Origin of the sequence: Belnapia sp. F-4-1, assembly GCF_000802185.1 — a bacterium.
Lineage (GTDB): Bacteria > Pseudomonadota > Alphaproteobacteria > Acetobacterales > Acetobacteraceae > Belnapia.
This window is the reverse complement of sequence record NZ_KN676113.1, coordinates 4,844,028-4,957,564: the sequence shown is the minus strand read 5'-3', so window position 1 is coordinate 4,957,564 and position 113,537 is coordinate 4,844,028. Positions and strand designations below refer to the sequence as shown.

The 113,537-nt window shown below is 66.5% G+C and carries 98 protein-coding genes, 4 tRNA genes, 3 rRNA genes and 3 pseudogenes (1 of these 108 only partly in view); 59 read left to right on the top strand and 49 right to left on the bottom strand.

The window, feature by feature from the left end; genetic code table 11:
* Positions 1-1,475: the 5' portion of a gamma-glutamyltransferase gene (gene ggt / locus LH62_RS23360; protein WP_043364533.1), read on the bottom strand. The gene continues 196 nt to the left of window position 1, outside the view; 1,475 of the gene's 1,671 nt are visible here — the first part of the coding sequence; its start codon is at positions 1,473-1,475; its stop codon lies off the left edge, out of view.
* Positions 1,476-1,505: 30 nt separating this feature from the next.
* Positions 1,506-2,939, bottom strand: a pseudogene (locus LH62_RS23355) (YifB family Mg chelatase-like AAA ATPase); the annotation flags it as partial.
* Positions 2,940-3,073: 134 nt separating this feature from the next.
* On the opposite strand from LH62_RS23355, the gene LH62_RS28685 reads away from it, so the two are divergent.
* From LH62_RS28685 to LH62_RS23340, 3 genes are all read left to right on the top strand, one after another.
* Entirely contained in the window at positions 3,074-4,879 is a 1,806-nt protein-coding gene (locus tag LH62_RS28685) for a recombinase family protein (protein ID WP_082012742.1), read from the top strand.
* An 857-nt stretch (positions 4,880-5,736) separates the two neighbouring features.
* Positions 5,737-6,579 (top strand): IS5 family transposase, encoded by an 843-nt coding sequence (locus tag LH62_RS23345; protein WP_052214849.1) that lies wholly within the window; start codon positions 5,737-5,739, stop codon positions 6,577-6,579.
* Positions 6,580-7,254: 675 nt separating this feature from the next.
* Positions 7,255-12,819 (top strand): DUF3320 domain-containing protein, encoded by a 5,565-nt coding sequence (locus LH62_RS23340; protein WP_043364531.1) that lies wholly within the window; start codon positions 7,255-7,257, stop codon positions 12,817-12,819.
* A 415-nt stretch (positions 12,820-13,234) separates the two neighbouring features.
* Here the strand turns inward: LH62_RS23340 and LH62_RS29550 are convergent, their stop codons facing one another.
* Positions 13,235-14,260, bottom strand: coding sequence for a putative molybdenum carrier protein (locus LH62_RS29550; RefSeq protein ID WP_082012741.1), 1,026 nt, complete (start codon positions 14,258-14,260; stop codon positions 13,235-13,237).
* Between the two features lie 527 nt (positions 14,261-14,787).
* Between LH62_RS29550 and LH62_RS23335 the strand changes: the two genes are divergently transcribed.
* The 8 genes from LH62_RS23335 (at position 14,788) to arsJ (ending at position 22,554) form a co-directional block, all read left to right on the top strand.
* On the top strand, positions 14,788-15,822 hold the full coding sequence (locus LH62_RS23335; RefSeq protein WP_160299877.1) for a substrate-binding domain-containing protein: 1,035 nt from the start codon (positions 14,788-14,790) through the stop codon (positions 15,820-15,822).
* A 28-nt stretch (positions 15,823-15,850) separates the two neighbouring features.
* Positions 15,851-16,828 carry a phosphate/phosphite/phosphonate ABC transporter substrate-binding protein gene (phnD, locus tag LH62_RS23330; protein WP_043364528.1) on the top strand — a complete coding sequence of 326 codons (978 nt, stop codon included), beginning with the start codon at positions 15,851-15,853 and terminating at the stop codon, positions 16,826-16,828.
* A gap of 9 nt (positions 16,829-16,837) precedes the next feature.
* Positions 16,838-17,707: a phosphonate ABC transporter ATP-binding protein gene (phnC, locus tag LH62_RS23325; protein ID WP_043364527.1), complete on the top strand. Its 870-nt coding sequence runs from the start codon at positions 16,838-16,840 to the stop codon at positions 17,705-17,707.
* Entirely contained in the window at positions 17,704-18,531 is an 828-nt protein-coding gene (phnE, locus tag LH62_RS23320; protein ID WP_043364526.1) for a phosphonate ABC transporter, permease protein PhnE, read from the top strand. Before phnC (LH62_RS23325) ends, phnE (LH62_RS23320) begins: the two co-directional genes overlap by 4 nt.
* On the top strand, positions 18,531-19,352 hold the full coding sequence (phnE, locus tag LH62_RS23315) for a phosphonate ABC transporter, permease protein PhnE (protein WP_043364525.1): 822 nt from the start codon (positions 18,531-18,533) through the stop codon (positions 19,350-19,352). The genes phnE (LH62_RS23320) and phnE (LH62_RS23315) overlap by 1 nt, the downstream gene beginning before the upstream one ends.
* 73 nt (positions 19,353-19,425) lie before the next feature.
* Positions 19,426-20,286, top strand: a complete 861-nt coding sequence (locus LH62_RS23310; protein WP_043364523.1) for a metalloregulator ArsR/SmtB family transcription factor — start codon at positions 19,426-19,428, stop codon at positions 20,284-20,286.
* 1 nt (position 20,287) lies between these two features.
* Complete coding sequence (locus LH62_RS23305) at positions 20,288-21,331, top strand: ArsJ-associated glyceraldehyde-3-phosphate dehydrogenase (protein WP_043364522.1); 1,044 nt, start codon at positions 20,288-20,290, stop codon at positions 21,329-21,331.
* Positions 21,328-22,554 carry an organoarsenical effux MFS transporter ArsJ gene (gene arsJ, locus LH62_RS23300; protein ID WP_043364521.1) on the top strand — a complete coding sequence of 409 codons (1,227 nt, stop codon included), beginning with the start codon at positions 21,328-21,330 and terminating at the stop codon, positions 22,552-22,554. Before LH62_RS23305 ends, arsJ begins: the two co-directional genes overlap by 4 nt.
* A gap of 26 nt (positions 22,555-22,580) precedes the next feature.
* On the opposite strand, the gene LH62_RS23295 is transcribed toward arsJ, so the two are convergent.
* A complete protein-coding gene (locus tag LH62_RS23295; RefSeq protein ID WP_043366470.1) occupies positions 22,581-23,057 on the bottom strand; it encodes a CYTH domain-containing protein in 477 nt (158 codons plus the stop codon).
* Between the two features lie 163 nt (positions 23,058-23,220).
* Here LH62_RS23295 and LH62_RS23290 point away from each other — a divergent pair, with 163 nt between their 5' ends.
* From LH62_RS23290 to arsH, 5 genes are all read left to right on the top strand, one after another.
* The gene (locus tag LH62_RS23290) at positions 23,221-23,577 is read left to right on the top strand and encodes a helix-turn-helix transcriptional regulator (protein WP_043364520.1); all 357 of its coding nucleotides are present in this window, start codon (positions 23,221-23,223) and stop codon (positions 23,575-23,577) included.
* Positions 23,577-24,005 (top strand): arsenate reductase (glutaredoxin), encoded by a 429-nt coding sequence (gene arsC / locus LH62_RS23285; protein ID WP_043364519.1) that lies wholly within the window; start codon positions 23,577-23,579, stop codon positions 24,003-24,005. The genes LH62_RS23290 and arsC overlap by 1 nt, the downstream gene beginning before the upstream one ends.
* 106 nt (positions 24,006-24,111) lie before the next feature.
* Entirely contained in the window at positions 24,112-25,425 is a 1,314-nt protein-coding gene (locus LH62_RS23280; RefSeq protein ID WP_043364518.1) for an arsenic transporter, read from the top strand.
* Positions 25,422-26,492, top strand: a complete 1,071-nt coding sequence (locus LH62_RS23275) for an ArsO family NAD(P)H-dependent flavin-containing monooxygenase (RefSeq protein WP_043364516.1) — start codon at positions 25,422-25,424, stop codon at positions 26,490-26,492. The genes LH62_RS23280 and LH62_RS23275 overlap by 4 nt, the downstream gene beginning before the upstream one ends.
* Positions 26,492-27,229, top strand: coding sequence for an arsenical resistance protein ArsH (gene arsH / locus LH62_RS23270; protein WP_043364515.1), 738 nt, complete (start codon positions 26,492-26,494; stop codon positions 27,227-27,229). Before LH62_RS23275 ends, arsH begins: the two co-directional genes overlap by 1 nt.
* A 171-nt stretch (positions 27,230-27,400) precedes the next feature.
* Here arsH and LH62_RS23265 read toward each other — a convergent pair whose 3' ends face one another.
* On the bottom strand, positions 27,401-27,910 hold the full coding sequence (locus LH62_RS23265) for a hypothetical protein (RefSeq protein ID WP_043364514.1): 510 nt from the start codon (positions 27,908-27,910) through the stop codon (positions 27,401-27,403).
* Positions 27,911-28,159: 249 nt separating this feature from the next.
* Here LH62_RS23265 and LH62_RS23260 point away from each other — a divergent pair, with 249 nt between their 5' ends.
* On the top strand, positions 28,160-29,260 hold the full coding sequence (locus LH62_RS23260; protein ID WP_201445574.1) for an alpha/beta fold hydrolase: 1,101 nt from the start codon (positions 28,160-28,162) through the stop codon (positions 29,258-29,260).
* A gap of 9 nt (positions 29,261-29,269) precedes the next feature.
* Positions 29,270-30,307, top strand: a complete 1,038-nt coding sequence (locus LH62_RS23255; RefSeq protein ID WP_052214847.1) for an alpha/beta fold hydrolase — start codon at positions 29,270-29,272, stop codon at positions 30,305-30,307.
* A gap of 646 nt (positions 30,308-30,953) precedes the next feature.
* Here LH62_RS23255 and LH62_RS23250 read toward each other — a convergent pair.
* Complete coding sequence (locus tag LH62_RS23250; RefSeq protein WP_052214846.1) at positions 30,954-32,354, bottom strand: carbohydrate porin; 1,401 nt, start codon at positions 32,352-32,354, stop codon at positions 30,954-30,956.
* Between the two features lie 326 nt (positions 32,355-32,680).
* Here LH62_RS23250 and LH62_RS23245 point away from each other — a divergent pair, with 326 nt between their 5' ends.
* Positions 32,681-33,475 (top strand): DUF1194 domain-containing protein, encoded by a 795-nt coding sequence (locus LH62_RS23245; protein WP_236552612.1) that lies wholly within the window; start codon positions 32,681-32,683, stop codon positions 33,473-33,475.
* Positions 33,476-33,486: 11 nt separating this feature from the next.
* Here LH62_RS23245 and LH62_RS23240 read toward each other — a convergent pair whose 3' ends face one another.
* Together LH62_RS23240 and LH62_RS23235 are read right to left on the bottom strand one after the other, a co-directional pair.
* Entirely contained in the window at positions 33,487-34,515 is a 1,029-nt protein-coding gene (locus tag LH62_RS23240; RefSeq protein ID WP_043364513.1) for a magnesium transporter CorA family protein, read from the bottom strand.
* 325 nt (positions 34,516-34,840) lie between these two features.
* Positions 34,841-35,731, bottom strand: coding sequence for a LysR family transcriptional regulator (locus tag LH62_RS23235; protein WP_043364512.1), 891 nt, complete (start codon positions 35,729-35,731; stop codon positions 34,841-34,843).
* A gap of 77 nt (positions 35,732-35,808) precedes the next feature.
* Here LH62_RS23235 and LH62_RS23230 point away from each other — a divergent pair, with 77 nt between their 5' ends.
* The 6 genes from LH62_RS23230 (at position 35,809) to LH62_RS23205 (ending at position 40,905) form a co-directional block, all read left to right on the top strand.
* Entirely contained in the window at positions 35,809-36,384 is a 576-nt protein-coding gene (locus LH62_RS23230) for a GNAT family N-acetyltransferase (RefSeq protein ID WP_052214845.1), read from the top strand.
* Positions 36,385-36,536: 152 nt separating this feature from the next.
* Positions 36,537-37,766, top strand: a complete 1,230-nt coding sequence (locus LH62_RS23225; protein ID WP_052214844.1) for an MFS transporter — start codon at positions 36,537-36,539, stop codon at positions 37,764-37,766.
* Positions 37,767-37,853: 87 nt separating this feature from the next.
* Positions 37,854-38,237 carry a LysR family transcriptional regulator gene (locus tag LH62_RS23220; RefSeq protein WP_255360007.1) on the top strand — a complete coding sequence of 128 codons (384 nt, stop codon included), beginning with the start codon at positions 37,854-37,856 and terminating at the stop codon, positions 38,235-38,237.
* Between the two features lie 79 nt (positions 38,238-38,316).
* Positions 38,317-39,105 (top strand): molybdate ABC transporter substrate-binding protein, encoded by a 789-nt coding sequence (modA, locus tag LH62_RS23215; RefSeq protein WP_043364510.1) that lies wholly within the window; start codon positions 38,317-38,319, stop codon positions 39,103-39,105.
* Between the two features lie 5 nt (positions 39,106-39,110).
* On the top strand, positions 39,111-39,785 hold the full coding sequence (modB, locus tag LH62_RS23210; protein WP_043364509.1) for a molybdate ABC transporter permease subunit: 675 nt from the start codon (positions 39,111-39,113) through the stop codon (positions 39,783-39,785).
* Positions 39,778-40,905, top strand: a complete 1,128-nt coding sequence (locus tag LH62_RS23205) for an ABC transporter ATP-binding protein (protein WP_043364508.1) — start codon at positions 39,778-39,780, stop codon at positions 40,903-40,905. Before modB ends, LH62_RS23205 begins: the two co-directional genes overlap by 8 nt.
* A 10-nt stretch (positions 40,906-40,915) precedes the next feature.
* Here the strand turns inward: LH62_RS23205 and LH62_RS23200 are convergent, their stop codons facing one another.
* The 12 genes from LH62_RS23200 to LH62_RS23155 form a co-directional block, all read right to left on the bottom strand.
* The gene (locus LH62_RS23200; protein ID WP_052214843.1) at positions 40,916-41,647 is read right to left on the bottom strand and encodes a sulfite exporter TauE/SafE family protein; all 732 of its coding nucleotides are present in this window, start codon (positions 41,645-41,647) and stop codon (positions 40,916-40,918) included.
* Between the two features lie 644 nt (positions 41,648-42,291).
* On the bottom strand, positions 42,292-43,044 hold the full coding sequence (gene phnE, locus LH62_RS23195) for a phosphonate ABC transporter, permease protein PhnE (protein ID WP_144404610.1): 753 nt from the start codon (positions 43,042-43,044) through the stop codon (positions 42,292-42,294).
* Positions 43,045-43,085: 41 nt separating this feature from the next.
* Positions 43,086-44,102 (bottom strand): phosphonate ABC transporter substrate-binding protein, encoded by a 1,017-nt coding sequence (gene phnD, locus LH62_RS29545; RefSeq protein ID WP_082012738.1) that lies wholly within the window; start codon positions 44,100-44,102, stop codon positions 43,086-43,088.
* A 17-nt stretch (positions 44,103-44,119) separates the two neighbouring features.
* Positions 44,120-44,944, bottom strand: a complete 825-nt coding sequence (gene phnC / locus LH62_RS29540; RefSeq protein WP_082012737.1) for a phosphonate ABC transporter ATP-binding protein — start codon at positions 44,942-44,944, stop codon at positions 44,120-44,122.
* A gap of 217 nt (positions 44,945-45,161) precedes the next feature.
* Entirely contained in the window at positions 45,162-47,786 is a 2,625-nt protein-coding gene (locus tag LH62_RS23190; RefSeq protein WP_043364506.1) for an arsenate reductase (azurin) large subunit, read from the bottom strand.
* A 12-nt stretch (positions 47,787-47,798) separates the two neighbouring features.
* A complete protein-coding gene (locus tag LH62_RS23185; RefSeq protein WP_236552611.1) occupies positions 47,799-48,461 on the bottom strand; it encodes an arsenate reductase (azurin) small subunit in 663 nt (220 codons plus the stop codon).
* Between the two features lie 33 nt (positions 48,462-48,494).
* A complete protein-coding gene (locus LH62_RS23180) occupies positions 48,495-49,850 on the bottom strand; it encodes a sigma-54 dependent transcriptional regulator (protein WP_043364504.1) in 1,356 nt (451 codons plus the stop codon).
* Complete coding sequence (locus tag LH62_RS23175) at positions 49,840-51,303, bottom strand: HAMP domain-containing sensor histidine kinase (RefSeq protein ID WP_043364503.1); 1,464 nt, start codon at positions 51,301-51,303, stop codon at positions 49,840-49,842. The genes LH62_RS23180 and LH62_RS23175 overlap by 11 nt, the downstream gene beginning before the upstream one ends.
* Positions 51,300-52,100, bottom strand: coding sequence for a PhnD/SsuA/transferrin family substrate-binding protein (locus tag LH62_RS23170; protein ID WP_236552686.1), 801 nt, complete (start codon positions 52,098-52,100; stop codon positions 51,300-51,302). The genes LH62_RS23175 and LH62_RS23170 overlap by 4 nt, the downstream gene beginning before the upstream one ends.
* Positions 52,101-52,268: 168 nt before the next feature.
* Entirely contained in the window at positions 52,269-53,492 is a 1,224-nt protein-coding gene (locus LH62_RS23165; RefSeq protein WP_082012736.1) for an MFS transporter, read from the bottom strand.
* Entirely contained in the window at positions 53,489-54,898 is a 1,410-nt protein-coding gene (locus LH62_RS23160; RefSeq protein WP_236552610.1) for an FAD-dependent oxidoreductase, read from the bottom strand. Before LH62_RS23160 ends, LH62_RS23165 begins: the two co-directional genes overlap by 4 nt.
* 102 nt (positions 54,899-55,000) lie before the next feature.
* Positions 55,001-55,423 carry a PadR family transcriptional regulator gene (locus LH62_RS23155; protein WP_043364500.1) on the bottom strand — a complete coding sequence of 141 codons (423 nt, stop codon included), beginning with the start codon at positions 55,421-55,423 and terminating at the stop codon, positions 55,001-55,003.
* A gap of 301 nt (positions 55,424-55,724) precedes the next feature.
* Here LH62_RS23155 and LH62_RS23150 point away from each other — a divergent pair, with 301 nt between their 5' ends.
* Positions 55,725-55,931: a hypothetical protein gene (locus LH62_RS23150; RefSeq protein ID WP_043364499.1), complete on the top strand. Its 207-nt coding sequence runs from the start codon at positions 55,725-55,727 to the stop codon at positions 55,929-55,931.
* A 276-nt stretch (positions 55,932-56,207) separates the two neighbouring features.
* On the opposite strand, the gene LH62_RS32155 is transcribed toward LH62_RS23150, so the two are convergent.
* The 8 genes from LH62_RS32155 to LH62_RS23105 all read right to left on the bottom strand — a co-directional run bounded on the left by LH62_RS32155 (position 56,208) and on the right by LH62_RS23105 (position 58,467).
* Positions 56,208-56,414 (bottom strand): carbohydrate porin, encoded by a 207-nt coding sequence (locus LH62_RS32155; protein ID WP_043364498.1) that lies wholly within the window; start codon positions 56,412-56,414, stop codon positions 56,208-56,210.
* 23 nt (positions 56,415-56,437) lie between these two features.
* Positions 56,438-56,890: a hypothetical protein gene (locus LH62_RS32150; protein ID WP_043364497.1), complete on the bottom strand. Its 453-nt coding sequence runs from the start codon at positions 56,888-56,890 to the stop codon at positions 56,438-56,440.
* Positions 56,890-57,132, bottom strand: a complete 243-nt coding sequence (locus tag LH62_RS23135) for a hypothetical protein (protein WP_043364496.1) — start codon at positions 57,130-57,132, stop codon at positions 56,890-56,892. The genes LH62_RS32150 and LH62_RS23135 overlap by 1 nt, the downstream gene beginning before the upstream one ends.
* A gap of 202 nt (positions 57,133-57,334) precedes the next feature.
* Positions 57,335-57,541: a hypothetical protein gene (locus LH62_RS23125; RefSeq protein WP_043364494.1), complete on the bottom strand. Its 207-nt coding sequence runs from the start codon at positions 57,539-57,541 to the stop codon at positions 57,335-57,337.
* Entirely contained in the window at positions 57,538-57,741 is a 204-nt protein-coding gene (locus tag LH62_RS23120; protein ID WP_043364493.1) for a hypothetical protein, read from the bottom strand. The genes LH62_RS23125 and LH62_RS23120 overlap by 4 nt, the downstream gene beginning before the upstream one ends.
* A complete protein-coding gene (locus tag LH62_RS23115; protein WP_043364492.1) occupies positions 57,738-57,959 on the bottom strand; it encodes a hypothetical protein in 222 nt (73 codons plus the stop codon). The genes LH62_RS23120 and LH62_RS23115 overlap by 4 nt, the downstream gene beginning before the upstream one ends.
* Positions 57,956-58,210, bottom strand: coding sequence for a hypothetical protein (locus tag LH62_RS23110; RefSeq protein WP_043364491.1), 255 nt, complete (start codon positions 58,208-58,210; stop codon positions 57,956-57,958). Before LH62_RS23110 ends, LH62_RS23115 begins: the two co-directional genes overlap by 4 nt.
* Positions 58,207-58,467 carry a hypothetical protein gene (locus tag LH62_RS23105; RefSeq protein ID WP_043364490.1) on the bottom strand — a complete coding sequence of 87 codons (261 nt, stop codon included), beginning with the start codon at positions 58,465-58,467 and terminating at the stop codon, positions 58,207-58,209. Before LH62_RS23105 ends, LH62_RS23110 begins: the two co-directional genes overlap by 4 nt.
* A 785-nt stretch (positions 58,468-59,252) precedes the next feature.
* Here LH62_RS23105 and LH62_RS23100 point away from each other — a divergent pair.
* The 4 genes from LH62_RS23100 (at position 59,253) to LH62_RS23085 (ending at position 64,216) form a co-directional block, all read left to right on the top strand.
* A complete protein-coding gene (locus LH62_RS23100; protein WP_043364489.1) occupies positions 59,253-60,341 on the top strand; it encodes an IS5 family transposase in 1,089 nt (362 codons plus the stop codon).
* Positions 60,338-60,661, top strand: coding sequence for a hypothetical protein (locus LH62_RS23095; RefSeq protein ID WP_043364488.1), 324 nt, complete (start codon positions 60,338-60,340; stop codon positions 60,659-60,661). Before LH62_RS23100 ends, LH62_RS23095 begins: the two co-directional genes overlap by 4 nt.
* 279 nt (positions 60,662-60,940) lie before the next feature.
* Positions 60,941-61,252: a hypothetical protein gene (locus LH62_RS23090; protein ID WP_043364487.1), complete on the top strand. Its 312-nt coding sequence runs from the start codon at positions 60,941-60,943 to the stop codon at positions 61,250-61,252.
* 345 nt (positions 61,253-61,597) lie between these two features.
* Entirely contained in the window at positions 61,598-64,216 is a 2,619-nt protein-coding gene (locus LH62_RS23085; protein WP_043364486.1) for a hypothetical protein, read from the top strand.
* Between the two features lie 1,369 nt (positions 64,217-65,585).
* Here the strand turns inward: LH62_RS23085 and LH62_RS31270 are convergent.
* Positions 65,586-65,750 carry a hypothetical protein gene (locus LH62_RS31270; RefSeq protein WP_160299875.1) on the bottom strand — a complete coding sequence of 55 codons (165 nt, stop codon included), beginning with the start codon at positions 65,748-65,750 and terminating at the stop codon, positions 65,586-65,588.
* 820 nt (positions 65,751-66,570) lie between these two features.
* Here LH62_RS31270 and LH62_RS23080 point away from each other — a divergent pair.
* Positions 66,571-66,795, top strand: a complete 225-nt coding sequence (locus LH62_RS23080; protein WP_043364485.1) for a hypothetical protein — start codon at positions 66,571-66,573, stop codon at positions 66,793-66,795.
* A gap of 4 nt (positions 66,796-66,799) precedes the next feature.
* Here LH62_RS23080 and LH62_RS23075 read toward each other — a convergent pair whose 3' ends face one another.
* From LH62_RS23075 to LH62_RS23065, 3 genes are all read right to left on the bottom strand, one after another.
* On the bottom strand, positions 66,800-67,012 hold the full coding sequence (locus tag LH62_RS23075) for a dodecin (RefSeq protein WP_043366452.1): 213 nt from the start codon (positions 67,010-67,012) through the stop codon (positions 66,800-66,802).
* An 874-nt stretch (positions 67,013-67,886) separates the two neighbouring features.
* Complete coding sequence (locus LH62_RS23070; protein ID WP_201445573.1) at positions 67,887-68,324, bottom strand: hypothetical protein; 438 nt, start codon at positions 68,322-68,324, stop codon at positions 67,887-67,889.
* 60 nt (positions 68,325-68,384) lie between these two features.
* Positions 68,385-68,804, bottom strand: coding sequence for a hypothetical protein (locus LH62_RS23065; protein WP_043364483.1), 420 nt, complete (start codon positions 68,802-68,804; stop codon positions 68,385-68,387).
* Positions 68,805-68,895: 91 nt separating this feature from the next.
* On the opposite strand from LH62_RS23065, the pseudogene LH62_RS29530 reads away from it, so the two are divergent.
* Positions 68,896-69,953: pseudogene (locus tag LH62_RS29530) on the top strand (IS630 family transposase).
* 16 nt (positions 69,954-69,969) lie between these two features.
* Here LH62_RS29530 and LH62_RS23055 read toward each other — a convergent pair.
* The 5 genes and pseudogenes from LH62_RS23055 to LH62_RS23040 all read right to left on the bottom strand — a co-directional run bounded on the left by LH62_RS23055 (position 69,970) and on the right by LH62_RS23040 (position 73,497).
* Entirely contained in the window at positions 69,970-70,164 is a 195-nt protein-coding gene (locus LH62_RS23055) for a hypothetical protein (protein WP_043364482.1), read from the bottom strand.
* Entirely contained in the window at positions 70,164-71,102 is a 939-nt protein-coding gene (locus tag LH62_RS23050; protein ID WP_043364481.1) for a hypothetical protein, read from the bottom strand. Before LH62_RS23050 ends, LH62_RS23055 begins: the two co-directional genes overlap by 1 nt.
* 248 nt (positions 71,103-71,350) lie before the next feature.
* Positions 71,351-71,458 (bottom strand): annotated as a pseudogene (locus LH62_RS32445) (ATP-binding protein); the annotation flags it as partial.
* 33 nt (positions 71,459-71,491) lie between these two features.
* On the bottom strand, positions 71,492-72,472 hold the full coding sequence (locus LH62_RS23045; protein WP_043364480.1) for a dipeptidase: 981 nt from the start codon (positions 72,470-72,472) through the stop codon (positions 71,492-71,494).
* Positions 72,472-73,497, bottom strand: coding sequence for a histone deacetylase family protein (locus LH62_RS23040; protein ID WP_043364479.1), 1,026 nt, complete (start codon positions 73,495-73,497; stop codon positions 72,472-72,474). Before LH62_RS23040 ends, LH62_RS23045 begins: the two co-directional genes overlap by 1 nt.
* 83 nt (positions 73,498-73,580) lie before the next feature.
* On the opposite strand from LH62_RS23040, the gene LH62_RS23035 reads away from it, so the two are divergent.
* The 7 genes from LH62_RS23035 to LH62_RS23005 are packed head-to-tail and all read left to right on the top strand — an operon-like array spanning position 73,581 to position 82,654.
* Entirely contained in the window at positions 73,581-75,170 is a 1,590-nt protein-coding gene (locus LH62_RS23035) for an ABC transporter substrate-binding protein (protein WP_043364478.1), read from the top strand.
* On the top strand, positions 75,170-76,156 hold the full coding sequence (locus LH62_RS23030) for an ABC transporter permease (protein ID WP_043364477.1): 987 nt from the start codon (positions 75,170-75,172) through the stop codon (positions 76,154-76,156). Before LH62_RS23035 ends, LH62_RS23030 begins: the two co-directional genes overlap by 1 nt.
* Complete coding sequence (locus LH62_RS23025; protein ID WP_043364476.1) at positions 76,153-76,998, top strand: ABC transporter permease; 846 nt, start codon at positions 76,153-76,155, stop codon at positions 76,996-76,998. Before LH62_RS23030 ends, LH62_RS23025 begins: the two co-directional genes overlap by 4 nt.
* Positions 76,995-78,593 carry an ABC transporter ATP-binding protein gene (locus tag LH62_RS23020; protein WP_043364475.1) on the top strand — a complete coding sequence of 533 codons (1,599 nt, stop codon included), beginning with the start codon at positions 76,995-76,997 and terminating at the stop codon, positions 78,591-78,593. Before LH62_RS23025 ends, LH62_RS23020 begins: the two co-directional genes overlap by 4 nt.
* A gap of 9 nt (positions 78,594-78,602) precedes the next feature.
* Positions 78,603-79,895: an ArgE/DapE family deacylase gene (locus LH62_RS23015; protein ID WP_043364474.1), complete on the top strand. Its 1,293-nt coding sequence runs from the start codon at positions 78,603-78,605 to the stop codon at positions 79,893-79,895.
* Between the two features lie 4 nt (positions 79,896-79,899).
* Positions 79,900-81,156: a Zn-dependent hydrolase gene (locus tag LH62_RS23010; RefSeq protein ID WP_043364473.1), complete on the top strand. Its 1,257-nt coding sequence runs from the start codon at positions 79,900-79,902 to the stop codon at positions 81,154-81,156.
* A gap of 4 nt (positions 81,157-81,160) precedes the next feature.
* Positions 81,161-82,654, top strand: coding sequence for a M81 family metallopeptidase (locus tag LH62_RS23005; RefSeq protein WP_052214842.1), 1,494 nt, complete (start codon positions 81,161-81,163; stop codon positions 82,652-82,654).
* Here LH62_RS23005 and LH62_RS23000 read toward each other — a convergent pair whose 3' ends face one another.
* The 5 genes from LH62_RS23000 to LH62_RS22980 all read right to left on the bottom strand — a co-directional run bounded on the left by LH62_RS23000 (position 82,655) and on the right by LH62_RS22980 (position 85,614).
* Complete coding sequence (locus tag LH62_RS23000) at positions 82,655-83,098, bottom strand: hypothetical protein (RefSeq protein WP_043364471.1); 444 nt, start codon at positions 83,096-83,098, stop codon at positions 82,655-82,657.
* Positions 83,095-84,024, bottom strand: a complete 930-nt coding sequence (locus LH62_RS22995; RefSeq protein ID WP_043364470.1) for a sugar kinase — start codon at positions 84,022-84,024, stop codon at positions 83,095-83,097. Before LH62_RS22995 ends, LH62_RS23000 begins: the two co-directional genes overlap by 4 nt.
* A complete protein-coding gene (locus tag LH62_RS22990) occupies positions 84,024-84,653 on the bottom strand; it encodes a bifunctional 4-hydroxy-2-oxoglutarate aldolase/2-dehydro-3-deoxy-phosphogluconate aldolase (protein ID WP_043364469.1) in 630 nt (209 codons plus the stop codon). Before LH62_RS22990 ends, LH62_RS22995 begins: the two co-directional genes overlap by 1 nt.
* Positions 84,654-84,824: 171 nt before the next feature.
* Positions 84,825-85,109, bottom strand: a complete 285-nt coding sequence (locus tag LH62_RS22985; RefSeq protein WP_043364468.1) for a hypothetical protein — start codon at positions 85,107-85,109, stop codon at positions 84,825-84,827.
* Between the two features lie 61 nt (positions 85,110-85,170).
* Complete coding sequence (locus tag LH62_RS22980) at positions 85,171-85,614, bottom strand: DUF3429 domain-containing protein (protein ID WP_160299874.1); 444 nt, start codon at positions 85,612-85,614, stop codon at positions 85,171-85,173.
* Between the two features lie 87 nt (positions 85,615-85,701).
* Here LH62_RS22980 and LH62_RS22975 point away from each other — a divergent pair, with 87 nt between their 5' ends.
* On the top strand, positions 85,702-87,048 hold the full coding sequence (locus tag LH62_RS22975) for a hemolysin family protein (RefSeq protein WP_052214841.1): 1,347 nt from the start codon (positions 85,702-85,704) through the stop codon (positions 87,046-87,048).
* Here LH62_RS22975 and gpt read toward each other — a convergent pair.
* The gene (gpt, locus tag LH62_RS22970; protein WP_043364466.1) at positions 87,014-87,490 is read right to left on the bottom strand and encodes a xanthine phosphoribosyltransferase; all 477 of its coding nucleotides are present in this window, start codon (positions 87,488-87,490) and stop codon (positions 87,014-87,016) included. The genes LH62_RS22975 and gpt overlap by 35 nt on opposite strands.
* Entirely contained in the window at positions 87,490-87,831 is a 342-nt protein-coding gene (locus LH62_RS22965) for a tRNA-binding protein (RefSeq protein WP_043364464.1), read from the bottom strand. The genes gpt and LH62_RS22965 overlap by 1 nt, the downstream gene beginning before the upstream one ends.
* A gap of 119 nt (positions 87,832-87,950) precedes the next feature.
* On the opposite strand from LH62_RS22965, the gene ggt (LH62_RS22960) reads away from it, so the two are divergent.
* The 3 genes from ggt (LH62_RS22960) to LH62_RS22950 are packed head-to-tail and all read left to right on the top strand — an operon-like array spanning position 87,951 to position 91,557.
* Positions 87,951-89,564, top strand: a complete 1,614-nt coding sequence (ggt, locus tag LH62_RS22960; RefSeq protein WP_043364463.1) for a gamma-glutamyltransferase — start codon at positions 87,951-87,953, stop codon at positions 89,562-89,564.
* A gap of 5 nt (positions 89,565-89,569) precedes the next feature.
* Positions 89,570-90,064: an O-acetyl-ADP-ribose deacetylase gene (locus LH62_RS22955; RefSeq protein WP_043364462.1), complete on the top strand. Its 495-nt coding sequence runs from the start codon at positions 89,570-89,572 to the stop codon at positions 90,062-90,064.
* Positions 90,061-91,557 carry an amidase gene (locus tag LH62_RS22950; RefSeq protein ID WP_043364461.1) on the top strand — a complete coding sequence of 499 codons (1,497 nt, stop codon included), beginning with the start codon at positions 90,061-90,063 and terminating at the stop codon, positions 91,555-91,557. The genes LH62_RS22955 and LH62_RS22950 overlap by 4 nt, the downstream gene beginning before the upstream one ends.
* 4 nt (positions 91,558-91,561) lie before the next feature.
* Here LH62_RS22950 and LH62_RS22945 read toward each other — a convergent pair whose 3' ends face one another.
* Complete coding sequence (locus LH62_RS22945) at positions 91,562-91,816, bottom strand: hypothetical protein (protein WP_043364460.1); 255 nt, start codon at positions 91,814-91,816, stop codon at positions 91,562-91,564.
* Positions 91,817-91,874: 58 nt separating this feature from the next.
* Positions 91,875-92,129 (bottom strand): Lrp/AsnC family transcriptional regulator, encoded by a 255-nt coding sequence (locus tag LH62_RS22940; RefSeq protein ID WP_043364459.1) that lies wholly within the window; start codon positions 92,127-92,129, stop codon positions 91,875-91,877.
* Positions 92,130-92,406: 277 nt separating this feature from the next.
* Here LH62_RS22940 and LH62_RS22935 point away from each other — a divergent pair, with 277 nt between their 5' ends.
* From LH62_RS22935 to LH62_RS22925, 3 genes are all read left to right on the top strand, one after another.
* A complete protein-coding gene (locus LH62_RS22935; protein ID WP_043366448.1) occupies positions 92,407-93,711 on the top strand; it encodes a UDP-glucose/GDP-mannose dehydrogenase family protein in 1,305 nt (434 codons plus the stop codon).
* Between the two features lie 96 nt (positions 93,712-93,807).
* Positions 93,808-94,869: an ABC transporter ATP-binding protein gene (locus LH62_RS22930; protein ID WP_043364457.1), complete on the top strand. Its 1,062-nt coding sequence runs from the start codon at positions 93,808-93,810 to the stop codon at positions 94,867-94,869.
* 22 nt (positions 94,870-94,891) lie between these two features.
* Positions 94,892-95,899 carry an ABC transporter ATP-binding protein gene (locus tag LH62_RS22925; protein WP_236552609.1) on the top strand — a complete coding sequence of 336 codons (1,008 nt, stop codon included), beginning with the start codon at positions 94,892-94,894 and terminating at the stop codon, positions 95,897-95,899.
* Positions 95,900-95,902: 3 nt separating this feature from the next.
* On the opposite strand, the gene LH62_RS22920 is transcribed toward LH62_RS22925, so the two are convergent.
* Positions 95,903-96,115, bottom strand: coding sequence for a DUF1127 domain-containing protein (locus tag LH62_RS22920; protein ID WP_043364456.1), 213 nt, complete (start codon positions 96,113-96,115; stop codon positions 95,903-95,905).
* Between the two features lie 97 nt (positions 96,116-96,212).
* Between LH62_RS22920 and LH62_RS22915 the strand changes: the two genes are divergently transcribed.
* The 8 genes from LH62_RS22915 to LH62_RS22880 all read left to right on the top strand — a co-directional run bounded on the left by LH62_RS22915 (position 96,213) and on the right by LH62_RS22880 (position 103,802).
* On the top strand, positions 96,213-97,100 hold the full coding sequence (locus tag LH62_RS22915; protein ID WP_052214840.1) for a LysR substrate-binding domain-containing protein: 888 nt from the start codon (positions 96,213-96,215) through the stop codon (positions 97,098-97,100).
* Positions 97,101-97,157: 57 nt separating this feature from the next.
* Entirely contained in the window at positions 97,158-98,126 is a 969-nt protein-coding gene (locus tag LH62_RS22910; protein ID WP_043364455.1) for a tripartite tricarboxylate transporter substrate binding protein, read from the top strand.
* Between the two features lie 412 nt (positions 98,127-98,538).
* Positions 98,539-100,027 (top strand): 16S ribosomal RNA (locus LH62_RS22905).
* A gap of 263 nt (positions 100,028-100,290) precedes the next feature.
* Positions 100,291-100,364: transfer RNA gene (locus tag LH62_RS22900), tRNA-Ile, on the top strand.
* 20 nt (positions 100,365-100,384) lie between these two features.
* Positions 100,385-100,457, top strand: a tRNA-Ala gene (locus tag LH62_RS22895).
* A gap of 250 nt (positions 100,458-100,707) precedes the next feature.
* Positions 100,708-103,443 (top strand): 23S ribosomal RNA (locus LH62_RS22890).
* Positions 103,444-103,579: 136 nt separating this feature from the next.
* A 5S ribosomal RNA gene (gene rrf / locus LH62_RS22885) occupies positions 103,580-103,694 on the top strand.
* The 16S, 23S and 5S rRNA genes sit together here with 3 tRNA genes alongside, the layout of an rRNA operon.
* A gap of 34 nt (positions 103,695-103,728) precedes the next feature.
* A tRNA-Met gene (locus LH62_RS22880) sits at positions 103,729-103,802 on the top strand.
* Between the two features lie 57 nt (positions 103,803-103,859).
* On the opposite strand, the gene LH62_RS22875 is transcribed toward LH62_RS22880, so the two are convergent.
* On the bottom strand, positions 103,860-104,627 hold the full coding sequence (locus tag LH62_RS22875; protein ID WP_043364454.1) for an arginyltransferase: 768 nt from the start codon (positions 104,625-104,627) through the stop codon (positions 103,860-103,862).
* A gap of 71 nt (positions 104,628-104,698) precedes the next feature.
* Positions 104,699-107,062 carry a penicillin acylase family protein gene (locus LH62_RS22870; protein WP_043364453.1) on the bottom strand — a complete coding sequence of 788 codons (2,364 nt, stop codon included), beginning with the start codon at positions 107,060-107,062 and terminating at the stop codon, positions 104,699-104,701.
* A 131-nt stretch (positions 107,063-107,193) separates the two neighbouring features.
* On the opposite strand from LH62_RS22870, the gene LH62_RS22865 reads away from it, so the two are divergent.
* From LH62_RS22865 to lon, 5 genes are all read left to right on the top strand, one after another.
* Positions 107,194-107,278, top strand: a tRNA-Leu gene (locus LH62_RS22865).
* 40 nt (positions 107,279-107,318) lie between these two features.
* Positions 107,319-108,647, top strand: coding sequence for a trigger factor (gene tig / locus LH62_RS22860; protein ID WP_043364452.1), 1,329 nt, complete (start codon positions 107,319-107,321; stop codon positions 108,645-108,647).
* A 148-nt stretch (positions 108,648-108,795) separates the two neighbouring features.
* Positions 108,796-109,446, top strand: a complete 651-nt coding sequence (gene clpP / locus LH62_RS22855) for an ATP-dependent Clp endopeptidase proteolytic subunit ClpP (protein ID WP_043364451.1) — start codon at positions 108,796-108,798, stop codon at positions 109,444-109,446.
* A gap of 217 nt (positions 109,447-109,663) precedes the next feature.
* Positions 109,664-110,920, top strand: coding sequence for an ATP-dependent Clp protease ATP-binding subunit ClpX (clpX, locus tag LH62_RS22850; protein WP_043364450.1), 1,257 nt, complete (start codon positions 109,664-109,666; stop codon positions 110,918-110,920).
* Positions 110,921-111,094: 174 nt separating this feature from the next.
* Positions 111,095-113,509, top strand: coding sequence for an endopeptidase La (lon, locus tag LH62_RS22845; RefSeq protein WP_043364448.1), 2,415 nt, complete (start codon positions 111,095-111,097; stop codon positions 113,507-113,509).
* Positions 113,510-113,537: the final 28 nt, after the last annotated feature.

The following is a 113,537-nucleotide window of genomic DNA, read 5'->3' as shown; positions in this document are numbered from 1 at the left end:
AGCGCGCCGATGCGGGGGAGGGAGACGGCGGCCTGGGGCTCCATCCCCCAATCCAGCATCGCCACCAGCGTCTGCGCGACATGGCCGATGATGCGGGAGCCGCCGGCCGAGCCGAGCAAGGCGACGGGCTGGCCGTCGGCGCCGAAGACGATGCTCGGCGACATGGAGGAGCGAGGGCGCTTCGCCGGTCCGACGCGGTTGGCGATGGGGCGGCCGTCGATCTCGGGCAGGAAGGAGAAGTCGGTCAGTTCGTTGTTGAGCAGGAAGCCGCGGACCATCACCCGGGCGCCGAAAACATCCTCGATGGTGGTGGTGAGCGCGACGGCGTTGCCGGCGGCATCGACGACGGAGATGTGGCTGGTGCCGTGCTCCGGCTGCGGCGGCTGCGAGGCGAGCGGCGCACCGCCCTGCCAGGGCGGGTTGCCGGGGCGGGGCGTCGCCAGCGCATGGTCGCGGTCGATGAGCTGGGCGCGAATCGCTAGGTAGGTGGGGTCGAGCAGGCCGCGGACGGGGACCGCGACGTGGTCGGTATCGGCGAGGTAGCGGTTGCGGTCGGCGAAGGCGATGCGGCCGGCCTCGCCAAGGAGATGCGCGGCGTCGAGGCTGCGTGGGTCGAGCTGCATGTCCTGGTGGCTGAGCATGGCGAGGATCTGCAGGACGGCGACGCCGCCGGAGCTCGGCGGCGGCATCGAGCAGACGGTGAAGCCGCGATAGGGGCCGCAGACGGGCTGGCGCTCGACCGGGGCGTAGCCGGCGAGGTCGTCGGTGGTCAGCAGGCCGGGATTGGCATGGCCGCGCACGGCGGCGGCGATCTCGGCGGCGATGGGCCCGCGGTGCAGGGCATCGGCGCCCTGCTCGGCGATGGCGCGGAGGGTGGCGGCGAGCGCCGGGTTGCGCAGGCGGGCGCCTTCGGCGAGGGGCTTGTTTTCGGGGAGGAAATAGGCGCGGGCCTGCGGGTCGCGGCGGAGGCGCTCGGCATCGGCGGCGATCTGGGCGGCGAGGCGGGGAGTGACGGCGAAGCCGGCCTCGGCCGCAGCTATGGCAGGGGCGAAGAGCTGGGCCCAGGGCAGCCGGCCCTGGCGCTTGTGGACGGCTTCCAACATTCGGAGGACGCCGGGGACGCCGACGGCGCGGCCGCCCACCGCGGCCTCGTGGAAGCCCATGGGCTGGCCGTCGCGGAGGAAGAGGCTCGGGGATGCGGCGGCGGGCGCGGTTTCGCGGCCATCCCAGGTGGCGAGGCGACGGGCGGCGGCGTCCCAATGCAGCATCAAGGCGCCGCCGCCGATGCCGGAGGCTTGCGGCTCGACCAGGGTGAGCATGGCCTGGGTGGCGATGGCGGCATCCACCGCGTTGCCGCCGGCACGGAGCATGGCGAGTCCCGCCGCGGACGCCATGGGATGGGCGGCGACGACCATCTGCCGCTGGGCCTGGGCAGGGAAGGCGAGGCAGAGGAGCAGGAGGACGAGGCGGGCCATGGTGCTCCTGGGTGGGGCTGTCTCCGGCTTCTACCCGCCAATGGCAGTGGCGGGAACCGGAGCGCGGTGGCGGAAGGCCAGCGCCTCCGCAACATGGGCCCTGAGGACGATTTCGCACCCCGCGAGATCGGCGACGGTGCGGGCAACCCGGAGCATGCGGGTGTAGCCGCGGGCGGAGAGGCGGAGCCGGTCGGCGGCCTGCTCGGCGAGCAGGCGGGCAGCGGGTTCGGCCAGGAGGCTGCGCTCCAGCACGGTGCCCTCGGCGGCGGCGTTGCAGCGGGGGCCGGCCTCGCCGTAGCGGTCGCGTTGCCGCTGGCGGGCGGCGGCGATGCGGGCGGCGACGGCGGCGCTGGTTTCGCCGGGCGGAGCATGGGCGAGTTCGCTGGCGGGGACGGGCAGCACCTCGATGGCAAGATCCATGCGGTCGAGCAGCGGGCCGGAGAGGCGCATGCGGTAGTCGTCGCCGCAGCGGGGAGCGCGGCCGCATTCGCGGGGCGCATCGCCGAGATAGCCGCAGCGGCAGGGGTTCATCGCCGCGACGCATTGGAAGCGGGCGGGGTAGGTGACGTGGGCGTTGGCGCGGCTGATGGTGGTGCGGCCGGTCTCCATCGGTTGGCGCAGGGCCTCCAGCGCGGCACGGGGGAATTCGGGCCATTCGTCGAGAAAGAGTACGCCATGATGCGCGAGGCTGATCTCGCCCGGCTTCGCGCGGCCGCCGCCGCCGATGAGCGCGGCCGGACTGGCGGAGTGGTGCGGTTCGCGGAAGGGTGGGCGGATGACGAGCCGGCCACCCCGTAGCAGGCCGGCGATGGAGTGGACGAGGCTGACCTCCAGCGCCTCGGCAGGCGACAGGTCGGGCAGCAGTCCGGGGAGGCGGGCGGCGAGCATCGACTTGCCGGCGCCGGGAGGGCCGACCATCAAGAGGTTGTGGCCGCCGGCGGCGGCGATCTCGAGGGCGCGCTTGGCGCTCTCCTGGCCCTTCACCTCGGACAGGCAGGGGCCGCGCTCCGCGACGGGCTGGACCGGTGGCTGCTGCGGTGGCGCCAGACGCTGGGTGCCGCGGAAGTGGTTCATCAGCGATAGCAGGTCGGGCGCGGCGAGCACTTCGATGCGGCCGGCCCAGGCGGCCTCGCCGCCCTGGCTCGCCGGGCAGATCAGGCCAAGCTCGAGGGCGGAGGCGCCGAGGGCGGCTGGCAGCACGCCGGCGACGGGGCGGATCATGCCATCCAGCGAAAGCTCGCCGAGGGCTGCGTAACGCGCCATCCGGTCGCGCGGCAGCACGTCCATCGCCGCCAGCACGCCGAGCGCGATGGGCAGGTCGAAATGCGAGCCTTCCTTGACGATGTCGGCCGGGGCGAGGTTCACCAGCACGCGCTTCGGTGGCAAGGCGAGGCCGAGGGCAATCAGCGTGGCGCGGACCCGCTCGCGGCTTTCGGCAACCGCCTTGTCGGGCAGGCCGACGACTAGGATTGTCGAACCGGTTTTCTGGGTTTATACCCATCCTGCAACAGTCTCCTGCCGCGGGGTGGGCGTGACGATTGCAACCACCGATCCCGTCCTGCGTCCAGCGATTCCGCCGCACGAAACCGCGAGGTCTGATGAGAACCGCCTACAGCTACGTCAGATTTTCGACCCGCGATCAGGCGGACGGGAACAGCCTGCAACGACAGCGTGAAGCCGCAATAAATTACGCTGCCAAAAATAACTTGCACTTAGACACAAGCTATATCGATCCCGGTTTGAGCGCGCACAAGGGAAAGACGGTTAAAAAAGGGGCATTCGGCCGATTCGTCAAAGCCGTCGAAGCCGGCGAAATCCCGCCCGGCAGCATTTTGTTGATTGAGGCATTCGACCGATTTAGCCGCCAGGATGTGTTGTCGGCGATGAGCCTGCTCACCACACTACTGCAACGCGGCATTACCGTGGTCACGCTGGAGGATAACCAGAGCTACACAGCGGAGAGTGCCAGAGACGGCCTCAGCCAAATTATCGTCGCGGTTGTGAAAATGCAGGCCGCCTATGAATACTCGCAGCGCCTCGGCAAACGGCTCAAATCGGCATGGCAGGGTAAGCGGGACACTGCCGAAAAGCCGCTGACCAAATGGTGCCCGGCGTGGTGCGAGTTGAACGAGAACACCGGCAATTTCATCGAAATCAAAAAGCGTGCCAATCTAGTGCGCGAGATATTTCAAATGTGCGCGGATGGGATGGGCAAGGAACGCATTGCCCGCGAACTGAACGAACGCGGTGTCCCAACCTGGGAGCAGCCCGGCAAGCGACCTCAGGCCCGGCAATGGTACACAGGCTACATTGCCCGGATACTGAGCAATCGAGCGGTCCTCGGCGAGTTCCAGGCGCATCTCTCGATGGATGCCATGGACAAGGATGGCCGCGATGTGCGCCGAGCCGAGGCCGCCGGGAGTGTGCGGCACGGATACTACCCGGCGGTCGTCGATCGCGCACTCTGGGACCGAGTTCACGCCGTGCGGCAGGCGCGCAAGGCAACCGGCGGACCCAAGGTTAATGTCCATAACTTGTTCACAGGTCTGATCAGATGCTCCGCCTGCGGATCATCCATGATGATGCGCAACAAAGGTGATCACCGCAAAATACCCACCAAAATGCTGGCGGGCTACCAAGGGTGGCGGACCGGGAACAAGCTGGTGTGCTCTGCCGCCTTTGCCCGCCGCCGCGATCCACTACTCGGCGAACTGGTTTGCGATATGACCGAGCACGTCAATTACCATGAGATCGAGGGACCGATCCTGGACCACCTCGGCGAACTCGCCCTCCCCAGGGGGGGCCAGCCAGCGTCGCCGAAAGTGCGGCAGATCGAGGCGGAGGTCGGAACCCTGCGGGATGAAATCACTCGCAACCGGACAGCGCTCGACAGTCTCCTCGTAGACCTCGGCGATCGACCGGAAATCCTGGCATCGATCACCAGGGTGGAGGCATCCATCACCGAGAAGCAACGGCAGGCCGCCGCGCTGGAGCGTGACCTCTCGACCCTCCGAGGCCGGCAACCCAGCAGCAGCGCGTTGGAGGCCATCCGGGAACTGCGCGAGGCCGCGGAGAGCAATGATCCAGTCGTTCGGCGAGCCGCGCGTCTGAAGCTAGCCGAGGCACTGAAGGGCATCGTTGACCAAATCGAGGTAGTGGCGGATATCAGCCGCGCTTTCCTCGTTTACGGCGTAATCAACCAAGCCATCATAGAGCATGGCACCCACCGCCTGCTCCCTGACCGCGCGCCTTACCTAGGGGAGCGGACTGAAGAGGAATTGCTGGAGCGAATGCGCGAATTCTGGCTTCGTGCCACGAAGACCCCCCATATCGACGAGAACGGCGAAGAAGGCATTTCCTTGTCCTGGGGTATGACAAAGCGAGCCGGCAGTAAGGAAGACTAGCCGAGTTCGGTACAAATCCTACCCGGAAGATCAAGATGTTCCCGGCGCCGGAGCCGGCGGAGAAACGATAGAGCGTCGTCGCTGCCACCCGCTCGGCCGGGGTCATCCGCCAAGGATAGTAGGTCACGTCGCGGATGATCCCGTTCAGCGGGACGCCGCTGGCTGGCGCCCAAACCTCGGAGCCGATCGCCAGCTTGTTGAACAGATGGGTTTGCGCCGGGCCGACATTCGAAAAGCTGTTGCCATCATAGGTCACGTAGCACCCGGCCGCGTCATAGGCCAATGCCGCCCGGAAGGGTGCGGTCGGGCTGAGCTTGTTAGCTCCGTTGGTGTTGATCTGCCCGGGCACCTTGGCTACCGCCACGATGTTGGACCCGCCGCTGTTCACCCTCAGGCAGACAGAGCTTTGATCGTCCCCGGTGCGGCCATCGTTGAGCGACAGGATTTGCGCCATCGAGGATAGGCCCTGCGGCCAGTGCATCTCGATGACAAATGTGCCGGCGGTCAGGTTGAACCATGGCGCTGTCGGCATGGTGAAAACATCGGGGCCGCGGGGCCATCGGGCCCGGGAATAATGGTAACCGCCGCCCTCCCGACATCGCGGTTCCAGGCACCCTTCGTAACGCCAAGCGGTAGCGCGAGCTGACAGAATGCAGCATGATACCATAACACATGCTCGTCGGGAGGTATGGCTGCGACATTGGCCGCCAGCGAGCGCGGCTTGGTAATTTGCGTCATGCTTTTTGTAACTCGTACTGCGCTGACAGGCTGTTTTGAAAGCCGCGCCTGGCGAACTTGGGCCTGAAAAGGTGGCGTAGGAGAAGCGTTCTGGGCGGCTTTCCTAGAAAGAAGCCGCCATGTGGACGCCCGATACCCGCGCGCTGGTTGGGGACTACGGGTCCGGTCAGGCCCTGAGCGACGAGCAGTACCGCTTGCTCGAACCGCTCATCCCAGCCGCCAAGCCCGGAGGCCATCCGCGGACGACCGACATGCGGCGCCTGCTGGATGGGTTGTTCTACCTCGTGCGGACCGGTTGCCAATGGCGGCATCTGCCGCCCCCTCCGGCATTCCCGCCGTGGCCGACAATCTACGGCTATATGCGCGCCTTCCTCCGCGACGGGGTGTGGGAGAGCATACGCCACCACATCGTCGTCATGCTGCGCGAGGGCGCGGGGCGCGAGCCAAGCCCGACGGCGGCCATCCTCGACACCCAGAGTGTGAAGACAACGGAGAGCGGCGGGCCTCGCGGCTACGACGCAGCCAAAAAGGTCAAAGGGCGCAAGCGGCATGTCGCGGTCGACGCGCAGGGGCTGTTGCTCGGCGTACTCGTGCATGCCGCGTCCATCCAGGACGCGGACAGCGCGGGCGACCTGCTCCGGCGTATTAAGCCCCTCTACAACTGGCTCCGGACCATGTTCGCCGACAGCATCTATGACCGTCTCGCCGTCCTGCTCGCTTGCTTTCTGCTCGGCCTGACGTTGGTCGTCGTCCGCCGCGTCGCAGGCACCAAGGGCTTCGTCCTACTGCCACGCAGGTGGGTGGTCGAACGAACCATCGGTTGGCTCGGCCGATGGCGCCGCCTGTCGAAGGATTATGAGCAACGGCCCGAGGTCGCCGAGGCCATGGTCACCCTCGCCATGATCCGCCTCATGCTCCACCGCCTCGCTCACCCAAACCGCAAGCGACTTCCTGCCCCGTAGCTTTCAAAACAGCCTTTGAGATGATTAGATGCGTTCCCGCTACACACCAAGACAGAAGGTAGGGGAGCGCAGTCACCATCCCACCAAGTGGCGGCTCATCTGTGCTTCTGCAAGCATGTTAGTGGCCGGTAGGGAGGCATCGGTCTCATTTGTCCTCACGCCCTGGGCGAAACCCGACGGCACCTAGGGCGGGCCGCTGTCGCAGCTCAGGGACGGTACCGATGGCATGGTTACCGTGCGCACTCGAGCAGCGGCCTGATCTGGTCCATGCGATGCGCGATGATGGTGGCCCGCTGTCGAACATGTTCTGACGGCGATGCTGCTGACCATTGCAGGGGAAGCGGAAGCACGGCTCAACATTAGCCACGACCGCACCGCCAACCTCTTTGATGAACTCAACTAGACTGCGATGTTCGCCATTCTCACACGCCGTCTCGTCTCACAAATCAAGATGTAGAGCGGGATTTAAACGCGTACAGCTTCTTAGCCGTTACTTCCCAACATTTGTAACAATCCTCAGCCACAGAACTTGCCTGCGGGTCGAAGTGGAGGAGGCATAGTCGCCCCTAGCGCTCACGCTGATGCGCGACTCGCCCGGCAGAAGGTTCTCATAAAACCCTTGCGCGCTTTTATCCGTCTTGTAACAAACTCCAAGTACAGGCAGCGAAGGCAAGCATGGTGGACGCACCCGTTTCGGTATTCCAGAGTGATCTTTCGGTTGCAGCCAAGCTTGAGCGGGCTCGAGCCGAGTTACTGGACCTGTCAGCCCGTAATCGCCTTTTGAACGTTCCTCGGTTTTCGGCATCGGCACGCACCATCGATGTCGTCGATGAGCGGTCCTCCGAGGTGTTCCGGCTTCTGGTCCGTGAAGCCAAGGCATGCACCTTCCTGCCCGGGCGGGAGACGGCCGCGGACAAGGCTGAAGCCGATGGCGACGCCCTCCTCGCAGAGCTGCCGCAGCCAATCGAGAGTGAGGCTGCCGACGAGAGGGGGATCGCTAGCCGCCATTCCGACACCAGGCTGCAGACCCGGATGACCTCCAAGGGGTTACAGAAGCGCCTTTTCGATCTGTTTGGGGACGCCCTCACATTGGAGGAGGAGCAGGGCGTCAACGTCCTCTACTTGGCTCTTGGGATGCTGAAATGGATTGACCCCCTCAACAAGGAAAACGTCCGGCATGCGCCGCTCGTGCTCGTGCCGGTCAGGCTGGAACGCGGCACGGCTGGGGAGCGCTTCCGCCTCTGCGCCAGACCGGAGGATTTGTCAGCCAATCTCTCTCTCGAAGCCTACCTGGACCGAATCCATGCCCTGAGGCTTCCCGATTTGGAGCCCGACGATGAGTTCGACCCGACCGCCTACTTCAAGGCGGTCGCTGAGGCTGTCGAGACCAAGGCAAACTGGGAGGTTAAGCCGGACGACATCGTCCTCGGCTTCTTCTCCTTCGCCAAGTTCCTGATGTACCGCGACCTCGATCCGGCGAACTGGCCCAAGGGCGAGACAATCGCTGACCGCCCGCTGATCCGATCCCTCCTGGCCGACGGGTTTGACGGGCGGGATGAGCTTCTTCACGAGGACACTCCAATCGACCGGCACATCGCCCCGGTCGACATGCTGCACATTGTCGACAGCGACAGCTCACAGACTCTGGCAGTCCACGATGCGCGGCAGGGCCGGAACCTCGTCATCCAAGGCCCACCCGGCACGGGCAAGTCGCAGACTATCTCTAACATCATCGCGTCCGCCGTAGCCGACGGGAGAACGGTGCTCTTCGTTGCCGAGAAGATGGCGGCTCTGGAGGTGGTCAAGCGGCGCCTCGACATGGCGGGCGTGGGTGACGCCTGCTTGGAGCTCCACAGCAACAAGGCGAATAAGCGCTCGGTCCTAGACGAACTTCGGCGCACCTGGGACCTGGGAACGCCCAGGGGAGAAGGTCCAGAGGCGGTGACCCGGCGCCTGACCGAGGCGCGCGACGTGGTAAACGCCCACGCTGAGCGAATTCACCGTACTCACCCCATTGCCGGTCTGACGCCGTTTCAGGTCTTCGGCCAACTCGCCCGCCTGAAGCAGGACGGGCGGCGCCCCGTCGATTTTGACCTTCCCGACGCGCCGACTTGGTCTCGGGAGGACGTTGCGAAGCGCCAGGCGCTCGTCGGCGAGATGGCCGAGCGGGTTCTGGACATTGGCCTGCCGGACCAGCATCCCTGGCGCGGTGTCGGGCTGGACGTCGTCCTGCCGACCACGGTCGAGCGGCTGATGACCCGGCTGACCGAGCTGCTCGCTCGTTTCGAGGGTTGGGCGTCGCTCCAGGCCGCACTTGCCCGGCTCCTCGAGACGGATGCCTCCCCCAACTTCGCCGACACCACGCTCCTGACGGCTCTCGGGCGTCGCATCGCTTCCGCCCCGAGCCTCGATCCGGCCGCCCTGGCATGGCCGCATTGGACCGATAGGGCCGAGGAGGTTGTGCGCCTGTTGGCCACAGGCCGTGAATTCGAGCGGCTCACGGCCGGATTGGAGGGACAAGCTACCCCGGCTGGGCTGGAAGTTCCGGTCGCGGACGCCATCACGGCATTGACTAGCCTGCCACCGAGCTTCGGAACCGTAGCCTTCGCTCATATCCGCGAGCTACGCGACCTGCTCCCGAGGTTGCTGACAGGCGCCGACCAGCTCAACGCGGAACTGGGGCAGGCCAGCGGCGAGCGTACTCTGGCCGCCCTGGACCGGCTGATCTCCACCGGTGAGCGAGTGGCCGCAGCCCCAGACGCCAGCCCTGAAGCCTTCGCGGCGACTGTCTGGGACCACGGCGTGGAGCAGGCCGGTGACCTGGCAGAGGCGGTTGCGTCTTTGGAGCGTGCCAAGGCCGCGCTGGGTGACAGCGTCCATGAGGCGGCTTGGTCGACCGATGTGACCCAGGCCCGTCTGGCCTTAGCTACGCACACCGGCATTCTCAAGATGCTGAACTCCGACTGGCGTCAGGCTAATACCCTGATGCGCACGGTCGTCCGGGATCCCAAGGCGCCCCTCCCAGAACTTCTCGACCGGCTCGACACCCTGACCAAGGCCCGGACAGCCGTCCGGACGATTAAAGAGGGCCACGAGTTCGGCAAATCGGCCTTCGGAGCGGACTGGCGGGGTGAGAAGTCAGTTTCGGCGCCGCTAATCGCCCTCGTCGACTGGATGCGCACGCTCCGGGGACTGGGCGCCGAGCCCAGGATGATCGCTGGCCGCACCCCCCAAAGGTCGGCGTTGGTACAGATGACGTCTGGATTGAGAGACCTCTACTCCGAGGTGCGCTTGAAGCTGGAGGCGCTGAGGGCCGATGCGGGCGGCGACATATCGACCTTGTTTGGCGGCAGTCTCTCCAACGACCGGGCGACGCTGCCGGATCTGGCGGCCCAGATCACCGGCTTAGCCATGGCCGACGACGTGGCCTTAGCTGCCGTTCCCGCTGCTCAGAAGGCATCGGACCGGCTGGAGGTGCTATGTCGCATCGCCGCCCGGCAGGAAGCGTCCCGTGCCATTGAGGATGGGCTACCGCTTGGTGCCGCTGCCTTCGGCAAAGCTTGGCAGGAGCAGCGCTCCGATTGGCGCGGGCTGGCGCAGGCGGCGCACTGGATTGCGTCCAACCACGACATCCGCCAGCTAGCCTCCCGCGTCACAAGCCGGGGTGAACTCGCCGAACTGCTGCAGCATGTGGAGAGTGGCCAGGAGCGCCTGCTCAAGGAGATAGACGAGGTCTTTTCCTCCTTGCAAGCTCCTACGCTCGCATTGTTCGGCAGGGGTTCGCTTGACGCCGTTCCCTTTGCGGAGATGACCAGCCGGTTGTCGGAATGGCTGGCCAATGGAGAGCGGCTCTCCAAGTGGGTGTCCTACCGCGAGCGTGCTGACCGCGCCCGGGAGGCAGGTTTGACCCCGCTAGTGCAGCGCCTCCAGGATGGGCGCCTTGCACCTGTGGACGCCATCCCTTCCTTCCAAATGGCGTACTACGAAGCCCTGCTCGCCGACCTCGTGCGGGCGGATCCTGAGCTTGGGCGCTTCGACGGGACGCTTCACGGGGCGCGGACGCGGGACTTTGCGAAGCTGGATCTTCAACGGATCGACGCGGCTAGGTTGGAGGTCGTCCGCGCCCACCATCGGGGCATCCCGGCCCAAGTTGGGATGGGTCCCGTCGGGATCCTGCGGGCTGAGATCGCGCGACGCCGGGGCCACATGCCCATCCGGCAGCTGGTCCAGCGAGCCGGACCGGCCATCCAAAAGTTGAAGCCCGTGGTCATGATGAGCCCGCTCTCGGTCGCCCAGTTTCTGACCCCGGGCCGAATGACGTTCGACCTTCTTGTCATGGACGAGGCCAGCCAGATCCAACCCGTGGACGCCCTCGGCGCCATCGCGCGCTGCCGCCAGGTCGTGGTCGTAGGCGACGAACGGCAGCTGCCACCGACCCGGTTCTTCTCGAAGATGACCGGCGGCGAGGGGGACGACGACGAAGATGGCGCGTCTGTCGCTGACATTGAGAGCATTCTCGGGCTGTTCACGGCCCGCGGTCTGCCCCAGCGCATGCTACGCTGGCACTACCGGAGCCGACACCAGTCCCTGATCGCGGTGTCCAACCGCCAGTTTTACGAGAGCAAGCTTTTCATCGTCCCCAGCCCCTACACCCAAGAGGCTGGGATGGGGTTGTCGTTCCGCCACGTTCCGGATGGCGTCTTCGACTCGGGAGGAACCGGCACGAACGTCGTTGAGGCCAAGACGATTGCCCAGGAGATCATCCGCCATGCAAAGACCAATCCCGGGCATTCGCTGGGTGTGGCGACCTTCTCAAGCCGTCAGCGGCGGGCCATTCAGGATGAAGTTGAGCTCCTGCGACGGCTGAATCCCGACACTGAGGAGTTCTTTCAGGCGCACCCGGGTGAGCCGTTTTTTATCAAGAATCTGGAGAACGTTCAGGGTGACGAGCGGGATGTCATCATGATCTCCGTTGGATACGGCCGAAACGCCAACGGCACCTTCTCCATGCGCTTTGGTCCGCTCGGCGCCGATGGCGGCGAACGGCGCCTGAATGTGCTGATCAGCCGCGCCAAGCGCCGCTGCGAAGTGTTCTCCTCCATTACGGACGAAGACATTGACTTGGAGCGGGTGAAGGGCCGCGGTGTGTTCGTCCTCAAGCTCTTCCTCCACTACGCACGGACCGGCAGGCTCGACATTGCGCACCGTAGCAGCCGGGAGCAGGACAGCGTCCTAGAGGAGCAGATCGGACGGGCCTTGCAGGAGCGCGGCTATCAAGTCCACCCTCAGGTCGGCATCGCGGGCTTCTTCATCGACTTGGCAATTGCCGACGCCGAACGCCCGGGCCGCTATCTCCTCGGCATCGAGTGCGACGGGGCCGCCTATCACAGTTCACGATCCGCCCGGGACCGCGACCGCCTGCGGCAAGCGGTACTCGAGGACCATGGATGGATCATTCACCGCGTTTGGGGGTCTGACTGGTTCCAGCGTCCGCGGGAGCAGCTTGAAAAGTTAGCGGCAGCCATCGATGCCGCTCGTGGCGAGTTGGCTGAGCGCGAGAAGGCCGGGCATCTCGCCGGGCGTGCTGTGCCCATCGACATCGTGACGTTCGAAAGGGTCGGCGTCACGGACCGCGGCACCTTGGACGCCGAGGGTGGTGGTGGTGGACCGATCCCGCTCTACCAAGAAGCGGCGCCTCAGGTGCCCTTGGAGCGGGAGATGCACGAAGTTCCAAGTGGCCAGATGGCGGAACTCGTTGGGCAGGTCGTTGCCGTAGAAGGGCCTGTCCACATCGATGAGGTCGTGGTGAGGCTGCGGACCGCATGGGGCCTTCAGCGCGCCGGTGGTCGCATCCAGGCCGCAGTCGAGCGTGGAGCCAGTGTCGGGGTTCAGCGTGGCAAAATCGTCAGAGATGGAGAGTTCCTGTCCATCCCGGACCAGCCAGTGGCTGTCCGTGATCGCGCCAGCGTCACCTCCGCCTCTCTGCGCAAGATTGAAATGCTTCCGCAGAAGGAAATGGAGGCGGCAGTCTTGCACGTAGTGAGGACCGGACTTGGAGCAAGCACCGATGAGGTTGCAGCCGCGGTGCCACGCCTTCTAGGCTTCAAATCAGTCAGTGCTCAGCTTCGCCAGGTTGTCGTGGCCGCCAGCGCGCGGCTTGAGGATGTTGGGGTGCTCGCCCGTGAAGCAGGCATCCTTGTTGTGGCAAATACGGACAAGGCAAGCTTGGCAGCGAAGTAATGTCTGCCTTCTCAACACATGGCGCGTCGTGCACGTTGGCACGGCCCGGCACCTCAATCCTCAGCGGCGTGGACGGGCCGTCTGGGGAGGGACGAGGGAGTTGGGTTGCTCACAGTGGCGTAGTGGGCGCTTGGACGATGCAACCTACGCCCTGAAATGCATCCGGATTTAAGTAGAGAGTTGTGAGAGTGACCAAAGCCAAAGGGGCCGATACCGAACCGGCCGAGGCTCCTCGCCCTGGGAGGTTTGTGATTCCGTACCGCAGTTTTCCCCGCCGGGTGAGTTCCTTTCCCAGGCCAAGGAGCGAAGGGCACAATCGGCAGCGGCTAGGTCGCTATGCTGTTGAGGGCTGACCGGTTGCGGCTGTCCTCGGTCATCGTCGCGCTCAGGGTATGCGAGCGCAGGTACTGCCGTTTCAAATTAACTGAGTTTGGGGGTCTGGTGGCATTGTCGATGTCACAGATTTAAGCCAGTCAAACCAAACGGTGCCGAAAAAGCCGAGTAGCGCAAAACCAGAGAAAACAAGCAAAAACCAGAAACTGGCCGTGCGGAAAAAGCGCGGAAAGGTAAACTCGAAAGGGAGCCCCTTTACCATTGCGTCAGCTTCAATCTTTTCTTTGTGGGACTGACATACTAGCGATTCTAGAGACTTTAGGCTGTTATTATGGTATGTTATTAGGCGGATAAGCAACCAAATCCACAGAGTAGACAGCGCCGAAATTGCCGCCATGGAACAGCGTACGACAACAGGATGGTCATTCATCGCTGTCAGTAGAGCTGCGTAGGAAGCTCCAAGGAACGCCATCAATACGCCAGAACCATTCCAACGTATCTGGTCCCAATGACGAAAGTTGTTGCAAAACTGCTCGTAGATTTTTAGGGTGAACTCTCGTCTCTCACGCAGTGGTGGAGGGCCGACTTCCGCTTTCGCCAGCACTGCCAGCAAAAGGTTGAAGGTGGCCTCATAAATACCCTTATCCTCTGACGACCGCGGCCCAGCGACGTTCAGGGTACCGCAACGGATCAATCGGAGCCAGTTAACGACCCGATCCACTGCAGCATCCTCATTTAACTCATTGAGGTCGATGCATAAGAGTGGTTTTTGATGCCGTGTCGCTAAAACGTAAGTCAGTTTTGTTCCTTCGGAATTATTCGGTGGACCATGCGTGACGATTAGCGTCGCGTCTGACTCAACGACATTAAATTTTGTGCGCTCTTCAGGGCAGGTGCTCTGCAGTTCTTCCACAGCGTAGCGGTCCGAAATCGGACCGTCTGCAGCCCAACGGCCCCGGGGTACTTTTCCGCCATGTGGCAGACCCGTCGCCAGCGCTACGTCCAAAGCAGCTCGATCGGCGCCGGTTTGTCCCCCGGAGATGATTCTCATCCTCCTGTCCTCTTCCATGGCGTCAAGGGCAGCGGTGCCATCCAAATCACCCTTCATCAGACACGATCCGTTGCCGAACGAAAAGTCCACGTCATCTAATCCGTGGCTGTATCGAGCGCCGTTTGCTGCTGGAGCGTCAACGCGAGGGCGTGGCCAAGGCTGGAGAAAAGGAAGCGTCGCGGCGGCGACAGGCGCGAAGGTGTATGGACGGTAAGCGCTGGTGCTGTTTGGCGGCTACGCCGCGCTAGCGGATGCTGTGGCCGGGCAGTTAACAGGGCTGGATTCGGGCACTGGAGGTTCCGCATGCGGGCATCCTGCATGGCGTCCTCCCCCTGCTACTCCAGCCAGACCCGCCACCAATTTCACCGTTCTGTAACAAACAGCAGCACTTTGAAAATCTATGACCTTTCTGCAAACCTCGAATTGAGGTCACCTGCCTGGGTGTTTGCGTGAAAGGTCTCGGAATTATGCTGGACTTTGCAACGAAACGTTCACCGACATCTGAGGCGGAGCGGCGTCCCGGTGGTGACATCGGACGTGTGAACCATCGGAGCCTGTCCGGCCACGGTATGTCGAAGGGCGTCATGCTGGCTTCCCTCGCGGTGACCATGCTGGCCACCTGCGGTCTTCCAGCAGCTGCACAGCCGCGTGAAACAGTCCAAGTTACCGGCAGCTCAACGGTGTTCCCTTTCACCTCCGCGGTCGCCAGTAGCATGGCGAGAGCGGCAGGAGGGGAGCGCGTGCAGGTTACCAGCACCGGCACCGTGCATGGCTTCGCCCAATTCTGCCGAGGCGCCAGTCTCCAGCATCCCGACGTGCAAAATGCATCACGGCGCATGACGGCTGGTGAGTTCAGCTTGTGCGTCCGGAATGGCGTTAATGAGATAATGGAAATCCCGATTGGGTTCGACGGTATCGTTGTCGCGCACCGCAAAGGGTTGCCCTCGCCCAATTTCACTCTTGCCCAGCTCTGGATGGGAGTCGCCAAAGATGTACCGCAAGGCGGCCGCATCGTGCCGAACCCGTTCACCTCCTGGCGTCAAATCTCGGCCTCCCTGCCAGATTGGCCCATCAGCGTCATCGGACCGCCGCGGACCTCCGGCACCCGCGACAGCTTCACCGAACTAGCGATGCTGGCAGGCTGCCGGACGTTCCCGGAAATCCAGGCCATTACGGACGCCGCTGAGCGGACCCGCCTTTGCAGCACCGTGAGGGAGGACGGAGGCTGGATCGACGGCGGTGAGGACGACCAGGCCATCGTGCGCCGCGTTACAGACGGCCGCGACGGCACACTCGGCGTCTTCGGTTTCAGCTTCCTGCAAGCCAATAGGGAGCGCATCGAAGGCTCCTCCATCGAGGGCATGGACGATTCGGTCGAGACCATTGCCTCTGGGCGTTACCCTCTCTCGCGGCCTCTCTTCCTGTATGTGAAGAGGTCGAATCTCGATCGGGTGCCAGGTCTCAAAGAGTTCCTTGCCGAGTATGTCTCCGACAGCGCCATGGCGCCTGGTGGTTACCTTGTGCGTATCGGCTTGGTGCCCGTCGGCTCCGAACGACTGCTGCAGATCCGGGATGCGGTGCGAGACCGCACTATCATGACGCGGCGTCCGAATGATTGACACGCAGCACGCTCAAGGAAATCACACGATGCTGAAAGCACTCCTCGTGCTTATCGCCGTGACCGGGCTCACATCGGTCCCAGCCGCCGCGCAGCAAGCTCAGGGCTGCACGCCCGGTGCGCTCGAAGCCCGGTACTGCGACCGAGATGGCGACATGGTCGCCGACGCGCCGCAGGACGCGAACCAACTCGTTGACCCCTCAACGCTCGTTTTTGCCTATACCCCGGTTGAGGACCCAGCAGTTTATCGCCGGGTATGGGAAGGTTTCCTTACTCACATCGGTCGTGAAACCGGGAAGCGCATCCAGTTCTTCGCGGTCCAGAACAACGCCGCACAGATTGAGGCGATGCGTGCAGGGCGCCTACATGTGGCTGGTTTCAACACCGGGTCCACGCCACTCGCCGTCAACTGCTCGGGCTTCGTGCCCTTCGCCATGATGGCCTCGAAGGCGGGCGAGTTCGGCTACGAGATGGAGATCATCGTGCCCTCCGAGAGCCCCATTCAGAAGCTCGAAGACCTGCGCGGGCGAACGGTTACCTTTTCCCAGCAAACCTCGAATTCCGGCTACAAAGCGCCAGTGGCCTTGCTGCAGGGGCAGTTCAATCTCCGCGAGGGTACCGACTACCGCTCGAACTTCTCGGGTCGCCACGACAACTCGGTCATCGGCATCGCCAATCGGGACTACGAGGCGGCAGCAGTGGCGAACAGCGTGATGCGCCGGATGGTGGCCCGACACACTGTCGACGCGGCCCGCATCCGATCCATCTACCGAAGCGACAGCTTTCCAACGACCGCCTACGGCTACGCCCACAACCTCAGGCCCGCGCTCGCAGAGAAGATTCGAGCGGCCTTCTTCTCCTACGACTGGCAGGGAACACCGCTCCTAGAGGAGTTCAGCAAGTCCGAGCCGCCGCAGGAAAGGTTCATGCCCATCACTTACCGAGAGCATTGGGGCGTCATCCGTCAGATCGACCAAGCTACCAACGTCTCATACGCCTGCCGGTGAGCCACGCGGATGTCTGATCGGTCCCTGGATCGCCTAGCCGTCCTTGAGGTGGCGCGCCTGAGCAAGCGTTATCCCACCGGTGACCTTGCCCTTCGTGAGGTCGACCTCCGGGTGGATCGTGGCGAGGTGGTCGCGCTTATCGGGCCCTCGGGCGCGGGCAAGTCCACCCTCATCCGCTGCGTCAACCAGCTCGTGCAGCCGACATCGGGCGTGGTCCGCCTCGACGGCACCGAAGTGACCGGCCTCGGCTCCCGAGCCCTCCGTCGAGCGCGCAGGCGCATGGGGATGATTTTTCAGGAGTACGCCCTGATCGAGCGGCTGACGGTCATGGAGAACGCGCTTTCCGGCCGCCTTGGCTATGTCGGCTTTTGGCGTTCCTGGTTCCGACGTTTCCCGATGAGCGACGTGGCGGAAGCCTTTGCTCTCCTCGACCGCGTTGGCCTGGCAGACATGGCGAACAAGCGGGCAGACGCGCTCTCCGGCGGCCAGCGGCAGCGCGTCGGCATCGTCCGCGCCCTGATGCAGCGCCCGGAACTCCTCCTGGTGGACGAGCCAACCGCCAGCCTCGACCCGAAGACCAGCCGACAAATCATGCGTCTTATACTGGAGCTCTGTGCCGAGCGCGGGCTCGCCGCCATCATCAATATCCACGATGTCGCGCTGGCGCGGCAGTTCGCCATGCGGATTGTGGGCTTGCGGTCGGGCGCCATTGTCTTCGATGGAGCCCCTGGCAGCCTGGATGCGGCAGCCCTGACGTCCATCTACGGAGTGGAGGATTGGTCGGCCACGCTGGGCCAGGGTGCCAAGGACGCGAAGGAAGACCGTTCGCCGCAGCGTGGTACCCTGCCCGATGTCGAGCGGCTGGCAGGCCTGGCATGAGCGCCTCGCAACCGACGGCGGAGGCTCACACGGCACTGGCCGCTCAGTGGCGCCCGCCGCCGCTGATCGCAAGCCCAGTGCTGCGCTGGTCCCTCATCCTCGGTGGGCTGGCGTGGCTGGTGGCCGCCTTGGTCTTCATGGAGATCAACTGGGCCCGGGCCGCGGAGGGCTGGGCTCGTGGCGTGCGGTTCATGGCGGCGTTCCTACCACCAGACTTCATCTCCAAGTCCGACGACATCGCCGAGGGCCTCCTCGAAAGTGTGACCATGACGGTCGTGTCGACGGTCCTCGGACTGGCGCTTTCGGTGCCGGTGGCCGTCGGCGCGGCCCGCAACTTAGCGCCCCGGCCGATCTACCTTGCGTGTCGGTCCATCCTGGTGGTCAGCCGAACGTTCCAAGAGGTGCTGGTTGCGATCTTGTTCGTGGCCATGTTCGGCTTCGGCCCCTTGGCCGGAACGCTCACGCTGGCATTCGCCACTGTCGGCTTCGTCGGCAAGCTGCTGGCCGAGGACATTGAGGCGACAGATCCTGCCCAGCTCGAAGCCATGCGGGCGACCGGCGGCTCGTGGCTGCAGGCTCTGACCTGGGGAATTCTGCCCCAGGTGAAGCCGCGCCTCCTTGGTCTCTCGCTTTACCGGGTGGACATCAACTTTCGGGAATCCGCGGTCCTGGGCATCGTCGGTGCAGGCGGCATTGGGGCAACCCTGAACACCTCGCTTGACCGCTATGAGTTCGACACAGCCGCAGCAATCCTCCTACTCATCATCTTAATTGTCATGGCGTGCGAATACGCCAGCGGCGTCATCCGGAAGGCGGCGCTTTGATGCCGTCGCTCCCCAGCTCAGGGGTGGAGGCCTCAATCTGGCGCCGTCGTTCAGTGAAGGGCGACCTGCTGGCCTGGGGCGCCTGGCTGGTGGTCGTTTTGGCAACCATGCTGTCGTTCCGTACGATATCGGACGCGACGATTTGGGACTTCGTTTGGGACGCGCCCACGCAAGGCGCCGACCTACTAGCCCGTGCGGTGCCCCCGCGATGGGAATACGCCGGTGTCCTATGGAAGCCGCTATGGGACACGGTAAACATGGCCTCGCTGGGCACACTGGTTGCCATGGCGCTGGGCGTTCCTGTCGCCGTCCTGGCGGCGCGCAACACGACACCGAGCGTCACCCTCGTGCGCCCCCTCGCGCTCCTCGTCATCGTTGCCAGCCGGTCGATTAACAGCCTCATCTGGGCGTTGCTGCTGGTCGTCATCATCGGGCCGGGACCGCTTGCTGGAACCATCGCCATCGCTCTTCGGTCAGTCGGCTTCGTCGGCAAGCTGCTCTACGAAGCCATTGAGGAAATCGACCGAGCCCAGGTCGAGGCTACCGAAGCTACTGGCGCCTCTCCTGCCCAGGTTCTCGCCTGGAGCATCGCGCCGCAGGTCGCGCCCACCATTGCGGGAATCGGCGTGTTCCGCTGGGACATAAACATCCGGGAAGCCACGGTGCTGGGGCTGGTCGGGGCCGGTGGTATCGGCCTGCAGCTAGAAGCATCCGTGGCGACCCTCGCCTGGCCCCAGGTGAGCGTGATTCTGTTGCTCATCCTGGCCACCGTAATCGTCAGCGAGTGGGTGAGCGCCCAGGTGCGGAGGGCAATCACGTGAACACCGGACGCAGCCTCATGTACTTGGCAGGAGCGGGTCCGGCGCCGCGCCGCGACCGCTAGGCATAAATCCAATGGAATCCTCAGCCGCTGCTGATGTCTTTGCCGCCCTTGGCCAAGAATCTCGCCTCGACCTGCTTCGGACGCTCCTGGAAGCAGGCCCCAGCGGCCTTTCCGCGGGCGCAATCGGCACAGCCCTCGGCATCGTGCCCTCTACCTTGTCTTTCCACCTGCGGGCCCTGGAGCAGGTTGGGTTGATCCGCCCGACCCGGCAGGGCCGCAGCCTGATCTACGCCGTCCAGGTCGACCGCCTCCGTCAAACCATCGCCTTCCTCACAGAGACCTGTTGCGGCGGCCAACCCGAGCTTTGCGGAGCGCTGACCTTGCCAATGCTCGCCTCCTCCCCGGAGAACTCCCCGATGACGCCTGCCTTCAACGTCCTCTTCCTGTGTACGCGCAACTCCGCGCGCTCGCTGATGGCTGAGGCGATTTTGAGGAAGCTGGGAGGGGACCGCTTCCGGGCCTATTCGGCGGGGTCTGACCCGGCGCCGCAGCCTATGCCGGAAGTTGTTGAGAAGCTCGAGACTCTCGGTCACGACGTGTCAGGCATCCGCAGCAAATCCTGGCAGGAGTTCATGCACAGGGAAGCGCCTCGCATGGATTTCGTGATAGCGCTGTGTGACACCCTTCAGGGCCAGAACTGTCCCGACTTCGGCGACCAGGCGATCACGGCATCCTGGCCACTGCCAGGACCCGGCAAGTTCGAGCCTGGATCCAGCGAGCGGGTGCTCCTACTCAATGAGCTCTACGCTAACCTGCATCGGCGTATTGGCATCTTCACCAACCTGAAGTTCGAGGCGTTGGACCGCATGTCGCTGCGGCACCAGCTGGATGACCTCGCGCAGGCCCCCCTCTCTGTCGCAAAGGACCGTTGAGATGCGCATAGGCATCAATGGTATGGGTCGCATTGGTAGGCTGGCGCTCCGCGCGGGCCTGGGCGGCGTCTTCCGGGAGAATGACGATCCACGCGTGGGGAACCGGCTGGACGTCGTCCACGTGAACGAACTCAAGGGCGGCGCCGAGGCCACCGCCCACCTCCTCGAGTTCGACAGCATCCACGGCCGCTGGCGCGAGCGGATCGGGGCGGAGGACGACCGCGCTATCACCATCGGCAACCGGCGCCTCGGCTTCAGCGCGGAAGCCAGCCCCGCCGATGTGCCGTGGGGCGACCTCGGCTGCGAGGTCGTCCTGGAATGCACGGGCAAGTTCCTGAAACAGGAGCAGCTCCAGGGTTACTTCGACCGTGGCGTGAAGCGCGTCATCGTCGCGGCGCCGGTCAAGGATGGCTCCGCCCTGAACGTGGTGGTCGGTGTCAATGAAGACCGCTACGACCCGAGGGAGCACCGGTTGCTGACCGCCGCCTCCTGCACCACCAACTGCCTCGCCCCGGTGGTGAAGGTGGTCCACGAGGCCATCGGCATCCGGCACGGCCAGATCACCACCATTCACGACCCGACGAACACCAACGTGGTTGTGGACGCTCCGCACAAGGACCTGCGCCGGGCCCGCTCGGCCATGCTGTCCCTCCAGCCGACGACGACCGGCAGCGCCACGGCCATCTCGCTCATCTACCCCGAACTTAAGGGCCGCCTGAATGGCCATGCCGTCCGGGCGCCGGTGCTGAACGCCTCGCTGACGGACGCCGTCTTCGAGATGCAGCGCGAGACCACCGAAACCGAGGTCAACGAGCTGTTCCGTTCAGCAGCGGCAGGGCCACTCGCGGGCATCCTTGGCTTTGAGACGCGACCGCTCGTTTCGGCCGATTACGCGAACGACACCCGCAGCGCCATCGTGGACGGGCCGAGCACCATGGTGACCGACGGCACCCTGCTGAAGGTCTACGCGTGGTACGACAATGAGATGGGCTACGCCTGCCGGATGGTGGACTTGGCCAACATCGTCATCGAACGGGGGGCATGATGTCCGGCGTCCGCAACTACCTCGTCGTGACCGGTGCCTACTGGGGCTTCACGCTCACCGATGGCGCGTTGCGGATGCTGGTGCTGCTGCACTTCTACCAGCTTGGCTACACGCCGTTCACGCTGGCCTTCCTGTTCCTGCTCTACGAGGCGGCGGGCATCTTCGCCAACCTGGGCGGCGGCTGGCTGGCGGCGAAGTTCGGCATCCCCCGCATGCTGGCGATTGGCCTGACGCTCCAAATTGGCGGCCTGCTGATGCTGTCGGCGCTTGACCCGACGTGGAGCGCCGCCGCGTCAGTGGCCTGGGTCGTCTGCGCCCAGGGCATCTCCGGCGTAGCCAAGGACCTAACCAAGACGGCCTCGAAGTCGGCCATCAAGGCGTCCTCGCAGCAGGGCGCCGGTCAGTTGTTCCGCTGGGTCGCTTGGTTCACCGGCTCCAAGAACGCCATGAAGGGCTTCGGCTTCTTCCTCGGCGGCTTCCTGCTCCAGGCCGTCGGCTTCCGCCCGGCGCTCTGGCTATTGGTGGTGCTGCTCGCGGTCGCCCTGATGGGCGTGCTGCTGTCCCTGCCGCGCGAGCTTGGCAAGGCCAAGGCGTCCAAGAGCTTCAAGGAGCTCTTCGCCAAGAACCGCGGCGTCAACCTGCTGGCGGGCGCCCGGGTGTTCATGTTCGGCTCCCGCGACGTCTGGTTCGTCGTGGGCCTGCCGGTGTTCCTCTACAGCCAGGGTTGGAACTACGTCGGCGTGTCCACCTTCCTGGCCGCCTGGACGATCGGCTACGGCGGCGTGCAGGCCCTGGCGCCGCAGGTGGTCCGCCGCAGCCCGGACGGGCTGTCCCGCGAGGTGCTGGAGGCGCGCCTCTGGGGTGTGGCGCTGGCCATCATCCCCATTGCCCTCGGCTTGATGCTGGCAACCGGCGCCGTCGGCCGCCCGGACCTGATCGTGGTCGCAGGACTGGCCATCTTCGGCTTCGCGTTTGCGGTGAACTCGTCGCTGCACTCCTACCTCATCCTGGCCTACGCAGGCTCGGAGAAGGCCGCGGAGGACGTCGGCTTCTACTACGCGGCGAACGCCGCAGGGCGCCTCGGCGGCATACTGCTCTCGGGCCTCCTGACCCAGTACGCTGGGCTGGAGGGTTGCCTTTGGGGATCGGCCGCCATGTTGACGGCATGCTCCATTCTGACCTTCGCGCTGCCCGAGAGAAGAGAGGTTGCTACCCTGGGATAGAGAGAGCGGTCAGGAGTGCCGATACCTCAAGAACCCGCCCGTGTCGCCTGTGCGGCCAGGCTCAACAAGGTCGTCTTCCGGTAGCGGGGATCGTCCGTCACCTCTTCCCCTGCCCATGGCGGCAAGGAGATCGGCTGGTTCGGATGCCCAAGCTCAACCTCGGCGAACTCGATGCCGCTCAATGGGCCCAGGTGAACGTCGACCGCCCACTTCAGCCCGGCATAGGGCACGATGTGCCGCGTCTTCTCGACATGTGGCAGGTCGCACAGTGCAAGGATCTCGTCAGCTTCGGTGAGCGGGATCTCGTACTCGTACTCAGGGCGGCTGATGCCACAACGCGGCCCCTTCACGGTGATGAAGGCCCGGTTTCCCGCATGCCGGACACGGACCTTGCCTTCACCGAAACGGGCAATCAGCCCGTCTTTCAATGAAAAGGTCTGGACAACCCCAGCCCGCCATTCATCGCTCTTCAGCAAAAACTTACGCTCAATCTCTACCGCCACTGTGGGCACTCCAGAGGCTCTGCTTCACAGCGGGGCATCTAGCGCAACGAAGCTGGCATGTTATCCCCCTGAACGACCCATCTCTCGAATCCCATCTCCCTGAGCGCTCCAACAGGTATTCTGACGCGCTTGACTTTCGGGATACATCCACCACACTCGATATATGGAATTTAGAGACGCCTTGGCCTGTCTAGGTGCCCTTTCACAGGGCACCCGCCTGGAGACGTTCCGGCTGCTGGTGCGTCACGAGCCAGAAGGGTTGCCAGCGGGTGAGGTCGCGCGTCGGCTCGACGTACCCCAGAACACCATGTCGACGCACCTGGCGGTCCTGACGCGCGCCGGGCTGCTGCAGTCGGAGCGACACAGCCGCTCCATTGTCTACCGGGCTGACCTGAACCGCCTGCGCGAGATGATGCTGTTCCTGGTGAAGGAGTGTTGTGAAGGGCATGCGGACCTCTGCGAGCCGCTCATTGCCGAGCTGCTCCCGTGTTGCCCGCCATCGCCTCAGATGGCCGTCTAATGACCACCGACGTCGTGATCTACCACAACCCTGGCTGCGGCACGTCGCGCAACACGCTGGCGATGATCCGCAATGCGGGCATCGAGCCGCACGTGGTCGAGTACCTCAAGAAGCCGCTGTCACGGGGCCTGCTGCTCCAGTTGATGGAGCGCGCCGGTCTGAGGCCGCGCGACCTGCTGCGTCAGAAGGGCACGCCTTATGCCGAGTTGGGGCTAGACGATATGTCGCTGATGGATGAGCAGTTAGTGGACGCTCTGATGGAGCACCCCATCCTCATCAACCACCCCCTGGTGGTAACCGAACTCGGCGTGAAGCTCTGCTGCCCGTCCGAGGCCGTCCTCGACATTCTGCCGCTGCCGCAGCAGGGCGCGTTCAGCAAGGAGGATGGCGAGGTTGTCGTGAATGCAGAGGGCCGCCGGGTAGCCTGACCGCCGCCTCGGCCGCTTTTCCCTATCCACCTTAAGGCGTCTCGCGCTGCCGTATTGAGACGGCAGACGCCGTGTTGCGTCTTCTTGCCTGTGAGAACACGTCCCCATGCTGGCCCTAGCCATCTTCGTCCTGACCCTCGTCCTGGTCATCTGGCAGCCACGTGGCCTCGGCATTGGCTGGTCCGCCATGGGCGGCGCCGTGCTCGGTCTGCTTACCGGCGTTATCGGCTGGGCCGACGTGCCGGTGGTCTGGGACATCGTCTGGGATGCCACCTTCACCTTTGTGGCGCTCATCATCATCTCGCTGCTGCTGGATGAGGCCGGGTTCTTCCAGTGGGCCGCCCTGCACGTGGCACGTTGGGGCGGCGGGAACGGGCGGCGGCTGTTTCCGCTCGTCGTGGTGCTGGGCGCGATCATCGCCGCCTTCTTCGCCAATGATGGCGCAGCCCTGCTGTTGACGCCCATCGTCATGGCCATCCTGCTGCGCCTGAACTTCTCCGCGGGCGCCACGCTGGCCTTCATCGTCGCCTGCGGCTTCGTGGCCGACACCACCAGCCTGCCGCTGGTGATCTCCAACCTCGTCAACATCGTCTCGGCCAACTACTTCAACATCGGCTTCGACCGCTATGCAGCGGTCATGGTGCCCGTGAACATGGTGGCGCTGGCGGCAACCTTGGGGGTTCTCTGGGCGTACTACGGCCGCCAAGTGCCCGCGCGCTACCCTATGGACCAGCTTGAGCGACCCGGGTCCGCGATCCGCGACCACCTCGTCTTCCGCGCCGCCTTCCCGCTGCTCGCCGTGCTGCTGCTGGCCTACTTCGTCCTGGCGCCCTTGAGCGTGCCGGTCGCCGCCGTGACCGGCGCAGCCGCCCTGGTCCTGCTGGCGCTGGCTGGGCGCTGGCACCGGGGCGGCCGCGGCGGCGTGGTGCCCGTCCGCAAGGTGCTGGCAGGAGCGCCCTGGCAGATCGTCATCTTCTCGCTGGGCATGTACCTCGTGGTTTACGGCCTGCGGAATGCCGGGCTGACGAACTACCTGGCTCAGGCCCTGGTCTGGCTGGCGGGACATGGCCAATGGGTCGCCACCATCGGCACCGGCTTCGGGGCGGCGCTGCTGTCCTCGGTGATGAACAACATGCCGGGCGTGCTGGTGGGCGCGCTGGCTATCGAGCAGGCACAGGGCATCCCGCCCGCCATCCGCGAGGCCATGATCTACGCCAACGTCATCGGCTGCGACCTGGGTCCCAAGTTCACGCCCATCGGCAGCCTGGCGACCCTGCTCTGGCTGCATGTGCTGGCCAGCAAGGGCACGACAATCACTTGGGGGCAATACATGAAGGTCGGTTTGGTCATCACGCCACCCGTCCTGCTGGTGGTGCTAGCGGCCCTGGTCCTCTGGCTGCCCGTGGTGGGGCAGCCGTGAGCAGCGAGGTTCTCCGCGATGTGGTGGTAATCGGGGGCGGACAGTCCGGCCTCGCCGCCGGGTACTTCTTGCAGCGAGGCGGGGTAAACTTCGAGATCCTGGACGCCAACGACCTTCCTGGCGGGGCTTGGCCCAGCGCTTGGGATTCCCTACGGCTGTTCTCGCCCGCCCAGATGAGCTCGTTGCCAGGCTGGCCCATGCCGCCTTCAGCAGGGGGATATCCGTCCCGGGACCATGTGGTTGACTACCTGACGAACTATGAGCAGCGATACAGTCTGCCGGTCCGGCGTCCTATCCATGTCCAGGCTGTCGAAGGGGCGGGTGACCGGCTGGCCTTGGGGACCAATCACAGCATCTGGTTGGCACGCGCGGTCATCAGCGCAACCGGCGGTGCAAGCCACGCCTCCATCTCGGAGTATCCGGGTCAGGCGAACTTTCGCGGCAAGCAGGTTCACTCCTCCGCCTACCGCTCCCCTGACGACTTCGCGGGCCAGCGCGTGCTGGTGGTTGGTGGCGGCAACTCCGGCGCGCAGATCCTGGCCGAGTTATCCATGGTCGCCGAGACGACTTGGGTCACACCGGAACCACCCCGCTTCCTGCCGGACTATATGGACGGCCGGGTGCTGTTCGAGCGCGCCACCGAACGGGTGCGCGCTCAGATGGAAGGCCGGGAGCCGGAGGCGCTGAAGAGCGGGCTGGGCGACATCGTCATGGTGCCACCGGTGCGGGAAGCTCGGGACCGCGACGTGCTCCACGCCGTCCAGCCCTTCACCCGCTTCGAAGCCGAAGGCGTGGTCTGGCAGGACGGCACGCGCAGCCCTGTCGATGCCGTCATCTGGTGCACGGGGTTCAGGCCCAGCCTGGGCCACTTGGCGCCGCTCGATGTGCTGGAGGCGGATGGTCGCGTGACCGTCGAGAACGGCCATTCCACGCGAGAGCCTCGCCTCTGGCTGCTCGGCTACGGCGACTGGACCGGCGCCGCCTCCGCCACATTGGCGGGCATCACCCGATCGGCCCGTGACACCGTTCACGCCGTCCAACAGTTCCTGATGACAGGGAGACCCTGATGCCCTCCGAGCTCGACCTCTCGCTGCCCAATGTCTCCGAGGATCACCTCGAGATGCCAAACTCCGCCAAGCTCGGCACCCCCGGCGCCAGCAGGCATCCGCCGCGCATCCTGTTGCTTTACGGCTCGCTGCGGGAGCGGTCGTACAGCCGGTTTCTCACGTTGGAGGCGGAGCGCATTCTTCGCCGCTTCGGCGCCGAGACCCGCGCCTACGACCCGCGCGAACTTCCGATGGTCGACAGCGTACCAGCCGACCATCCCAAAGTGGTGGAGCTCAGGGAGCTCTCCCTGTGGTCCGAGGGGCAGGTCTGGTGCAGCCCGGAGCGGCATGGCGCCGTCACCGGCGTGCTCAAGAACCAGATCGACTGGCTCCCCCTTGAAAGTCGCGGTGTCCGCCCGACCCAGGGCCGGACGCTGGCTGTAATGCAGGTCTCCGGCGGTTCGCAGAGCTTCAACGCGGTGAACACGCTGCGCCTGCTCGGCCGCTGGATGCGGATGATCACCATCCCCAACCAGTCCTCGGTGCCCAAGGCGTACGAGCAGTTCGATGAGGCGGGCCGGATGCTGCCAGGGCCACTCTACGACCGGGTCGTCGACGTCATGGAGGAGTTGGTGAAGTTCACGCTTCTAACGCGGGACATTTCGGGTCACATGACCGACCGGTACAGCGAGCGGAAGGAACGGGCGGAGAAGAAGGCCAAGGCAGATCTTGCCGTCTTGTCGGGTGCCGCGAGCTGAAGGTAGGCGGTTGGCAGCAGGACGCTGCTGCTCCTGTGTCATCTGTGCGCCCACTTCGGCCATCAGCTTACCATAGCGGCGTTCCCGAAGGCGGAGGTGCCTAGCCAGCTGTCCAACGGCCGAGTTGGATGGGAAGTTAAAGCTTGGAGCGCGCTTGTTCCGCAACGGCGCTCACTTCGCGGCGGCGCCCGTCCTGCCCACGAGCCTGAGCATGATGGCGAGATCCAGCTCCGCCGGTTCCTCGTGGCCGGGCGGCCGCGTGTATTCGGGCCCGTCCCCGGATGCCCGAGGCTGGTCCAGGCGAGCCCACTCGGACTTGGCGCTACCCTCGTCGCGGCTGAGGGTCACCGCCTCGCCCAAGAACGAGAGCTGAAAGGTGCGCCCGTCAGGCGACAGGATCTCGGCCTCACCGCATCCAGGTAGGAAGGCGTCCACCAGGTTCTTGGGCAGCTTCGGCGGCTCCGCGGCCTCGTAGAGGTCGGCCGCAAGCCTGGCGTCCCCAGCGGAGGCGAACTCGCCAATGGGCAGGGGCGCGACCGGAAGGCGGCCCTCCTCGTCAAAGGAGGCGTAGCGGAGTTCGGCGCGGCCGCCCGCCCGAAGCTCGGAGACCACCCATACGCCATGGGCGGCCTCCAGCGTCCACGGAGCGCCCGCTCCCTTCCATGTCCAGCCATCCGACATCGGCACCTCCGGTGGCAGAACTCCCGGGCGCGCACTTGGTCACCAAATGCGGTGCCCGGAACTGCGGTGGATGCGACCGGTTGTCCTGCTTAACCATTGAGGAGCTCATATCCATGGCCCAACCCAGGCCGCGGGAGCCTTGGCCCCGAATACGCCCCAGGTGACGCCCTGATAGCCGCCGATGTCACTCGGGCTAGCACTCCCTGTCGGGTTCCTCCTCGATCCAGGCCGGGACTGGCCAGGATCGGCGTGGTTCTTGCCACGGCCCTGGCCGTCTTGACCCTGCAGGCATGCACCGCCCCGGAGGTGGGCCCCACCGCAGCAGGCGCCGAGGTGCAGCCGCATGGGCAGCGAGGTTCAGCGCCGCCCCCGCAGCACCTCGTGGAGGCGAACGGCGTCAAGCTGCGCTTTGTCGAGCGAGGGTCGGGCGACCCACCCGTTGTGCTGCTGCACGGTGACGGGTCCATGATCGAGGACTTCGCCACCAGCGGCTTGCTCGACCTCAGCGCCGGGGCTCATCGGGTTCTGGCGTTCGACCGGCCCGGCTATGGCCATAGCGAGCGGCCGCGCGCCCGAAAATGGACGCCGGAGGCCCAGGCAGAGGTGCTCGCGGCGGCGCTCGCGCAGCTCGGGGTCGAGCGGCCGATCGTGGTCGGGCACTCCTGGGGTACCCTCGTCGCGCTCGCCCTGGCGCTCGACCACCCCGCCGCGGTGTCGGGCCTCGTGCTGGTGTCCGGCTACTACTACCCGGTTCCCCGCCCGGCCGCCGCCCTCGCGGCGCTTCCCGCGGTCCCGGTGTTGGGGGATGCGATGCGCTACACGGTCGCGCCCGTGCTCAGCGCGCTGCTCTCGCCCGGCCTGATCGCCAAGGCATTCGACCCGGCGCCGGTGCCGCCGCGCTTTGCCGCGGGATTTCCGGTTTGGCTGACGCTCGGCCCCGGGCACATCCGAGCCAGCGCGGAGGACAGCGGCTTACTTATGCCATCGGCCGCGGGGTTCGAGCACCGCTACGGTGAGTTGCGTCTACCAGTGGCGATCGTGGCGGGCGCCGACGACCGCATCGTGGATCCCGGGCTGCACTCCGTCCGCCTGCACCGCGAGCTGCCAGGGAGCACGCTGCGGGTCGTCCGGGGGCAAGGCCACATGGTGCATCACGGCGCCGCTGATACGGTGGCCAATGCCGTGGAGGCTGTTGCCTCAGCCGCCCGGCAGGCGCCGGTCAGTGAAGCGGTGCGCCTCCCGTGCCTGGCCGCCGGAGGGCAACCCTTCGGCGGCAGCGTCCCGCTTCGTTATGCTGCGCGCAGGCCGTGCGTGGCGGTGGAGGCGGCCCATTCGGCCTCCAGCAGGTGAGACAAGGACATGAACCACTCCGGAAGCATGCAGGACCCCTGGACCTGGCAGGGCATCCTGCTCGCTGTTGCCATCATCCTCGCCGTCCTAGCGGCACTGAACTACGCCGCCGCGCGATGGGCGGAGCGGCGCAATCCGCCCAAGGGCGCCTTCCTCGAGGTGGACGGCGTGCGGCTGCACTACAGCGACCGCGGTAGCGGGCGGCCCGTCGTCCTGGTGCATGGCAACGCCGTGACTGGGGACGACTACAACACCAGCGGCGTCGCCGAGCGCCTGCACGGGACCTGCCGCGTCGTCATCTTTGACCGGCCCGGCTACGGCTACAGCGAACGGCCGCGCTGGCGCCCCTGGGTAGCCTTCGAGCAGGCCGAGCTGCTGCACAATGCCCTGAAACAGTTGCGGGTGGAGCGGCCGATCGTCGTCGGCCATTCCTGGGGGACGTTGGTGGCCCTCGCGCTCGCCATCCGGCATCCGACCGATACAGCCGGGCTCGTGCTGCTCTCGGGCTACTACTTCCCGACCTTCCGGCTGGATGCGCTAATGGTGGCGCCGGGGGCGACCCCCGTGTTGGGCGACATCCTACGCTACACCATCTCGCCCGTCTTCGGCTGGCTCACCATGCCGCTCACCAAGCTCGCCATGTTCGCCCCCGCGCCGGTCACCGGGCGCTTCAAGGCCGAGTACTCTAACGCTATGGCGCTGCGGCCGTGGCAGATCCGGGCGACCTGCGTGGACGGCGCGATGATGGTGCCGAGCGCGAGGAGGCTGCAGGCCCACTACGGCGAGCTGGCGATGCCGGTGGTCATCATGGCGGGCGACGGCGACAAGATCGTCAGCTACCACCTCGCCGAGCGGCTGCGCGCGGCAATGCCCGACAGCACCCTTCAGATCGTGGCGGGCGCAGGGCACATGGTCCATCACGTCGCCACTGATCAGGTGGTGGAAGCCATTCTCGGGGTGGCCAGGACAGTCAACGACCCGATCTCCTCGACGGCGCCACTCTCCACATCCCGGACATTTACCGACGGTGCGAACGATGCCGCCTGATATCTCCGGTAACTGGTCAGAGTCGAACCCGGCGGTGCCATTTATGCAAAGAAGATCTGCTTTCGGCCTTCAGGATCCGGAAGGTGCCTGTCCGCTTTCGGCCAAGTTCGGTCACGAGAGGTCGCCCTCATGCCCGCCCGCTGCCGAAAGGCCAGCGGCACCCGGGCCGTGATGCTAGCCGCTGGGGCTACGCCGCCTTCGGGCTCCCTCAGCGTACCGGTGGTTAGACTGGCCGAAAGGCGGCCTTCGTGCCCGTCAACTGTATACCTGGTGTCGATGGCCCGCCCGACATCGCTGGACGGTAGCCAAAATCGGCGGCTATGCGCCCATCTTGCCTATCCGTATGGCATTGTCGCCTTCCCGAAAGCGGACATCACCGCCCAAGCAGCATATGGCCGAGAAAGGTGGGAAGCGGTCCTTTACTGTTACCATAGAGGCGCCGAGAGGATTGCCCAATGGACCCGCGAGACGGTCTTGCCCTTCGTCGCAGGGATGCGCGACGTATCCTGCTCCACCACTTGGCCGCCAAGCTGCTAGTAGAACCACAGCCCAACCTCACTGATCTCAAGAACTCAGGGATGCAGGCCGCATCGTGCGTCTTGCGCCAGAACTCGCATGTCCGATCGCTATGCCGAGCCAACGCTTATCAGTAGAGGATGCGCGTGCGGAGGCCAACGACGAGGGCATTGCGCCCGCCCGGCCTCTCGCTCGGCTGCCAGATATGCGTGACGACCGGCTGCAGGTCGAAGCCGGGGCGTATCTCGGCGAGGTAGGTCAGCTCCAGATTCGCCTCGAAGCTGCGGCGCGACTGCGCGCTGCGTGACAGCCTTGCGAGGTCGCGGTCGTAATCGCGCACCGCCTGCGAATATTCGGCGAAAATGAAGCTCGCGCCGAAGCGGTCGTTGGGCCTTCCCGGTACGAGATTGGCAAAGATGATCCCGCCATCGGCATAAAAGCCGATGGTGCTGCGGTCCTGCGGCGCGACCGAGATGCGTCCGAAGACCGAGATGCCTGACAGCGCATCGCCGCCTGCGGGCCTCCACAGCTGCTGGTCGAGGATTCCATACAGCCCCCAGGTGCCGCGGCGGCGGAGCGGCGTGCCGACACTCCCCGGGTCGGCCAGCAACGAACCGTCCGCTGAGAAGCGCAGATCCTCGAACCGGCCCAGATGGCCCCAGCCGCCGAGCTTGAGGGTGCGGGCGAGGCCGGACGCATCCGCCTCCTGGTTCCAACGCCACCGCGCCTCGGCGAAGAGGAGCGCCGGGTCGCGCACCCGGAAGTTGGTGTTGTAGCGGTTGCGTACCTGGTCATCGACGCCCTCGCGGCCCGGCGGGCCGGTGTCGCCGTTGAAGATCGCGGCGCTCATCTCGAAGCCTGGGTGCGGCCGGAACCCCACCATCGCGCCGGGCGTCGCAAGCGGAAAGGCCGGGCCGCCGCCCGGCAGGTTGAGCGCGCTGATCGTCGGGAAGTCGCTTTGGAGGAACATCACCGACAGGTCGGAGTAGAGGAACTCCACATCGGCCGCGAGCTGGCCCGCGCGCAGCCGCACCGCGCCCCCGAACAGGCTTTGTTCCAGCCAGACCTCCGAGAGCCGGATGCGCGGCATCGCCTCGATGGCGGCGATGGTGTTCACGCCGCCCACATAGTCGCGCCGGATGCGGCCCGAATTGTGGATGAAGAAGCCGTTCGCGTAGCCCCGTAGCCCGGTGAGGCCCGCCAGCCGCTCGAAATCGACCTGGAGAGAAGGCTCGAAAAGGCCCTGGTTCACCCAGCCGCGCCGCTGCCCGCCGCGTACATTGCCGAGTACATCGTTGATGTAGGAAAGACGGAAATCGATCCCTCGGTCGGAAAGCCTCCGGACGATGCCGAGGGGGTCGCCGCCATCCGGCAGCGTGTTGCGCAGGGAGGAATCCACCGGGCCGTCCGAACGCGGGCCGCGCTCCTCGATCTGCGCCCGCGGGCCCTCTCCGAGGGGCAGGAGGGCCAGAAGCGAGGTGGTTAGAAGGATGCGCGACAGGGCGGACAGGGTGCTGCGACTGGCTGGCATGATCCTCTTTCCAAAGCCATATCCGCCGATAGATCCTGGTCGCACGCACCGGCTCAAGTCGCGGATGGTGACACTTGGCGCCGGTAAGAACCTAGTCGGTCGCTACGCATCTCGCACCCCTCTGGCTGGAGGGCACGGTAGCGCCGATGTTTATTCCATATGATCGGAGTTGCTCCAGTCCTGCATTCTGGGATGCAAGATCGACGCCTGTAGGATTTGCGAGCTGGAGTTTCTCCCGCCAGAGTCGAGCTCGCACACTGCCGTGATGTCAGAATGCCTGCCGACCGGCGCATCTTGTCCCTCTGCCGCGCGCGATGGAGGGACCAGTGCTGCGCCGGATACTTTTCGGGACAACACTTGCTGCTGCCTTGGCTTCCGGAACCCGCCCGCGGGCTCAGGCCGAGGCCGTCGACGTGCTCCTGGTGCTCGCGGTGGACGTATCGCGCTCCATCGACGACGACGAGGCACGTCTCCAGCGCCAGGGCTACCGTGCCGCCATCACCGACCCCAGGGTGGTCGAAGCCATCCGAGGTGGCCTCGTGGGCGCGATTGGGCTGGCCTACGTCGAATGGGCGGGGATTGAGTACCAGCGGCTCGTCATCCCTTGGACCCGCATCGGCAGCCAAGCCGACGCCGATGCCTGGGCAGAAGCGCTCGAGCGGGCTCCCCGCGTGTCGCTCTCATGGACCTCCATCTCGGGCGGCATCGAATTCTCGCGGCGTGTCATGGCTGAGGCACGCTGGGAAGCGACCCGGCGGGTCATCGACGTCTCCGGCGACGGGGTGAACAACAGCGGCCCGCCTGCCGAGGAGGCACGCGATCGCGCCGTGGACGCAGGCATCACCATCAACGGCCTGCCGATCATGAACGACCAGCCGACCTTCGGCCGCACACCAGCCGTCCCGCTTGACCGATACTACGAGGAGAGCGTCATCGGCGGCCCCGGCGCCTTCCTCATCGTCGTGGAGGAGTTCGAGAGCTTCGGCGCCGCGGTACGGCGCAAGCTGATCCGCGAGATTTCGGACCAACCCTTGCCACGGCGCAGGGTGGCTCGGGCCGGTCCGCCGTCCGAGGATGCCGCCCGGCATTTCGAGTCCCGTCCGGAGGAGGACGGCCAATAAGTTGCCACCGGTCAGAGCCAGCCACGTTGCTTGAACCAGTAGTAGGGTGCGACAGCGGAGGCAACCATGAGCACCAGCGCGAAGGGATAGCCGAAGAGCCAGTGCAGTTCTGGCATGTGCTCGAAGTTCATGCCGTAAACTGTGCCCACTAGGGTCGGGGGCAGGAACAGCACTGCGGCAATTGAGAACACCTTGATAATGTTGTTCTGTTCAATTCCGATCAGCCCAAAGGTCGCCTCAAGCAGGAAGCCGATCTCGGAGGAGAGTTGGGTGTCGTACTCGGTGAGGGAGGCCACGTCGCGGTCGAGGGTGCGCAACCGCGCCCTGGCGCCATCCTTCAGACGGTCGCCCATACCCTGACGAAAGTAGGCCAACATGCGCCCGATGCTGAGCAGGCTCTCGCGCAGCTTGCCCACCAGCGAGTTGGTCCGGCCGAGGCTTTTGACCACGGCCTGCAAATCGGCGCGGGCCGGGCGGCCGCTCGTGTGGTTGATCGACCCCGTCTTGGACGCACCTGCCTTCTCATCCGCGGCTCCATCACTTTCGAACACCCGCTCCGAGAGTGCGTCCAACTGAGCGTCGGTCCCCTCCAGGATGTCGGCGAGCCGGTTCACGATGTTCTCGACCAAGGAGAGGAAGACCAACTCGCTCCTGTCGTGCGCGCCGGGATCGCGGCGGCACTTTGCGGCAAAGGTGCGGAACGGTAGGGGGTCGGCGTAGCGCACCGTCACCAGGGTTTTGGGAGTGAGGACGAAGGTGACCTCGGCGGTGCTGGGACGGCGGTGTTCGGCGATGCCGGTCACGACCACGGCCGTCATCACCATCGCGCCCCGGTCCTCGTAGAGGCGAGAGCTCTCCTCGATCTCGGCCATCTCCTCCCGGGTGGGGACGCCGACGCCGAGCAGGCGTTCAACAGCAATCTCTTCGTCACGGGTCGGATTGTGCAGATCGACCCAAAGGACATCGTTGGGCAGCGCTTCAGGGCTGAGGCTGGCAAGGGGGCCCAGCACGCCCTCCTGCACCGCGAAGGCAGTGATCAAGAGCGACTCCTTGGTGGGTTTGTCACCGACGGTGCTCGAAGGGTGCCGTCGGCCTTTCGGGTGAGCGGCCGCATCAGAACGCCATGCGGGTGCGGAGCCCGATGATGTTCACAGGCCCGCGGTCAGCGTTGTAGGCGGGTTAACGGTCAATGGGTAGTTGAGCACGACGTTCAGCCCCGGCGCCACCTGCGCATCGTAGTAGAGCTCCGTGACCCACTTCGGGGCATAGTTCAGGCGCCCGTCGCCAGCCCGACGTCCGCTTCTCACGATTGGGGCTTGAAAGCGGCCAGGCGGCTTCCGGTCATTATCCGCTGTTCACTAGACCTTACTGGCCGCCCGCAATCTTCAGGGCGCCAAGCAAACGCGCAAGGCCGCGGTCGACGACCTTCTCCTTGCGAACCACGACTGCGAGTTGCCGTGCGAGGGCCGGACGCAAAGGCCGCACCACGGCGCCCGCGACGTCGCCGCCGAGTGCCAGCGAGGGCAGAACCGAGCAGCCGCGCCCGCCCGCGACCAGAACCTTGATGGCCTCGACGCTGCCCAACTCCATGATGGGACGGGGAACAAGGCCCGCTCGACGGAACCAGGTGTCGATGATGGCTCGGGTATTCGCGCCCGCCTCGTACAGGATGAGGGGCAGCCCTTTGAGATCTGCCGCGGTCAGCGCGGGGCGCCCCTGGGGCGCCATGCCCTCCGGGAGGAGTGCCACCAAGGCGTCGGTGGCGACCCGGGTCGCGGTGAGCGAACGGCCGAGCGCCGCTGGAAGGGTGACCAGCGCCGCATCCAGGTCGCCCCCCTCGACCCGGCGCAGGATGTCCGGGGTGTTGCCGGTCGCGATGATGACCTCGAGGCCGGGCATGCGCTCGTTCAGCTCCGCGAGCACTGGCGGCAAGAAGTGGATGCAGGCCGTGGCGCCGGTGCCGAGACGGACGTGCCCGGCCTCGCCGGACCGGTGCGCCACAGCCACCGCCCTGGCGTCCTCGACCGCGGCCTGCGCCCGCCGGGCTGGTTCAACGAGGGCCCGCCCGGCGGCTGTTGGCACCGCCCGCCCAGCGACCCGCTCGAGCAGCCGGACGCCCATGATGCGCTCCAGCTCGCGGAGCTGCTGGCTGGCTGCGGGCTGGGTCAGGCCGAGGCCCTGGGCGGCGGCGGTGACGCCTCCGGTCTCGACGACAGAGAGAAAGGTCCGCAGCTGGCGGAGGCTCGGGTAGTGCATGCAGAAAACTTATCCTGATGCGGCGGATCACAAAAATATCCTTTCGGCCGCGAGCCGGTGGCGGCAGTCTTGCAGGCATGAACACACCGGACCTCGCCCCCACACCAGGGCAACTTGACAGCATCCGCGTCAGGCCGTCGGCGGAGGACGACATCGGCGCCATCGCCGCGATTTACGGCCATCACGTCCTGCACGGGACCGGGTCATTCGAAACCGACCCGCCCAGTGTCGAGGAGATGCGGCGGCGGCGGGCGGAGGTCGTCGCCCGCGGGTTGCCCTACTTGGTCGCCGAGGGCAGCGACGGCGCAGTCCTCGGCTACGCCTATGCCAGCGCCTACCGGCCGCGCGCCGCCTACAGGAACACCGCGGAGAACTCCGTCTACGTGCGGCAGGACGTCAACGGCCGTGGCATCGGCCGCTTTCTGCTCGCGGAGCTGCTCACACAGTGTGAGGCCCTTGGGGTGCGGCAGATGGTGGCAGTCGTCGGGGACAGTGCAAATCTGGCCTCGGTGCGCCTGCACGAAGCATTCGGGTTCCGCCTTGTGGGCACCCTCCGCTCGGTCGGCCGCAAGCATGGCAGGTGGCTCGACACGGTTCTCCTGCAGCGCGCGCTCGGTGAGGGAGACAGCACGGACCCGAACGAGGGCGGCTGACGCCGGAAAGGGCGACAGCGCACAGCGGGCCATCGCCTTCGCATATTGCGACAACGTCGTTACGGTGCCTCGTCCACGCCAAGGTGCTCGATGCTGCCAGCCACCGCAAGCCAGGCGGCGCATCCCTCCGGGGACGGGAAAGCGGCTGCCCCATGAGGGAGGCTGGGCGAACCGCCCTTACTCCGGGCAGCCGGAGCTTCGTCGCCGCCATCGTGGCCGCGAAGGTGCTAACGCAGATCGGCGCCTTCACGCTCCCAGCCCTGCTGCCCGGCTACATCGAGCACTGGCACCTTTCAAAGGCTGAGGCAGGGTGGCTTGTTGGCATCTTTTTCGCCGCTTACGTGCCCGCCGTCCCGGTGCTCCTGGCTCTGACAGACCGCGTCCCTGCGCGCCGCGTCTACCTCGTCGGCACCGGCCTGACCGCGCTGTCGCACCTCGGCTTCGCCTTCCTGGCCGACGGGTTCTGGTCCGGGATGCTGATGCGGGCGCTGGCGGGCGTTGGCTGGGCGGGCGCCTACATGCCCGGCCTCAAAGCCATCGCCGACCCGCTTGAGGGAGCAGCGCAGTCGCGGGCCGTCTCCTGGCACGCAGCCGGGGTAGGCATCGCAGGCGCCGTCTCCTTCGCCGCCGCCAGCCTGTTCGACGCTCTGGCCGGGCCGAGCGCCGCCTTCCTGTTCGGCGCCTTTTCGGCAGCAAATGCCTTCGCCATCGCTGCCGCAATGATGCCCCGTGACCTGCCGCCTCGGCCAGGTGCCGGGCCGCGCAGGACGCTCCTCGACTTCCGGCCGGTGTTCCGCAACCGGCGGGCGATGGCTTGGATCGTCGGCTACACCGTCCACACCTGGGAGCTGGCCGCTCTGCGCGGCTGGGCGGTGTCCTTCCTGGCTGCGACGGAGGCCCGGCTGGGTGCGCCCGCGTGGATGCCGTCGCCCGCCGTCCTGTTCACCGCGGCGGGCCTCGCAGGCGTCGCGGTCTCCGTTACCGGGAACGAGACCGCGCAGAAGTACGGTCGGGGGAGGGTGGTGCTCTGGGCGATGACGGCCGCGGCCGCGCTGTCGCTGGCTACGGGGTGGACGACCGGCGTCTCCGTCGTGCTGGCGGCCGCTGCCGTGCTGCTCTGGAATGTCGCCATCTACCTCGACAGCTCGGCGCTGACCGCCGGGACCGTGCAGGCGGCCAACAAGCAGCTGCGCGGTGCCACCATGGGGCTGCACAGCATGGCTGGCTACGCTGGCGGCCTCCTCGGTCCGCTTGGGGTCGGCTGGTTACTCGACCTCGCTGGCGGTGACGGGGTGCTCGGCTGGGGGCTCGCTTTCGGGCATCTTGCGGTGGTCACGCTCGCCGGGCTCGCAATCCTGCAGTGGCTCGGCCGAGAGGGCTGACTGGGCGGCATGGACCCACCGTGCTTTGCTATCGGCATGACGAAGTCGCCACCAGAGCGGCCGCTTGGGCTCCAGCTGCGTGTCCTGTTGCCCGACCCACTGGGCGGGCCTCCCGCCATGGGGCCGGGCAAGGCGGAGCTGCTCGAGGGCATCCGTGACACCGGCTCAATCGCCGCAGCGGGGCGGCGAATGGCCATGAGCTACAAGCGCGCCTGGTTCCTCGTCGAGGCCATGAACGGCACTTTCCGTGACCCTCTTGTTGAGGCGGCGAAGGGAGGGACGGGCGGCGGCGGAGCCTCGCTGACCCCGCTGGGCGTCACCGTCCTCGCCGCCTACCGCCGTCTCGAGCGGCTCGCGGCCGAGGCAGGTACCACTGAACTCACGGCGATACGGGAGGCGCTCGCTCCCCAGCTCAGCGAGCGCTCAGCTACGGCACCCCGCTCCGGACGGCCTAAGCCAGCCTCGACCTGATCCGCGCCGGGCGGTCTCCCTCTTCCACGAGCACGAGCAGTCGATATAGTCGCGCGGGAATATCGCTCGGAGCACTGCCATGGATCATCCGGTCGGGCGCCGCGCCCTCCTTACCGCCTCGGCGGCGCTCCTCGCGGTCCCATGCCGTCGCGCCCGTGCCGCCGACCCGCCCGTCGTCGCGGCTGCGGCCGACCTGCAGTTCGCACTGGAGGAGGTTGCCCGCATGTTCCAGGCCGAGACGGGCCAGGCCGTCCGCGTTTCCTTCGGCTCCTCTGGCAACATTACTCGCCAGATCGAGCAGGGCAGCCCGGTGGAGATGTTCCTGTCGGCCGACGAGGGGTTCGTCTTCCGCCTCGCGGAGGCCGGGCTCACCCGCGATCGGGGCGAGCTCTACGCCATCGGGCGCATCGCCCTCTTCAGCCCGCCCGGCTCGCCGCTCCGCACCGAGGTGGGCATGGACGCCATCCGCGAGGCGCTCGACGCGGGCCGCATGACCCGCTTCGCCATCGCCAACCCCGAGCACGCGCCCTATGGCCGGGCCGCCGAGCAGGCCCTCCGCAAGGCGGGCCTCTGGGACCGCATCCAGCCGCGCCTGGTGCTCGGCGAGAATGTCTCCCAGGCCGCGCAGTTCGCGATCGCCGGGGGCAGCCAGGGCGGCATCGTCGCCTACTCCCTTGTCCTCGCCCCTGGGACGCGCGACCGCGGCGCCCACGCCCTCCTGGCGGACAGCCTCCATGAGCCACTCCAGCAGCGCATGGTCCTCACGCGTCGCGCTGGTCCCGGCGCCGAGCGCCTCTACGCCTACATGCAGGAACACGCCGCCCGCGAGGTTATGCGGCGCTACGGCTTTGTCTTGCCGGGCGAGTGACTGGCGTGGACTGGACGGCGCTCCGGCTCTCCGTCTCGCTCGGCCTTTGGACGCTTGCAATCCTTCTGCCGGTCGCCGTCTGGCTCGGGCGAACCCTGGCGTTGCGGCGCTTCCCCGGCCGGTCCGTGGTCGAGGCCGCCGTCGCGCTGCCGCTCGTCCTGCCACCGACTGTCATCGGCTTCTATCTCCTCCTCGCCTTCGGCAACCGCTCGCCGCTGGGGCAGGGCTGGGAGGCGCTGTTCGGCCATGGGCTCGCGTTCTCCTTCGAGGGGCTGCTGCTCGCTTCGGTTCTCGTCAACCTGCCCTTCGCCGTGCAGCCGGTACAGAACGGCTTCGCCACCGTGCCGCCCGGGCTGCGCGAGGCAGGTGCCGTCTCCGGCATGCCGCCCTGGAGGGTGCTGTTGCGCGTTGAGCTGCCGCTCGCCTGGCCTGGCATCGCCACGGCCGCCGTCCTGGCCTTCGCGCACACGCTCGGCGAGTTCGGCGTCGTGCTGATGGTCGGCGGCAGCATCCCCGGCGAGACCAGGACCGTAGCCATCGCCATCTACGACCGTGTGCAGGCCTTCGACGAGGGCGCCGCGGGCGCGATGTCGGCGGTGCTGCTCGCCGTCTCTATCGCAGCGCTCGGCTTGACGGGCGCCCTCTCACGTCGAGTCGGAAGGCGCAAGCGCGATGCCTGACTACGGCGCTGGGACGGGGCTGTCGGCTCGGCTGCGCGCAGCCGAGCCCATCCCGCTCGACCTCGACCTCGCCTGCGCGCCAGGCGAGATCCTGGCGCTCGTCGGCCCGTCGGGGGCAGGGAAGTCCACCGCGCTCCGCTGCGTCGCTGGGTTGCACCGGCCGCAGGCGGGCGAGGTCTGCTGCGACGGGGCGGCGTGGCTGGACACCGCCGCGGGCGTGGACTTGCCGCCGCACCGACGCGCCGTCGGCCTGGTGTTCCAGGACTACGCGCTGTTCCCGCACATGACCGCGCTCGGCAATGTCGTGGCCGCCATGGGTCATCGCCCATGGGGAGCGCGTGAGGGCCGGGCCCGGGAGCTGCTCGCCCTTGTGCGCCTCGCGGGCCTGGAGGGGCGCCGCCCGGCGGAGCTGTCGGGTGGCCAGCAGCAGCGCGTCGCGGTCGCTCGGGCGCTGGCCCGCGACCCCGCCGTCCTGCTGCTCGACGAGCCGTTCTCCGCAGTCGACCGTGCCACGCGGCGGCGCTTGCAGGAGGAGCTGGCGGCGCTACGCCGAGTGCTCTCCATCCCCGTCCTTCTGGTCACGCACGATCTCGAGGAGGCGGCCGCGCTCGGCGACCGGATCTGCGTCGTCCACCACGGGCGCGGGCTGCAGACAGCCCCGGCGGCCGAGCTGCTGGCGCGACCAGCAACTGCCGAGGTCGCCCGCCTGCTCGACTTGCGGAACCTCTTCCGAGGCGCCGTCGAGCGGCACGACCCGGCCGCAGGCGCGACCTTCCTGTGTTGGGGCGATCGAATCCTTGAGGCGACGCACGCCCCAGACTTTGCGCCAGGCGAGCCGGTGGACTGGCTGGTGCCGGGTGCGGCCGTCGTCCTGCACCGTCGCGGCCGCCCGTCTGCTGGCGAGCGTGAGAACCCCGTTCCCGGTCGGGTCGTCGAGTTACTGGCGCTCGGCGAGGAGGCGCGCGTCACGCTCGACGTCGGCGACCCGGGAGGCAGCACCCTGTCCTTCGCCATGTCGCTGCACGCGGCCCGTCGCAACGGCCTCGCGCCTGGCGAGGACTGCGTCGTCTCCATGCTACGTGACGGCATCCACCTGATGCGCCGAAGGTCGCGGCGGTGACGGCACCGCTTCACCTGAGCAGCAGGCGGACCCCGGCGACGAGCAGGATGGCTGCCAGGACAATGCGCGTGGCGCGCTGTGACATCCAGCGCTGGCCGAAGGCGGTACCAAGGACGGCACCCGCAAGCGCCCCAAGCGCGTAGAAGGACGTCCCCTCGGCGGGGCGCTGCCCGGCCAGGAGGACGCCCAAAAGCGCCAGGGCGGAATTGCAGAGGATGAACGGGGGTGCCAGCGCGGCCGCATGCCGAGGCGACGTCGAGCCGAGGACGATAACGAGCGGGGTCAGAAACACCCCGCCGCCGACGCCCGTCAACCCCGAGACGAAACCGACCCCTGCGCCCGCTGTCGCGGCCGGGGCGAGACGAACGTCTCCGTTCCCGACCGTGTCTGCTGTTCGCCGGAGCAGCATCAGCCCGGCGGCCAGGACGAGCAGCAGCCCTGTCAGGGCGAAGTAAGCGCGTCCCTCGACCACCAGCAGCCCGCCGAGGAAGGCGGTCACCAGAGACGGGGGCGTGAACTTCGCCAGGAGGTGCCATTCGAGCGTCGCGCCTTGATGCAGCCTCCAGGTGGCATAGGCCGCGACCAAGATATTCAGCAGGAGGGCCGTCGCGCGCATCTCAGCCGCCGGGAACAGAGCGAACGCCATGATGGCGAGGAACGCCGTCCCGCCCGCCTGCCCGACAGTGGCGTAGAAAAGGGAAACGCCGCCGACCAGGGCGGTGACGAGGAGTGCGTGGTCCACGCCCCGTTATTGTTGAGGTTCACCTGACGAGGCAAATCGCCGCATGCCTCCGCGTCCGGGCTTCAGACTGACGGGCCTAAGTGATGCCGTACTAGTGCAGCAACGCATTCAGAAGATGCAGGCGATATATAGAGTGGCCGTATCGTCCCCTGACTGACCGCAAGACAAGGTGCGCTTTACATCTGTGTCGGTGTATCAGGCACTGTGTGCAAGCTTCTTGAGGCGAGAGCTGGGCATGTCGGCCAGCGGGAGCGTGGCCACTTTGCAGCAAGGCGAAGAATTTTGCGGTGCAAGTGAAGTTACAACCTAGGTGGAGTGGCATCGCCTAGATCCCTGAAGACCTGCTCTTTTTGCGGCGGCCAGAGAGGGGACCGTGCGCAGGCGCGCTGCCCCCCCCCCCCGATTTTCGACCTGTGCGCGGGCTCTGCCCGCCGCGCCTTTTTGATAAAGAGGTGGGCCGCCCTTGGGCTCCTGGCTCGGGGTAAGCCATGGAGCGGCCCCTAACTGCATGGCCTCAGGGGGAGTGCCATGCAGTCAGATAATTTCACCTTGGCAGTACCGCTGCATCATCGTTTTACGTGGGCTCGGTCATTTGGGAGTTCATCAGCCCTGATGTCGCCTGCAAATTTGAATGCGTCGCCGTACTAAATGAAAGCTCTGCGAATTTGTTGAGATATTGCATCAATAAGGCTGACGCTCACAACAATAATAATCATAATGGCGCATGTTTGCTGAAACTCAAATGCCCGGATAATCTCCCATAAGATTTGCCCAATACCGCCTGCGCCAACCAGACCAATGACCGACGCGGACCGCACGTTACTTTCAAAGCGATAGAGGGAAAAGCTAGCCCACAGCGGCATCACTTGCGGAATCACACCGTACACTATCTCTTCAATATGACGGGCACCGGTGGCCCTGATGCCCTCGACCGGGCTTGCATCAATCGCTTCGACGGCTTCTGCAAACAGCTTTGCAAGGATGCCGGTCGTATGAACCCAGAGCGCAAGCACACCGGCAAACGGGCCGAGGCCTACGGCCACGACGAACAACATGGCGAATACCAGTTCGTTGATCGAGCGGCAGATATCCATGATCCGCCTAGTCGGTTGCGTGATCCACCAGGGGGCGATGTTTCCAGCGCACAGAAGGCCCAGTGGAACAGCACACACGACTGCAAGTCCAGTGCCCCAGACGGCTATTTGAACGGTCAGCAGCATGCCTGAGACATACGAGCGCCACTCGCTGAAATCAGGCGGGAAAAAGTCGCGCGCCAGAATGGCGATGTTGCCGGAGTATTTGGCAAGCTCGAGAGGCCTGATTTCCGCTCCGTGCCACGACCAAGCGAATACCGCAGCCACTGCAAGCCAGCTGAGCAGACGGGCAAGACCTGGCATGTACGAGAACGGCCTGCCAGATAAGATAGCAGGAGCCAGCATCAGTTTGACACCGCTTTGGCATCTTCCATCTGCAGATCCAGAGCCTTCAGGCGGTCGTCGATGTCTTGCAGCCGCTTTGCCTTATCGTCACCTGACAGATTCGGATTGTTTTCGACCGCCAAGCGGTCCCGGTATTGCTGAACCTGCCGGATGGGCAAAAGCTGTGCGTTCGATGACGCCTTGAATGTGCCCCACCCTCCTAAATCAAACAACACTTTCCGCTCACGTGCCGTATCTGCACCCGCACGTTCCGTGCCGTATTCCAGGAAGAAGGCACGTACCTTCTGCTTGAGATCAGAAGGCAGATCCTTGCGCCATACCATTGGGTCTCCGGGTATCAGTGGACTCCGCCAGACCTCACGTACCAAAGCGGCACGGGCCGGTTGCGTTCGGCGGAATGCCTCGAGATCCTCATTGTTGTTGGTTGCCACATCCACCTGCCGGTTTGCCACCGCCAGCAAGTTCGTGCCGTGACTCGCGGTCACAATGTTTTTGAACAGTTTGCGGATGTCGACGTTGTTCCGAGCCCAGGCGTAGTACCCAGGAATTAAGAAGCCCGATGCACTGTTCGGGTCACCATTGCCGAGATTGTACGTGCCGGGCGCCGAACGGATAATGTCGTCTAGGGAGTTAATCGGGCTATCGCGATGGGCGATGATTATAGAATAATAGCCAAGCTCTCCATTGGCGTAAGTCTTTTGTACAAATACCTCGCCTTCGGCGCGATCCACGGCAGGAATAGCTGAGGCGTTACCATGCCAGGCAATCTGAACTTTATTAAATCGCATCGCCTCAACCACACCGGCGTAATCGGAAGGGTAAAAGCCATTCACCTTAATACCAACTACTTTCTCCATGTCCTGGAGAAACGGCTCCCACTTCGTCCGGAGGCTTTGACTGCCTTCGACGGCAATGATGCCGAAGTTCAGTTCCGGTACTGCCGCTTGCGCCGCTCGAGTCAGGGGGGCGGCTGCAAGCAACCCAGTAAGGGCTGCGCGGCGGGAAATCGCATGCATGGGTTTTCTCCAGTTACCTACGCTCGGGCGTATGCAGGCAGCAGGGCATCTGTGGTGACTGGCAGCAGTTCGCGAGACGGCAGTTCACCGCCATATACTTCCGCGAGGACCCTCGAGTTGAGTTCACTCGGTGCGCCGTCGAACACCACACGGCCATGACGCAGGGCAACTATCCGTCGGCAGAAGCGCAGCGCAACATCGACTTGGTGCAGTGACACCAGTACCGTGATGCCGTCCTGACGATTTAGATCGGCCAACGTCTGCATGACCCGACGGGCGCTTTCCGGATCGAGAGACGCGATGGGCTCATCGGCAAGGATGACCTGTGCGCCTTGCACCAAGGCCCGAGCGATGGCCGCACGCTGTTGCTGTCCGCCTGACAGAGTGGAGGCACGCTGCTGAGCAAGTTCCTCTATGCCTACCCGTTTCAGTGCTTGATGCGCCCGCACTCGCTCGCATTCGGGAAACCAACCTGGAAGAGTACGCCACAAAGGCAGCCGCGACAGCGCACCGGCCAAGACGTTGGTCAGAACTGGAAGGCGGTCGACCAAATTGAATTGCTGGAAAACAAAGCCAATACCGGCCCGGATCTGCCGGACATCCCGCGCAATCTGGCCTCGTTGCTGAACACAGCGTCCGTTGACGAGGACGCGATTTGTGCCGCCGCGGTCCGCGCGGACGAGCCCTGACAGGTGACGCAGCAGAGTCGATTTGCCAGACCCTGACGCACCAATAATGGCCACCATCTCGCCAGGGGTCACGGTAAGCGATGCGATATCCAGTACCCGCTGTTCCGCTCGGAACGTCTTTTCAAGAGCCTCAATTGCGATGGCAGGATGCATGTTGCGGCCTCATACGCGGCGGGACGCCAGGGCTGGTGTCATCCGACGTTTGAAGGCGGCTGTGTGTGTTAATCTTGTGACAAGCATTGTATGCTTAGCAACTTACTCGCAGCGTGAGGGTGCCTTTAGCGGGCGGCCCTCACGCTTTGCGGTGTCTGGAACCGGTAAAGACGCTGGCGTCTCCTGACGAATGGCTAGGCTGTCAAGAAGAGCTGGCTCAGCCTGCTGGCCGGTACTCCTGAGTTTTCCAGGATAGGTGACGCACGGCGGCCGGTGCATCGCTGATTTTCCGGATGTCGCCCCAAGTTTGCTTGTAGTTCGGGATGATGAGCTCGTTGGTCGCCTTGCTGACCACGTTGCCCTGCACGCCGGTGGGGTAAGCGAACAGCATGAAGGTCTCGTTCCGCCGGACCTGCGCCTCGGGCCAGGCGACGGCCTGGGTGGCGCCGTTCCCGTTGAACACCTCGACCAGGTCGCCCGGGCTGAGCCGCAGCTCCTGCATGTCGGCCGGGTTCATCTCGATGTACGGGTAGGGGAAGCGGTCCCGGACGAAGTCGTTGTGCTGGTCCAGGTAGGCAGACTGCCAGACGTGGTTGGCGCGGCCGTTGTTGATCAGGAAGCGGTGCTTGTCCTTCTCGGCCTGCTTGCCCTCGGCCTGGAGGCCGCGCCACTCGGCGACAGCGAAGGTTGCGCGGCCATCCGGCCGGTTGAACTTGCCGTCCGCATAGAGCCGCTTGGTGCCGATGATGGGTTCGGTGCCGCCTGACGGTGGGGCGGCCGCCGCCGATAGACCCGTGTTCGGTCCCGCCTGCTGCACCGGCTCCTTGCCCCGGGCGCCCTCGATTGCCGGACCCTGAACGACCATTCCCGGCGTCGCGCCGGTTGTCGTCCCGGCGGCGACCGGCCCAGTCCCGGCGAGGCCGACAGCGGGCTCCTGGAAGCCGTTGGTCCCCATGGCGCGCAGCCGGGCGTAGGTGACGAACTCGCCGCCCTTTTCGTGCTTGCGGTAGCCGTCGTTGAACGCGTCCTCCTCGGTCTGCCAGTCGTAGCCGCGGAAGCGGTCGGCGACCTCGGCTTTGCCAGCCGCGCGCCAGGTGCGCTCCAGCGCCTGCGCCAAGCGGGCCGCGATTAGGCAATCGGGCATCGCCCGGCCGGGCGGGTCCATGTAGCGCTCGGTTAGCCGCATGCGGCGCTCGCCGTTCATGGAGGTCAGGTTCATCTCGCCGGACGTCGCGGCGGGCAGGACCACATGCGCGCAGGATCCTATCTGGGTCGGCACGATGTCCACGTTCACCGTGAACAGCCCGCCAGCACGGATAGCCTTCATGATGGCCTCGACCTGAGCCGGGCGGTCACCGGCCGGGACGCTGTCCATCGCCTCCTTCACCATGTTCGTGCGGCGCTGGTAGGTCCGCTTGAACTCGCCAGCGTTGAGCGTGGTCTTGAAGTGGTCGCAGCCCCAGACGTGGTGGATGCCGCCCTTGCCCTGGATGAGTAGCTGGTCGACGTAGGCGGCAGGTCTGCCGACATGGGCGTCAGACGGCCGGGCGTAGCCCTCCTGGTGGCCGCCGAGGCGCACGCAGCCGCCGCCCGGACGGCCGATGTTGCCGGTGGCCAGCGCCACGTTCACCATGGCCTGATTGGTTCGGTAGTTGTCGTTGCCCCAGATGATGCCCTTCTCGTAGGCGAACATCGTCCGGCGCCGGGCGCCGCCCTGCTTGGGCTCCGCGATCCACGACGCCGCCTTACGGATGTCCGCCACCGACAGGCCGGTGATGCGGGCTGCGTCCTCCACCGAGGTCCGGTTGCCCGCCACGGCGGCATCGAAGCCGGTGGTGCTCGCATTGATGAAGGAGCGGTCCACCCAGCCGCGCGACGCGATTTCGGTGAACAAGGCGTTGAACAGCGCGAGGTCGGTGCCGCTGTTAATCTGCAGATGCAGGACGTTGTCCTTGCCTGCCTCCGCCTCGCAGGCGGCAATGGTGACCGTGCGCCGCGGGTCCACGATGATGACGCGGGCCGCCGCGTGCGGCTCGTTCGGCAGCTCCTGCTTCTTCTTGTCGAGGCTGGTCCCGCGCAGGTTCGGCACCCAGTGGTTCAGGAAGTAGTTTGTCTGCGTTTCGAGGCTGTTGGCCCCGGCGACGAAGATGGTGTCCGCGAGCTCCGCGTCCTCGTAGCAGTTGTTCAGCTCGCCGACGCCCATGTCCCGGGTTCCGTGGACCTCCGAGTTGTAGGCGGGCCGGTTGTGGATCCGGATGTTCTTCACCTTCATGCTCTCGAAGTAGAGCTTGCCGGTGGCCCAGGTGTTCTCGTAGCCGCCCCCGGCGCCGCCGTGGTCGTAGGCGGAGACGATGAGCCCGTCCTCGCCCTGCTCCTCGACCACGCGCCGGGTGACTTCGGCGACGAGCGAGAGGCTGTCCTCCCAGGACGTCGGTGACATGGTGCCGTAGCGCCAGATGAGGGGGTCGGTAAGGCGCGCTTGCTGCGTGCCGGTGACGGCGGAGTAAGACACCTCCGCCATGCGGGCGCCGCGGATGGAGCCGAGCCCGGAGTTCACGACGCAGTCGTGGTCGGGCTTGATGACGATCTGGACGTCGCGTCCGTCCTGCTTGACCACGTTGTACATCGAGGGCGCCACCCAACCGGCGCTATCAGCGCCCTGCTGGCCGCGCAGGTCCTCGCCGTAAGCGTTCTCGCCGGGCGCCGGGCCGCCCTGCCGGTTCATCGGCCAAGTGTATGCCTTGTAGCCGCAGCCCACGATGCAGAAGTGGCAGGTCACGTTGTTCACCCGCGCGTCGCGCGGCGGAATCGGCAGGCGGTCGATATTGCGCTTGTAGGCCATGTCCGCTCCCCCTCAGCCGAGCACGTTGGAGTGGCGGCCGTAGATGAGCTCGTCCACGCCCTCGGCCTGGATGTCGCCGTTGCCGTCGACCCGCAGGCGGTACTGGGCGAGGTTCTGGGTCGCGTGCCCCCAGACCTGCAGCCCGCCCTTTTCGCAGTCGAAGCGACTGTAGTGCCCGGGGCAGTTCAGCGTCCGGTCGTCGGTCCGGTAGAACATGGGGTAGCCCTTGTGCGGGCAGAGGGTCGAGTAGGCCACGACGTCGCCGTCCGGTCCGACACCGCCCTCAACGCGGGTGCCCAGCTTGAGCAACACGCCGGGGCTGTCCGCGTCGGGGTAGGCGATGTCCAGCGGCTCGTTGGGTTTGAGGTCGCGGATGTTGGCCAGCTTGGCGCGCGGATAGGTGACCTGGGCCAGCGCCGGGGCGGCCTTGGCCGGTGCCGCCGGTGCGGCGGCTACGGCGGCGGCACCGGCCGCTGCGAGCGCTCCCCGGCCCAGGAAGAAGCGGCGTCCCGCCTCCGCGACCTTGTTGCAACCCGACATGACTGGCCCTCCCTCGATCGGGATGGGAAGTGCAGCGTTCGTGCCAGACCGGCAGGACAGGCAGTTGCGGGCCGCAGCATGGCCAAAGGGCAGGCGAAAGGCCGAAACAGGGCCGAAGTTCAGTGCGTGCAACATGTGGCGCAGTCCCGCCGTCCGGACCGCGAGGGCTCAGCCAGTCCCGGAAGCTGGACTCGCGCTGGTCTCGACCGGCCGCACGAGCCCAAGGCGGCGGACCTTCTCGAACAGGGTGGAGCGACCGACGCCAAGGCGCGCCGCGGCCGCGCCAACGTCCCAGCCGGTTGCATCGAGGGCGCTGGCGACGGCGCGGCGTTCGGCGGCCACGAGGACCTCGGCGAGCGTCGTCGCGGCGTCCTCGGAAGCCGTCGTCTCCCTGCGGTCCGGAAAAAGGTCGGCGGCGCCGATCCAGGGCCCGTCCGCCAGCGCCACCGCGCGGTCCACCCGGTTTCGCAGCTCCCGGGCGTTGCCCGGCCAGGCGTGCGTCTCCATCGCCTTCACCGCCTGCTCGTCGAAGCCGCGCAGGGGCCGGGGCGATCGGCCGGAGGCGCTTTCAAGAAAATGGCGGGCCAGATGGACGACATCCTCCGGCCGTGCGCGCAGCGGCGGGATCTCGACCCGGATGACGTCGAGCCGGTACAGCAGGTCCTCGCGGAAGCGGCCGTCGCGCACGCGGGCGTCCAGGTCCGCATTCGTGGCGGCGATCGTCCTCGCCTTGAAGGGTAGGACCGTGTTGCCGCCAACCCGGTTGAACTCGCGTGCCTCCAGCAGGCGAAGGAGCTTTGCCTGAAGCTGCGGCGGGAGTTCGGCTACCTCGTCGAGGAACAGCGTTCCTCCTCCCGCGCGCTCCGCATAGCCCTCTCGCCGCGAGGCCGCGCCCGTGAACGCGCCGCGCTCGTGCCCGAAGACTTCGCTTTCCAGGAGGTCGGCCGGGATCGCGGCGCAGTTGACAGCAACGAAAGGCAGCCGGGCGCGGGGCGATAGGGCGTGCAGCAGCCGGGCGGCGACCTCTTTTCCCGTGCCGGTCTCCCCAAGCAGCAACGACGTGCTGTCGCTCGAGGCGGCGCGGCGCAGGACGGTCTCGACCCGGCGTATCGCGGCCGAGGGGCCGAGGACGGCGTCCTCGGGCGCGACGAGCTTGCGGGCAACGAGCGCCTCGATGCGGCCGAGCAGGTCGGCAGTCTCGACCGGCTTGACCAGAAAGTCGTCCGCGCCAGCCTTGAGGAGCCGGATAGCTTGGTCGATTCCGGCGTATGCAGTCATCAGCAGGGCGGGCGTCCCGGCCAGGCGCTCCCGGTGGGCAAGGAATAGCTCCTCGCCGGAGCCGTCCGGCAGGCGCAGGTCGGACAGCAGGAGGTCGGGGACGCGGCGAGCGAGCGCCGCGGCGGCCTCGACGGCACCATGCGCCCACTCGACGGCGTAGCCCTCCAGCCTGAGCCGCTGCGCCAGGGTGCCGCCCATGACCGCGTCGTCCTCCACGAGCAGGATGCGGCCGCGTTCAGAGGGCATGGACGGCCTCCATCGGGGCAGGCGCCGCGGGCAATTCGGCGACGAGGCGGGTGCCGGTGTCGGAGGGCAGCCGGGCGATGCGGCCACCGAGGCTTCGGGCCAAGCGGACCGCCGTCCAGAGACCAAGGCCGCCATCCTCGGGCGGCGGCCCGTCGCGTGCATCCAGCAAGGCCTCGACGGCAGACGGCAGGCCGGGTCCGGCATCGGTTACCTCGACAACCGCGCCCCCGCCGTCCAGTTCGCTCGCCCGGAAGCGAAGCGTGCCCTGCGGCGGAGAGGCCGCGGCGGCGTTCAGCAGGAGATTGAGGGCCACTTGGCGCGCCAGGGTTCGGTCCACGGCAACCTTGCCGGGTAACTCGTTCTGCCAGTCCAGGGAAAGTCCGCGGCGCGCCACCTCGTGGCGTATGAGCAGCCGGAGATCCTCGAAGTCCTGCGCCGCCAGCGCCGCGGTGCCGGGGGCGCCTCGCCAGGTGACCAGGCCAGCCCTGACGACGTTGCGGATGTCGCCCAGGCCGCGCCTGAGCAGGCCGAGGGCCTCCGCGCGCACCGCGGGGTCGTCGCCGTGGTCGCTCAGCGTGTCAACGGCCGTGATTAGTCCGCCAAGGGGGTTGTTGACCTCGTGAGCCATGGCGGCGGCGAGGCGGCCCACCTGCGCGTGGCGCTCCTCCTTGGCGAGCCGGGCCGCCATGGCTTCGCGTTCGGCGGACGCCGCCGCGGCCCTGTTCCAGGCAGCCAGGAGGGCCGCGTGCTCCGGGCCGATTCCAACCGTCTCATCCACCGGAACCGGCCGCCCGCTGCGAGCTGCTTCGGTCAGCCGCCGCCGCACGAGGTCGGCGGGCGCGAGAAGGTGGCGAACAAGCAGAACTCCTGCAGCCGCGAAGACCAGGGCGAACGCCCCGTTGGCGAGAACAAGTGTCCGGACTACAGCCCGGCGCTCGGCCAGGAGCGGTCCGATGTCGGCCTGGGCGACGATGCGGCCCAAGGGCACGTCGCCTTCGGCAAGGTCACGCGCCAGAACGGCGGTCGCGGCATCTGCGTCGAGCACCGGCCTTCCGGCAGCCGCTGCGGCATCGGCCTGTGCAGCGAGAGCCGCAGCGAGCCTAGTACCGCTCGGGATGCTGCGGGGCTCCGCCGACGCCAGGACCGTCCCGTCCGGCAGAAGGACCGCGAACAGCATCGGTCGGAGGGCGCCGTATCTCGCGCGTGCGCGGTCGAGGGCGTCGAACGCTTCCCAGATGTCGGCTCTCGCGGCAGCGGGCTGCACTGCAGTCGCCAGGCCGTCTAGGAAGGCGGAGGCCAGTTCCGACAGGTGGCGCTCCTGGTCGCGTGCGAGACGGGACAGAACGGCCTGCCCCGTGGCGAGGGCCACGCCCGCGACCAGCATGGCGACAATCAGCGGCACCCGGACGGCCAGCGGCCAGCGCCGCGGATCGAGCGCGCCGGGTGGTGTCATGTTGGGGACTCCACGGTTGCCGCCATGCGGGCGATGCCGTCGTACAGGGATGGTTCGCCAGGAATGAAGCCGCCGAGTTGGAGGGTTTTGAGAATCCGCCTTCCGGAGGCGCTCTCGGCCATCTCGATGAATGCCGTGGCGAGACCCTGTGCCGCAGGACCGTCCCGGTTCTCGGACAGGCAACAGATGGGAGGGAAGCCGTGCCAATCCGAGCGTCCGATGACCCTGGTGCCGGATGTCAGGGCCGGTTCACGGTCGGCAACCGTCTCCCAGACGTAGCCGTCCACCGAACCACTTTCGGCCAAGCCAGCGCCTACGGCCCGCAGGACGTTCCGGTGGCCGTAGGCGAAGAAGGGCCGATTGAAGAAGCCTTCGGGCCTTTCGTGACGGGCGGCCAGGAGCCAGCGCGTCACCAGGAAGCCGGAGTTGCTGTCCGGATCCGAGAATGCGTGGGAAAGGCCGCGTAGGTCGTCGATCGTGGACGCGCCCAGGCTCGCGTCGCTGATGAGGTAGGATTGATAGAGCGGGCGCCCGCGGTGGAGCGGCACAGCCAGCAGGGACAACCGGTCGGCATGGCGGACATAGGGGAAGCCGCAGATCCAGGCGGCGTCGAGCTGCCCCGCCAGAAGCATGGCCACGATTTCCTGGTAAGTGCGGCGCTTCACCAGCTGGACCGGAGAACCGAGAGCTGTCTCGAGATGCCTCCCGAGGTCCCGCAGGAGCGCCAGGTCCGAGTCTAGGAAGACCGGAGTGAGCCCGAAGCGGACCGGCAACGCCGCGCGTCCAAGCCGCGGCATTGCAATTGCAGCCGCAACAAGCGTTCGGCGACCCAAAAATCGGCCATGGCCCATCCTGCCAGCGCCTCCCGGAGCATCTAAAACGCGAAGCACTTGCGGCGCCAGTTCAAAGCCCGGCGGCGGCCAGCGCCCGGCTTGGCCCCAGTCCGTGCATGTGGGCTACCGCACCTACCGGTTCTTGAGCGCCATTGGCACAAGTGGCAGCACCAACGCTACATTCACCAGGGCGGCCCCGCATAGAACGGCGAGCGTCCCATGGGGACCCATGCTGTCCAGCAGCCAAGCTCCAATCAAGGGTGCCGCCGCCGTGGCAAGCAAGGTCGGCAGCGCCAGGCGGCCCATGAGGATGGCATAGCCTTCGCGGCCGAACAGCGCGAGCGGCACGGTCCCCCGGGCGATGGAACGGATACCGCTGCCCATGCCGTAGAGAACGATGCTGGCCGCCGCGATGCCCGGCACCCCGACCAGCAAGCCGAGGCCGACCGCGACCAGGACCGAGGAGGCGACCAGGCTCCAGACGGGGTGGGTCTTCTTGCCGAAGGCCATCTCGAGGATGCGTCCGCCGACCTGAGCAGGACCGATCAACGTGCCGAGGCCGACCGCCGCCGCGAGGGCCAGCCCTTGAGATTGCAGCAGCATGAGGAGGTGCACGCCGATGATGGTCATGGTGCCGTAGGCCAGGGTGAAGCCCGCCGCGAGCAGGAGGAAGGCGGCACGTTGGTCCGGACGCACGTGCCCGGGTGGCGGCGAACCCGCCATGGCAGGCTTCGGCGGCCGCTCTGCCTCGCGCGGCAGGGCGAGCAGGTAAAGGGGCATCACCACCGCGACCATCAGCGCCGCATAGGTCAGGCAGGCGCCGCGCCAGCCCAGGTGTGCGGCGAGGAACGCGGTCAGCGGCCAGCAGACGGTGCTGGCGAAGCCGCCGAACAAGGTGACCTGGGTGATGACCGGCCGCGCGTCCTCGCCGTAGAGCCGACCCAGTGCGGAAAAGGCAGGGTCGTAGAGACCGGCACCCATCCCGAACCCGATGACCACCCAGGCCGCGACGAAGAGCGGAAGGTTGGGCGCCAGGGCAAGGCCCAGCAGGCCGACGGCGAGCAGGACGGCGCTGGCGGCCAGAACGGGGCGACCGCCATGGCGCTCGATGATGTGCCCGACGCGTGGCGAGACCAGGCCCGAAACCAGCAGACCGACGGACAGTGCCCCCACCACCCAGGCGAGCGGCCACCCGGTGTCGGCCACGACCGGCCCAGCCAGGACGGCGGGCAGGTAGTAGCTGCTACCCCAGGCGAGGATCTGCGCCACGCCGATTGCCGACACAACCACCAGCCGCGGACGACTGGCGGCCGGGTCCACCGGGGCGGTGCCCCCGGCTGCGGTACCTAGGCTCATTCGGCCGGTTCGACCTGGGCGAGTTCCTTGCGAGCCGGGCTGCCGCAATAGGGCGTGTCCTCGATAAGCTCCGGCTCGGGCGCGTAGCCGCCGCCTTGCGGCGTCTCTGGCATGCAGCACGATGCCGCGGTGTCCACCGCCTCCGGAAGCACGCGGCTGGAGCTGCAGACGCCGGTCTGCGGCAGGTCCAGTTCGACCCGGCGCGCCGCCTCGACGTCGCCCGCGAGGAAGGCGGCAATGGAGCGGACCTGCTCGTGGCCAGTCGCCAGCAGGAAGGTTGGCGCCCGCCCGTAGCTGGCCATCCCAGCCATGAAGAGGCCCACATCCGGCTGTGCCAGTTCCTCGGCGCCGTGCGGCCTGACAGTGCCGCAGGAGTGCAGGTTCGGGTCAATGAGCGGCGCCAGCACGCTTGGGCATTCGAGCGCCGGGTCGAGGTCAAGCCGAACCTCGCCGAGGATGCTGAGGTCAGGCCGCAGGCCGGTGGCCACTACCATCTCGTCGACCTTGACCACACGGCCTTCAGCGCTCTGCACCGTCAAGGTCCCGCCGGACTCACACTGGATCTCATCGACGGAGAAGGGCGCCAGAAGCTCGATGGTGCCGCTCTCGACGAGCTGCCGCAGCCGCTGGCCAAGCGCGCCACGCTCCGGCAGCTGGTCGGCCGCGCCGCCGCCGTAGGCCCGTGTCAGGTCGGTGCCCCGCGCTGCCCAGAGGACGGAGGAGCCAGGCGCCTGATCGGCGAGGGAGGCGAGGTCGATGAGGGTGCCGATGGCGGAGTGGCCGGAGCCGACAACAAGGACTCGCTTGCCTTCGTAGCGTGTGCGGTCGGTGCCGAGGATGTCGGGCATGCCGTAGCGGATCCGACCGGCTGCCTGGCGCTCGCCGATAGCGGGCAGGCCAGAGGAACTGGCCGGGCTTGGGGTGCCCCAGGTGCCAGAGGCGACGATGACGGCACGCGCAAGGATCCGCCCCTGCGTTCCGTGCTCATCCTCGAACCGCACCTCGAAGGGCTGCTGCTCGCGTCCGGCGTTCCGGACCTTGCCCGCGCGCAGCCGGGCGACGCCGGTGACGCGCGTGTTCAGCCGCAGGCGTTCTGCAATTTCCGGCAGGGCGGCGAGCGGCGCGAGGTAGCCCTCGACGAGGTCACGGCCGGTCGGGAAGGTCTCCGGGTCCGGCGCCGTCCAGCCGTGCCGCTCCAGCAGAGTTCGGGCGGCGCGGTCGATGTTGTAGCGCCATGGCGAGAACATGTGGACGTGGCCCCACGCTAGCGGCGCCGTACCGACCGAAGGACCTGCCTCGAGCACAACCGGCTCCAGCCCGAGCTCGTGGAGGTGCGCGGCTGCGGCAAGGCCGACCGGGCCGCCGCCGATGACGGCGACCGGGAGCGAGGCAGGGTTCGGGCGCACGGCGTCCGGGGCCTCGGCGCGCCGGTTTGCGGAGCAACATGAGCTCATCTTGGTCCTCCTATCTAATACCTCTGAGGGCGATGTATTAAGGCAAATGAAAGCTCAGCACTTGCAGTCCTCACTGGCCGTTCCGCGGGCCTTGGCGGCACGGCTGGTCTTGGTCAGGGCGGCGGTGGCATCCATCCAGGCGCCGAGGCCAACCTTGAAGGCTTCGCGTCCCTTGTCGGTCAGCGTGTAGACGCGGCGCTCGCGGCCGGAGACGACTTCGGTCTCCGAGGTGACGTAGCCGCCCTGCTCGAACTCCCTCATCGTCGGGTAGAGGGCACCTTCGGAGGGCGAGCAGCAGCCGTTGGTGGTCCGCTCCACTGCCCGGGCGATGTCGTAGCCATGCGCAGGGCCATCGTGCAGCACCTGCAGGACAAAGAACCGGCTGAGCGCCATCTTGATGGTGCCCGCCCAGTAGCCCCGGTCAGTGAAGTCCGGCGAGGGGCGAGGAACGGCGCGAAGGGCAGGCTGCTTGGACATATCGTAATGCTATGCCTCGGAGGGCGATGGGTCAAGTGCCGCCGGGAGCGGGGAGGGTCGTCCGCTGACCCGCGATGAGGTTGATTGCGCCCCCCCTCAGGTGACCGCCTGTGCGAGCCTGTCGTCGAGCTGTCCGCTCTGGCCTCCGCCATAGAAGGCGTCATCAAGGCGGGCCCAATCTGCCACGAGGGTGATCGAGCATGTACGCCGGGCTCCTCTAAAGGGGCTCAGGCCGCCCCGAGTGCGTTCTATCCTCCCGCTCTCGCCTCCCGCGACCGGCAGTGCCATCGAGGAGCCGACTATGATGAGGCACGCCTCCAACCAGCCGTGCGCCGCCCGGGAGATCGAGGAGGCCGAGCGTAGATCGAGCTGGCCACCGTTCCCGAGGATGTTCGAGGAGGACAGCGGGAGCCGGTTTGGTCCCCGGATGCGCCGGGTGCCGGACAACCGGGAGTTGGCTGAGCGGAGCCGCATCGCCATTGCGCTCGGGATTGCCGGGGCGGTCTGAGCGTCAAGCGGAAGCCGAGTTTCCCCGACCGCGTTCATAGCAAACAGAGCAAGCAGCATCTGCATCCCTCGGCGTCCGGACGGCTCGACAAGCTTCCCAGGAGCGCGCCTCAGTTGGACCGCCGACGCCCGCCGGGTGACGCACGTCGCCGTGATACCCCCCCGCTCAACACCGGGCGCACGCTAGCCAACCGGACGCGGAGACGACGATGCTGCGTAGGTCCATTTTCGGAGCCGCCACGGCAGCCTGCGCCGCCTTTTCGGCGCGGGCGCAAACTCAGAATTGCAAGTAGGTGCGGAGGCCGAGCACAAGGGCGTTCCGGCGCGCATCTCCGCTGGGGTGCCAGACATGGGTGATCGATGGTTGCAGGCTGAACCCTGGCCGGACCTCGGCCACGTAGGTCACCTCCAGGTTCGCCTCAAAGTCGCGCACCGCCGCACCGGTACCGGCTAAGCGGTTGCGGTCCCGGTCGGAGCCGCGCACCGCGTCGGAAAACTGGGCATAGATTAGGCTGAAGCCGAAGCGATCCCGCGGCCGAGCCGCAGGGCGGGCCGGCAGCGGATGCGCGCGGCTTGTGCCCAGCGCCAGACCGGCATCGAGAGTGTCGGGCGATAGGCGCGGGCGCAGCACTCGGCCTCGACCAGCCTTCCCAGGCCGATAATGGCATAGCCATCCATCCAGCAGTGAAGATGGCAGCTCCGGGTCGTACTAGGATAGCGCAGCAGGGGGCGGCCGACCTCGATCTCAAAGGGAGGCCCCTCGGGATACTGCTCGCGCAGCAGCTCGGCCTCCGCGATGTTCTCTTCATCCCGGGCCAGGCCCTCTGCGATCTCCTTGGCAAAGAGCTGGTACAGCTCCGTGTTGGTATGACGGCGCATAGGGACCCCGGCCGCTTGCGCGGCCGAGACCATGTGATCATACCGCTGCTGGGCGATAAAATCCTCGGCGGAGAGCGCCATCAGCTCGCACCGATCAGCTCGTTGATCTCCTCGTCGGAGATCCGCACCCGCGCCCAGGCGTCGTGCCAGTCCGGATCATGGGTGAGCAGCTGTTGCTCGGCCTGCTCCAGGCGTTCGCCGGCATCGCACAAGGCCTTCAGGTGCTCGCGGAGAATGGTCGGCGGACCGGCCACCGATGCCGTTGCCGCGTCGTAGGCGGTGCGGAAATCGCGGTGTGCCCGCAGGAACTTGGCGTGCATCATCGGGCGCGCTCCCGCAGCAGCCCCAGCTGATCCCTAACGGTCTGGATCTCGGCCGTAGCTTCCATGATATGCCGGGCATGCCGGCGCAAGGTGTGGTCGGGCATGGCGTTCAGCTCGTCATCGTCGAGCATGATGGCGCGGCCAGCGGCATCGCGCTTGGCCTCGGCACGCTCCAGGCGGCGCAGGAGTAGGTCATAGAAGCTCACTGCGACACCTGGTCGAACATCGCCGCGGGATAGGTGATCGAGGCTTCGTTGCCGACAATGACGGAGGCGGCCTGGAAGTTGGCACCTGCCATGGACTCGGCTTGCAGAATGGCCTCGGCCGCACCCCCGGCATCGTAGATGGTGGACGAGCAGAGCCCGCCAGTGCCATCGGAGAGGATGATGTGGAAGATGCGCTCGCTCACAGGCCGAACTCCATCGCTTCGTCACGGAGGTCGAGGACCTTGTCGGCCATGCGGATGGAGGCCTGACCAATCGGCATTGCCTCATCGGCAGCGTCGCAGATGTCCAGCACAAAGCGGGCGGCGTCGTCCGGATAGGCACGGGCGAGATCAACCAGGGCAGCCTGGAGGGCGTCGAAGGCCCCGGGATTACGATCGATCACCGAACGTCCCTCGCCACATGCACCACGGTGCTGGCATCGCCCTCGACGACAAACAAGGCGTGGGTGTCGCGGCCGAAGGCCTCGGCATCGCGGATGGCGTCAGCCGGGCTGGTGACGTTTTTGATCAGGCTGACCAGAATCTCGCCGCTGGCGTTGCCCTGGATCACCATGAACTGGCGGGCACGGCTGCGGATGCGGGAGAAGTCGCGGGCGTTCATGCCGCGTCCTCCTCATAGTGAGGCACGTCGGACAGCTCGCCAGCGTACATATTGATCAGGTCGGTATCGCCGACGAGCTTGTGGGTGCCTTCGATCACGGCCACGGCTTCGACCTCCTCCAGGGACACGTCGTGCTGGTCCGCATGACTGGCGCGAGCGTAGATGCCGGCCCGGATCGGGTCCTCGGCGCGAGCCCAGAGAACGTGCTGCTCGCAGTCGTCGGTCCAGAGGATGATGGTGTACCAGTTCATGCCGGCAGCTCCGGCGAGACGTCAAAGGCCTGGGCGTCGGCCGTGCCCTCGACGGCGATCACCGCCTGGAACTCGCTGTCCTCCAGCTCTTGCGCCAGGGCGGCGCGGAAGACCGCGATATCGGCAGCAGCGGAGGGGGTCGGGGGCTCGACATGCACGGCGCCGTAGGAGCACGCGGCGGTGCCGGTGACCATCACGACGTAGGGGTGCCAGGACGCGGCAGAATGCGTCTCGGCGAGGGCGCGCAAACGCGCCATCACAGGGGTATCCATATGGTCTGAAATCCGGTTCTGAAAAAGGGGTAGGCTCACCGGCCTAAGCGGCCAGCTCGATCAACCTATAGTGAATAAATGAGCAATAAAAGATCAATGTTAGATTGACATTGCCGGGGATGATCAGGTTCGGAATGGCCCAGACGCACGAAAGGCCGTCCGGGGGAGGGACGGCCTTTCGGCATGAGGGCGAACCACTCAGTACTATTTCGGGAATCATGCGGGCGACTAACTCCGCATATAATTTTGTAGAGTAACGTCGCGGCCAAGACGAAAATAGATTGACACCACAGAAGTATTACAGCCAGGGTGGTAGATTTCTTGGTTTTGATATGCCGAGATCGGTAGTAATCAGATGGACGGGATTACCCATATCACCCGGATCAGGGCAGCCATTCGGCCTGCATGCTCGCCGAAAGCAAGCAAGAGAGGAGCGCGTTCACGCGGAGGCTGGTCGCTTTCGTTGCTTATACGTCTGACGTAGCCGAAAACTGAAATCTGGCAATGAAATCGGGGTCACGCTCTTGCGATCCTGTTGCGGCTATTCGGGACGGCCGCCGTCGCTGCGCGGTTGACTATCCTGCCCGCGGTAGATGAGACCCGTTGAGGCGAGGGGAGGCACCGCCTTGGTCTCTGCAAGGTTTACCGAACTGGCTGGCTGTGCCGTGCCGATCCAGTAAGCTGCGATAGGTTCGCTAGCAGGCTGCTGAAATTCGTGGTGGTCGGTCGGCATACATGATTCCCTTCCGTCGATGGCGGGTGGGGCGCGGATGCAGGGAAGTGACGCGGTAGCTGGATCGCTATTCAGCTATGTGGATTTGGAAAAGCGGGTGCGGGCGGACCACCTCCTTCGGGTGATCCGCGGTATCGTCAACGCCACGCTGGTGGAGTTATTGGGGGCGTTTGACGCGCTGTACTCGCCGTTCGGACGGGCATCAATCCCGCCGGAACGGCTGCTGCGAGCCCTGCTGTTGCAGGCCTTCTACTCGATTCGCTCGGAGCGCCAGTTGGTCGAACGGATCGAGTTCGACTTGCTGTTCCGCTGGTTCGTCGGCCTCGGCGTGGATGATCCGGTCTGGGACGCCACGACCTTCACCAAGAACCGTGATCGGTTACTGGAGGGCGATGTGGCTGTGAACTTCCTGGCCACGGTGCTGGCGCAGCCCAAGGTCACGCGGCTGCTGTCGACCGAGCATTTCTCGGTGGACGGCACGCTCCTGGAGGCTTGGGCCAGCATCAAGAGTTTCCGCCCGAAAGATGGCTCTGGCCCGCCACCTGACGGCGGGCGCAACGGCGAGCAGGACTTCCACGGTCAGCAGCTTAGTAATGATACCCATGCCTCAACGACGGACCCAGATGCTCAGCTGTACCGCAAGGGCCGCGGGAAGGAGGCGAAGCTGTGCTTCATGGGGCATGCGCTGATGGAGAACAGGAACGGGCTGATCGTCGGCGCTGTTGCCACCCGCGCTTCCGGCCATGCCGAGAGGCTGGCCGCGCTGCACATGGTGGAACCCCATGCCGACCGACCTCAGAAGGTCACCCTGGGCGGCGATAAAGGCTTCGACGCGGGCGACTTCATCGCCGAACTGCGCGAGATCAACACGACACCACATGTGGCGCAGAACACCAGCGGGCGGCGTTCCGCGATTGACGGCCGGACCACTCGCCACCCCGGCTATACGGTCAGCCTGAGCATCAGGAAGCGGATCGAAGAACCATTCGGCTGGGCCGAGACCGTCGCCGGGATGCGCAAGGCGCGCCATCGGGGCCTGCCCAAGATCGACTGGCAGTTTACCTTCGCCATGGCCGCTTACAACCTCGTCCGTCTGCCGAAGCTCCTCGGAGCCGCACAGCCATGAGCACCGAGGAGCACCCCCTGCTCGGTAAGTGGCGGATCACCAGTATGGAGCTTTGGGACGCCGAGTTCATCGACCTCCTCGGACCCGGCTACATCCAGTTCGATACGGATGGTCGTGGCGAGTTCGCCTTCGGAGCCGTCCAAGGCGGGCTCGACTGCCATTTCGGCAGCCACAGCATTCACTTCACCTGGGAGGGAAGTGACGAAATGGATCACGCCTGCGGTGATGGCGATGCCGAACTTGAGGACGATGGCACCATCACCGGCGATATCCGCTTTCACCTCGGCGACGAATCGTCCTTCACCGCCCGTCGCTGGTAGCTTTTCAGCAGCCTGCTAGCGCCGCCCGAAGGCTGCCATCTTGATGATAGCCTACGGGACTGGCCCGAGAGGCTATGTCCGCGACACCGTTGGTCCTTCCAATGGCTTGAGGACGTGCTGGCAGCGATCGGCCTGCTGGTGCTGGCTGCGCGTCATTGGAACAGTGCGGGCCGTGGTGGCTGCCTTGTAGCCGCATCAGAGGAGGTGAGTGTCGAGACCTGCTTCGTAGCCAGTTCTCAAGCTGGGGTTCACCTTGAATAAGTCGCTGCTCTGATTGCCATGCAGGCGGCGAACATCGTGTACGCCGGGGTTTTTCGCCGCGGTTGGCCCTACGCGCCGCAGCGGTTTCTGCGCTTGCGCGTTTCCGGCGCGGAGAAGTTCGTGGGCGATGTTGTTGATTTCGACCGGTTGATTGGGACGCGAATGCCAATTCTCCGCTTCGGAACCGCGATGGCCAATCAACGGGTCACCAGAGCCATCGGGGCTATGGCGCTCGGGGTCGGAGAGGCCGTTGATGGAGTGACCAAAGCGCGGTCGGCGGCTGAGGTTGTGACAGAACTCACCAAAGGTGCGGAGATGATGTTGCCCTAACTGCCTGTTGCTGTTCACTCGGCCGCTTGGCGCTGCTGATGAAGCGGCCACATGTATTCACATCCCGAGCAAAAAACGGCCGGATAAGGCCTAAGGTGCGAAAACCCCGCCGTTGATCCGAGGGCCAGCCCGGCGGCGGGGCAATTCGATCCAAGCATTCCCAAGCAGTGCGGCGCGACAAAGAAGCGCCAGAACCTATTTATTCGACTTGCAGCATTCGTTGGGTGTTAGAGTGACGCAGTATATTATTGACGCAGCCAGTGTCCCATCCGCTAAATATCGGTGCCTCGAATTTCCGAGGTCCATGGTCTAGCCAACCTTGGCTGATCCGAAAGCATTTAAGCCGTGTATGTATCGTCCATCGGGCTCGCGCCCGATACATGCCTGCCGCATGGGCAGACCACCACCCTCAACACCGCCATCTCCGTCTATCTCGCCAACGGGCTCTGCGGCTCGGGCAAAACCTACGCCTCGGCCGACCAGATTGCCGAGGGCATCCTACGCGGCGAGCGATACCTGATCGCCGGGCCGACCGTGCAGCAGAGCCGCCAGCACGCCGAGGCCATACGCGCTGCGCTGCACCGGCTCAAGCTCGGCGGCACGGCCGCCCTGCTCGTCGTCGAGGTCAACGCCGAGACCGAGCGCCGCGCCATCAACGAGCATCAGCCGAGCGTCGCGCAGGTCATCACGGCCACCGCCGCCGCCACGCCGAAGGGCAGGGGCCGGGCGCTCTGCATCACCCATGCGGCGCTGCTCAACATGCCCCGCCGAGCCACGCCGAAGGGTTGGCACCTGCTGATCGACGAGGTGCCCGCCGCCGCCGTCCCGGCCGAGGTCGAACTGCCGACGCTCTACCTGAAGGCCCTGCGCTTCGTCCTCGATGATCGCGACAACCTACCGCGGCTGCGGGCCGACCTCGACCACCTCGCCGAGATCAAGCGGGATGCTGAGCAGCAGGTGCGCGACCTCGAAGGGCTGGGCAGTGGGGCCGCCGACCCGGACGGCACGCTCGACCGCGAGATCGCCCAGCGGCGTAGCATCCGCGACACACTCACCGACCTCTACTACAAGCTCAAGTCGGGGAACTGGCGCATCCTCGCCCGGCGTGGTGCCCTCGAACCCGATGGCAAGCATCGGCTGCGGCTGCGGCTGCACGACACCGCCATGACCCGCATCGTGCTGACCTCGATGATCGACTGGCAGGCCATGGTCGGCGTCGTGCAGCCGCGGTGGCAGAGCACGACCATCATGGCGGCCAACGTTGCGCAGAGCTTCGCCGCGATCACGCTGCGGCGGCAGGGCTTCCATTTGCTCGACCACCCCACCATCACGCCCCGCCTGCGGTATCAGGACGCTCATCCGAACGGCCACTTACTACGGGTCCTTTACCTGAGCAGCAGGCCGATGTCGAAACACCTGCGGGACAAGGTGGTTGAGGGCGGCCGCATGCGGGACATCATCACCGCCGTCGTCGAGGACCGCATGACGGACCTCGACTATTGCTGGTCGGCCAATCTTGACATGCCCGACACCTGCCTGCGCGGCACCCGCATGCCCTTCGTCAGTCATGGCCTCAACACCTTCCAGACCTACCGCAACGTCGTCGTCCTCAACATCGCCAATTTGAATCCGCAGTGCATGCAGGCCATGACCGAACTCGGCTTCACGCCTGAGCAGGTGCGCGAGGCCATCATGGCGGAATCCGTCTATCAGGCGGTGTGCCGGTCGGCCCTGCGCGATCCCGCCAACACTGAGCCGGTCGTTGCCGTCGTCCCCGATCTGGCCTGCGCCGAGTTCGTCGCCGAGCGGTTCCCCGGTTGCAGGATGTCGGCCCTCGGCGAAACCGAGCCGCCTGTTGCATTCGGCCGTGGCCGCCCGCGCCAGCACCTCGACGACGCCACCCGGAAGCGCGAGGCCCGCGAGGTTGAGCAGGCCCGGCGGGACGCCAGCATCGAGGCATGGCGGTCGAAGCTCATGGCCGAGGTGTTGGGCGAGCCGGTGTGGCAGTGCCAATTTTACGCCAGCAAGACAGATGGCAAGGCCGGCATCGAGACCCGCTTCGACAGCTTCAACGACATCCGGGCCTTGCTCGACGACTGGTTCGCCCTCGACCCCGCCTCAGACAAGGCCGAGAACAACCTCATTATGCAGGGCGAGCTTCGGTCCGATCCCGCCTCGCGGAACGCCCATGGCGGCTTGACGCACCGCGCCACGCCAAACATCGTATCGAGGTCGAGTATCTGGCTGGACATCGAGACACAGGGCAAGGGGGCATCCGGACCGCCCATCTCGCCGAGCGCGCTGCGCGCCCTACTGCCCGGCTATGCCATGTCGATCTACACCTCGTTCAACCACGAGCCGACGGCCTTCGGCACCCGCTACCGTGTTGTCATCCCGCTCTCGCACCGCGTCGGGCCGAATGCCTATAAGGCCGTCGGCCACCTGCTGCGCGACCATATCGAGCAGGCGAGGTGGTTCCGGTTCAACGCGGCGAAGGGCGCCTCGGCCTCGACACGCTACCATGGCCTCGATCCCTCGAAGGACAACGCGACCTCGATCTTCTACCTGCCCTGTCGCCGTGCTGGGCATGAGGCCGACCACTGGATCGAGCACTACGACGGGGAGCCAATGGATGTCGTCGAATGGCTTGGCCGAGACATGTCGCGCGTCATCCCGGACGACCAGATCATTCGCCCGTCCATGCCGAAGGCTAGCGAGACGAACACCATTGACCGCCTGCTCTCAGCCTCAGGCCGCGCTGCTGCCATCGACCGCTACCTCGCCCTGCCGAGCGGCACGCAGGACTACGCACTCAATCAACTGGCGTGGTCACTTGCCGGGATGGGCATCGGCATGGACGAGATAAGGCATGTGCTCGATGACTGCGCTCGCCAGTCGAACTCGCCGCAGGACAGGGCTGCGCAGGTGGGTCGCATCATGAAGCACCTCGCCCGCAAGGCGTGACCATATCCATCACGTTCCGGCATGCAGGCGCGATGCGCCCGCATGCGGCGCCGGTTGCCTTCGCGGCGTCTGGCCGCTGTCGCGTCCACGCCGCTCGGCAACACGTCGCTGCGCTCGTTCTGGACCCCATAGGGGGGTCCTTGTCCGGTAATTACCTTATAGACCTCTTTAGGTATTAAACGGACAAGCACCCCGTTGCCTCTCTCCCCGTGCTCAACCTACGGGCGCCGAATTCGCATCTGGGAAATGTGCCGGATGACCCATCCCACCGACACCGCGATGTTCTCGGCCGAGACCCTGACGCGGAGGCTGATTGCACGCGGCTAGCCTATGGCGGGTGATCTCGTCGAATACAAACCACCGAAGGTCTCGGCGAGTTGCCGGAAGTTCGTCCGGTAGCGGTTCTGGGTGGAGGCCTTGAGCGCTTGAGAGCGGGCATATAATCGATGGCGAAACGCTCAAGCGTTTCACTATAGATACGGCGTGGCCGTCCACCACAGTCGAGGCGGCGATGATCATCCAGTAGTCGCGCGAGCACCTGCTGCGCGGCGGCCTTCGATGATGTGCGGGCGACCGGCGTACTTCAGTGCCGCGCCATTGAAAGCGCACCCACCATGTCGAGCCTCGGCGATATACCGTCGCCACGGTCGGTCAGACGGTCACCGGCATCGTCGTCGATCCCCGCCGACCGCCCGGCAGGCTCTTATATAATGTGGAAGGGCGCGCAGCCGACCTGCTTAGCGATCTCGGCGATGGAGAGGTTGCCATTGGCAGTAAGGGCCTGGGCAACTTTCAGCTTGGTGGCGTCAAGGGCACGAGGGCGACCACCCAACCGGCCGCGGTTGGCAGCAGCCCGGGTACCGGCTCAAGTTCTCTCTTGCAGAAGCTCGACCTCCATCTGCCCCATGTCGGCTAGGACACTGAACGGGAAACGCCCGCACGGCCCCACCACGATGTGGATGTCCACTAGTATCGTCCCTGGCAGCGCCATGCACGACGGATCAGAGGAATGCTCTCCGGCATCGTCTCCAGCATGGCCCAAGCATCAGACCCGGCACGCCAGACCGGCGTAGGCCAACCCTGGCCGCCAACCATCCGGACAGGACCGCCGAGACCCGTCGGTCGTTGGTCGGCACCATGGTCGAGCGGTCGATGTCATGGTGGTCGTGATGCCGTGGCGCTGACCGTCATCGAAGCGCGGGCGGTTAGATGCGGGCCGAGAAAGATTGGACTCGCGGTCGGAGATGGTTCGCTAATCGACACCCATCGAAATGTCTTTGTGAGACTTTGGCCGCTGCGGGTAACCGCGCAGCGGCCTTTCTTATCTGGGTTCGTTGTCGTTTGCCGATTTGAGGGGCATGTCTGGTGCCTACTTGTGCTTCTTCCCGGTGCGAACCTTGCCTTGCATGCTCGACAAAATATCTTGCTGTTTCGCGGAAAAATCGGACTGCCGCTGTCCCGAAGTCGGGATGGCGGCCTGCTTGGATGCCTTGTCGTGAGCCTTCTGCTCGCGGCTTTTGTGCTTATTGGCCATGTCGCTATCTCCTTGAAGGAGGCTGGACGGCTAGCTCCACCGGTCGGGCGGGTGGGTAGGCTACGCTCACGCCAGCGGTCGCGCAGCATGAATCGGGTGTATTACCGTTTGCCGCACCGATGGGCTGATCCTAGTGGATGAGTTCTGCCAGCGGTGGTCACCCCGTCCGACCCCCGCCCTGACGATGGCCGAGTTGAAGCGCGTGATCGCATCTCCGTCTCTTCTGCCGCCATGACTTGAGGGGACACCAATGGGTCAGTGCGAGTATGGGTTCCGCCAACCGGTTTTGGGCGAAGCCGTCTGCGTCTCGACCACCCCTACCTACTACAAGCAGAATGCGGGCTCGTGGGTTGTGGAGCCCCGGCAAACCGACCTTTTCTGTCCATGAAGATTCGATCGGTCCGCCACTCGGCGGGAGACTGGCCACGGAACGGCTAGCCGTCCGCGCCAACCATCGGCGAGGAACCGGAGTCCAACTCACAAGGCACCGTAGTTGCGATGGGTCGCCCTGGTTTGGAGGCATCAGGCTCGCTGCAACATCGGAGGTTATGAGACGCCCTGGGATGGGTTACGCATCGACGGTGATGACGCTTACCATCTGCATCTGCATCTGCATCTCGGTCTCAGTGATTATGGCATGATGGTCGGCGGTCAGGGTTGGCGCGCACCCGTAGACATGCCGGGGATGATGTTCCGAGCCATGCTGGAATTGCTACCGGTGCGGCCATCTGCCTAATTGCGAGTGGCATGGGCCGGGCAATGGGACGGCTAAATACCTGTCTCGACAATCACGCCGAGAGTCATCCGCGAGGAAATCTCCATGCGCTACAGCGAAATCCGAGCACGCCCAGCCACAACCGACACCCACCCGTTCGTCACTGATATCACCATTGCTCCTGCTACCTTCGAGGTCTTCGAGCGGGCGATGGAGGATAGGCGCGATGTCTGCCTCCTGGCCTGGATCGATCGGGATGACCGTTACCTCGTCCATCTCGGATGTTCTTCGGCAGCAGTGAGGCGGACTATTCAGACCGCCTTGGGCTGATGGGCTAACCGTCGTCGAGCGTGAAGCCGATCTTGAGCGTCACTTGGTAGTGCCCGACCTTCCCGTCCTTCACCTCGTCGCGGACTTGGACCACCTCGAACCCCTTGACGTTGCGGACGGTGGTGGTGACCCGCGCAATCGCATTCTGGATAGCGTCGGAGACGCTAGTACCAGAGGTACCGACAAGCTCCACTAGCTTGTAGACGTGCTCAGTCATGACGGAGGTCTCCCGCGTCTGCACGGGTCAGCCCGGGAAGGTGCCCACTGATCCTGTACCGCCTAAGCAACGTGGTACAATTGGCGCCTGGGCTGTGATCGGCTCGGTCGCCCTGGCCTGACCTGGCTTCGGCGTCTCGATTATACAAGTAGCTGACGTGGCTAGCAAAAACCGGGAAACCAGGGGCGCGTGGCACCACGCCGGGCGGCCCCGGCGCTTTGGTGCAGGGGGTGGGGTGGCCGGGGCCGGGGCCGGCAATGGGGATGCTCTTGATCTGCGGCGGGCTTGCGATGCCGCCAGAACGCCCCTGCCGCGGGTCATGATCACCGCCGCACCACCTAGGCGCAGGATGCGCAGGATTGCGGTGACGATCTCCGCGCGGGGCACCAGATGGAGCACATTGAGAACGTTTAGGCAGACGATGGCGCCATAGAGGTCGCTTGGGATGCCGGCGCTGCTCTGGAAGGTTGGGAAAATACCCGTCTGCGGGTAGGGCTCCAGGCTGTCAGTGCCGATCGCGGCAGCGCTCAGTCCGCGCCCAGCACCATAGTCGAGGGTCCCGCTTGGTGGCATACGCAGCGCCGCAGCGGCCTTGCGCTAGGTCCGAGTGGTGGTGATCTGGGTGCGGCGGGAGTTTGCCGCCGGAGGAAATTGAACGCAGGCTGACATACCATTTATAACCGTCGCTGTCACACGATCGAAGTTTCCCGACACACGATGTCTCCTGCGCCACCACCATCCAGGCGGTGAGCATCATGCAGATCTCCTCGACGGCGGCAGCGGTCTTGTCGATATCCACCCCGGCATTGGCGAGTGCCCCGAGGTGTTTCGGGATGTCCACGCGGATGATGTAAGGCGGGGCTTTAGCTATGGCTCAGGTCGCCCGGATGGTTGGGGGCTGCCGGGCGGATTGCTCGGCATAGCCGGCCCGCAGCATGTCGATCCAAGGCAGCACATTGAGGATGCCGAGGATGCCGTTGGCCGCAATCTCGATAGGGAAGCGATGGTCGGCTTCGCGCAGAGGTTTGAAACAGCGGATCAGCGTCCGCGGCGTGGCTTTGATGAGGTGGTCGAAGCAGTCCAGCGCGGGCACCGCCCCGGCGAAATAGTCGTCCAACACTGCGTCGCGCAGGTGCGGGGGTGCGTCACGCAGATGCGGCATGACCAATTGCGGATCGCGGACGGCTTTGAGGAGTGTATCGTGCAGGGTCAGCACCGCCAGCGCGGTGGCGAATGCCATGTTCCGGAAGCTCCCCGGCGCCCGCAGTTGCCGATGGAAGTCCTCCGCCATGCGCCGCTGCTCGCCCTGCATCAATCGAGCGATGTTCTCATCGCCCGCCTCGGCGGCCCGTTGCAGCGCTCCATCATGCATCTAATTGACATGGCTTTCGCCCACGTTCCGGACATCGCGGACGAAGATGCGGAAAGGCTCCGTCTCCAGCATGCCGCGAACTAGGTCCGGCCAGTTCCGCCGCTCATCCTGGCAGTAATACTGGACGGCGAAGCGCTGGAACGGGCGCTGGAAGATGGCCAACTGCTGCCCCCGGGCCTCGGCCTGCACCTCGGCCACCTGCTGGCGGGAGAGGCCAGCAACCCGGCGCTCGCACTCCGAAGGGTCGCCGTTGGAAGACGGATAATGGGCAAGGTGCTGCCGGGCGCTGCCGATCTCACCACGCTTGTGGAGGGCCTCATGGCAGACCGGGCAGATGATCTGCGCGGCCCGGCAGTCCGAGTAGCCAACATTGTCGGCTTGCACGAATTGCTGGAGCAGGATCGACCAAGCGTCACGCATGGCTCATACCAAGTCTCCGAGAGCATGACTCGCTGGGGATTCCCAGACCGACGGCGCTCTGATTCAACGTGGCGAACAGGGGAGCTTCGCCATGCCCATCCCACTCCGAGCTGACTATGACGCAGCTGGGCTTCGTGCTGCAGCTCGCCGGACCAAGGATGCGGCCCAGGCCCGTCGCTTGTTGGCCTTGGCTGCCGTTTACGACGGAGTGTCGCGCACGGAGGCCGCCCGGATCGGCGGGGTGACGGTGCAGATCGCCCGGGACTGGGTTGTTCGGTTCAACGCCCAGGGCCCGACTGGACTGGTTGACCGCAAGGCGCCGGGCCATGCGTCACGGCTGAACCATACCCATCGTGCGGCCCTGGCAGAGGTGCTTGAGAGCGGCCCGATACCCGCGATCCACGGCGTGGTGCGGTGGCGGCTGATCGATCTCTGCCAATGGCTGTGGGAGGAGCACCGGGTTACGGCCGCCAAGCAGACCATGAGCCGCGAGGTGCGGGCGCTCGGCTACCGCAAGCTCTCGGCGCGTCCTCGCCATCACGCGCAGGCGGAAGACGCCATCGAGAATTTTAAAAAACCTTCCCCGCCCGCCTGGAGGACATCGCGCGCGAGAAAGGCTTCGCCACCAGCGCCATCGAGGTCTGGTTCGCCGATGAGGCCCGTGTGGGCCAGAAGAACAAGATCACTCGGCGCTGGGCCCGGCGCGGCACCAGGCCCGCGGCGCCGCATGACCAGCGTACGGCGTCGACCTACCTCTTCGGCGCCATCTGCCCCAAGGAGGGCAAGGCAGCAGGCCTCGTCCTGCCCCACTGCAACACCGCAGCCATGAGCCTGCATCTCGCCGAGATCGCTGCCGCTGTGGCGCCGAACGCGCATGCCGTGCTGCTGCTCGACCAGGCCGGATGGCACCTATCGGACAGGCTCGAGGTGCCGCCGAACATCACCCTCATCCCGCTGCCGCCACAATGCCCAGAGCTCAACCCGGTCGAGAACACCTAGCAGTTACTGCGGGACAACTGGCTCTCGAACCATGTCTTCCACTGCTACGACGACATCGTCGACCATTGCTGTCGCGCCTGGAACCGCCTCGTCGAGCAGCCCTGGACTATCATGTCCATCGGACTGCGCGATTGGGCGCATCGGTTCTGATCAGCGAGATTTGGTATCAGTTCCTCTTTCGGGGTGGAGGGGGGCCGTCGAGCCGGCGCAGCGCCGCCTGCGCTGGCGCCGGCAGGGTGCGGGCCAGGAACCGGCTCCAGGGCTCGCCTGGATGGCGCTGGAGGGGATAGTCGCGCTCGGCCTTGGCGAGGGCCGCAATGAGGGCGTCGGCCGCCTGCGCGGCCTTCTCGGCGCGGATCATCACCGAGACCCGACATTCTCACCCTTCGACGGACAGTCTTTGGCGCTAGGGGTGCCGAACCGCTTCCGGCGCCACGCGATCTCCTCCACCTCGAAGACGGCCTTGGCCTCATCCTCCGCCCGCATCAGCAGCGCCAGCTTGCGCGCCATCGAGTCCTTCACCGCCGGGGGGCACTCCTTCAGCCGGACCTCAGCGTCCCGGACCGCGACCCTCGCCTGCCGGTACGCCACGGATGCGGCCCAGGCAGCGGCGGCCTCTGGCCGGGTCCTCTCATCCTGTTGGTCGAACTTCGGCAGCGGCGGACCCTCCCCCGACACCCCCTCCCCAGCCGGGACGGCCGTTCCCGCCAAAGGCGGGGAACGGACCGAACCGGACGGGACCAGATAAACAGAAGAGTTTGTTCCGGATGGCGCCTTTTCACACGACGACGGGGGAGGGGAGGCGGCGCCTTCCTTCTTCGATGCCGGGGCTGCTTCACCTGCCTTTTGCTCAGGAGGAGGGCTGTCCTCACCCTCCTGCTTGGCGGCCCGGCGCTTCTCTGCCCGACGCTCGCGGGCCTTGGCCGTCCCCTTTCGCCGCTTCACCTTGAAGCCGTAGCTGTAGGCGGTGTCCTCCAGAAACATACGGACGTAGAGCAGTCCGGTCTCCAACTTCACCAGATGCTCTCGGATCAGCCCGCCAAGCTCCTCCCAGTCCTGGCCGTCGAGCCCTGCGGCGTTCATCAGGACGCAATCATCGTCCTCCAGGCCGCAGCCACGCTCGATCTGGGCCTGGATGTGAATTTCGACCAAGGCCAGCGCGGCCACCGGGGAGCGCCGTTTCAGGCGCAGATACTCCCGGCTCCCGAGCACTCGGCGCGAGATCATGACGCGGGGGAAACACTCAAGGTCGTCGTCCAGGGGGACAGGGGCGGTGGGCTGTGGGGTATGGGTCTGCATGGCGGTCTCCCAAAGGAGGCCACTCCACAACCGTAACGAATCAAAGTCCGGACACACGCATCTGTGCGCAAGTGGGACTTGCGTTTAGCGGTGCGCACGGTGAGGATTGGGTTAGCGACTACCCCGCCTCGGTCCTTTGATCTGCTCCGGCAGTGAAAAAGGCCGGGGCTTTTTACGTTATGGTTGGGTCTTCGGGCTGGGGACGACATTCCTATGCGGCACGGTTTTGGCTCCTAGTTGCAAACCGGGCCAACAATTAGGAAGGCGGGAATGCCCGGGGCGAGCTGCACCTCGACCCCCACCGGGACGGCCTCAATGCCGGAGAAGGCGAAGGTGGCGATGCGGGCGATGGTCATGCGCCCGCAAGACTATATCATTCCGATTTTATATCAATCAGCGATGGCGAGGGCTTGGCGCCAGAGGCGGAGGAAATTGCCGGACCAGAGAAGGTCGAGCTCCCGCTCGCCATAGCCGCGCTTGGCCAGAGCCGCGGTGAGGCCAGGCGTTTCCGCTGCGTTCTGCCAGCCCTCGACGCCGCCGCCGCCGTCGAAATCGGAGGAGACGCCGACATGCTCGATGCCGATGCGGCGGACGGCGTGGTCCACATGGTCGGCCATGTCCTCGACGCTCCCGGGGTTGCGCCCGCCCTCGGGCGTCGGGCGGAGAAAGGCGGGGACGGCGGTGATCTGGACGAGGCCGCCGACCGCCTTCAGCGCGTCGAGCTGCTCGTCGTCGATGCCGCGGGGGTGGTCGTGCAGGGCACGGCAGGCGGTGTGCGTCGCAACGATGGGGGAGCGGGACAACTCCGCCGCCTGGAGCATGCCGGACTTCGCTACATGAGAGACGTCGACCATGAGACCGGCAGCGTTCAGTGCGGCGATGGCTTGGCGGCCGAGGGGGGAGAGGCCGCCATGTTCGGACGGCGCGTCGCCGAGGCGCTGCTGCGGGCGGGCGCTGTCGGCGAGGTCGTTGTGGCCGTCATGGGTGAGCGTCAGGTAGCAGGCGCCGAGCGCGCGCCAGTGGGCGGGGGCGGAGAGGTCGCGGCCCATGGCGTAGCCGTTCTCCACGGCCGAGAGAACGGCGAGGGCGCCGGCGGCGTGGCAGGCTTCCAACTCGTCGGGGGTGGTGCAGAAGCGGTGGGCCTTGCCATCGGCGCGCTCGTGGATGTGGCGCAGCATCGCCTCGGCGCGCTCGGCGGCGGCGGCATGGCCGGCCTCGTCGCGTTTTCCCTGGCCGACATAGGCGATGAAGATGGCGGCGTTCAGGCCGCCGCGCTGCATCTTCGGGAAGTCGACGCGCATCGGGCCCTCCGCCAGCGGGTCGGGCGGGTCGGGCCAGCGGATATCGACATGGGTGTCGAGGGTCAGCATCAGGCGGCGCCCCAGCCGGTCAGGAAGCGTTCCAGCAAGCCGCCCATGATGTCGACGTTGTAGCCGCCCTCTTGGATGATGGCGGTCGGCAGGCGGAGGCCGCTGATATCGGCGCCAGCGCGGGCGAAGCCATCGGCCGTGACTTTCAGCAGGCCGAGCGGCTCGTGCTCGCTCGGGTCGAAGCCAAGGGAGACGACCAACGCCTCGGCGCCGAACTTCCGCGTGGCTGCGATGCCGGTGGCGATGGCGTCCAGCCAGGCGGCGTCGCCGGTGCCGGCGGGGAGGGGGAGGTTGCGGTTGGTGCCGGCGGGGCCGGTCTCATCGGCATAGCCTGTGAAGAAGGGATAGTAGTTCGACGGGTCGCCGTGGACGGAGACCGTCAGCACGCTGGCATCCTCCCAGAAGATGCCCTGGGTGCCGTTGCCATGGTGGCTGTCGATGTCGAGCACGGCGACGCGCGCGGCACCCGCTTGGCGGAGCGCGGCGACGGCGATGGCGGCGTTGTTGAGGTAGCAATGCCCGCCGGCGCGGGCGCGGTAGGCATGGTGGCCGGGTGGACGGCAGAGGCCATAGGCCTGGCGCCCGGCGACGGCCTCCGCTGCGGCGGCGAGGGCGACGCCGGCGGCGGCCAGGATAGCCTCCCAGGAACCGGCGCCGATCGGGCAGGAGGTGTCGGCGGTATACCAGCCGGCCTGGCCGATGATGCCGCCCGGGCGACGGCCGCCAGTGGCGAGCGCATCACCGGTCGCATGGGTGTTGCCGACCACTTCCTCGCCCGGGTTCGGGAGTTGCTGCCAGGCGGCGTAGGCGCCATCGAGGAAGTCGAGATAGTCGGGGGCGTGGACAGCTTCCAGCGCGGCGCGGGCGGGCGCGGCGGCCGTCTCCGGCGGCAGGCCGAGGCGGCCGAGGGCGGCGAGCAGCGCCTCGGCGCGGGCCGGCACCTCGAAATTCGGCCGGAGTTGGCCGCGCTGGAGGAAGAAGCGCGGCGTATGCCGCAACTGGTCGGGATGGGAGAAAGCGCGCATGGCCGAAGGCTAGCAGCGGATACGCCCTTGTCCATGCGCCGAACGGGCCGTTAGCATGTGCACAATTCACCTGGGAGATCATAATGACCGTATCGCGCCGCGGCCTGCTCGCCGCGACCGCCGCCGCGCCTGCGCTCATGCGGGTGCAGGACGCCCTGGCCCAGGGCATCGCGCCGCGCCGGGGCGGGACGTTGACCTCGATCCTCTCGCCGGAGCCGCCGGTGCTGCAGATCGGCGTCAACAACCAGGGGCCGACGCTGGTCGCGGCGGGCAAGATCTTCCAGGGATTGCTGACCTTCAGCCCGACGCTGGAGCCGATCCCGGTGCTGGCCAAGAGCTGGACGATCAGCCCGGATGGCAAGGAATACGTCTTCAAGCTGCAGGAAGGCGTCAAATTCCATGACGGCCATCCGATGACGGCGGATGACGTCATCTTCTCCATCATGAAATTCCATATGGAGGTGGCGCCGCGGGCGCGGGCGATCTTCGCGCTGATCGACAAGGCGGAGGCGCCGGACCCGCTGACGGTGCGCCTCACGCTGAAGCAGCCCTTCCAGCCCTTCCTGCTGATGTTCGACAACAGCGCCTGCGCCATCGTGCCGAAGCACCTGTTCGACGGGCAGGACTATCGCACGGCGCCGGCGGTGCAGCGGCCGGTGGGCACCGGGCCCTTCCGCTTCGCCGAATGGCAGCGCGGCAACTTCATCCGCCTCGAGCGCTTCGCCGATTACTGGAAGTCGGGGCAGCCCTATCTCGACGCGATCATCTACCGCATCGTCCCCGACAGCCAGAGCCGGCGGCTGGCACTCGAGACGGGGCAGGTGCTGCTGACCCAGGGCAGCGACATCGAGCCCTTCGACGTGCCGGCGCTGCGGGGGCGGCCGAACCTCGAGGTCTCGACCAAGGGCTGGGAGTATTTCTCGCCGCTCGCCTGGATCGAGCTGAACCACCGGGTGAAGCCGCTCGACGACGTGCGGGTGCGGCAGGCGATCAGCATGGCGATCGATCGGAATTTCATCACCCAGCGGCTGTGGTTCGGCGTCGGCAAGCCGGCGACCAACCCGATCGCCTCCACTACCCGTTTCCACGATGCCAGCGCGAAGATCGCCGGGCTCGACGTGAAGGCGGCGGCGGCGCTGCTGGATGCGGCGGGGTTGAAGCCGAATGCGCAGGGAGTGCGCTTTACGCTGAAGCACCTGACCTTGCCGTATGGGGAAGTCTGGTCGCGGCTGGCCGAGTACCTGAAGCAGTCGCTGCGCCAGGTCGGCATCGCGCTGGAGTTGGAAAGCACGGATGCCGGCAGCTGGGCGCGGCGCGTCGGCGCCTGGGAGTATGATACGACGATCAATTTCGTCTACCAGTTCGGCGACCCGACGCTCGGCGTGGAGCGGACCTATGTGTCCACGAACATCCAGAAGGTGACCTTCACAAATACCGGGGGCTACTCGAACCCGAAGGTGGACGAGCTCTTCGCCACGGCGCGCAACGCGGCGGACGCGAAGGACCGTCAGGTGGCCTTCAGCGCGGTGCAGAAGATCCTCTGCGAGGAGGTGCCGCAGATCTGGCTGATGGAGATGGCCTTCCCGACCATCCACGACAAGAAGGCGCGGAACGTCATCACGACCGGCCTTGGCGTGCATGCCAGCTTCGACGACGTCTTCCTGACCGCCTGATGGAGGCCTCGAAGCTGCCCGGCTTCCTGCTGCGGCGGGGGGTGAAGGCGGCGATCGTCGTGCTGGCGATCGTCATCTGCAATTTCCTGCTGGTGCATGCGGCGCCGGGCGACCCGGCGAGCGTCATCGCCGGGCAGTCGGGCGCGGCGGATGCGGTCTTCCTCGAGCAGCTTCGGCGTCAGTTCGGGCTGGACCAGCCGCTCTATGTCCAACTCTGGATCTACCTGAAGAGCGTGCTGTCGCTCGACCTCGGCTTCTCCCACCGGCAGCAGGCGCCCGTCGCGCAGTTGGTGCTGGAGCGGTTGCCGGCGACGCTGCTGCTGACGGGGGCGGCGTTTGCCTTCGCCCTGGCGGCGGGGGTGACGCTCGGGGCGCTGGCGGCGCAGCGGGTGGGGCGATGGGCAGACAGCGTGATCACCGTCATTGCGCTGACCTTCTATGCGACGCCGCTCTTCTGGGTGGGGCTGATGCTGGTGCTGGTCTTCTCGGTCTGGCTGGAATGGCTGCCGAGCTTCGGCATGTCGAGCGTCGGCGTCGAGATGCATGGGCTGGAGGTGGTGTGGGACGTGGCGCAGCACCTGCTGCTGCCGGCCTTGACGCTCGGGCTCTTCTATCTGGCGGTCTATGCGCGGCTGACGCGGGCGACGATGCTGGAGGTGGCGGACCAGGATTTCGTCAAGACGGCGCGGGCCAAGGGCGTGCCGGAGGGGCGTATCCTGCGGGCGCATGTGCTGCGCAACGCGCTGCTGCCGGTCATCACCTTCGCCGGCATTCAGGCGGGGCAGCTGCTCGGCGGATCGATCCTGGTGGAGACGGTCTTCGCCTGGCCGGGCATCGGGCGGCTCGCCTTCGAGGCGCTGCTGGCGCGGGACTACCCGGTGCTGCTCGGAGTCTTCTTCTGTACCAGCGTCATGGTCGTGCTGTTCAACCTGCTGACCGACATGCTGTACGCCATCATCGATCCTCGGGTGGAGGTTGCGGGTTGAGGGATTTCTGGAGGCGTTTCCGGCGCAACAAGGGCGCGGTGGTCGGTCTCGTTATCCTGCTGCTGGTGGTGCTGCTGGCGGCCACCGCACCCTGGCTCTTCCCCGGCAGCCCCTGGGACATGGCGGGCGCGCCCTTCTCGCCGCCGGGCGAGATGGGGATGCTGCTCGGGACGGACAGCCTCGGCCGCGACGTGGCGGCGGGCATCGCGCATGGAGCGCGCATCTCGCTGCTGGTGGGCGCGGTCTCGACCGCGGCGGCGCTGCTGGTCGGCGTGACGCTCGGGGCGGTAGCCGGCTATCTCGGTGGCATCGCGGATGATGCGGTGATGCGCTTTACCGAGTTCTTCCAGACCATCCCGAGCTTCGTCCTCGCCATCCTGCTGGTGGCGATCTTCACGCCTTCCATCGGTTCGGTGGTCTTCGCCATCGCCATCGTCTCCTGGCCGCCGGTGGCGCGGGTGGTGCGGGCGGAGTTCCTGTCGCTGCGCGGGCGGGAGTTCGTCCAGGCGGCGGAGGTGCTGGGCAAGTCGCGGCTGTCCATCGTGCTGACCGATATCCTGCCGAATGCGCTCTCGCCCATCGTCGTGCTGTCCTCGCTAATGGTCGCCTCGGCGATCCTGCTGGAGAGCGCGCTGAGCTTCCTCGGCCTTGGCGACCCGAACCTGATGACCTGGGGCTTCCTCATCGGCTCCGGCCGAAGCGTCATCCGCCTGGCCTGGTGGATGAGCGTGTTTCCGGGCATCGCCATCTTCCTCACCGTGCTGGCGCTGAACCTGGTGGGGGAGGGGCTGTCGGATGCGCTCAACCCGCGCCTCGCGCGGCAGCGGGGGGGCGCGGCATGAGCTTGCTTCGGGTCGATGGGCTGACAGTCGCACTGCCGCCGGGTGGCGACCGGCCGCATGCGGTGGAGGATGTCTCCTTCCATGTCGATGCGGGGGAGATTCTCTGCGTCGTCGGCGAGAGCGGGTCGGGCAAGTCGATCAGCGCCAATGCGGTGATGGGGCTGCTGCCGAAGGGTTTGCCGGTGCGGCAGGGAAGCATCGCCTTCGAGGGGCGGGAGCTGCTGTCGCTCGCACCCGAGGCGATGCGGAAGCTGCGGGGCGAGCGCCTCGCCATGATCTTCCAGGAGCCGATGACAGCGCTCAACCCGCTGATGCGCGTTGGCGACCAGATCGCGGAAGTGCTGCGCGTGCATGGCAGCGGCGCCGATGCGGCGCGGCGGGTGCCGGAGCTGCTGGCCGCCGTCAACCTGCCCGATCCGGCGGCGATCGCGCGCAGCCATCCCTTCCGGCTGTCGGGCGGGCAGCGGCAGCGGGTGATGATCGCCATGGCGCTGGCGCTGGAGCCGGCGCTGCTGATCGCCGACGAGCCGACGACGGCGCTCGACGTCACGACCCAGATGCAGATCCTGCGGCTGATCCGGGAGATCCAGTCGCGGCGCGGCATGGGTGTGCTGTTCATCACCCATGATTTCGGCGTCGTCGCCGAGATCGCCGACCGCGTCGCGGTGATGCAGCGCGGGCGGATTGTCGAGCAGGGGCCGGCGGCCGAGGTGCTGAACCGGCCGCAGCACTCCTACACGCAGGCGCTGATTGCGGCCGTGCCGCATGGCGCCGCCCAAGCGCGGGCCGCGATCACCACGGCGCCGGTGCTGGAGCTGCGGGGCGTCGAGAAGACCTATCGCCGCGGCGGGTTCTTCGGCGCGCGGGCGGTGGTGCGGGCGGTGCACGACGCCGATATCAGCCTGCGGCAGGGAGAGACGCTGGGGCTGGTCGGCGAGAGCGGCAGCGGCAAGTCGACGCTGGCGCGCTGCGTCGTCCGCCTGGTGGAGCCGGAACGGGGGACTATCGCCTATCACGGCACTGATTTGCGGCCGCTGTCACGCGCAGGCTGGAAGCCCTATCGCCGGCGCATCCAGATGGTCTTCCAGGACCCCTACGCCTCGCTCAACCCGCGCCGGACCGTGGGCGACACCATCGCCGAGGGGCCGGTCACCCATGGCACGCCCCGGGCCCAGGCGCTGGAGCGGGCCCGCGAGCTGCTGCGGCTGGTGCAGCTCGATCCCGGGGCGATGGACCGCTACCCGCACGAGTTCAGCGGCGGGCAGCGGCAGCGCATCGGCATCGCACGCGCCCTGGCCATGGAGCCGGAGCTGTTGATCGCCGACGAGCCGGTCTCGGCCCTCGATGTTTCGGTCCAGGCGCAGGTGCTGGCGCTGCTGGCGGAGATCCGGGCGCGGCTGGGCCTGACCATGCTCTTCATCACCCATGACCTGCGCGTGGCGGCGCAGATCTGCGACCGGGTGGCGGTGATGCAGCGCGGGGCGATCGTCGAGCAGGGGCCGACTTCGGAGGTTTTCGCCGCGCCGCGGCACGCCTATACGCGGCAGCTACTGGACAGCATCCCGGGAAGGGGCTGGACTCCGCCCGAACTCTAGGGGGATGCCATGAGCCAGACACTCGATCCAGGGGCTCGCCGGGCGATCCTCGACGCCGTCGATGCGCTGCGCGACGAGAGCGTCGAGACGCTGAAGCGGCTGGTGCGTTGCCCCTCGACGCTCGGCAACGAGCAGTCGGCGCTGAACGAGATGGCGCGAATCTATGAGGGACTCGGCCTCGCGCCGCGCCGGGTGCCGACGGTGCCGGCGGAGCTGGCCGCGCATCCGGGCTTCTCGCCGCCGCTGATCTCCTATGAGGGGCGGGACAATGTGGTCGCCCTCCACCAGCCGCGGGAGCGGCGGGGACGGAGCCTCACCTTGCAGGGGCATGTGGATGTCGTGCCGGAGGGTGCTGCCGATATGTGGGCGACGCCGCCCTATGAGCCGGATATCCGCGACGGGCGGATGTATGGGCGTGGCGCGGGGGACATGAAGGCAGGCATCGTCTCCTATGTCACGGCCTTCAAGGCGATACGCATGGCGGGCTTGCAGCCGGCGGCCGAGGTGCAGATGCAGTCGGTGATCGAGGAGGAGTGCAGCGGCAATGGCGCGCTGGCCGCCATGCTCGCCATGCCGAAGACGGATGCCGTCATCATCCCGGAGCCGGGGCCGGGGCTCGATGCGCTCTATACGGCGGAAGTAGGCGTGGTCTGGGCCTGGGTGACGGTCTCCGGCCGGCCGGCGCATGTGCGCGACATGCAGGCCGGAGTGAACGCCATCGAGGCGGCGACGATCATCGCCGGGGCCTTCAAGGAGTACGAGCGGGAGATGAACGATGGGTCGCGCATCCATCCGGCCTTCCGCGGCGTGAACCATCCGGTCAACGTCAATCTCGGCACCATCGAGGGTGGCGAGTGGAATTCCTCGGTCGCCACGCGCTGCCGCATCGGGCTGCGCGTCGGGGTGATGATGGGCTATACGGCGGCGCAGACGCGGGCGGATATCGAGCGGCTGGTGGAGCAGGCGAAGGGGCATGAGCGGCTGCGCGGCGCCATGGTGAAGCTGGAGTTCAAGGGCTTCATGGCCGATCCCTGCGTCTTCGACACCGATGCGGAGATCGTGCAGTTGGCGCGGCGCTCCTATGCCGAGGTGACAGGCGGGAGCCTGCGCGACTATCCAGCGACGGGGCTGACTGACGGGCGGTTCTTCACGCTGTACCAGGATACGCCGGTTGCCTGCTTCGGCCCGGATGCGGTCGACATCCACGGCATCGACGAGAATGTCGGGCTGGACAGCATGCACGGCATCACCCGCACCATCGCGCTGGCCATGGCCGAGTGGTGCGGCATCGAGAAGGCCTGAGACCATGTCCGCATCCAACCTCCCGCTCTCCGGCGCCAGGCTCTGGGAGAGCCTGATGGAAATGGCGAAGATCGGCGGCACGCCGAAGGGCGGCTGCAACCGGCAGACGCTGACCGACCTCGATGCCGAGGGGCGGGCGCTGTTCCAGCGCTGGGGCGAGGCCTGCGGGCTGACGCTCAGCGTCGACCGGCTGGGCAACATGGTCTTCCGGCGGGAGGGGCGGGACCCGACGCGCGCGCCGGTTGCCATCGGCAGCCATCTCGACACCCAGCCGACGGGCGGGAAATTCGACGGCGTGCTCGGCGTGCTGGCGGGGCTCGAGATCATGCGGGCGCTGCACGAGGCAGGTGCGGAGACCGAGGCGCCGCTGCTGCTGATCAATTGGACCAACGAGGAGGGCGCCCGCTTCTCGCCACCGATGATGGGCAGCGGCGCGGCCATGGGCATCTTCACCGAGGAGGAAGTTCTGACCAAGCGCGCGGCCGACGGCGCCGTCTTCGGCGAGGAGCTGCGGCGCATCGGCTGGCAGGGCGAGGCGAACCCGGCCGAGCTGCAAAAGGTCGGCGCCTATCTCGAGTTGCATATCGAGCAGGGCAAGCTGCTGGAGGATGCCGGGTTCGATGTCGGCATCGTCACCCATGCGCTCGCGCAGAGTTGGTTCGAGGTGACGGTGGAGGGCGAGGACGCGCATGGCGGCTCGCCCATGGCCGGGCGAAGGGATGCGATGATGGCGGCGGCGCCGCTGATCGCCGCCGTCGAGGAGATCGCGCTCGGGACGCGGGCGCCCGATGGCGAGCCGGGGCGCGGCACGGTCGGCGTGGTCGAGGTCTATCCCGCCTCGCGCAACGTGGCGCCGAGCCGCGTCTTCTTCAGCGTCGATTTCCGGCACAGCGATCCGGATGCGCTCGCCCGCATGGGCGAGGCGCTGGCGGCACGCGGGGCGGAGGTCGCGGCGGCGCGCGGGGTGAAGGTGACCGTCGCACCTTTCTGGCACTCGCCGCTGACGCCCCTCGACGCGGGGCTCGTCGCCCATGCGCGGGCGGGGGCGGAGGCGCGCGGGCTGCGCTACCGGGAGATCCCGACCGCCATCGGCCATGACGCGGTCTACATGGCGCGCCGCGTGCCGGCGGTGATGGTCTTCACGCCCTGCCATGGCGGGCTCTCGCACAATGAGGCGGAGAGCATCACCCCCGAATGGGCGACGGCCGGGCTGCAGGTGCTGGCCGACGCCGCCATCGCCGCGGCCAATGCGAAGGAGTAGGGCATTGCGCATCGCCATCGGCGGCTTCCAGCACGAGAGCCATTCCTTCGCCCCGCTGCCGACGGGCTGGGCGGAGTTCATGCGCCCGGGCGGCTTTCCCGGCTTACAGCGCCCGGCGACACTGATCGAGACGCTGCGGCCGACTTCCGTTCCCTGTGCGGGCGCCATCGAGCTGGCAGAGGCTGAGGGGGTAAGTGTCGTCCCGCTGACCTGGTGCTTCGCCAATCCGGCGGGGCCGGTGACAGCGGAAGCCTTCGAGCGGATCTCGGCGCTGATGGTGGCTGCGCTCTCCGATGCGCTGGAGGCGGGGCCGCTGGATGGCATCTTTCTCGAACTGCATGGCGCGATGGTCGCGGTCGGCTTCGACGATGCGGAGGGCGAGCTGCTGCGCCGCATCCGCGCCGTGGTCGGGCCCGCGATGCCGCTCACTGTCAGCCTCGACCCGCATGCCAACATGACGCGTGCCATGACGGACCTCGCCGATGCGCTGGTGCCCTATCGCACCTACCCGCATGTGGACATGAAGCCGGCCGGCGCGCAGGCGATGCGGCTGCTGATCGAGCGCATCCGGCGCGGGCGGCCTTGGGCCAAGGCCTTCGCCGAGGTCGATTTCCTCATCCCTCTCACCATGCAATGCACGCTGGTGCCGCCGATGTCGGCGGTGCTGGAGGAGCGGGAGCGGCTGGCGGCGGAACATGGCGCGGCGGAGCTCGCCTTCTGCTTCGGCTTCCCTTACGCGGATTTTCCGGGCTGCGGCGTCGCTATCGCCGGCTATGCCGAGAGCCAGGCGGCGGCGGATGCGGCCGTCGCCGGGCTGAAAGCCTATATGGACGCGCATGAGCCGGAATTCGCTGGTGGCGTCGCCCCGGCGGCGGAGGGCGTGGCGCAGGCCATCGCTGTCGCGCGTGATGCCGCGAAGCCGGTGGTCATGGCGGATACGCAGGACAATCCAGGCGGCGGCGGGCATGGCGACACCACCGGCTTGCTCGCCGAGCTGATCCGGCAGGATGCGCAAGGCGCGGTGCTCGGCCTCATCAACGACGCGGAGAGCGCGGCGGCCTGCCATGCGGCGGGCGTCGGGGCGACGCTGCCGCTGTCGCTCGGCGGCAAGAGCGACGGGGCGCCGCTCGCCGTCACCGCCACGGTGGAGGCGCTGACGGATGGGCGCTTCATCTGTACCGGGCCGATGGGGAAGGGCAACCCGGCCGATCTGGGGCCGACGGCGCTGATCCGCGTCTCCCCGGGCGTGCGGGTGATCGTGGTGACGCGGAAGATGCAGGCGCTGGATCAGGCGCTCTTCACCCATATCGGCGTGGAACCGCGCGAGCAGAAGATCCTGGCGCTGAAGTCGAGCGTGCATTTCCGCGCCGATTTCCAGCCGATCGCCGAGCAGGTGCTCGTTGTCGCCGCGCCCGGGCCGGTGGTGGCGGACCCGGCGGTACTGCCCTTCACCAATCTTCGCCCGTCGCTGCGGCTGCGGCCGGGAGCCAATCGCTGATCAGCGGCGGACGGCGCGGGCGACCTCGGCCTGTTGCAGCAGTGCGGCGCCGGCCGGGCTGCTGAGCAGGACGTCCATCCGCTCCACCTCAGCGCGCTGGCCGGCGCACCAGCGGTCGCGTTCCTGCTGGCGGGTGCCGAAATCGGGCGGGGCCATGCTGCGGAGGATATCGTCGCGTGCCGCGGCGCCGCCCTGCTCGAGCGCCGCGGCCTCGATGCGGGCGGCGCGGTCGAGGGTGGTGACGGAGAGCGCCAGGTTGCAGGCCTGCCCGGCGCGGACAAGGCGGCCAATGGCCTGGGATCGCGCTGCGGCATCCGGCGAATCGAGGCTTGGCGCGGCGGCTTCCGGCGGGGCGGCGCAGCTGAGGAGGAGCAAGAGCGGAAGCAGGCCAGCGCGCATGGTCCGCAGTATCGTGCCGCAGGTGCCGAAGTGAACCGGTGTCATCCTTCCACGGCCAGAAAGGCTTCCACTTCGGCCCGGCGCGGGATCGGCGCCACGGCACCGTAGCCGGTGGTGGAGAGGGCAGCAGCGGCATTGGCGTAGCGGGCAGCCAACAGCGGGTCGTCGCCCGCCACGGTCCGGGCGAGGAAGGCGCCGGCGAAGGTGTCTCCGGCGCCAGTTGCATCCACCGCGGCAACCTTGCGGCCGGGCACCAGCACGCGCCCGTCCGGCCGAGCCACCATCACGCCCTTGGCGCCGAGCTTCAGCAGGACGAGCGGACAGCCGAGGCGGAGATAGGCATCGGCGATGGCGTCGGGCGCATCGAGCCCGGTCAGGGCCCGCGCATCCTCAAGGGAGGGAAGGGCGATATCGGCTTGGGCGATCGCCGCATGGATGACGGCGGCGGCCCGCGCCGCGGGCCAGAGGCGGAGGCGGAGATTGGTGTCATAGGAGACGCGCACCCCCGCCGCCTTCGCCACGGCGATGGCGTGGAAGGCGGCATCGCAGGCGCTGGCGGAGATGGCTTGGCTGATGCCGGAAAGGTGGAGGAGTTTCGCGCCACGGATCGCCGCCTCCGGCACATCTCCTGGCCGGTAGCGGCTGGCGGCGCTGCCGCTGCGATAGAAGGTGAAGTCGTGACCGCGCTCGTCATGGGTGACGATGTACATCCCCGTTTGCGCCTCGGGGTGGCGCAGCACGGTCTCGGTCGAGACGCCCTCACGCTGCCAGAGCGCCATGAAGCCGTCGCCCGGCCGGTCCTGGCCGATGGCGGTGATGTAGCCGGCGCTCGCCCCGCTGCGGGCGGCGGCGATGGCGGCGTTGCTGGTGTCGCCACCCTGGCCCTCCAGGTAGAGGATGCGGCCATCGGGGCCGGGCGGCTGCTGGTTCAGTTCCAGCATCGGCTCGCCCATGCAGAGGATGTCGGGCATCAGGCTTGCTCGATCCCCATTACCTCATGCGCCGCGCGAAGGATGGCGGGCTTGTCGCCGGCGGCGATGCGCGCCTCGTCCACCAGCTTGCCGCCGATGCCGACGAAAGCGGCGCCGGCCGCCAGATAGGCGGGCGCATTGCCGGCATCGACGCCGCCGGTCGGGCAGAAGGCGATGCCGGGGAAGACGGCGCGCACCGCCTTCACATGCGCCGGCCCGCCCGCGGAGCTGGCGGGGAAAAGCTTCACTACATCGGCGCCGGCGGCCACCGCGGCACGAATCTCGGTCGGGGTCATGGCGCCAGGCATGGCGGCGGCCCCGGCGGCGCGGGCGAGGGCGATGACGGCGGGATCGACCCAGGGCGTCACCAGGAAGCGCGCCCCGGCGGCGAGGCAGGCCTCGGCCGCGCTCTCATCCGGCACCGTGCCGGCGCCGATGATGAGGCCCGGCTCGCCGGCCAGTTCCTTGATGAGGGCAACGGCATCCGGCGTGGTGAGGGTAATCTCCAGCACCGTCATCCCTGCCTCGCGCAGCCAGGAACAGGCGGTGACCGCATGGGCGGCCGTCGAGGTGCGGACCACCGGCACCACGCGGGCCCGGCGCAGCACCGGCAACAGGGGATGGCTCATGGTTCCGGCGCTCCGCTTCCTCGGCGCCGTCAGCCCCGGCGCCCGCTGCCCGACCGGGCTGCACGATCGAGGGATCGCGCGGACCGGTCCAGCCCTTGCTCTATCGCGTGATTCACGCCCGCGGCGATCACGCTCTATGGGGAGCGCGTTTCGGCGCCGGCCGCAAGGGGGTCAGCCCTGGCAGGCGGCCAGCATGGCATCCGCCGTGGCGTCGAGGCGCCGGGCCTCCGCATGGGCTCCGAGCACGGCCTCCTGCGTGTCGGCGAGACCGCGCGAATAGGCCTGCAAGGAAGTGCCGAGGCCCGCGACTGCGCCGGACAGGGCACCGAGTTCCCGCCGCAGCCCGGCGACGGCGGCGCGCTGCTCGTCGAGCGCCGCGTCGAGGGTTCTCAGCGCCCGGCGCAGGCGGTCCTCAGGCTTTTCCGGGAAGGGGAGGATGTCGGCGGTCGGGGTCATGGCGAGCACCTTCGGAATGTCTAATAATTTGTAAATCGTCTCGCTAAGAAGGTAAAGATCTTTAAACGCTGTTAAGGGCTGCCGCCGCTCCCGCCAACAGGCAGAGCGCCGCGCCGAGGCTGAGCGCCCAGCGCAGGCGGAGATAGCCAAGAGGCACGAGGCCATGGCGGGCGGCGAGGGTCTCCACCGCCGCCGTCGCCAGGATGGCTGTGGCGAGCAGGGTGAGCCCCGGCACCGGCGGCAGCAGCAGTGCCGCCCAGGCGATCAACGCCGGCAGCACGCCAAGGCCGAGCCGCGGGGCGGCATAGCGCGCCTCGTTGGCCGGGGCGCCAAGAGCGAGGCCCCAGTGCACCGCGCCGAGGAAGCTCAGGATCACCATGCCGTAAGCGGCAAGGGCAAAGAGCGCGAAGCCCCGCATCTCCGGCGGCAGCAGCCAGGAGAGCAAGGCGGTGGCGATGAAGGGCAGCAGGCCGGCGGCGCCGAGCCAGATGGCGGGAGTGGGCATGGGGCTCATTCTGCGCAGATCGGTCCCCTGCCGGCGAGGGCAAGGCCGGGCCCTACCGCCCGGGCGCCGCCCGACCTAGAAGACGCCATGGCGACATTCATCGAAGTGGCGATCCTATTCCTGCTGGTGGTGCTGAACGGGGTCTTCGCCATGAGCGAGCTGGCCATCGTTTCCGCCCGTCGCGGCAGGCTGCTCGCCATGCAGCGGCGTGGCAGCGTGGGGGCGGAGGCGGCGCTGGCGCTTGCCGAGGATCCGCAGCGCTTCCTGCCTACGGTGCAGATCGGCATCAGCCTCGTCGGCATCCTGGCAGGCGTCTTCGGCGGCGCGCGGCTGGCCGGCCCCTTGGGCGAGGCGCTGTCCGCGATCCCGGGCTTCGCGCCCTTCGCCACCGAGGTGGCCTTCACCCTCGTCGTGTTGCTGATCGCCTATGCCAACCTGATTCTCGGCGAGCTGGTGCCGAAGCAGCTCGCGCTACGCGACCCGGAGCGGGTGGCCGTCGCCGTTGCCCGGCCGATGACGGTGCTGGCACGGGTGACGGGGCCGATCGTCTGGATGCTGAGCCTGTCCTCCAACCTCGTCCTCCGCCTCTTCGGCCCCGCCCCGGTGTCGGACCAGGCGGTGACCGAGGAGGAGGTGAAGGCGGTCGTCGCCGAGGGGGCGGAGGCCGGCGTGCTCGAGCATGAGGAGCGGCACATGATCGAACGGGTACTGCGCCTTGCCGACAAGCCGGTCCGGGCCCTGATGACGCCGCGCAACGACGTCTCCTGGCTCGACCGCAACGCCTCGCCGGGGGACATTGCCGCGGCGCTCAGGGCGCAGGACGTGACGCGGTTCATCGTCGCCGACAGGCGGATCGACAACGTGGTCGGCGTGGTCGTCGCTAAGGATCTGCTGGACCAAGCACTGGAGGGGGCTCCGCTCTCGCTCGCCCGCGTGCTGCGCCAGCCGCTGGTGCTGCCGGACAACCTCAACGCCCTCGATGCGCTGGACCGGATGCGGCACGACACCATCGGCATCGCCGTCGTGCTCGACGAGTATGGCAGCTTCGAGGGGGTGGTTACGGCTTTCGACCTGCTGGAAGCGATCATCGGCGAACTGGGTTCGGGGGAGACCCCGCAGGCATCGGGCGACCCGGTGACGCGCAGCGATGGCAGCCTGCTGCTTGAGGGCAGCATGCCGAGCGACGAGCTGCGGGCGCGGCTCGACCTGCCGGAACTGCCCTACCAGGGCAGCTACCACACGGTGGCCGGGCTGATGCTGGCGCTGCTGCGGAGGGTACCGAAGGAGGGCGACCGGATCGTCTGGGCCGGCTGGCGCTTCGAGATCGTCGATATGGACGGGCGGCGGGTGGACAAGGTGCTGGCGATGCGGGAGGAGGTGGCGGGGGCCGTGGCGCCGGCTACCGCCCCGCCGTCCGCGCGATCGGCGGGATGAACTGCGCCTCGGTGTCCCAGGGGAAGAGAATCCAGGTGTCCTGGCTCACTTCGGTGATGAAGGTATCGACCAGCGGCTTGCCAGCCGGCTTGGCATAGACCGTCGCCAGATGCGCCCGCGGCAGCAGGCCGCGCACCACCCGGGCCGTCGTGCCGGTATCCACCAGATCGTCGATGACGAGCCAGCCCTCGCCGTCGGCGGCCGCCAGCGGCGGCTTCACCACCTGCGGCTCTCCCATCGCCTCCTCGTCATAGGTGACGACCGAGACGGTTTCGAGCAGGCGGCATTCCAGCTCGCGCGCGACGATGGCCGCCGGGATCATGCCGCCGCGGGTGATGGCGACAACTCCCTTGAAAGGTCCGTGCTCCATCAGCCGCCAGGCCAGCGCCTTGCTGTCGCGGTGCAGCTGGTCCCAGCCGACGGTGTAGTATTTCGTGGCCATCAGAACATCTTCCCGCCCTTGGGGACGGCGAGGTCGGGCTTCAGCAGCACGACTGCGCCGTTCTCGTCCGGCACGCCGAGCACCAGCACCTCGCTCATCACGGGGCCGATCTGGCGGGGCGGGAAATTGACCACCGCCACCACCTGCCGGCCGATCAGCTGGTCCGGCTTGTAATGGACGGTGAGCTGGGCGGAAGAGCGCTTCACCCCGATCTCGCCGCCGAAATCGACCCAAAGCCTGATCGCCGGCTTGCGCGCCTCGGGAAAGGGCTGCGCATCGGTGATGGTGCCGACGCGGATGTCGACCCGCTCGAAATCCGCATAGCTGATGGGCTCGCTCATGCGTTTGGAATAGCCTGGGCGGGAGCGCCGGAGCAAGGCGGCTTGCCGAAGCCCGCCGCTGCCGCCACAACGACAGTCGACGGAAACGCCCCAAGACGGCTACAGGACGGACGAGCACCATGAAGCGCGATTTCCACGCCCCCGGCCGCAGCGCCGTTTATGGCACCCGTGGCATGGCGGCGACTTCCATGCCCATCGCCACCTTCACCGCGCTCGAGGTGTTGCAGAAGGGCGGCAATGCATTGGATGCGGCGATCGCCGCCGTCGCCGTGCTGGGCGTGGTGGAGCCGCAGAGCACCGGCATTGGCGGCGACTGCTTCTGCCTCTATGCCCCGGCCGGGACCGGCAAGGTCGTCGCGCTGAACGGCTCCGGCCGGGCGCCGGCCGCGGCAACGCCGGAAGCGCTGCGCTCCCGCCAAGTGAGTGCGCTGGAGCCGACCTCGGCGCATGTCGTCACCATCCCGACCGCCGTCTCGGGATGGGAGCTGTTGAACAAGACCTATGGCCGGAAGGAGCTGGACGAGTTGCTGCGCCCGGCGATCCGCTGCGCCGAGGAGGGCTGGCCCGTCCATGCCCGCGTCGCCGCCGACTGGGCGGTGGCCGCTGGCAAGCTGCGCGGCAACGAGGCCTCGGCGCGCCGCTTCCTGGTCGATGGCGAGGCGCCGCGCATCGGCCACCGCTTCGTCCAGCCGGAGCTTGGCCGGACGCTCAGGACCATCGGGGCGAAGGGCGCGCGGGGCTTCTACGAGGGCGAGGTGGCGGCCGACATGGTCGCCACGCTGCGCGCGCTGGGCGGGCTGCATACCGAGGAGGACTTCGCCCGCAGCCTGCGTGGGGCGGAGTTCGTCGATCCGATCAAGACCGCCTGGCGGGGCATGGAGGTCTACCAGTGCCCGCCCAACGGATCGGGCCTGCACGTGTTGCAGCTGCTTGGCATCCTTGACGGCTTCGAAACGCCGGAGGCAGGGCCGGTCAGTGCCGAGCGCTACCATCGCCATATCGAGGCGGCGCGGCTGATTTATCGCGACCGCGATGCCTTCCTCGCCGATCCGGCGCAGGTGGACGTGCCGGTCGCGGCGCTGACGGACCCGGCCTATCTCGCGGCGCTTCGCGGCCTCATCAGCGACGAGCGCGCGATGAAGCTCCTGCCGCCGGCCGGGACGAGCGACCTCGCGAAGCACAAGGACACGGTCTATCTCTGCGTCGTCGATGAGGAGGGCAATGCATGCTCCTTCATCAACAGCCTGTTCGAAAGCTTCGGCAGCGGCATCCTCGCCGAGAAGTCGGGCGTGATGCTGCACAACCGCGGCTACGGCTTCCGCCTGCAGGAGGGGCACCCGAACTGCATCGCGCCGAACAAGCGGCCGATGCACACCATCATCCCGGGGATGGTGATGAAGGACGGCGAGGCGATCATGCCCTATGGCGTGATGGGCGGGCATTTCCAGCCGATGGGGCAGACCCTCTTCCTCACCAACCACTTCGAATTCGGCCTCGACGTGCAGGAGGCGATCGACTGTCCGCGCCTCTTCCCCTCGCCGGCCAAGGGCGTGGTCGAGGTAGAGCGGAACATCCCCTCCGCCGTCCTGGACCGGCTGAGCCGTCTCGGCCATGAGGTGGCGCTGATCGACAAGCCGCACGGCGGTGGCCAGGCGATCTTCATCGACCGCAAGGCCGGGCTGCTGGTCGGCGGCAGCGACCCGCGCAAGGATGGCTGCGCGCTGGGCTTCTAGCCGTGATGCGGGCGGTGCGAGCCGACATCACCACGCTCGATGTCGATGCGGTGGTGACGGCGGCGAATGAGGGGCTGCGGGGCGGCGGGGGAGTCGACGGTGCCGTCCACCGTGCGGCGGGGCCGGAATTGCTGGCGGCCTGCCGCAAGCTCGGCGGCTGCCCGACCGGCGAGGCGCGGATCACCCCCGGCTTCCAGCTGAAGGCGCGCCATGTAATTCACGCGGTCGGGCCGGTATGGCGCGGCGGCACGGCGGGGGAGCCGGGGCTGCTGGCCTCGGCCTACCGGTCGAGCCTTGCGCTGATGCGGGCGGCGGGCGGGGCTTCCGTCGCCTTTCCGGCCATCTCCACCGGTATCTACGGGTATCCGCCTGAGCAGGCCGTGCGCATTGCCGTGGTGACGGTGCGGGAGGACCTGATCGCGCATGGGCCGATCGAGGTGGTCTTCGCCTGCTTCGACGACCTCACCCTCGCACTATACGAGAAGGAACTTGCCGGATGACCGAACCCTGCGACCTGAGCGCCGTCGAGGCGCGGCGGCTGATCGGCCGCAAGGCGCTCTCGCCGGTCGAGTTGCTGGAGAGCTGCCTCAAGCGGATCGACGAGGTGAACCCGGCGGTCAATGCCATCGTCGCCCGTGACGACGAGGCGGCGCGCGCCGAGGCCCGGGCGGCGGAGGCGGCGGTGATGCGCGGCGAGCATCTGGGCGCGCTGCACGGGCTGCCGGTCGGCATCAAGGACCTCGAAGAAACCCGGGGGCTGCTGACCACCTATGGCAGCCCGATCTTCGCCGACTTCGTGCCGAAGGAGGATTGCGGCATGGTGGCGCGCATTCGCGCCGCCGGCGGCGTCGTCATCGGCAAGACCAACACGCCGGAATTTGGCCTCGGCGCCAATACCCGCAACCGGGTGCATGGTGCGACGGGCAATGCTTTCAACAATACCCACTCTGCGGCCGGCTCCTCCGGCGGCTCGGCGGTGGCGCTGGCGACGGGCATGGCGCCGCTCTGTTCCGGCTCCGACACTGGCGGGTCGCTGCGCAATCCGGCCAGCTTCAACGGCATCCTCGGCTACCGGCCGAGCCCAGGCCTCGTCTGCTCGGAGAAGCGCGCCCATGGCTGGACGCCGCTCTCGGTGCTCGGGCCGATGGCGCGGGACGTGACGGATGCCTGCCTGCTGCTCTCCGCCATCGCCTCCGACGATGCGCGGGACCCGCTGGCTTATACGCTGCATGCCCGCACCGTTCGCGGCGAGCCGGCGCTGTTCAGCCCGCCCCGCAGCCTCGACCTCTCAACGCTGAAGCTGGCCTTCTCCGAGGATCTCGGCCAGGCCCCGACCGAGGGGGTGGTCCGTGAGGCTTTCCGTGCGCGGGTCGGTGCCCTGGCACCGCTCTTCGCCCGGGCCGAGGCGGCGCATCCGGATTGCTCCGGCGGCGACGAGGCCTTCGAGGTGCTGCGGGCGCAGGGCGTGCTGACCGCCCATGCCGAAAAGGTGCGGACCCGGCCGCAGGATTGCGGGCCGAACGTCATCGCCAATGTCGAGGAGGGGCTGCGCTACAGCCTGGCCGACGGGGCGCGGGCGGCGCAGCTGCAGACGCGCATCTACCGCGACTTCCAGCGCTTCTTCGCCGAGCATGACGTGCTGGTGACACCATCCATCACCATCAGCCCGCGCAACTGGCGGGAGCTCTACCCGAAGGAAATCGACGGCCAGCCGACCCGGACCTATTTCCATTGGCTGGCGCTGGCCTATTACGTGACCCTCACCGGCCATCCGGCGGTCAGCCTGCCGATGGGGCTCGATGCCAGGGGCATGCCCTTCGGCCTGCAGATCGTGGGGCCCAGGGGCGGCGACGCCTTCGTGCTCGGCGTCGCTGCGGCGATCGAGGCGGCCTGTCGCGGCGATGCGGCGCTGGCCCGCCCGGTACCGGACCTGGCGGCCCTCCGCCAGGCTCAGCCGATCAGCGGGATGGCCGAATTCCGCAGCTTCGACTAAGGGCTTACCAGCCCCGGTAGGGGCGGCCGTAGCCGCCGCCGTAGCCGCCGCCGTAGCGTGGCGCCCGATAATATCCCCGGTTGCCGTAATAGGGCCGGGGATTGTCGGTCGCGGCGCCCGCGGCCAGAGCCGCGGCGACGCCGACGCCGGCCCCGAGCAGGGCGGTATTGCCCCAATTCGTGGAGCCGTCGGGATTTTGGCAGCCGGCCAGCAGCAGGCTCGATGAAAGCAGGGCGACAGCGGCGAAACGATGGATCATGGCCTTCTCCTTACCGCCATGGGAGCGCAGCTTCACGGCGAGAGCGTGGCAGGCCTGTTCAATCCCGCGTGGCTGAGAAGGCGTTGAATGTTTGCAGGGTGTAGGTGTCCTTGACCCCCGGTACGGTCTGCAGCGTCTCGACCACGAAAAGGCCGATATCCTTCTCGGGCTCAAGGTAGAATTTCCCCATCAGGTCGTATTGGCCTGAGATCGAATGCATCTCGGAGAGTTCCGGAATGGTGTCCGCCATGGTGCGGGCGACGCGGTAGGCCTGGCCCATCTCGCATTTGATCTGAACGAAAATGGCGCGCATCGGCCTCTCCTTCTCCTGGTTCGGCGGTCTTGTAGCGCGCTTCGGGCGGTATCCCGAGTCCTCTGCCGCCCACTCGGGCGGGGCCGGGACCTGGCCCTTGCCTGGCTCACACGTGCCGGCGCCGGCAGGCCGGGCCAGCTGCGGCGCAGGAGCAAGTCCGATCACGAGAGCATGGCGCCGCCTGTCGTGACCGGCGCGTCGGGCCGGTTTCGTTGCATGGCATACGGCGGCGGGCTAGGCACCTCGCTCACGGACGCCCCCAGACGGAGTAGGAATGATGCGCATTGCGGTCCTCGGAGCCGGCTATGTCGGCCTGGTCTCCGGCGCATGCTTTGCCGAGTTCGGCATCCAGGTTTGCATCGTCGATACCGACCCGGCGAAGGTGGAGGCGCTGCAGCGCGGCGTGATCCCGATCTACGAGCCCGGGCTCGACAAGCTGGTGATCGAGAACCAGGCGGATGGCCGGCTCAGCTTCACGACCAGGCTCGAGGAGGCGATGGAGGGCGCCGATTGCGTCTTCCTCGCCGTCGGCACGCCGTCGCGCCGCGGCGACGGGCATGCCGACCTGCAGTATGTCTTCGCCGCCGCCGAGGGCGTGGCGCGGGCGGCGAAGAAGGACCTCGTCCTCGTCACCAAGTCCACGGTGCCGGTCGGGACAGGGAAGAAGATCAAGGAGATCGTGCAGCGGGTGCGCCCCGACCTGACGATCCATGTCGCCAGCAACCCGGAATTCCTGCGCGAGGGCAACGCGATCGGCGACTTCATGCGGCCCGACCGCGTGGTGCTCGGCGCCGAGAGCGAGGTGGCCTTCGCCACGCTGCGCCGGCTTTACCGGCCGCTCTACCTGATCGAGACGCCGATCGTCGCCACCAGCCTCGAGACGGCGGAGCTGATCAAGTATGCGGCGAATGCCTTCCTCGCCACCAAGATCACCTTCATCAACGAGATGGCCGATCTTTGCGAGAAGGTGGGCGCCGACGTGCATGACGTGGCGCGCGGCATGGGGCTCGACGGGCGGATCGGGCGGAAGTTCCTGCATGCCGGCCCGGGCTATGGCGGCAGCTGCTTCCCGAAGGACACGCTGGCGCTGGCGATGACGGCGCGCGACGCTGGCTCGCCGGTCCGCCTCGTCGAGACGACGATCGCGGTGAACGATGCGCGTAAGGAAGCGATGGCGGACCGCATCATCGCGGCGCTGGGCGGCGACGTGGCGGGCAAGTCGATCGGCATCCTCGGCGTGACCTTCAAGCCCGAGACGGACGACATGCGCGATGCGCCGAGCCTCGTCATCCTGCCGAAGCTGGTGGCGGCGGGTGCCCGCGTGACGGTGCACGACCCGCAGCCGCATCAGGCGCGGCAGTCGCTGCCGGGCGCGGTGACCTTCGTGGCGACGCCGCTGGAGGCGGTGACGGGAGCGGATGCGGTGGCGCTGCTGACGGAGTGGAACGAGTACCGCTCCATGGCGCCGGAGCGGCTGCGCGGGGCGATGCGGGGCCGGGTCGTGCTCGACCTGCGCAATGCCTGGGACCCGGAGGCCATGCGCGAGGCAGGGCTCGACTATTCCGGCATTGGCCGCCCGTAAGCCCGGCTGATCGGTGCCGCTCTGCCCAAGGAACGGGCAGGGCGGTCGCCAGGGCCGGGGGATGTGGCTGGCACGGACCTTGCTCCGCCTTGGAGCATGAGCGCATCCCCCGCTACCCTACCTGCTCCGGATCGCGGCGGCCCTGCCCAGCCGCTGCTGCTGCTCTCGGGGCTGAAGAAGCATTTTCCCATCCGCGGCGGGCTGTTTGGCGCCACCGTGGCGACGGTGCGGGCGGTGGATGACGTTTCCTTCGCCGTGCGCAAGGGCGAGACGCTCGGCATCGTCGGCGAGAGCGGCTGCGGCAAGTCGACCACGGCGCGGCTGCTGATGCGGCTGATGGAGCCGGATGCCGGCAGCATGGTCTTCGACGGCGAGGGCGTCGGGCAGAATGCGCAGACCGGCGGCATCACGCTGAAGGAATACCGCCGCCAGGTGCAGATGGTGTTCCAGGACAGCTACGCCTCGCTGAACCCCCGCCTGCCGATCGAGGAAAGCATCGCCTTCGCCCCCAAGGTGCATGGGGTCTCCGCCAGCGAGGCGCGGGGGCGGGCGCATGAGATCCTGGCGGCGGTCGGGCTGGCGCCGGCGAGCTTCGCCCGGCGCTATCCGCATGAGCTCTCGGGCGGCCAGAGGCAGCGCGTGAACATCGCACGCGCCTTGGCGCTGCAACCGCGGCTGATCCTGCTCGACGAGCCGGTCTCGGCGCTCGACAAGTCGGTCGAGGCGCAGGTGCTGAACCTGCTGGTCGACCTCAAGGCGAAGTTCGGCCTCACCTATGTCTTCATCAGCCATGACCTGAACGTCGTGCAGTACATCTCCGACCGGGTGCTGGTGATGTATCTCGGCCAAGTGGTGGAGCAGGGGCCGGTGGAGGCAATTTATGAATGCCCGGCCCATCCCTACACGCGGGCGCTGCTGGCGAGCCGTCCTTCGATGGACCCCGGTTCGAGGCGGACGGAGCCGCCGCTGACCGGCGACCCGCCCAACCCGATCAACCCGCCCTCCGGCTGCCGCTTCCGCACCCGCTGCCCCTTTGCCGAGGGCATCTGCGCGGAGCGGGAGCCGGTGCATTCGGCGCTCGGCGGCGGGCATGAGGCGGCCTGCCACATGGCGGAGCCGGGCAGCGGCCATTCGCAGGCAGGGAGGCTGGCGGCATGAACGCCATGTCGGAGACATGCTTATGAGCGAGGTCATGGAGCGGCCGATGACGGCCACGGCAAACGCGACCCCACTGGTGACGCTGCGCGACCTTTCGGTTCGCTTCGTTTCGCGCGACGCGACCATGCATGCCGTGAACGGCGTCGACCTCGACCTTGGGGCGGGGGAGGTGCTCTGCATCCTCGGCGAGTCGGGCTCCGGGAAGTCGGTGACGCTGCGGGCGCTGATGAAGCTGCTGCCGCGAAGCGCCCGCGTCACCGGCCGCATCGAGGTAGCCGGGCGCGACGTGCAGGCGATGAACGAGCGGCAGCTGCAGGATTTCCGGGGCAGCGACGTCGCCATGATCTTCCAGGAGCCGATGACAGCGCTCGACCCCGTCTTCACCATCGGCCAGCAGATCGCCGAGACGGTGGTGCGCCACGAGGGCGTAAGCCGCACGGCCGGCATGGCACGCGCGCTGGAACTGCTGGAGTTGGTGCAGATCCCCTCGGCAAAGCGGCGGCTCGCGGCCTACCCGCACGAGCTTTCGGGCGGATTGCGGCAGCGGGCGATGATCGCCGTGGCGCTCGCCTGCAAGCCGAAGCTGCTGCTGGCCGACGAGCCGACGACCGCGCTCGACGCCACGGTGCAGATCCAGGTGCTGCTGCTGCTGCGGAAGCTGCAGGAGCAGCTCGGCATGGGGGTGATCTTCGTCACCCACGACCTCGGCGTCGCGGGCGAGATCGCCGACCGGGTGGCGGTGATGTATGCCGGGCGGGTGGTCGAGGAGGGGCCGGTCGCGGCGATGATGCGGGGACCGCTGCACCCCTATCCGCGCGGGCTGCTCGGCGCCACGGTGCATGGCGGCATGCGCGGGCAGCGCCTGACCACCATCCCGGGCGCGCCGCCGGGCCTCGAGACCCTGCCGACCGCCTGCTCCTTCGCGCCGCGCTGCGCCGAGGCCGAGCCGGCCTGCCTCGCGGGCGTGCCGGCGCCGCGCTCGCCCGTGCCGGGGCGGAGCGCACGCTGCATCAAGGTCGCGGCGGGCTGAGCGTCAGCCGCGGCGGCCGAGATCCCAGGGCAGGCGCTCGGCCTCGCGCAGGGCATCGCCCCGGCTGATGCCGATATCCTTCAACATGCGGTCGTCCATCTCCGCCAGGTAGCGGCGGGTGATGACGGCGCGCATCATCGCGTGCAGGCTCGGCAGCGCCGGCAGGCTCGGCCGAAACCAGGGCAGGGGACGGGTGCGGGCATTCAGGATGGCCATGACGGGTTCTCCTCACCCGTTGAAGCTGATCCTCTCAGGCAGATAAGAAAAACGAATTGCATTGACGATCACCATCAGGATTGCTGATGCTTGAGGCATGTTGTCGATCCCGCCTGGCCTCGACCCCGACCTCCTGCGCAGCTTCGTGCTGATTGCCGAAGGTGGTAGCTTCACCCGCGCCGCTCAGGCGGTGGGGCGGACGCAATCGGCCGTCTCCATGCAGATCCGACGGCTCGAGGACATCCTCGGACAGCCTCTCTTGCTACGCGGCACGCGGGGGGTGGAGCCGACCCAGCATGGGCACTGGCTGCTGGAGAGGGCGCGCCGGCTGCTTGCCCTGCATGATGAAATCCACGCCACCTTCCGGCAGCCGGCGGTGGCCGGGTCGGTGCGGCTCGGCTCGCCGGATGATTACGCCATCCGTTGGCTTCCGGCGATCCTTGCCCGCTTCGCCGCCTGCCATCCGGCTGTGCAGGTGGAGGTGACCTGCGCGCCGTCCCATGAGCTGGTGGAGCGGCTCGAAGACGGCGAGCTCGACCTCACCCTGATCTCGGAGGGGAACGAGCCACTCGGGGCGCGGCCGCGCTGGCTCTGGCGCGGGCCGCTCTTCTGGGTCGGGACAGAGGAGGTGGCGCGTCGCCGGCCGTTGCCGATCGCGCTGGCCAATGGCGGGTGTTCCTGGCGGAAGGCGGCGGTCGCGGCGCTCGATGCAGCGGACCTACCCTGGCGGATGGCCTATACAGCGGCCTCCCTTTCCGGCTCGCTGGCGGTGGCCTTGGCGGGGCTGGCGGTGACCGTCGCCATGCCGGCACCCTTGCCGGAGGGGCTGCGGGTGCTCGGAGCAGCGGAGGGGCTGCCGGTGCTGCCGGATTTCGGCATCGGCCTGCTGCGGGGGCCGGGGACACCGGTCTCCGAGGCGCTGTCGCGGCACATCGAGGAGGGCTTCGCACTGGAGGAGGGGTTCGAGGCACGGCTACGGGCTTGAGCCGGACCGGGAAGCAGGTCAGAACGGCAGAGGTGAAATAAATCCAGGAAACCTCCCATGAACCGTCGTTCGATGCTGGCCCTGGCGGCCACGGGCCTTGCCACGCCGCGCCTCCTGCGGGCACAGGAGGCTTGGCCGGACCGGCCGATCCGCCTCATCGTGCCCTGGCCTCCTGGCGGCTCGACCGACACCATTGCCCGGTTGTTCCAGCCCAAGCTGGCCGAAATCCTCGGCAAGCCGGTCATCATCGACAACCGGGGAGGCGCTGCGGGTTCGATCGGCGCCATCGAAGCGGCCAGGGCAGCGCCCGACGGCTATACCTGGATGTTCGCCTACGACAACGAGGCGACCAACCAGACGCTGCTGCGGCTGCCCTACAGGACGCTCGAGGCCTTTGTTCCGGTCAGCCTGGTGGCGACCGGGCCGCTGGCGCTCGTCGCCCATAGCAGCACACCGTATCGCAGCTTCCAGGATGTGGTTGCCGCCGCGAAGAAGGCGCCGGATACGATCAGCTTCGCCAGCTCGGGCGTCGGTGGCCTTGCCCATGTCTCGACGACGCTGTTGCAGCAGCAGGGCGGGTTCAACCTCGTGCATGTGCCCTACCGGGGCGGCGGGCCGGCCGTGCAGGATGCGGTGGCGGGGCAGGTGCCGCTCTTCATGTCGAACGTGGTCATCATCAGCCAGCATATCCGGGCCGGGACCTTGCGGCCGCTCGGAGTGACGACCTTGAAGGAGAGCCGGCATGTGCCGGGGACGGCATCTTTCGCGGAACAAGGCTTCCCCGGCTTCGATGCGCCGACCTGGTGGGCCTTCCTCGGCCGGGCGGGGACGCCGGAGCCGATCCGCAAGCGGATGCAGGATGCGCTGGTGCAGGCCCTGGCCGATGCCGATGTCCGTACCCGGATCGAGGAGCAGGGTTGCGACGTGCGCGCCACCGGACCCGAGGAGTGCGGCCGCTTTCTCGGCCGGGAGATCGAGCGTTGGGGCCAGGTGATCCGCGACAACAAGATCAGCGCGGATAGCTGAGGGTCGGGGTGGGTTAAAAGTTTCGGCTTCCGCCCGCGGAAAGGTCGAATCGGCTGTTGACCGGCCTGCGGGCGGGGCGTAGAAGCCTCTCACCGCGACGATGTCGGGGCTTGACGAGAACGGGCGGAGACGCCAATATCGCTGCCCCGCTAAAGAAGTGGTACACATCGCCGATCAGCCGCTCCGGCTTCCTCAACAGGAAGGCTTCGCGGTTGTGAGGCGGTTCGCTGTCGGGTGACTCTGGCGGCCTTGTTCTTTTAAATCTGCATCTGGTTTTGGAAGCGCGTATTGGATGATGTGTGCTTGTTGGTTCATTCTTCTGCGGTAGTGGGAGGATGGCTGGTGAGCGTTGGGTTTGGTTGGGGTTAGGTTGGGCATTGGGTTTTGTATGCTGGCAGAGATGCTGGTGTATGAACCTGAGAGTTTGATCCTGGCTCAGAGCGAACGCTGGCGGAATGCTTAACACATGCAAGTCGCACGGGGGCTTCGGCTCTAGTGGCGGACGGGTGAGTAACGCGTAGGAACGTGTCTTGGGGTGGGGGATAACGCTGGGAAACTGGCGCTAATACCGCATATCTGCTGTGGCAGAAAGCCTTCGGGTGCCTTGAGAGCGGCCTGCGTCCGATTAGCTTGTTGGTGGGGTAATGGCTTACCAAGGCGACGATCGGTAGCTGGTCTGAGAGGACGATCAGCCACACTGGGACTGAGACACGGCCCAGACTCCTACGGGAGGCAGCAGTGGGGAATATTGGACAATGGGCGAAAGCCTGATCCAGCAATTCCGCGTGGGTGAAGAAGGTCTTCGGATTGTAAAGCCCTTTCGACAGGGACGATGATGACGGTACCTGTAGAAGAAGCCCCGGCTAACTTCGTGCCAGCAGCCGCGGTAATACGAAGGGGGCTAGCGTTGCTCGGAATTACTGGGCGTAAAGGGCGCGTAGGCGGCGGTGTTAGTCAGGCGTGAAATTCCTGGGCTCAACCTGGGGACTGCGCTTGATACGGCATTGCTTGAGGATGGAAGAGGCTCGCGGAATTCCCAGTGTAGAGGTGAAATTCGTAGATATTGGGAAGAACACCGGTGGCGAAGGCGGCGAGCTGGTCCATTACTGACGCTGAGGCGCGACAGCGTGGGGAGCAAACAGGATTAGATACCCTGGTAGTCCACGCCGTAAACGATGTGCGCTGGATGTTGGGTGGCCTAGCCACTCAGTGTCGTAGCTAACGCGGTAAGCGCACCGCCTGGGGAGTACGGCCGCAAGGTTGAAACTCAAAGGAATTGACGGGGGCCCGCACAAGCGGTGGAGCATGTGGTTTAATTCGAAGCAACGCGCAGAACCTTACCAGCCCTTGACATGGGCAGGATCGGCGCAGAGATGCGCTTTCCCCGCAAGGGGCCTGCTGCACAGGTGCTGCATGGCTGTCGTCAGCTCGTGTCGTGAGATGTTGGGTTAAGTCCCGCAACGAGCGCAACCCTCGCCTTTAGTTGCCATCAGGTTAGGCTGGGCACTCTAGAGGAACTGCCGGTGACAAGCCGGAGGAAGGTGGGGATGACGTCAAGTCCTCATGGCCCTTATGGGCTGGGCTACACACGTGCTACAATGGCGGTGACAGAGGGAGGCCAGATGGCGACATCGAGCCGATCCCGAAAAGCCGTCTCAGTTCGGATTGCACTCTGCAACTCGGGTGCATGAAGGTGGAATCGCTAGTAATCGCGGATCAGCACGCCGCGGTGAATACGTTCCCGGGCCTTGTACACACCGCCCGTCACACCATGGGAGTTGGTTCTACCTTAAGCAGGTGCGGCAACCGCAAGGGGCTAGCTTGCCACGGTAGGGTCAGTGACTGGGGTGAAGTCGTAACAAGGTAGCCGTAGGGGAACCTGCGGCTGGATCACCTCCTTTCAAGGATGGCGCTGTGGGGTAGGGGCCTTGGCCTCTGGCTGCAGACCTCCGCGATATGACTAAACACGGACCAAGGCCTTGCCTGGTTCTGGCCGCCCCGGATGGGGTGGCTGGTGATCGGGCGCCTGTCCTGGTCGAGCCCAACGTTCGCCATCCATCCTCGGGCCCGGATTGGCCTGAGTGAGTGCGCATCATCCTGTTGATCTGTCGTTATGGCCTTGGCTGGGCGATGGCCGTTCCGGCCTCGGCATTGCCGAGGTTTGGGGCCAGTAGCTCAGTTGGTTAGAGCACACGCTTGATAAGCGTGGGGTCGGAGGTTCAAGTCCTCCCTGGCCCATTTTCCCTGTTGAAGACTACGGGGGCATAGCTCAGCTGGTAGAGCACCTGCTTTGCAAGCAGGGGGTCACCGGTTCGAATCCGGTTGCCTCCATGTCTGCGCAGGTTGGCCTGGCGGCAGAAAGAGATCCTCGCCTGACCTTCTTGGTCGGGTTGAGTTGCGTGCTTCCAAAGCCGCCACATGGCGAGCCCCTTGGGGCTGGCCCGGTGGATTGTTCTTTTGACATTTGAAGATGGAATGGTTGGTTAGTTGATTGGTTGAGTGTGTGTTTTGCGCTGGCCTGGTTTTGGGTTTTGCGCGTGGGGCGCGGTTTGGTCCTGCGTGCGGGCTGAGGCTTGGGTTGGTGGAGAAAGAGAAGGGCGTTCGGTGGATGCCTTGGCGCCAAGAGGCGATGAAGGACGTGGCACGCTGCGAAAAGCTGCGGGGAGATGCGAGCGATCGTTGATCCGCAGATATCCGAATGGGGAAACCCCTCCTTTATGGAGATCGTGGGCTGAATACATAGGCTTACGAGGCGAACCTGGGGAACTGAAACATCTCAGTACCTGGAGGAAAAGACATCAACGGAGATTCCGCGAGTAGTGGCGAGCGAAAGCGGAGCAGGCCAGTGGTTCATGTGTGTTAAGCCGAAGCGTCTGGAAAGGCGCGCCAGAGTGGGTGATAGCCCCGTAGGTGTATGGCACGCATGGATCCTTGAGTAGGGCGGGGCACGTGAAACCCTGTCTGAACATGGGGGGACCACCCTCCAAGCCTAAATACTCCTTGGCGACCGATAGTGCACAAGTACCGTGAGGGAAAGGTGAAAAGCACCCCGATGAGGGGAGTGAAAGAGACCTGAAACCGAGCGCCTACAAGCAGTCGGAGCCCGCAAGGGTGACGGCGTACCTTTTGTATAATGGGTCCGCGAGTTTCTGTTGGCAGCGAGCTTAAGCCGTGAGGTGAAGGCGGAGCGAAAGCGAGTCCGAACAGGGCGTCCAGTTGCCGGCAGAAGACCCGAAACCGAGTGATCTAGCCATGGCCAGGCTGAAGGTGCGGTAACACGCACTGGAGGGCCGAACCCACGCCTGTTGAAAAAGTCGGGGATGAGCTGTGGCTAGGGGTGAAAGGCCAATCAAACTCGGAAATAGCTGGTTCTCCGCGAAATCTATTGAGGTAGATCGTCGTTCGATTACCGCCGGAGGTAGAGCACCGGAAGGGCTAGGGGGGCCCAAAGCCCTACCAAACCCTACCGAACTCCGAATGCCGGCGAGTACAGGGCGGCAGACAGACAGTGGGTGCTAAGGTCCATTGTCGAGAGGGAAACAGCCCAGACCACCAGCTAAGGCCCCCAAATGATGGCTAAGTGGGAAAGCATGTAGGACGGCCATAACAACCAGGAGGTTGGCTTAGAAGCAGCCATCCTTTAAAGAAAGCGTAATAGCTCACTGGTCTAATAGCTGTCCCGCGGCGAAAATGTAACGGGGCTCAAGCCATCTGCCGAAGCTGTGGATGCTCGAAAGAGCGTGGTAGCGGAGCGTTCCCTAAGCCTGTGAAGCGGTACCTGCGAGGGGCCGTGGAGGTATGGGAAGTGCGAATGCGGACATGAGTAGCGACAAGGAGAGTGAGAAACTCTCCCGCCGAAAGTCCAAGGGTTCCTGCGCAAGGCTAATCCGCGCAGGGTGAGCCGGCCCCTAAGGCGAGGGCGACAGCCGTAGCCGATGGAAACAGGGTGAACATTCCCTGGCCCGCCAGATGTGACAGCCGTGAAGTTCTGTATGCCCTTACTGGATTGGGTATGCAGCTGGATCGGCTCGGGAAATAGCACTGGCATTACGGACCGTACCCTAAACCGACACAGGTGGACTGGTAGAGCATACCAAGGCGCTTGAGAGAACCATGCTGAAGGAACTAGGCAAATTGCTCGCGTAACTTCGGGATAAGCGAGACCCTACTTTGGGCAACCAGGGTGGGGTGACACAAACCAGGGGGTGGCGACTGTTTAGTAAAAACACAGGGCTCTGCGAAATCGAGAGATGACGTATAGGGTCTGACGCCTGCCCGGTGCCGGAAGGTCAAGGGGAGATGTGCAAGCATCGAACCGAAGCCCCGGTAAACGGCGGCCGTAACTATAACGGTCCTAAGGTAGCGAAATTCCTTGTCGGGTAAGTTCCGACCTGCACGAATGGCGTAACGACCTCCCCACTGTCTCCAGCATGGGCTCAGCGAAATTGAATTCCCCGTGAAGATGCGGGGTACCCGCGGTCAGACGGAAAGACCCTATGAACCTTTACTGCAACTTCGCAGTGGCGCCAGGAAGGGACTGTGTAGGATAGGTGGGAGGCTTTGAAGCCGGGGCGCTAGCCTTGGTGGAGCCAACCTTGAAATACCACCCTGTGCCTTTCTGGCGTCTAACTGAGCCCGGTTATCCCGGGCCAGGACCCTGCGTGGTGGGCAGTTTGACTGGGGCGGTCGCCTCCCAAATGGTAACGGAGGCGCGCGATGGTGGGCTCAAGCCGGTCGGACATCGGCTGTTGAGTGCAAAGGCACAAGCCCGCCTGACTGTGAGCGCGACAGCGCGAACAGAGACGAAAGTCGGCCTTAGTGATCCGGTGGTCCCGCGTGGAAGGGCCATCGCTCAACGGATAAAAGGTACTCTAGGGATAACAGGCTGATCTCCCCCAAGAGTCCACATCGACGGGGAGGTTTGGCACCTCGATGTCGGCTCATCGCATCCCGGGGCTGGAGCAGGTCCCAAGGGTTCGGCTGTTCGCCGATTAAAGCGGTACGTGAGCTGGGTTTAGAACGTCGTGAGACAGTTCGGTCCCTATCTGCCGTGGGTGTAGGAGACTTGCGAGGATCTGTCCCTAGTACGAGAGGACCGGGATGGACGCACCTCTGGTGTACCAGTTGTTCCGCCAGGAGCATCGCTGGGTAGCTAAGTACGGACGGGATAACTGCTGAAGGCATCTAAGCAGGAAACCCCCCTCCAAACGAGGTCTCCCTCGAGGGCCGTGATAGACCATCACGTCGATAGGCCGCAGGTGGAAGTGCAGCAATGCATGCAGCCGAGCGGTCCTAATCGCCCGATAGATCTCCACCACACCAACACCACAGCAGCCGTCCCCCTCAACAAGGGACAGCACCGCACGCAGCACCAAGCCGCGCACACACCACACTCAACCCAACACCCCATAACCAACCATCCCATCTCCCACATCCAGGATCCTGTTCGGTGGCCCGGTGGTCATCGCGGGGATGATACACCCGATCCCATCCCGAACTCGGACGTGAAACACCCCAGCGCCCATGGTACTGCAGCTCAAGCTGCGGGAGAGTCGGTCGCCGCCGGGCCACCCAACAGGATCCTCGATACTAACCATTCCACCGCGGGGTGGAGCAGCCCGGTAGCTCGTCAGGCTCATAACCTGAAGGTCACAGGTTCAAATCCTGTCCCCGCATCCCATAACCCCCAGCACATCCGTGACTGGGGGTTTTTTGCGCCCAAAACACAATCATTCAGCCAGAAAAAACGGCAGTTGCCTCCTCTGCTCTGGCAGTGGGCTGTTCTTCGAGCACGCGCCAGACACCGCCGATCAGCACTTCGCTCGGCCGGAAGCGGCTTTTATAGGACATCTTCTGGCTCTCGGGGACCCAGTAGCCGAGATAGACGAAGGGCAGGCCGAGCGCCTGCGCCCGTGCGACAAGCCAAAGGATGGCCCAACTGCCGAGAGAACGGCGATTAGCAGCCGGGTCGTAGAAAGAATAGACGGCGGAAAGCCCGTCCGAGAGCCAATCGGTTAAGCAGGCGCCAACCAACTGGTCCTTTGAGTCACGGAACTCGACCATTCCTGTCGTGATCGGAGTATCCTCGACCATGGCACGATAGTCGTAGAACCCCATCGCGGCCATGTCCCCTTCTCCATGACGCGCCTGTTGGTAGCGCTGGAAGAGGGCAAACTGCTCCGCCGTAGCCCGTGCCGGCATCTCGAAGCCGGCGATGTCGCCGTTGATCTTCTGGAGTTTGCGCTGGGCCCGATTGGGTTCGAACTGCTCAACGAGGATGCGGATCGGAATACAGGCCGAACAGCCAGGACAGACCGGGGAATAAGCGATGTTGTGGCTGCGGCGGAAGCCGGCGCGCGAAAGCCGGTCATGCAGCGCCTCCGCATCCGGGCCGGTCAATTCAGTCACGATCTTCCGTTCCGTCCGGCCTGCCAGATAGGGGCAGGGAAGCGGCGCGGTCGTGTAGAAGAATTGCGGACGTCGGTTAGGGCGGTGCAGCATCGCTGCCGCTAGTCTCTGCGCCTGTGGCGAAGGAATCAACCGCAAGCCTTCGGGAATTGGTGGACGATTTGTCAGGGCAACAGTCGAATCCGCAACGGTGTGCCCGAGGCCGTTTTTTCAAGCCGGATCATGCGTCCATCACGCCAGTCGGGCAACAGGTCGCTCCACTTCGGCGAGAGCGGATGGCCCGACTGCCCGGTAGCGGTGATAACCAGCGTCGAATCGGGGTTCGCCAAGTCCGCGACCAGCCGCAGGCCGGCGCCATGGACATGCTGCCAAGCTTCAGTCCCGCCTCCGCCGCGCAGCCCGCCGCGGGAGACCGTCCATTCATCCCCGCCGGTCGCGGCATCCAGTCTGACCAGACGACCGAGGCCAGGAATGGCACGGAAGAGCGGGTGTTCGAATACCGCTTGGTGGACAGCGCCCCAACGCCATCGCGCCGGATTCTCGCCCTGACTAGTACGCAACTCGGCGACCGATTCGGCGAGAGCTCGTGCAGCCAAGGCCGGGCAGTTGCCGTCGCACCAGGCCGCGCCCCGGTTGTCGGAGGAAAGGACGAAGCTCAGGAAGGCCGCAGGCGCCCCGCCCGCACCTTCCGGCACGCCGCCCGCTGCCAGTGCCAGCTGCCCGACCCGCTTCAGCCAGGCATTGAAGATCAAGGGCTCCGGCCGATCGGCGGTGACATCGCCATCCCATCCGAGCAGCAGCGCCTGCGCCTGGCCCACGGCATCCTCGGCCACGGGCAGGCTGCGCAGCAGCGAGTCGGGGCCAGTTAGCGAAAGGGCGAAGGGCGAGACCATGTCGCGCTGCATGGCTGCGAAGCCCGCCGCGTCGTGCCGCGGCCGCGCCGCAAGCAGCATGCCGATCCGCCGGAAGCGCCAATCGGCGATCCAGTCCGCACCAAGGAAGACCGGATGATCGGGCGGCGCCACACGGTTGTTGGCATTGGCCAGCATCCCACTTGGCGGGTCGAGCACATGCGGCAGGGCGTCGAAGGAGGCCCAGCCGAGCCAGTCATGTCCCCCGTCCCAGCCGGGGATGGGCACGGTGCCATCCCCTGCTTTCCGCAACGGCGTTCGTCCGGTCAGCAACATGCCGATGCCGCCGCCCGCATCGGCCGCCATCAGGTTCTGCGAAGGACTCGTGATGAGCGCCGCCGCCCCATGCGCCTCGGCGACCGAGCCGGCACGGTTCAATGCCTGCAGCCCGGTTGCTGCGGTATCGCCGGCGGCAAGGTTGGCGGCCGCGAGGGCGAGGACCGTGCCATCGCTGCGCGGCGTCTCGTCGAGGTCCGAGATGACCGGCCCGTGCCGTGTCTCCCGCACCCGCACGATCTCCGGCGCGGCGCCGCGCACGGCGATGCGCTCCTCGATGACGGTGAAGGGACGGGGCCCTGCCGGCGTTTCATAGGCATCCGGTCCAGCGAGGCGCTCGATGAAAAGGTCCTGGGTATCGGAATGGGTGGTGGTGAACCCCCAGGCCAACTGCGCATTGCGCCCGATCACCAGGAAGGGGACACCGGGCGAGGTGGCGCCGGCCAGCATCCGCCCATCCGCTAGGTCGATCCGTGCCAGGTACCAAAGGATCGGCGCCTGGAAGCCGAGATGCGGGTCCGAGGCCAGCAGCGGCGCGCCTGACGCGGAATGGCGTCCGGCGACCGTCCAAGCATTGCTCGCCGAGCCGGGAAGGGTGCCCGGCTCCGGGAAGCGTGGCAGGGCGGCGGCGAGCCGGCCGAGCCAAGCCGGGTCGAGCGCGGCCTGCGGCTGGTCTGGCCGCCCGGCGCTCGCTTCGGCGGGAAAAAGCTCGCGCAGCCGCTCCGGCGGGAGAAGGCCGGCGAGCCGCGCCCGTTCCAGCTCGCCCCTCCAGTTGCCGGAGAGCCAGAGTCCCATCACCTTCCCCCAAAGCAGGCTATGCTCCGGTTGCCAGGGCTCCGGCGCGCCGAGTGCGAGGAATTCCGGCGCCGCGAAGCGGCCGCGGGCGCCGATCCAGGCGTTCACCCCGGCGGCATAGGCTTCCAGCACTGCGCGCGTCTCGGGCGATTGGGCGGCGAGGTCGGCCTCGGCGCGGCGGGCGAGGCCCAGGGTGCGGGTGAAGCGGTCGAGCCTGAGCGCCGGCGGGCCAAGCAACTCCGCGAGGCGGCCGGCGGCGCCGCGGCGCATCAGCTCCATCTGGAACATCCGGTCGCGCGCGTGCATCCAGCCGAGGGCCATCGCCGCATCCCGCTCATCCGCAGCAGCAATGCGGGGAATGCCGTGTGTGTCGAGCGTCACCTCCACCGGGCCACCGAGGCCGGCCAAGCGCAACTCGCCTTCCCCACTTGGCAGGCTCCACCAAAGGGCGCCGGCAAGGCCCGCGGCGCTTGCCAGCACCAGGGCGAGCAGCAGGAGGCCCAGGCGGCGGAGCCAGCGGAAGCGGGATGGAGGGCGGCGCGGCATGGCTGGGGGTATGGCCCGAACCGCCTTCGCTCGTCCATGCGGCGGGAATCCGAGCATCGAGCCTTGGAAAGCGCCATGGCCTGCGCTACACGCCCCAATCCGGCGCCGTCCTGGCTTCTACTTGGCCTTGGGCGGGCGTGGTGGAATTGGCAGACACGCCGGATTTAGGTTCCGGTGGCGCAAGCCTTGGGGGTTCAAATCCCTCCGCCCGCACCATCGGCGCCGCTGACAGCGTTTTGGGAAGAAAGTGACGACGATGCAGGTGACCGAGGTCGCGAATGACGGGCTGAAGCGGGCCTATACGGTATCGGTCCCGGCGGCCGATATCGCGGCCGAGCGCACGCGCCGGCTCGATGAGCTAGGCCGCGAGCTGCGCCTGCCCGGCTTCCGCCCCGGCAAGATCCCGGCGAGCGTGGTGAAGGCCCGCTACGGCCAGGCGGTGATGAGCGAAGTGCTGGAGCAGTCGGTCAACAAGGCGACCCAGCAGGTCGTGACCGATCGCGGCCTCCGCCCGGCGCTGCAGCCGAAGATCGAGCTGGTGAACTTCGCCGATGGCGCCGACCTGGAATTCAAGGTCGAGCTGGAGCTGCTGCCGGAAATCCCGATGCCCGACTTCGCTGGGATGGAGGTCGAGCGGCTGAAGGCCGAGCCCTCCGATGAGCAGGTGAACACGACGATCGAGACGATTGCCGCCCGTAACCGCAAGCTCGAGGACATCACCGAGGATCGCGGCGCGGCCAAGGGCGAGATCGCGGTCTGCGACTTCACCGGCACGCTGGACGGCGAGAGCGAGCCTTTCCCGGGCGGCAGCGCGACCGACATGCAGATCGAAGTGGCTGGCGCTGGCTTCATCCCCGGCTTCACCGAGCAGCTCGAAGGCATCAAGGCCGGCGAGACGCGGACGGTCAATGTCAGCTTCCCCGAGGAGTACGGGGCCAAGGAGCTGGCCGGCAAGGCGGCCGCCTTCACCGTGACCTGCAAGGGGCTGAAGGCGCCGGTGAATTCTCCGGTCGATGACGAGCTCGCCAAAAGCATGGGCTTCGAGGATCTGGCGAAGCTGCAGGAGGCCGTGCGCGGCTCGCTCCAGCAGGAATACGACAACCTCTCGCGCCTCAAGGTGAAGCGCTCGCTGCTCGACGGCCTGGCCGAGCGGGCCAGCTTCCCCGTGCCGGAGGGCATGGTGGAGGCCGAGTTCGCGCAGATCTGGCAGCGGGTCGAGGCCGACATGAAGGCCGGCCGGCTGGACGAGGACGACAAGGGCAAGGACGAGGAGGTGCTGAAGGCCGACTACCGGGCCATCGCTGAGCGCCGCATCCGCCTCGGCCTGCTCCTCTCCGAGATCGGCCGGACCAACAACATCTCGGTCACCGCCGACGAGCTGTCCCGGGCGATGCGGCAGGAAGCCGCCCGTTATCCGGGCCAGGAGCAGCAGGTGATGGAATTCTTCCGCAAGAACCCCCAGGCGGCCGAGAACCTGCGCTCGCCGATCTTCGAGGAGAAGGTGGTCGACTTCATGCTGGAGCTGGCCAAGGTCAGCGAGCGGAATGTGGCGCCGGACGAGCTTTCCGCTGCCGCAGCCGCGTAAATCTGATATACAAGTTTCACGGAACCGGATCGTGACCGGGTCGGACCCCCGCCATTCGGCGGGGCCTTCCGGCGCGGCCCTGGTTGCACCACATTAAGGGTTGCGAGCTAGGCTGGGCTCGCCTGCTTCCTGTCTGAAAGGCGTTATCATGCGGGACCGTGATCCTGTCGAGGTCTACAATAATACCCTGGTCCCAATGGTCGTGGAGCAGTCGGCCCGCGGCGAGCGTGCTTGGGACATCTATTCGCGCCTGCTGAAGGAGCGGATCATCTTCCTCACCGGCCCGGTTTTCGACCAGGTCTCCTCCTCGATCTGCGCCCAGCTCCTTTTCCTTGAGAGCGAGAATCCGAACAAGGACATCGCCTTCTACATCAACAGCCCGGGTGGCGTCGTCTCTGCCGGCCTCGCGATGTACGACACCATGCAGTATATCCGCGCCCCGGTCAGCACGGTCTGCATCGGCCAGGCGGCTTCCATGGGGTCGCTGCTGCTGACGGCCGGCGCCAAGGACAAGCGCTTCGCCCTGCCTAATAGCCGCATCATGGTGCACCAGCCCTCTGGCGGCGCCCAGGGCCAGGCAACCGACATCGAGATCCAGGCGCGCGAGATCCTGAAGCTGCGCCAGCGGCTGAACGAGATCTACGTGAAGCACACCGGCCAGCCGATCGAGGCGATCGAGCGGAAGCTGGAGCGCGACACGTACATGTCCGCCGAGGAAGCGCGTGACTTCGGCCTAGTCGACCAAGTGGTCGAGGTCCGGCCGGCAGCGCCCGGTGCCCCCGAGGCACCTAAGAGCTGAAGCAGGCGCGTTCCCGCGCTGGGCGGCAAGGACCGATTCGCCCGCGGCGTTCGGTCATGACGCCGCCCAGTGTGACGCCACAAAGCTTTTCCCCCGATGACAGGGGGGCTACAGTCCTATGGAAAGCCCCCGCTTCGGCCCGGGAGAGGGGGCGCGGCCAGCCGGTGGCCCGCGCAACGCGGGGGTTCCCCAGCCGGCCCTTTCAGGCGGAGTGCCCATGAGCAAGTCCGGCGACTCGAAGAATACACTTTACTGTTCGTTCTGCGGCAAGTCCCAGCACGAGGTCCGCAAGCTTATCGCCGGGCCCACCGTCTTCATCTGCGACGAATGCGTCGAACTCTGCATGGATATCATCCGTGAGGAGCACAAGACGCATCTGGTGAAGTCGCGGGACGGGGTGCCGACGCCCAAGGAGATCTGCAAGGTCCTCGATGATTACGTCATCGGCCAGGATCATGCGAAGAAGGTGCTCTCCGTTGCGGTGCACAACCACTACAAGCGGTTGGCGCATGGCGCGAAGAACAACGATGTCGAGATCGCCAAGTCGAACATCCTGCTGCTCGGCCCAACCGGTTCGGGCAAGACGTTGTTGGCCCAGACCCTTGCGCGGATCCTCGACGTCCCCTTCACCATGGCGGATGCGACGACCCTGACCGAGGCCGGCTATGTCGGCGAGGATGTCGAGAACATCATCCTCAAGCTGCTCCAGGCCGCGGATTACAACGTGGAGCGGGCGCAGCGCGGCATCGTCTATATCGACGAGGTCGACAAGATCAGCCGCAAGTCGGACAATCCCTCCATCACCCGTGACGTCTCGGGCGAGGGCGTACAGCAGGCGCTCCTGAAAATCATGGAGGGCACGGTCGCCTCCGTTCCGCCCCAGGGCGGCCGGAAGCATCCGCAGCAGGAATTCCTCCAGGTCGATACCGCGAACATCCTCTTCATCTGCGGCGGCGCCTTCGCCGGGTTGGAGCGGATCATCGGGGCTCGGGGCAAGGGCTCGGGCATCGGCTTCGGCGCCGAGGTCCGCTCGCCGGATGACCGCCGCACCGGCGCCGTCCTGCGCGAGGTGGAGCCGGAGGACCTGCTGAAATTTGGGCTGATCCCGGAATTCATTGGCCGTCTGCCGGTCATCGCCACGCTCGAGGATCTCGACGAGAAGGCGCTGATCGAGATCCTGACCAAGCCGAAGAACGCCATCGTCAAGCAGTACCAGCGCCTGTTCGAGATGGAGGGGACCAAGCTCACCTTCACCGAGGATGCGCTGCGTTCCGTAGCGACGCGGGCGATCCAGCGGAAGACGGGTGCCCGCGGGCTCCGCTCCATCATGGAGCAGATCCTGCTCAGCACCATGTTCGACCTGCCGGGCCTCGACGATGTCGACGAGGTGGTGGTGAACCGGGAAGTGGCCGAGAGCCGGGCCAGCCCGCTCTTCATCTATGGCGAGCGGGCCGCCGAGCAGAGCTCGGCCTGAGGCCCGGTGCCGGCCGGATGCGGGGGTTAGCCCCCGCCATCCGGCCTATCGGGCTTGCGGTGGGGTGTCCGGCGGACCATCTGCATGACATCCCCGTGGCGCCGCGGGTCACGCCGCCAACCAGCCGATGCTGGGGGTGACCCGTGGGCCGACTGTCCTTCAGTGAGGTCCATAATGGCGGATAAGTCCCCAGAATTGTTGCGCGGCGAATTGCTGCCTGTCCTGCCCCTGCGGGACATCGTGGTGTTCCCGCATATGATCGTGCCGCTGTTCGTCGGCCGCGAGAAATCCGTCCGCGCGCTGGAAGCGGTGATGCGGGAGGATAAGCAGATCCTCCTTGTCGCGCAGAAGAATGCCGCGCAGGACGATCCGGAGGCCGAGGATCTCTACAATGTCGGCACCGTCTCGACGGTACTGCAGCTCCTGAAGCTGCCGGACGGCACGGTGAAGGTGCTGGTCGAGGGCGGCAAGCGCGCCCAGATCACCGGCTTCAAGGAAACCAAGACCCATTTCGAGGCCTATGCCGCGCCGCTCGCCGAATCGCCGGCCGAGCCGCCGGAGACGGAGGCGCTGGCGCGCACCGTGGTTGGGCAGTTCGAGCAGTACATCAAGCTCAACAAGAAGATCGCGCCCGAGGTCTTGGTCTCGATCAACCAGATCGACGACCCGGCGAAGCTCGCCGATACCGTTGCCAGCCACCTGTCGCTGAAGATTCCGGAGAAGCAGGAACTGCTTGAGACCGCCGGCACCGCTGCGCGGCTGGAGCGGGTCTTCGGCCATATGGAGAGCGAGATCGGCGTTCTTCAGGTCGAGAAGCGCATCCGCAACCGCGTCAAGCGGCAGATGGAGAAGACGCAGCGCGAGTACTACCTGAACGAGCAGCTGAAGGCGATCCAGAAGGAGCTGGGCGAGGGCGAGGACGGCAAGGACGAGGTCGCCGAACTCGAGGCCCGCATCAAGGCCACCGCCTTTACCAAGGAAGCGCGCGAGAAGGCGATGGCGGAGCTGAAGAAGCTCCGCACCATGTCGGCGATGAGTGCCGAGGCGACGGTGGTGCGCAACTACCTCGACTGGATGCTCTCGATTCCCTGGAAGAAGAAGTCCCGGGTGCGGCGCGACATCGTCGCGGCCGAGAAGGTGCTCGATGCCGATCACTACGGGCTCGAGAAGGTGAAGGAGCGGATTATCGAGTATCTGGCGGTGCAGTCGCGCTCGCCGAAAATCCGTGGCCCGATCCTCTGCCTCGTCGGTCCGCCCGGCGTCGGCAAGACCTCGCTCGGCAAGTCGATCGCCAAGGCCACCGGCCGCAACTTCGTCCGCATGTCGCTCGGCGGCGTGCGAGACGAGGCGGAGGTGCGCGGCCACCGGCGGACCTATATCGGCTCCATGCCGGGCAAGGTCATCCAGGGCATGAAGAAGGCGAAGACCTCCAACCCGCTCTTCCTGCTCGACGAGATCGACAAGCTCGGCGCCGACTGGCGCGGTGACCCCTCCTCGGCGCTGCTCGAGGTGCTGGACCCGGAGCAGAACGGGACTTTCGCCGACCACTACCTGGAGGTCGATTACGACCTGTCGGACGTGATGTTCGTGACGACCGCCAACAGCCTGCGCATGCCGCAGCCGCTGATGGACCGCATGGAGATCATCCGCATCCCTGGCTACACCGAGGATGAAAAGGTCGAGATTGCCCGCCGCCACCTGATCCCGAAGCAGTCCGAGGCCAACGGTCTGAAGCCGGGCGAGTGGTCCGTCTCCGAGGAGGCGCTGCGCGACCTGGTACGCTACTACACGCGTGAGGCCGGCGTGCGGAACCTGGAGCGCGAGGTGGGCGGGCTTGCCCGCAAGGCGGTGAAGGAGATCGTCTCGAAGAAGGCGAAGAAGGTCGCCGTCACCGCGAAGAACCTCGATAAATTCGCGGGCGTCCGGAAGTTCCGCTACGGCGAGGCCGAGGCGGAGGACATGGTGGGCGTCGTCACCGGCCTCGCCTGGACCGAGGTGGGCGGCGAGATCCTGACGATCGAGTCGGTCACGGTGCCGGGCAAGGGCAAGGTGCAGACCACCGGCAAGCTCGGCGACGTCATGCAGGAGAGCGTCTCGGCGGCCATGTCCTATGTCCGCTCGCGGGCGACCAGCTTTGGCCTCAAGCCGACGCTGTTCGACCGGCGCGACATCCATGTGCATGTGCCGGAGGGTGCGACGCCGAAGGACGGTCCGAGCGCGGGCATTGCCATGGCGACGAGCATCGTCTCCGTCCTCACCGGCATTCCCGTCCGCAAGGATGTGGCGATGACGGGCGAGATCACGCTGCGCGGCCGCGTGCTTCCGATTGGCGGGCTGAAGGAAAAGCTGCTGGCAGCGCTGCGCGCCGGCATCACCACCGTCTTCATCCCGAAGGACAACGAGAAGGATCTCGCCGACATCCCTGACAACGTGAAGAAGGGCATGACCATCAAGCCCGTCTCGCATGTCGACGAGGTGATCTCGACCGCGCTCGTGCGGAAGCCCGAGGCGATTTCCTGGGAAGAGCCGGCAGAGCCGCCGCCACGCGGCGCGGACGCGGATGGCAGCGTTCCTACGCTGCCGCACTGAGAACTGGGATGGCGCGGAAGGAGAGGCA

What these genes read in the sequence shown, in the direction of transcription:
- LH62_RS23235 (WP_043364512.1), bottom strand. Translation starts at nt 35,731, where the DNA reads ATGCACTACCCGAGCCTCCGCCAGCTGCGGACCTTTCTCTCTGTCGTC.
- LH62_RS22950 (WP_043364461.1), top strand. Translation starts at nt 90,061, where the DNA reads ATGACCGAACCCTGCGACCTGAGCGCCGTCGAGGCGCGGCGGCTGATC.
- LH62_RS22985 (WP_043364468.1), bottom strand. Translation starts at nt 85,109, where the DNA reads ATGACCCCGACCGCCGACATCCTCCCCTTCCCGGAAAAGCCTGAGGAC.
- LH62_RS23345 (WP_052214849.1), top strand. Translation starts at nt 5,737, where the DNA reads ATGTGGACGCCCGATACCCGCGCGCTGGTTGGGGACTACGGGTCCGGT.
- LH62_RS22940 (WP_043364459.1), bottom strand. Translation starts at nt 92,129, where the DNA reads ATGCGCGCCATTTTCGTTCAGATCAAATGCGAGATGGGCCAGGCCTAC.
- LH62_RS23100 (WP_043364489.1), top strand. Translation starts at nt 59,253, where the DNA reads ATGCAGGGAAGTGACGCGGTAGCTGGATCGCTATTCAGCTATGTGGAT.
- phnE (WP_144404610.1), bottom strand. Translation starts at nt 43,044, where the DNA reads ATGCCAGGTCTTGCCCGTCTGCTCAGCTGGCTTGCAGTGGCTGCGGTA.
- LH62_RS23165 (WP_082012736.1), bottom strand. Translation starts at nt 53,492, where the DNA reads ATGAGCCTAGGTACCGCAGCCGGGGGCACCGCCCCGGTGGACCCGGCC.
- LH62_RS23170 (WP_236552686.1), bottom strand. Translation starts at nt 52,100, where the DNA reads ATGCCGCGGCTTGGACGCGCGGCGTTGCCGGTCCGCTTCGGGCTCACT.
- LH62_RS23205 (WP_043364508.1), top strand. Translation starts at nt 39,778, where the DNA reads ATGCCTGACTACGGCGCTGGGACGGGGCTGTCGGCTCGGCTGCGCGCA.
- LH62_RS22935 (WP_043366448.1), top strand. Translation starts at nt 92,407, where the DNA reads ATGCGCATTGCGGTCCTCGGAGCCGGCTATGTCGGCCTGGTCTCCGGC.
- LH62_RS23280 (WP_043364518.1), top strand. Translation starts at nt 24,112, where the DNA reads ATGCTGGCCCTAGCCATCTTCGTCCTGACCCTCGTCCTGGTCATCTGG.
- LH62_RS23015 (WP_043364474.1), top strand. Translation starts at nt 78,603, where the DNA reads ATGAGCCAGACACTCGATCCAGGGGCTCGCCGGGCGATCCTCGACGCC.
- clpP (WP_043364451.1), top strand. Translation starts at nt 108,796, where the DNA reads ATGCGGGACCGTGATCCTGTCGAGGTCTACAATAATACCCTGGTCCCA.
- LH62_RS23225 (WP_052214844.1), top strand. Translation starts at nt 36,537, where the DNA reads ATGAGGGAGGCTGGGCGAACCGCCCTTACTCCGGGCAGCCGGAGCTTC.
- LH62_RS32150 (WP_043364497.1), bottom strand. Translation starts at nt 56,890, where the DNA reads ATGGCGCTCTCCGCCGAGGATTTTATCGCCCAGCAGCGGTATGATCAC.
- LH62_RS23095 (WP_043364488.1), top strand. Translation starts at nt 60,338, where the DNA reads ATGAGCACCGAGGAGCACCCCCTGCTCGGTAAGTGGCGGATCACCAGT.
- LH62_RS23010 (WP_043364473.1), top strand. Translation starts at nt 79,900, where the DNA reads ATGTCCGCATCCAACCTCCCGCTCTCCGGCGCCAGGCTCTGGGAGAGC.
- LH62_RS23175 (WP_043364503.1), bottom strand. Translation starts at nt 51,303, where the DNA reads ATGACACCACCCGGCGCGCTCGATCCGCGGCGCTGGCCGCTGGCCGTC.
- LH62_RS23265 (WP_043364514.1), bottom strand. Translation starts at nt 27,910, where the DNA reads ATGTCGGATGGCTGGACATGGAAGGGAGCGGGCGCTCCGTGGACGCTG.
- LH62_RS22910 (WP_043364455.1), top strand. Translation starts at nt 97,158, where the DNA reads ATGAACCGTCGTTCGATGCTGGCCCTGGCGGCCACGGGCCTTGCCACG.
- phnE (WP_043364525.1), top strand. Translation starts at nt 18,531, where the DNA reads ATGCCGTCGCTCCCCAGCTCAGGGGTGGAGGCCTCAATCTGGCGCCGT.
- LH62_RS22915 (WP_052214840.1), top strand. Translation starts at nt 96,213, where the DNA reads ATGTTGTCGATCCCGCCTGGCCTCGACCCCGACCTCCTGCGCAGCTTC.
- LH62_RS23180 (WP_043364504.1), bottom strand. Translation starts at nt 49,850, where the DNA reads ATGCCCTCTGAACGCGGCCGCATCCTGCTCGTGGAGGACGACGCGGTC.
- LH62_RS22870 (WP_043364453.1), bottom strand. Translation starts at nt 107,062, where the DNA reads ATGCCGCGCCGCCCTCCATCCCGCTTCCGCTGGCTCCGCCGCCTGGGC.
- LH62_RS22990 (WP_043364469.1), bottom strand. Translation starts at nt 84,653, where the DNA reads ATGAGCCATCCCCTGTTGCCGGTGCTGCGCCGGGCCCGCGTGGTGCCG.
- LH62_RS23075 (WP_043366452.1), bottom strand. Translation starts at nt 67,012, where the DNA reads ATGACTGAGCACGTCTACAAGCTAGTGGAGCTTGTCGGTACCTCTGGT.
- phnE (WP_043364526.1), top strand. Translation starts at nt 17,704, where the DNA reads ATGAGCGCCTCGCAACCGACGGCGGAGGCTCACACGGCACTGGCCGCT.
- LH62_RS23230 (WP_052214845.1), top strand. Translation starts at nt 35,809, where the DNA reads ATGAACACACCGGACCTCGCCCCCACACCAGGGCAACTTGACAGCATC.
- LH62_RS22955 (WP_043364462.1), top strand. Translation starts at nt 89,570, where the DNA reads ATGCGGGCGGTGCGAGCCGACATCACCACGCTCGATGTCGATGCGGTG.
- LH62_RS23090 (WP_043364487.1), top strand. Translation starts at nt 60,941, where the DNA reads ATGCAGGCGGCGAACATCGTGTACGCCGGGGTTTTTCGCCGCGGTTGG.
- LH62_RS23135 (WP_043364496.1), bottom strand. Translation starts at nt 57,132, where the DNA reads ATGATGCACGCCAAGTTCCTGCGGGCACACCGCGATTTCCGCACCGCC.
- tig (WP_043364452.1), top strand. Translation starts at nt 107,319, where the DNA reads ATGCAGGTGACCGAGGTCGCGAATGACGGGCTGAAGCGGGCCTATACG.
- LH62_RS23035 (WP_043364478.1), top strand. Translation starts at nt 73,581, where the DNA reads ATGACCGTATCGCGCCGCGGCCTGCTCGCCGCGACCGCCGCCGCGCCT.
- ggt (WP_043364463.1), top strand. Translation starts at nt 87,951, where the DNA reads ATGAAGCGCGATTTCCACGCCCCCGGCCGCAGCGCCGTTTATGGCACC.
- LH62_RS22945 (WP_043364460.1), bottom strand. Translation starts at nt 91,816, where the DNA reads ATGATCCATCGTTTCGCCGCTGTCGCCCTGCTTTCATCGAGCCTGCTG.
- LH62_RS23080 (WP_043364485.1), top strand. Translation starts at nt 66,571, where the DNA reads ATGCGCTACAGCGAAATCCGAGCACGCCCAGCCACAACCGACACCCAC.
- LH62_RS22920 (WP_043364456.1), bottom strand. Translation starts at nt 96,115, where the DNA reads ATGGCCATCCTGAATGCCCGCACCCGTCCCCTGCCCTGGTTTCGGCCG.
- LH62_RS23070 (WP_201445573.1), bottom strand. Translation starts at nt 68,324, where the DNA reads ATGCAGGGCGAGCAGCGGCGCATGGCGGAGGACTTCCATCGGCAACTG.
- LH62_RS23250 (WP_052214846.1), bottom strand. Translation starts at nt 32,354, where the DNA reads ATGCCAGCCAGTCGCAGCACCCTGTCCGCCCTGTCGCGCATCCTTCTA.
- LH62_RS23115 (WP_043364492.1), bottom strand. Translation starts at nt 57,959, where the DNA reads ATGAACGCCCGCGACTTCTCCCGCATCCGCAGCCGTGCCCGCCAGTTC.
- modA (WP_043364510.1), top strand. Translation starts at nt 38,317, where the DNA reads ATGGATCATCCGGTCGGGCGCCGCGCCCTCCTTACCGCCTCGGCGGCG.
- arsH (WP_043364515.1), top strand. Translation starts at nt 26,492, where the DNA reads ATGCCCTCCGAGCTCGACCTCTCGCTGCCCAATGTCTCCGAGGATCAC.
- LH62_RS23110 (WP_043364491.1), bottom strand. Translation starts at nt 58,210, where the DNA reads ATGAACTGGTACACCATCATCCTCTGGACCGACGACTGCGAGCAGCAC.
- LH62_RS23050 (WP_043364481.1), bottom strand. Translation starts at nt 71,102, where the DNA reads ATGCAGACCCATACCCCACAGCCCACCGCCCCTGTCCCCCTGGACGAC.
- phnC (WP_043364527.1), top strand. Translation starts at nt 16,838, where the DNA reads ATGTCTGATCGGTCCCTGGATCGCCTAGCCGTCCTTGAGGTGGCGCGC.
- phnD (WP_043364528.1), top strand. Translation starts at nt 15,851, where the DNA reads ATGCTGAAAGCACTCCTCGTGCTTATCGCCGTGACCGGGCTCACATCG.
- LH62_RS22965 (WP_043364464.1), bottom strand. Translation starts at nt 87,831, where the DNA reads ATGAGCGAGCCCATCAGCTATGCGGATTTCGAGCGGGTCGACATCCGC.
- LH62_RS23340 (WP_043364531.1), top strand. Translation starts at nt 7,255, where the DNA reads ATGGTGGACGCACCCGTTTCGGTATTCCAGAGTGATCTTTCGGTTGCA.
- LH62_RS23055 (WP_043364482.1), bottom strand. Translation starts at nt 70,164, where the DNA reads ATGATCCGCGCCGAGAAGGCCGCGCAGGCGGCCGACGCCCTCATTGCG.
- LH62_RS28685 (WP_082012742.1), top strand. Translation starts at nt 3,074, where the DNA reads ATGAGAACCGCCTACAGCTACGTCAGATTTTCGACCCGCGATCAGGCG.
- LH62_RS22875 (WP_043364454.1), bottom strand. Translation starts at nt 104,627, where the DNA reads ATGCTGCACCGCCCTAACCGACGTCCGCAATTCTTCTACACGACCGCG.
- phnC (WP_082012737.1), bottom strand. Translation starts at nt 44,944, where the DNA reads ATGCATCCTGCCATCGCAATTGAGGCTCTTGAAAAGACGTTCCGAGCG.
- LH62_RS23155 (WP_043364500.1), bottom strand. Translation starts at nt 55,423, where the DNA reads ATGTCCAAGCAGCCTGCCCTTCGCGCCGTTCCTCGCCCCTCGCCGGAC.
- arsJ (WP_043364521.1), top strand. Translation starts at nt 21,328, where the DNA reads ATGATGTCCGGCGTCCGCAACTACCTCGTCGTGACCGGTGCCTACTGG.
- LH62_RS22975 (WP_052214841.1), top strand. Translation starts at nt 85,702, where the DNA reads ATGGCGACATTCATCGAAGTGGCGATCCTATTCCTGCTGGTGGTGCTG.
- phnD (WP_082012738.1), bottom strand. Translation starts at nt 44,102, where the DNA reads ATGCATGCGATTTCCCGCCGCGCAGCCCTTACTGGGTTGCTTGCAGCC.
- LH62_RS23030 (WP_043364477.1), top strand. Translation starts at nt 75,170, where the DNA reads ATGGAGGCCTCGAAGCTGCCCGGCTTCCTGCTGCGGCGGGGGGTGAAG.
- LH62_RS23255 (WP_052214847.1), top strand. Translation starts at nt 29,270, where the DNA reads ATGAACCACTCCGGAAGCATGCAGGACCCCTGGACCTGGCAGGGCATC.
- LH62_RS23185 (WP_236552611.1), bottom strand. Translation starts at nt 48,461, where the DNA reads ATGTTGCACGCACTGAACTTCGGCCCTGTTTCGGCCTTTCGCCTGCCC.
- LH62_RS23020 (WP_043364475.1), top strand. Translation starts at nt 76,995, where the DNA reads ATGAGCTTGCTTCGGGTCGATGGGCTGACAGTCGCACTGCCGCCGGGT.
- LH62_RS31270 (WP_160299875.1), bottom strand. Translation starts at nt 65,750, where the DNA reads ATGGCCAATAAGCACAAAAGCCGCGAGCAGAAGGCTCACGACAAGGCA.
- LH62_RS23290 (WP_043364520.1), top strand. Translation starts at nt 23,221, where the DNA reads ATGGAATTTAGAGACGCCTTGGCCTGTCTAGGTGCCCTTTCACAGGGC.
- LH62_RS23065 (WP_043364483.1), bottom strand. Translation starts at nt 68,804, where the DNA reads ATGCGTGACGCTTGGTCGATCCTGCTCCAGCAATTCGTGCAAGCCGAC.
- lon (WP_043364448.1), top strand. Translation starts at nt 111,095, where the DNA reads ATGGCGGATAAGTCCCCAGAATTGTTGCGCGGCGAATTGCTGCCTGTC.
- arsC (WP_043364519.1), top strand. Translation starts at nt 23,577, where the DNA reads ATGACCACCGACGTCGTGATCTACCACAACCCTGGCTGCGGCACGTCG.
- LH62_RS22995 (WP_043364470.1), bottom strand. Translation starts at nt 84,024, where the DNA reads ATGCCCGACATCCTCTGCATGGGCGAGCCGATGCTGGAACTGAACCAG.
- clpX (WP_043364450.1), top strand. Translation starts at nt 109,664, where the DNA reads ATGAGCAAGTCCGGCGACTCGAAGAATACACTTTACTGTTCGTTCTGC.
- LH62_RS23150 (WP_043364499.1), top strand. Translation starts at nt 55,725, where the DNA reads ATGATGAGGCACGCCTCCAACCAGCCGTGCGCCGCCCGGGAGATCGAG.
- LH62_RS22980 (WP_160299874.1), bottom strand. Translation starts at nt 85,614, where the DNA reads ATGCCCACTCCCGCCATCTGGCTCGGCGCCGCCGGCCTGCTGCCCTTC.
- LH62_RS23310 (WP_043364523.1), top strand. Translation starts at nt 19,426, where the DNA reads ATGGAATCCTCAGCCGCTGCTGATGTCTTTGCCGCCCTTGGCCAAGAA.
- LH62_RS23045 (WP_043364480.1), bottom strand. Translation starts at nt 72,472, where the DNA reads ATGCTGACCCTCGACACCCATGTCGATATCCGCTGGCCCGACCCGCCC.
- LH62_RS23040 (WP_043364479.1), bottom strand. Translation starts at nt 73,497, where the DNA reads ATGCGCGCTTTCTCCCATCCCGACCAGTTGCGGCATACGCCGCGCTTC.
- LH62_RS23105 (WP_043364490.1), bottom strand. Translation starts at nt 58,467, where the DNA reads ATGGCGCGTTTGCGCGCCCTCGCCGAGACGCATTCTGCCGCGTCCTGG.
- LH62_RS29550 (WP_082012741.1), bottom strand. Translation starts at nt 14,260, where the DNA reads ATGAAGGGTGATTTGGATGGCACCGCTGCCCTTGACGCCATGGAAGAG.
- gpt (WP_043364466.1), bottom strand. Translation starts at nt 87,490, where the DNA reads ATGGCCACGAAATACTACACCGTCGGCTGGGACCAGCTGCACCGCGAC.
- LH62_RS23335 (WP_160299877.1), top strand. Translation starts at nt 14,788, where the DNA reads ATGCTGGCTTCCCTCGCGGTGACCATGCTGGCCACCTGCGGTCTTCCA.
- LH62_RS23305 (WP_043364522.1), top strand. Translation starts at nt 20,288, where the DNA reads ATGCGCATAGGCATCAATGGTATGGGTCGCATTGGTAGGCTGGCGCTC.
- LH62_RS22930 (WP_043364457.1), top strand. Translation starts at nt 93,808, where the DNA reads ATGAGCGCATCCCCCGCTACCCTACCTGCTCCGGATCGCGGCGGCCCT.
- LH62_RS23000 (WP_043364471.1), bottom strand. Translation starts at nt 83,098, where the DNA reads ATGACACCGGTTCACTTCGGCACCTGCGGCACGATACTGCGGACCATG.
- LH62_RS23190 (WP_043364506.1), bottom strand. Translation starts at nt 47,786, where the DNA reads ATGGCCTACAAGCGCAATATCGACCGCCTGCCGATTCCGCCGCGCGAC.
- LH62_RS22925 (WP_236552609.1), top strand. Translation starts at nt 94,892, where the DNA reads ATGAGCGAGGTCATGGAGCGGCCGATGACGGCCACGGCAAACGCGACC.